This is a genomic window from Sphingomonas sp. AP28 (genome assembly GCF_056680455.1).
This window is the reverse complement of record NZ_CM155283.1, coordinates 1-114,714: the sequence shown is the minus strand read 5'-3', so window position 1 is coordinate 114,714 and position 114,714 is coordinate 1. Positions and strand designations below refer to the sequence as shown.

At 63.3% G+C, this 114,714-nt stretch carries 107 protein-coding genes and 1 pseudogene (1 of these 108 only partly in view); 63 read left to right on the top strand and 45 right to left on the bottom strand.

The window, feature by feature from the left end; all coding sequences use genetic code 11:
- Together AC1MH0_RS00540 and AC1MH0_RS00535 are read right to left on the bottom strand one after the other, a co-directional pair.
- Positions 1-1,013: the 5' portion of a sensor histidine kinase gene (locus AC1MH0_RS00540; RefSeq protein WP_480964213.1), read on the bottom strand. 340 nt of this gene lie to the left of the window's left edge; only the first 1,013 of its 1,353 coding nucleotides appear in the window; its start codon is at positions 1,011-1,013; its stop codon lies off the left edge, out of view.
- Positions 1,000-1,677: a response regulator transcription factor gene (locus tag AC1MH0_RS00535; RefSeq protein ID WP_480964212.1), complete on the bottom strand. Its 678-nt coding sequence runs from the start codon at positions 1,675-1,677 to the stop codon at positions 1,000-1,002. The genes AC1MH0_RS00540 and AC1MH0_RS00535 overlap by 14 nt, the downstream gene beginning before the upstream one ends.
- Positions 1,678-1,835: 158 nt before the next feature.
- On the opposite strand from AC1MH0_RS00535, the gene AC1MH0_RS00530 reads away from it, so the two are divergent.
- From AC1MH0_RS00530 to AC1MH0_RS00505, 6 genes are all read left to right on the top strand, one after another.
- Positions 1,836-3,077, top strand: a complete 1,242-nt coding sequence (locus tag AC1MH0_RS00530) for a TolC family protein (RefSeq protein WP_480964211.1) — start codon at positions 1,836-1,838, stop codon at positions 3,075-3,077.
- A complete protein-coding gene (locus AC1MH0_RS00525; RefSeq protein ID WP_480964210.1) occupies positions 3,074-6,256 on the top strand; it encodes an efflux RND transporter permease subunit in 3,183 nt (1,060 codons plus the stop codon). Before AC1MH0_RS00530 ends, AC1MH0_RS00525 begins: the two co-directional genes overlap by 4 nt.
- Positions 6,257-6,262: 6 nt before the next feature.
- On the top strand, positions 6,263-7,180 hold the full coding sequence (locus tag AC1MH0_RS00520) for an ATP-grasp fold amidoligase family protein (protein ID WP_480964209.1): 918 nt from the start codon (positions 6,263-6,265) through the stop codon (positions 7,178-7,180).
- Positions 7,181-7,517: 337 nt separating this feature from the next.
- Positions 7,518-8,978, top strand: coding sequence for an aminotransferase class I/II-fold pyridoxal phosphate-dependent enzyme (locus tag AC1MH0_RS00515; RefSeq protein WP_480964208.1), 1,461 nt, complete (start codon positions 7,518-7,520; stop codon positions 8,976-8,978).
- 55 nt (positions 8,979-9,033) lie between these two features.
- Complete coding sequence (locus tag AC1MH0_RS00510) at positions 9,034-9,528, top strand: nucleoside deaminase (protein WP_480964207.1); 495 nt, start codon at positions 9,034-9,036, stop codon at positions 9,526-9,528.
- 374 nt (positions 9,529-9,902) lie between these two features.
- Positions 9,903-11,165 (top strand): DUF4062 domain-containing protein, encoded by a 1,263-nt coding sequence (locus AC1MH0_RS00505; protein WP_480964206.1) that lies wholly within the window; start codon positions 9,903-9,905, stop codon positions 11,163-11,165.
- Positions 11,166-11,325: 160 nt separating this feature from the next.
- On the opposite strand, the gene AC1MH0_RS00500 is transcribed toward AC1MH0_RS00505, so the two are convergent.
- The 3 genes from AC1MH0_RS00500 to AC1MH0_RS00490 form a co-directional block, all read right to left on the bottom strand.
- Positions 11,326-13,521: an nSTAND3 domain-containing NTPase gene (locus AC1MH0_RS00500; RefSeq protein ID WP_480964205.1), complete on the bottom strand. Its 2,196-nt coding sequence runs from the start codon at positions 13,519-13,521 to the stop codon at positions 11,326-11,328.
- Positions 13,522-13,908: 387 nt separating this feature from the next.
- Complete coding sequence (locus tag AC1MH0_RS00495) at positions 13,909-16,398, bottom strand: AAA family ATPase (RefSeq protein WP_480964204.1); 2,490 nt, start codon at positions 16,396-16,398, stop codon at positions 13,909-13,911.
- On the bottom strand, positions 16,391-16,636 hold the full coding sequence (locus AC1MH0_RS00490; protein WP_480964203.1) for a hypothetical protein: 246 nt from the start codon (positions 16,634-16,636) through the stop codon (positions 16,391-16,393). Before AC1MH0_RS00490 ends, AC1MH0_RS00495 begins: the two co-directional genes overlap by 8 nt.
- A gap of 307 nt (positions 16,637-16,943) precedes the next feature.
- On the opposite strand from AC1MH0_RS00490, the gene AC1MH0_RS00485 reads away from it, so the two are divergent.
- The 6 genes from AC1MH0_RS00485 to AC1MH0_RS00460 all read left to right on the top strand — a co-directional run bounded on the left by AC1MH0_RS00485 (position 16,944) and on the right by AC1MH0_RS00460 (position 21,486).
- The gene (locus tag AC1MH0_RS00485; RefSeq protein WP_480964202.1) at positions 16,944-18,161 is read left to right on the top strand and encodes a hypothetical protein; all 1,218 of its coding nucleotides are present in this window, start codon (positions 16,944-16,946) and stop codon (positions 18,159-18,161) included.
- 338 nt (positions 18,162-18,499) lie between these two features.
- Positions 18,500-18,895, top strand: a complete 396-nt coding sequence (locus AC1MH0_RS00480) for a hypothetical protein (RefSeq protein ID WP_480964201.1) — start codon at positions 18,500-18,502, stop codon at positions 18,893-18,895.
- A 102-nt stretch (positions 18,896-18,997) separates the two neighbouring features.
- The gene (locus tag AC1MH0_RS00475) at positions 18,998-19,201 is read left to right on the top strand and encodes a DUF5818 domain-containing protein (protein WP_132833749.1); all 204 of its coding nucleotides are present in this window, start codon (positions 18,998-19,000) and stop codon (positions 19,199-19,201) included.
- 106 nt (positions 19,202-19,307) lie between these two features.
- The gene (locus tag AC1MH0_RS00470; RefSeq protein WP_480964200.1) at positions 19,308-19,751 is read left to right on the top strand and encodes a hypothetical protein; all 444 of its coding nucleotides are present in this window, start codon (positions 19,308-19,310) and stop codon (positions 19,749-19,751) included.
- 714 nt (positions 19,752-20,465) lie between these two features.
- A complete protein-coding gene (locus tag AC1MH0_RS00465; RefSeq protein ID WP_480964199.1) occupies positions 20,466-21,200 on the top strand; it encodes a Crp/Fnr family transcriptional regulator in 735 nt (244 codons plus the stop codon).
- Between the two features lie 94 nt (positions 21,201-21,294).
- Entirely contained in the window at positions 21,295-21,486 is a 192-nt protein-coding gene (locus AC1MH0_RS00460; protein ID WP_480964198.1) for a hypothetical protein, read from the top strand.
- Positions 21,487-21,492: 6 nt separating this feature from the next.
- Here the strand turns inward: AC1MH0_RS00460 and AC1MH0_RS00455 are convergent, their stop codons facing one another.
- Positions 21,493-22,212, bottom strand: a complete 720-nt coding sequence (locus AC1MH0_RS00455) for a Crp/Fnr family transcriptional regulator (protein WP_480964197.1) — start codon at positions 22,210-22,212, stop codon at positions 21,493-21,495.
- A 174-nt stretch (positions 22,213-22,386) separates the two neighbouring features.
- Between AC1MH0_RS00455 and AC1MH0_RS00450 the strand changes: the two genes are divergently transcribed.
- The 5 genes from AC1MH0_RS00450 to AC1MH0_RS00430 all read left to right on the top strand — a co-directional run bounded on the left by AC1MH0_RS00450 (position 22,387) and on the right by AC1MH0_RS00430 (position 27,468).
- The gene (locus tag AC1MH0_RS00450; RefSeq protein ID WP_480964196.1) at positions 22,387-22,674 is read left to right on the top strand and encodes a hypothetical protein; all 288 of its coding nucleotides are present in this window, start codon (positions 22,387-22,389) and stop codon (positions 22,672-22,674) included.
- Positions 22,675-22,904: 230 nt separating this feature from the next.
- Positions 22,905-23,633, top strand: coding sequence for an ATP-binding protein (locus AC1MH0_RS00445; protein ID WP_480964195.1), 729 nt, complete (start codon positions 22,905-22,907; stop codon positions 23,631-23,633).
- A gap of 278 nt (positions 23,634-23,911) precedes the next feature.
- Complete coding sequence (locus AC1MH0_RS00440; protein ID WP_480964194.1) at positions 23,912-24,313, top strand: BLUF domain-containing protein; 402 nt, start codon at positions 23,912-23,914, stop codon at positions 24,311-24,313.
- A gap of 181 nt (positions 24,314-24,494) precedes the next feature.
- The gene (locus AC1MH0_RS00435) at positions 24,495-24,692 is read left to right on the top strand and encodes a type II toxin-antitoxin system ParD family antitoxin (RefSeq protein WP_480964193.1); all 198 of its coding nucleotides are present in this window, start codon (positions 24,495-24,497) and stop codon (positions 24,690-24,692) included.
- A 1-nt stretch (position 24,693) separates the two neighbouring features.
- Entirely contained in the window at positions 24,694-27,468 is a 2,775-nt protein-coding gene (locus tag AC1MH0_RS00430; protein ID WP_480964192.1) for a GAF domain-containing protein, read from the top strand.
- A 90-nt stretch (positions 27,469-27,558) separates the two neighbouring features.
- Here AC1MH0_RS00430 and AC1MH0_RS00425 read toward each other — a convergent pair whose 3' ends face one another.
- Positions 27,559-28,782: a GAF domain-containing sensor histidine kinase gene (locus AC1MH0_RS00425; RefSeq protein ID WP_480964191.1), complete on the bottom strand. Its 1,224-nt coding sequence runs from the start codon at positions 28,780-28,782 to the stop codon at positions 27,559-27,561.
- Positions 28,783-29,188: 406 nt separating this feature from the next.
- Positions 29,189-30,079, bottom strand: coding sequence for an AraC family transcriptional regulator (locus AC1MH0_RS00420; protein WP_480964190.1), 891 nt, complete (start codon positions 30,077-30,079; stop codon positions 29,189-29,191).
- A 174-nt stretch (positions 30,080-30,253) separates the two neighbouring features.
- Between AC1MH0_RS00420 and AC1MH0_RS00415 the strand changes: the two genes are divergently transcribed.
- The gene (locus AC1MH0_RS00415) at positions 30,254-31,243 is read left to right on the top strand and encodes a saccharopine dehydrogenase family protein (protein WP_480964189.1); all 990 of its coding nucleotides are present in this window, start codon (positions 30,254-30,256) and stop codon (positions 31,241-31,243) included.
- Positions 31,244-31,302: 59 nt separating this feature from the next.
- Here the strand turns inward: AC1MH0_RS00415 and AC1MH0_RS00410 are convergent, their stop codons facing one another.
- The gene (locus AC1MH0_RS00410) at positions 31,303-32,190 is read right to left on the bottom strand and encodes an AraC family transcriptional regulator (RefSeq protein WP_480964188.1); all 888 of its coding nucleotides are present in this window, start codon (positions 32,188-32,190) and stop codon (positions 31,303-31,305) included.
- A 181-nt stretch (positions 32,191-32,371) separates the two neighbouring features.
- Here AC1MH0_RS00410 and AC1MH0_RS00405 point away from each other — a divergent pair, with 181 nt between their 5' ends.
- The 8 genes from AC1MH0_RS00405 to AC1MH0_RS00370 all read left to right on the top strand — a co-directional run bounded on the left by AC1MH0_RS00405 (position 32,372) and on the right by AC1MH0_RS00370 (position 40,143).
- Positions 32,372-33,118, top strand: a complete 747-nt coding sequence (locus AC1MH0_RS00405; protein WP_480964187.1) for an SDR family NAD(P)-dependent oxidoreductase — start codon at positions 32,372-32,374, stop codon at positions 33,116-33,118.
- A gap of 112 nt (positions 33,119-33,230) precedes the next feature.
- A complete protein-coding gene (locus tag AC1MH0_RS00400; protein WP_480964186.1) occupies positions 33,231-34,670 on the top strand; it encodes an MFS transporter in 1,440 nt (479 codons plus the stop codon).
- A gap of 28 nt (positions 34,671-34,698) precedes the next feature.
- Entirely contained in the window at positions 34,699-35,328 is a 630-nt protein-coding gene (locus tag AC1MH0_RS00395) for a LysE family translocator (protein WP_480964185.1), read from the top strand.
- Between the two features lie 1,484 nt (positions 35,329-36,812).
- Positions 36,813-37,604: a DODA-type extradiol aromatic ring-opening family dioxygenase gene (locus AC1MH0_RS00390; RefSeq protein ID WP_480964184.1), complete on the top strand. Its 792-nt coding sequence runs from the start codon at positions 36,813-36,815 to the stop codon at positions 37,602-37,604.
- Positions 37,601-38,230, top strand: a complete 630-nt coding sequence (locus AC1MH0_RS00385) for an alpha/beta hydrolase family protein (protein WP_480964183.1) — start codon at positions 37,601-37,603, stop codon at positions 38,228-38,230. The genes AC1MH0_RS00390 and AC1MH0_RS00385 overlap by 4 nt, the downstream gene beginning before the upstream one ends.
- Before the next feature lie 4 nt (positions 38,231-38,234).
- Positions 38,235-38,642 (top strand): DoxX family protein, encoded by a 408-nt coding sequence (locus tag AC1MH0_RS00380; protein ID WP_480964182.1) that lies wholly within the window; start codon positions 38,235-38,237, stop codon positions 38,640-38,642.
- Positions 38,639-39,583, top strand: a complete 945-nt coding sequence (locus tag AC1MH0_RS00375) for a LysR family transcriptional regulator (protein ID WP_480964181.1) — start codon at positions 38,639-38,641, stop codon at positions 39,581-39,583. Before AC1MH0_RS00380 ends, AC1MH0_RS00375 begins: the two co-directional genes overlap by 4 nt.
- Positions 39,580-40,143 carry an NADPH-dependent FMN reductase gene (locus AC1MH0_RS00370; protein ID WP_480964180.1) on the top strand — a complete coding sequence of 188 codons (564 nt, stop codon included), beginning with the start codon at positions 39,580-39,582 and terminating at the stop codon, positions 40,141-40,143. The genes AC1MH0_RS00375 and AC1MH0_RS00370 overlap by 4 nt, the downstream gene beginning before the upstream one ends.
- Positions 40,144-40,191: 48 nt before the next feature.
- Here AC1MH0_RS00370 and fghA read toward each other — a convergent pair whose 3' ends face one another.
- Genes fghA through AC1MH0_RS00355 form a run of 3 tightly spaced genes read right to left on the bottom strand, consistent with a single transcriptional unit; the run spans position 40,192 to position 42,730 of the window.
- Positions 40,192-41,037 (bottom strand): S-formylglutathione hydrolase, encoded by an 846-nt coding sequence (gene fghA, locus AC1MH0_RS00365; protein WP_480964179.1) that lies wholly within the window; start codon positions 41,035-41,037, stop codon positions 40,192-40,194.
- Positions 41,037-41,603 (bottom strand): S-(hydroxymethyl)glutathione synthase, encoded by a 567-nt coding sequence (gfa, locus tag AC1MH0_RS00360; RefSeq protein ID WP_480964178.1) that lies wholly within the window; start codon positions 41,601-41,603, stop codon positions 41,037-41,039. Before gfa ends, fghA begins: the two co-directional genes overlap by 1 nt.
- A gap of 17 nt (positions 41,604-41,620) precedes the next feature.
- Positions 41,621-42,730, bottom strand: a complete 1,110-nt coding sequence (locus AC1MH0_RS00355) for an S-(hydroxymethyl)glutathione dehydrogenase/class III alcohol dehydrogenase (protein ID WP_480964177.1) — start codon at positions 42,728-42,730, stop codon at positions 41,621-41,623.
- 96 nt (positions 42,731-42,826) lie between these two features.
- On the opposite strand from AC1MH0_RS00355, the gene AC1MH0_RS00350 reads away from it, so the two are divergent.
- Positions 42,827-43,711, top strand: coding sequence for a LysR family transcriptional regulator (locus tag AC1MH0_RS00350; protein WP_480964176.1), 885 nt, complete (start codon positions 42,827-42,829; stop codon positions 43,709-43,711).
- Positions 43,712-43,744: 33 nt separating this feature from the next.
- Here the strand turns inward: AC1MH0_RS00350 and AC1MH0_RS00345 are convergent, their stop codons facing one another.
- Genes AC1MH0_RS00345 through AC1MH0_RS00325 form a run of 5 tightly spaced genes read right to left on the bottom strand, consistent with a single transcriptional unit; the run spans position 43,745 to position 48,170 of the window.
- Positions 43,745-44,233 (bottom strand): hypothetical protein, encoded by a 489-nt coding sequence (locus AC1MH0_RS00345; RefSeq protein ID WP_480964175.1) that lies wholly within the window; start codon positions 44,231-44,233, stop codon positions 43,745-43,747.
- Positions 44,226-44,609: a cupin domain-containing protein gene (locus AC1MH0_RS00340; RefSeq protein WP_480964174.1), complete on the bottom strand. Its 384-nt coding sequence runs from the start codon at positions 44,607-44,609 to the stop codon at positions 44,226-44,228. The genes AC1MH0_RS00345 and AC1MH0_RS00340 overlap by 8 nt, the downstream gene beginning before the upstream one ends.
- Positions 44,610-44,625: 16 nt before the next feature.
- Positions 44,626-46,257, bottom strand: coding sequence for a tannase/feruloyl esterase family alpha/beta hydrolase (locus tag AC1MH0_RS00335; protein WP_480964173.1), 1,632 nt, complete (start codon positions 46,255-46,257; stop codon positions 44,626-44,628).
- A gap of 31 nt (positions 46,258-46,288) precedes the next feature.
- Positions 46,289-47,758 (bottom strand): glycoside hydrolase family 1 protein, encoded by a 1,470-nt coding sequence (locus tag AC1MH0_RS00330; RefSeq protein ID WP_480964172.1) that lies wholly within the window; start codon positions 47,756-47,758, stop codon positions 46,289-46,291.
- A 58-nt stretch (positions 47,759-47,816) separates the two neighbouring features.
- Positions 47,817-48,170 (bottom strand): putative quinol monooxygenase, encoded by a 354-nt coding sequence (locus tag AC1MH0_RS00325; RefSeq protein ID WP_480964171.1) that lies wholly within the window; start codon positions 48,168-48,170, stop codon positions 47,817-47,819.
- Positions 48,171-48,283: 113 nt separating this feature from the next.
- Between AC1MH0_RS00325 and AC1MH0_RS00320 the strand changes: the two genes are divergently transcribed.
- Both AC1MH0_RS00320 and grxB read left to right on the top strand, forming a co-directional pair.
- A complete protein-coding gene (locus AC1MH0_RS00320; protein WP_480964170.1) occupies positions 48,284-49,192 on the top strand; it encodes a LysR family transcriptional regulator in 909 nt (302 codons plus the stop codon).
- A gap of 131 nt (positions 49,193-49,323) precedes the next feature.
- On the top strand, positions 49,324-49,968 hold the full coding sequence (gene grxB, locus AC1MH0_RS00315; RefSeq protein ID WP_480964169.1) for a glutaredoxin 2: 645 nt from the start codon (positions 49,324-49,326) through the stop codon (positions 49,966-49,968).
- Positions 49,969-50,476: 508 nt separating this feature from the next.
- On the opposite strand, the gene arsH is transcribed toward grxB, so the two are convergent.
- The 5 genes from arsH to AC1MH0_RS00290 form a co-directional block, all read right to left on the bottom strand.
- Positions 50,477-51,229 (bottom strand): arsenical resistance protein ArsH, encoded by a 753-nt coding sequence (gene arsH, locus AC1MH0_RS00310; protein WP_480964168.1) that lies wholly within the window; start codon positions 51,227-51,229, stop codon positions 50,477-50,479.
- Between the two features lie 40 nt (positions 51,230-51,269).
- Complete coding sequence (locus AC1MH0_RS00305; protein ID WP_480964167.1) at positions 51,270-52,556, bottom strand: arsenic transporter; 1,287 nt, start codon at positions 52,554-52,556, stop codon at positions 51,270-51,272.
- Positions 52,556-52,984: an arsenate reductase (glutaredoxin) gene (gene arsC, locus AC1MH0_RS00300; protein WP_480964166.1), complete on the bottom strand. Its 429-nt coding sequence runs from the start codon at positions 52,982-52,984 to the stop codon at positions 52,556-52,558. Before arsC ends, AC1MH0_RS00305 begins: the two co-directional genes overlap by 1 nt.
- A gap of 11 nt (positions 52,985-52,995) precedes the next feature.
- Positions 52,996-53,328, bottom strand: coding sequence for an ArsR/SmtB family transcription factor (locus AC1MH0_RS00295; protein ID WP_480964165.1), 333 nt, complete (start codon positions 53,326-53,328; stop codon positions 52,996-52,998).
- A 314-nt stretch (positions 53,329-53,642) separates the two neighbouring features.
- Positions 53,643-54,749, bottom strand: coding sequence for an AI-2E family transporter (locus tag AC1MH0_RS00290; RefSeq protein ID WP_480964164.1), 1,107 nt, complete (start codon positions 54,747-54,749; stop codon positions 53,643-53,645).
- A gap of 410 nt (positions 54,750-55,159) precedes the next feature.
- Here AC1MH0_RS00290 and AC1MH0_RS00285 point away from each other — a divergent pair, with 410 nt between their 5' ends.
- The 4 genes from AC1MH0_RS00285 (at position 55,160) to AC1MH0_RS00270 (ending at position 58,642) form a co-directional block, all read left to right on the top strand.
- Positions 55,160-55,708 (top strand): GNAT family N-acetyltransferase, encoded by a 549-nt coding sequence (locus tag AC1MH0_RS00285; RefSeq protein WP_480964163.1) that lies wholly within the window; start codon positions 55,160-55,162, stop codon positions 55,706-55,708.
- 83 nt (positions 55,709-55,791) lie between these two features.
- Positions 55,792-56,517, top strand: a complete 726-nt coding sequence (locus AC1MH0_RS00280; protein ID WP_480964162.1) for an alternative oxidase — start codon at positions 55,792-55,794, stop codon at positions 56,515-56,517.
- Between the two features lie 337 nt (positions 56,518-56,854).
- On the top strand, positions 56,855-58,138 hold the full coding sequence (locus AC1MH0_RS00275; protein ID WP_480964161.1) for a glycoside hydrolase family 130 protein: 1,284 nt from the start codon (positions 56,855-56,857) through the stop codon (positions 58,136-58,138).
- A 63-nt stretch (positions 58,139-58,201) separates the two neighbouring features.
- Positions 58,202-58,642 carry a CBS domain-containing protein gene (locus tag AC1MH0_RS00270; protein ID WP_480964160.1) on the top strand — a complete coding sequence of 147 codons (441 nt, stop codon included), beginning with the start codon at positions 58,202-58,204 and terminating at the stop codon, positions 58,640-58,642.
- Positions 58,643-58,682: 40 nt separating this feature from the next.
- On the opposite strand, the gene AC1MH0_RS00265 is transcribed toward AC1MH0_RS00270, so the two are convergent.
- From AC1MH0_RS00265 to AC1MH0_RS00210, 12 genes and pseudogenes are all read right to left on the bottom strand, one after another.
- A complete protein-coding gene (locus tag AC1MH0_RS00265) occupies positions 58,683-60,329 on the bottom strand; it encodes a SulP family inorganic anion transporter (RefSeq protein WP_480964159.1) in 1,647 nt (548 codons plus the stop codon).
- Complete coding sequence (locus tag AC1MH0_RS00260) at positions 60,322-62,952, bottom strand: cation-translocating P-type ATPase (RefSeq protein WP_480964158.1); 2,631 nt, start codon at positions 62,950-62,952, stop codon at positions 60,322-60,324. The genes AC1MH0_RS00265 and AC1MH0_RS00260 overlap by 8 nt, the downstream gene beginning before the upstream one ends.
- Complete coding sequence (locus AC1MH0_RS00255; RefSeq protein ID WP_480964157.1) at positions 62,949-63,902, bottom strand: L,D-transpeptidase; 954 nt, start codon at positions 63,900-63,902, stop codon at positions 62,949-62,951. The genes AC1MH0_RS00260 and AC1MH0_RS00255 overlap by 4 nt, the downstream gene beginning before the upstream one ends.
- Positions 63,899-64,084 carry a hypothetical protein gene (locus AC1MH0_RS00250; RefSeq protein WP_480964156.1) on the bottom strand — a complete coding sequence of 62 codons (186 nt, stop codon included), beginning with the start codon at positions 64,082-64,084 and terminating at the stop codon, positions 63,899-63,901. Before AC1MH0_RS00250 ends, AC1MH0_RS00255 begins: the two co-directional genes overlap by 4 nt.
- 106 nt (positions 64,085-64,190) lie before the next feature.
- Positions 64,191-65,573 carry an NAD-dependent succinate-semialdehyde dehydrogenase gene (locus AC1MH0_RS00245; RefSeq protein WP_480964155.1) on the bottom strand — a complete coding sequence of 461 codons (1,383 nt, stop codon included), beginning with the start codon at positions 65,571-65,573 and terminating at the stop codon, positions 64,191-64,193.
- Between the two features lie 42 nt (positions 65,574-65,615).
- Complete coding sequence (locus tag AC1MH0_RS00240) at positions 65,616-66,653, bottom strand: zinc-dependent alcohol dehydrogenase family protein (protein ID WP_480964154.1); 1,038 nt, start codon at positions 66,651-66,653, stop codon at positions 65,616-65,618.
- A gap of 149 nt (positions 66,654-66,802) precedes the next feature.
- On the bottom strand, positions 66,803-67,894 hold the full coding sequence (locus tag AC1MH0_RS00235) for a sensor histidine kinase (protein ID WP_480965794.1): 1,092 nt from the start codon (positions 67,892-67,894) through the stop codon (positions 66,803-66,805).
- A 6-nt stretch (positions 67,895-67,900) separates the two neighbouring features.
- Positions 67,901-68,077, bottom strand: a pseudogene (locus AC1MH0_RS00230) (nickel transporter); the annotation flags it as partial.
- A gap of 28 nt (positions 68,078-68,105) precedes the next feature.
- Positions 68,106-68,675: a hypothetical protein gene (locus AC1MH0_RS00225; protein ID WP_480964153.1), complete on the bottom strand. Its 570-nt coding sequence runs from the start codon at positions 68,673-68,675 to the stop codon at positions 68,106-68,108.
- Between the two features lie 8 nt (positions 68,676-68,683).
- The gene (locus tag AC1MH0_RS00220) at positions 68,684-69,118 is read right to left on the bottom strand and encodes a BON domain-containing protein (protein ID WP_480964152.1); all 435 of its coding nucleotides are present in this window, start codon (positions 69,116-69,118) and stop codon (positions 68,684-68,686) included.
- Between the two features lie 145 nt (positions 69,119-69,263).
- The gene (locus AC1MH0_RS00215; RefSeq protein ID WP_480965793.1) at positions 69,264-70,019 is read right to left on the bottom strand and encodes a VIT1/CCC1 transporter family protein; all 756 of its coding nucleotides are present in this window, start codon (positions 70,017-70,019) and stop codon (positions 69,264-69,266) included.
- On the bottom strand, positions 70,019-70,669 hold the full coding sequence (locus AC1MH0_RS00210; RefSeq protein ID WP_480964151.1) for a BON domain-containing protein: 651 nt from the start codon (positions 70,667-70,669) through the stop codon (positions 70,019-70,021). Before AC1MH0_RS00210 ends, AC1MH0_RS00215 begins: the two co-directional genes overlap by 1 nt.
- Positions 70,670-70,892: 223 nt before the next feature.
- Here AC1MH0_RS00210 and AC1MH0_RS00205 point away from each other — a divergent pair, with 223 nt between their 5' ends.
- From AC1MH0_RS00205 to AC1MH0_RS00160, 10 genes are all read left to right on the top strand, one after another.
- Complete coding sequence (locus tag AC1MH0_RS00205) at positions 70,893-71,711, top strand: universal stress protein (RefSeq protein ID WP_480964150.1); 819 nt, start codon at positions 70,893-70,895, stop codon at positions 71,709-71,711.
- A gap of 10 nt (positions 71,712-71,721) precedes the next feature.
- A complete protein-coding gene (locus tag AC1MH0_RS00200; protein ID WP_480964149.1) occupies positions 71,722-72,705 on the top strand; it encodes a zinc-dependent alcohol dehydrogenase family protein in 984 nt (327 codons plus the stop codon).
- Positions 72,706-72,887: 182 nt separating this feature from the next.
- Positions 72,888-74,237: an MFS transporter gene (locus AC1MH0_RS00195; protein WP_480964148.1), complete on the top strand. Its 1,350-nt coding sequence runs from the start codon at positions 72,888-72,890 to the stop codon at positions 74,235-74,237.
- A gap of 54 nt (positions 74,238-74,291) precedes the next feature.
- Positions 74,292-75,281, top strand: coding sequence for a 2-hydroxyacid dehydrogenase (locus AC1MH0_RS00190; protein WP_480964147.1), 990 nt, complete (start codon positions 74,292-74,294; stop codon positions 75,279-75,281).
- A 101-nt stretch (positions 75,282-75,382) separates the two neighbouring features.
- The gene (locus AC1MH0_RS00185) at positions 75,383-75,511 is read left to right on the top strand and encodes a hypothetical protein (protein WP_480964146.1); all 129 of its coding nucleotides are present in this window, start codon (positions 75,383-75,385) and stop codon (positions 75,509-75,511) included.
- Positions 75,512-75,705: 194 nt separating this feature from the next.
- Positions 75,706-77,193: a PAS domain-containing sensor histidine kinase gene (locus tag AC1MH0_RS00180; RefSeq protein WP_480964145.1), complete on the top strand. Its 1,488-nt coding sequence runs from the start codon at positions 75,706-75,708 to the stop codon at positions 77,191-77,193.
- Entirely contained in the window at positions 77,186-77,815 is a 630-nt protein-coding gene (locus tag AC1MH0_RS00175; RefSeq protein ID WP_480964144.1) for a response regulator transcription factor, read from the top strand. Before AC1MH0_RS00180 ends, AC1MH0_RS00175 begins: the two co-directional genes overlap by 8 nt.
- An 85-nt stretch (positions 77,816-77,900) precedes the next feature.
- A complete protein-coding gene (locus AC1MH0_RS00170) occupies positions 77,901-78,320 on the top strand; it encodes a response regulator (protein WP_480964143.1) in 420 nt (139 codons plus the stop codon).
- 117 nt (positions 78,321-78,437) lie between these two features.
- The gene (locus AC1MH0_RS00165) at positions 78,438-80,099 is read left to right on the top strand and encodes an oleate hydratase (protein ID WP_480964142.1); all 1,662 of its coding nucleotides are present in this window, start codon (positions 78,438-78,440) and stop codon (positions 80,097-80,099) included.
- A gap of 54 nt (positions 80,100-80,153) precedes the next feature.
- Positions 80,154-80,564 (top strand): low affinity iron permease family protein, encoded by a 411-nt coding sequence (locus AC1MH0_RS00160; protein WP_480964141.1) that lies wholly within the window; start codon positions 80,154-80,156, stop codon positions 80,562-80,564.
- 65 nt (positions 80,565-80,629) lie between these two features.
- Here AC1MH0_RS00160 and AC1MH0_RS00155 read toward each other — a convergent pair whose 3' ends face one another.
- The 6 genes from AC1MH0_RS00155 to AC1MH0_RS00130 all read right to left on the bottom strand — a co-directional run bounded on the left by AC1MH0_RS00155 (position 80,630) and on the right by AC1MH0_RS00130 (position 86,573).
- A complete protein-coding gene (locus tag AC1MH0_RS00155; protein ID WP_480964140.1) occupies positions 80,630-80,992 on the bottom strand; it encodes a hypothetical protein in 363 nt (120 codons plus the stop codon).
- Positions 80,985-81,170 carry a hypothetical protein gene (locus tag AC1MH0_RS00150; protein WP_480964139.1) on the bottom strand — a complete coding sequence of 62 codons (186 nt, stop codon included), beginning with the start codon at positions 81,168-81,170 and terminating at the stop codon, positions 80,985-80,987. Before AC1MH0_RS00150 ends, AC1MH0_RS00155 begins: the two co-directional genes overlap by 8 nt.
- 156 nt (positions 81,171-81,326) lie before the next feature.
- Positions 81,327-82,403, bottom strand: coding sequence for an acetate/propionate family kinase (locus tag AC1MH0_RS00145; protein WP_480964138.1), 1,077 nt, complete (start codon positions 82,401-82,403; stop codon positions 81,327-81,329).
- Positions 82,400-84,805: a phosphoketolase family protein gene (locus AC1MH0_RS00140; RefSeq protein ID WP_480964137.1), complete on the bottom strand. Its 2,406-nt coding sequence runs from the start codon at positions 84,803-84,805 to the stop codon at positions 82,400-82,402. The genes AC1MH0_RS00145 and AC1MH0_RS00140 overlap by 4 nt, the downstream gene beginning before the upstream one ends.
- A complete protein-coding gene (gene adhP / locus AC1MH0_RS00135; RefSeq protein WP_480964136.1) occupies positions 84,802-85,839 on the bottom strand; it encodes an alcohol dehydrogenase AdhP in 1,038 nt (345 codons plus the stop codon). The genes AC1MH0_RS00140 and adhP overlap by 4 nt, the downstream gene beginning before the upstream one ends.
- Positions 85,840-85,886: 47 nt before the next feature.
- Positions 85,887-86,573 carry an NAD(P)H-dependent oxidoreductase gene (locus AC1MH0_RS00130; protein ID WP_480964135.1) on the bottom strand — a complete coding sequence of 229 codons (687 nt, stop codon included), beginning with the start codon at positions 86,571-86,573 and terminating at the stop codon, positions 85,887-85,889.
- A 480-nt stretch (positions 86,574-87,053) separates the two neighbouring features.
- Between AC1MH0_RS00130 and AC1MH0_RS00125 the strand changes: the two genes are divergently transcribed.
- The 14 genes from AC1MH0_RS00125 to AC1MH0_RS00060 all read left to right on the top strand — a co-directional run bounded on the left by AC1MH0_RS00125 (position 87,054) and on the right by AC1MH0_RS00060 (position 104,399).
- Positions 87,054-89,408 (top strand): heavy metal translocating P-type ATPase, encoded by a 2,355-nt coding sequence (locus AC1MH0_RS00125; RefSeq protein ID WP_480964134.1) that lies wholly within the window; start codon positions 87,054-87,056, stop codon positions 89,406-89,408.
- A complete protein-coding gene (gene cueR / locus AC1MH0_RS00120; RefSeq protein ID WP_480964133.1) occupies positions 89,405-89,788 on the top strand; it encodes a Cu(I)-responsive transcriptional regulator in 384 nt (127 codons plus the stop codon). Before AC1MH0_RS00125 ends, cueR begins: the two co-directional genes overlap by 4 nt.
- Before the next feature lie 493 nt (positions 89,789-90,281).
- Positions 90,282-90,860, top strand: a complete 579-nt coding sequence (locus AC1MH0_RS00115) for an ANTAR domain-containing response regulator (protein ID WP_480964132.1) — start codon at positions 90,282-90,284, stop codon at positions 90,858-90,860.
- Entirely contained in the window at positions 90,860-92,074 is a 1,215-nt protein-coding gene (locus AC1MH0_RS00110; protein WP_480964131.1) for a CmpA/NrtA family ABC transporter substrate-binding protein, read from the top strand. The genes AC1MH0_RS00115 and AC1MH0_RS00110 overlap by 1 nt, the downstream gene beginning before the upstream one ends.
- A 351-nt stretch (positions 92,075-92,425) precedes the next feature.
- The gene (locus AC1MH0_RS00105; RefSeq protein ID WP_480964130.1) at positions 92,426-93,808 is read left to right on the top strand and encodes an MFS transporter; all 1,383 of its coding nucleotides are present in this window, start codon (positions 92,426-92,428) and stop codon (positions 93,806-93,808) included.
- Between the two features lie 38 nt (positions 93,809-93,846).
- Positions 93,847-96,348, top strand: a complete 2,502-nt coding sequence (gene nirB, locus AC1MH0_RS00100) for a nitrite reductase large subunit NirB (RefSeq protein ID WP_480964129.1) — start codon at positions 93,847-93,849, stop codon at positions 96,346-96,348.
- Positions 96,345-96,683 carry a nitrite reductase small subunit NirD gene (gene nirD, locus AC1MH0_RS00095; protein WP_192238839.1) on the top strand — a complete coding sequence of 113 codons (339 nt, stop codon included), beginning with the start codon at positions 96,345-96,347 and terminating at the stop codon, positions 96,681-96,683. Before nirB ends, nirD begins: the two co-directional genes overlap by 4 nt.
- Positions 96,684-96,798: 115 nt before the next feature.
- Positions 96,799-99,393, top strand: coding sequence for a molybdopterin-dependent oxidoreductase (locus AC1MH0_RS00090; protein WP_480964128.1), 2,595 nt, complete (start codon positions 96,799-96,801; stop codon positions 99,391-99,393).
- Positions 99,383-100,201: a uroporphyrinogen-III C-methyltransferase gene (gene cobA / locus AC1MH0_RS00085; protein WP_480964127.1), complete on the top strand. Its 819-nt coding sequence runs from the start codon at positions 99,383-99,385 to the stop codon at positions 100,199-100,201. The genes AC1MH0_RS00090 and cobA overlap by 11 nt, the downstream gene beginning before the upstream one ends.
- Before the next feature lie 1,079 nt (positions 100,202-101,280).
- Complete coding sequence (locus AC1MH0_RS00080) at positions 101,281-101,679, top strand: EF-hand domain-containing protein (RefSeq protein WP_480964126.1); 399 nt, start codon at positions 101,281-101,283, stop codon at positions 101,677-101,679.
- 38 nt (positions 101,680-101,717) lie between these two features.
- The gene (locus AC1MH0_RS00075; protein ID WP_480964125.1) at positions 101,718-102,275 is read left to right on the top strand and encodes an RNA polymerase sigma factor; all 558 of its coding nucleotides are present in this window, start codon (positions 101,718-101,720) and stop codon (positions 102,273-102,275) included.
- On the top strand, positions 102,265-102,669 hold the full coding sequence (locus AC1MH0_RS00070; RefSeq protein ID WP_480964124.1) for a hypothetical protein: 405 nt from the start codon (positions 102,265-102,267) through the stop codon (positions 102,667-102,669). Before AC1MH0_RS00075 ends, AC1MH0_RS00070 begins: the two co-directional genes overlap by 11 nt.
- Positions 102,662-103,099, top strand: a complete 438-nt coding sequence (locus tag AC1MH0_RS00065; RefSeq protein ID WP_480964123.1) for a periplasmic heavy metal sensor — start codon at positions 102,662-102,664, stop codon at positions 103,097-103,099. Before AC1MH0_RS00070 ends, AC1MH0_RS00065 begins: the two co-directional genes overlap by 8 nt.
- Before the next feature lie 274 nt (positions 103,100-103,373).
- Positions 103,374-104,399: a cellulase family glycosylhydrolase gene (locus AC1MH0_RS00060; RefSeq protein ID WP_480964122.1), complete on the top strand. Its 1,026-nt coding sequence runs from the start codon at positions 103,374-103,376 to the stop codon at positions 104,397-104,399.
- A 42-nt stretch (positions 104,400-104,441) separates the two neighbouring features.
- On the opposite strand, the gene AC1MH0_RS00055 is transcribed toward AC1MH0_RS00060, so the two are convergent.
- The 4 genes from AC1MH0_RS00055 to AC1MH0_RS00040 all read right to left on the bottom strand — a co-directional run bounded on the left by AC1MH0_RS00055 (position 104,442) and on the right by AC1MH0_RS00040 (position 107,616).
- On the bottom strand, positions 104,442-104,693 hold the full coding sequence (locus tag AC1MH0_RS00055) for a GCG_CRPN prefix-to-repeats domain-containing protein (RefSeq protein ID WP_480964121.1): 252 nt from the start codon (positions 104,691-104,693) through the stop codon (positions 104,442-104,444).
- Between the two features lie 41 nt (positions 104,694-104,734).
- The gene (locus AC1MH0_RS00050) at positions 104,735-105,631 is read right to left on the bottom strand and encodes a formylglycine-generating enzyme family protein (protein WP_480964120.1); all 897 of its coding nucleotides are present in this window, start codon (positions 105,629-105,631) and stop codon (positions 104,735-104,737) included.
- A gap of 93 nt (positions 105,632-105,724) precedes the next feature.
- Complete coding sequence (locus tag AC1MH0_RS00045) at positions 105,725-107,242, bottom strand: sulfatase family protein (RefSeq protein ID WP_480964119.1); 1,518 nt, start codon at positions 107,240-107,242, stop codon at positions 105,725-105,727.
- A gap of 59 nt (positions 107,243-107,301) precedes the next feature.
- Complete coding sequence (locus AC1MH0_RS00040; protein WP_480964118.1) at positions 107,302-107,616, bottom strand: hypothetical protein; 315 nt, start codon at positions 107,614-107,616, stop codon at positions 107,302-107,304.
- 274 nt (positions 107,617-107,890) lie between these two features.
- Between AC1MH0_RS00040 and AC1MH0_RS00035 the strand changes: the two genes are divergently transcribed.
- From AC1MH0_RS00035 to AC1MH0_RS00025, 3 genes are all read left to right on the top strand, one after another.
- Positions 107,891-108,325 (top strand): pyridoxamine 5'-phosphate oxidase family protein, encoded by a 435-nt coding sequence (locus tag AC1MH0_RS00035; protein ID WP_480964117.1) that lies wholly within the window; start codon positions 107,891-107,893, stop codon positions 108,323-108,325.
- Positions 108,326-108,535: 210 nt separating this feature from the next.
- Positions 108,536-109,621 (top strand): sulfite oxidase, encoded by a 1,086-nt coding sequence (locus AC1MH0_RS00030; protein ID WP_480964116.1) that lies wholly within the window; start codon positions 108,536-108,538, stop codon positions 109,619-109,621.
- The gene (locus AC1MH0_RS00025; RefSeq protein ID WP_480964115.1) at positions 109,621-110,061 is read left to right on the top strand and encodes a YidH family protein; all 441 of its coding nucleotides are present in this window, start codon (positions 109,621-109,623) and stop codon (positions 110,059-110,061) included. Before AC1MH0_RS00030 ends, AC1MH0_RS00025 begins: the two co-directional genes overlap by 1 nt.
- A 27-nt stretch (positions 110,062-110,088) precedes the next feature.
- Here the strand turns inward: AC1MH0_RS00025 and AC1MH0_RS00020 are convergent, their stop codons facing one another.
- The gene (locus AC1MH0_RS00020) at positions 110,089-110,967 is read right to left on the bottom strand and encodes a LysR substrate-binding domain-containing protein (RefSeq protein ID WP_480964114.1); all 879 of its coding nucleotides are present in this window, start codon (positions 110,965-110,967) and stop codon (positions 110,089-110,091) included.
- Positions 110,968-111,075: 108 nt separating this feature from the next.
- Between AC1MH0_RS00020 and AC1MH0_RS00015 the strand changes: the two genes are divergently transcribed.
- The 3 genes from AC1MH0_RS00015 (at position 111,076) to AC1MH0_RS00005 (ending at position 114,477) form a co-directional block, all read left to right on the top strand.
- Positions 111,076-112,164 (top strand): YeiH family protein, encoded by a 1,089-nt coding sequence (locus AC1MH0_RS00015; protein WP_480964113.1) that lies wholly within the window; start codon positions 111,076-111,078, stop codon positions 112,162-112,164.
- Between the two features lie 302 nt (positions 112,165-112,466).
- Entirely contained in the window at positions 112,467-113,927 is a 1,461-nt protein-coding gene (locus AC1MH0_RS00010) for an aminotransferase class I/II-fold pyridoxal phosphate-dependent enzyme (protein ID WP_480964112.1), read from the top strand.
- A gap of 55 nt (positions 113,928-113,982) precedes the next feature.
- Entirely contained in the window at positions 113,983-114,477 is a 495-nt protein-coding gene (locus AC1MH0_RS00005; protein WP_480964111.1) for a nucleoside deaminase, read from the top strand.
- Positions 114,478-114,714 lie beyond the last annotated feature (237 nt).

Here is a 114,714-nt window from a genome sequence, read left to right as displayed (position 1 = left end):
GTGGCGATCTCGCAGGTCAGGTCGATCCCGCGATCCTCCGCGGTCGGGCGGTGAAGCTCGCACGCGTCCTCCGCCAGCCGCGCGAGGTCGACCGCGGCGAAACGGCTGCGCCGCGCATGATCCTCGAGCTCGCGGATCCGCAGTAGCGCTGCGACGATCCCGAGCAGAGTGTCGACCTCCGCTAGCGCGGCATCGGCGACCGCCTCGAACTGCGTACGGGTATGCGCCTCGCGCAGCCCACGCTCGACACGCGCGCGCAGGCGGGTAAGCGGTGTGCGCAACTGGTGCGCGATGTCGTCGCCGACGCCGCGGACCTCGGTCACGAGCAGCTGAAGCCGGTCGAGCATCGCGTTGATATGCGCGCAGAGCAGCCCGAAACTATCGGGATCGGGGCCTACCGGCAGGCGCTCTGCCAGATCGCCCGCGACGATCCGGGCAGTGAGTGTGCGGACGGCGTCCACCTGTCGCGCCGCGCGTCGCCCGGCCGCCAGGCCAAACCCGATCGCCAGCAAGATCGCGGGGATCAGCGCGATCGCGAGCGACCGCTCGACCACCCGCAACGCCTCCTCCGCATCGTCGAGATCAACACCGGTAAGCAGCCGCGATCCGTCGGGCATCGCGCACACGACCAGTCGCGCGGTATCGCGGGTCTTGCCCGGCAGTTCGATCGTGTCGACGTCGGCGATCACCGATGCTCGCGTGATCTCGGGGACCGGCAGACGTGCGATGTTGCCTTCGATCAGTCTGCCATCGGCGGCAAACAGCGCGAGGAAGCGATCACGGTGGATATCGCGCGTCAGCTTCGCCCGGACGGCCGACTGCCGCATCGGCGCCGCCAGTGAAGCCAGATCGCGACAATCGCTCGCAAACCCGCGCTCGGTCATCCGTCGGTGACTGCCGTTCGCCAGCACCCAAAACAGCCCCGCGACGACCAGCGACTGGACGATCAGCAAAGCCGCGATCGCCCCGCCCCACCGCCATGTCGCGCGTGCGCGGGGGTTAGAGCGGGACATCGAACACATAGCCTTGCCCGCGGACGTTGCGGATCAGTTGCGGTTCGCCCTCGCCGTCGACCTTGCGGCGAAGGCGGCCCATATGGACGTCAACGACGTTGCTGTTGGGCTCGAAGGTATAGCCCCATACGTCGCGCAACAGCATCGACCGCGTGACGATCCGGTCGGGCCGGCGGACCAGGTAATCAAGTAGCTTCAGCTCGCGTGGCAACAGGTCCAGCGCCCGCCCCGACCGGGTTGCGGTTCCCGCCAGCAGGTCGAGATCGAGCGGGCCGACGATCAGCCGCGTGTCGCGTGTCTCGTTGGGCCGTCGCAGCAACGCCTCGACCCGCGCGATCAGTTCGACCAGCGCGAACGGCTTGGGGAGATAGTCGTCGCCCCCCGCGCGCAATCCCCGCACCCGGTCGTCGAGACTGCCGAGCGCGCTGAGCACCAGCGCTGGCGTCCGCCGGCCCTCGGCCCGCAACCGCGCGATCAGGTCGAGCCCTTCCCCGTCGGGCAGTTGCCGATCGACGATCAGCAGGTCGACGCCGTCCCCCTGCGCCGCGAGGAAACCATCCGCCAGCAAGGCGTGGTGCGTCACCGCATAGCCGTTCGCCGCCAACTCGAGCGTGATCTCGTGCGCCGTGCCGGCATCGTCCTCGATGAGCAGGATATGCGTCATGCGACCAGTTCGCAGGCCGGGAGACGCGCCGTCAATTGAATTGCAGTTCAGACTCTGAACGCGGATTTAATCGACGCACCGCCGACCCCTCAGCTACCGATTTTTCCAAGGGTATGTCCTTGGAGAATCACGTAATGCGGATTGTTGCCTTGGCCCTTATGGCTGGCGCCGTCATGCCGACCGCCGCGTATGCGCAAGCCCCGACTGGCACGGCGATCTCACTCGACCGGCTGGCGCAGGACGTCGTCGCCAACAATCCCGAGCGGCAATTCTATCAACGCCAGATCGAGACGGCGGGCGTCGAGCGATCGGCGGCGGGGCGCTGGGCCGATCCCGAAACCGTCGTCGAATTCGGCCAGCGCCGCGCCGACGATCGCACGACCGGGATGCCGCTCGGCGACGGGCTGACCTATGCCGTCTCGGTGGTCCAGCCAATCGAGTTCGGCGGCCGCATCGCGCTGCGCCGGGCCATTGCTGAGCGGCAGGTCGATCTCGCCAAGATGGGTCTCCAGCAGTTCGACGCCACGCTGGCGGCCCACGCGCGGACGCTCGGCTATGCCTTGTTCGCCGCCGACGAGAAGGCGGGCGTCGCGCGCGAGGTTGCGAACCGGATGCGGGCGCTGGCGCGCGTGATCGTCTCGCGTGATCCAGCCGGCCCCGCCCCGCGCCTCGAAGCCGCGTCTCTGCAAGCGGGCGCGATCAGTGCGGAGCGGACCGCGGCGATGGCCGATGCCGAGGCGAATTCGGCGCTGTACGAACTCAACCAATTGCGCGGCGCGCCGTTCGCCGCGCGGCTGCGAATCGTCCGCCCCGACATGTCGCTCCCCGATCTTCCGTCGGGTACGACGCTGGCCGCCAACGCGACCGCGAACAATTTCGAGCTGAAGGCGCTGCGGGCACAATTCGAGCAGCAGGGCCTGCGCGTCGATCTTGCGCGGAAGGCGCGCATCCCGACCGTCGGCATCGGCCCCTATTACGACCGCGCGCGCTCCGACATCCGCGAGACCAACTACGGCGTGCGTCTGTCGACGACGATCCCGCTGTGGAACCGGCAGGCGGGCGAAGTTGCGGTCGAGCAGGGACGCCAGGCGCAGGCCAACGCGACGCTGGTCAACGCCGAACGCCGCATCGCGCGCGACGTGTTCGACCAGGCCGCGCAATATGAGGCGAAGCGATCCGCGCTCGGCAAATGGGATGGCAATACGCCGCGCAGCTTTGCCGATGCCGCCGAGGAGGCCAATCGCAACTTCCAGCTCGGCGCGATCCCGCTCGCGATCTACATGCAGATGCAGCAATCCTATATCGAGGCGACCAACGCGGTGCTCGATACGCGGCGCGAGGCGCTCGAGGTGTTGCTCCAGTTGCGCGCGCTCAACGGCGGCAACGCGCTCGCCCGATGATCGCCAGCTTGCTCGATTTCGTCACTCGGCGCCGGCTGGCGATCGCGGTGGTGACCGCGCTGATCGCCGCGGTCGGCCTGTGGTCGTTCGCCAACCTCCAGATCGACGCGATCCCCGACATCACCGGGGTGCAGGTGCAGGTCAACACGATGGTCCCCGCGCTCGCACCCGAGGAGATCGAGCGGCTGGCGACTCTGCCGATCGAGCGCGCGATGGCGGGTCAGCCGGGGCTCGAGGAGACGCGGTCGCTGACCAAGACCGGGCTCAGCCAAGTCACGTTGCTGTACAAGGACGGCACCGACCAGATGCGCGCACGCCAGCTCGTCACCGAGCGGCTGAACGCGGTCCGCGACCAGTTGCCGCCGGGCGCCTCGCCACAGCTCGCGCCCATCACCACCGGGCTCGGCGAGATCTATTACTACACGCTCGAATGGAAGCACGCGCCCGCGAGCATGGACACGAAGCGCCAGTTGATGGAGCTGTACGAGGCGCAGGAATACACGGTTCGGCCGATGCTGCGCGCGGTCACCGGCGTCGCCGACGTCAACACCAATGGCGGCCTCGAACAGCAATTCGTCGTCGAACCCGATCCGCGCCGCCTCACGATGCACGGCGTGACCGCGGCCGAACTCGCGCAGGCGGTCGGCAAGAACGTCGAGAATGCGGGCGGCGGTATTATCGCGCGCGGCGCCGAGCGTTTCACCGTCCTCACCAACGGTCGTGTGACGAGCGCGACCGATATCGGCGCGATCCCGGTGAAGTTCGCGGGCGGAATCCTGCCGCTCCAGGTCCGCGATCTCGCCGACGTCGTGATCGGCGCCGCCCCGCGACAAGGCGCCGCGACGCAGAACGGCCGCGAAACCGTCCTCGGCACCGTGATGATGCTGGTCGGGCAGAACAGCCGCGAAGTTGCGTTGCGGGTGCAGGACGCGCTGCCCGATATCCAGTCGGCGCTGCCTAAGGGCATGGTCGTCCACCAGCAATATAGCCGGGCCGACCTGGTCGACCGGACGATCTCGACGGTCGAGCATAATCTGGGCGAAGGCGCGCTGCTGGTCGCGCTCGTGCTGTTGCTGGTGATGGGCAATTGGCGCGCCGCGTTGATCGTGACGATCGTCATCCCGCTCGCCTTCCTCGTCACCGTCTCGGGGATGCACGCGATCGGCGTGTCGGGAAACCTGATGAGTCTCGGCGCGCTCGACTTCGGGCTGATCGTCGACGGCGCGATCGTGGTGGTAGAGAACAGCCTGAGGCTGCTCGCCGAACGTCGCCGCGCCAAGGGCGAGGATCTAACGCCTGACGAACGCCGCGACACGGTGGCGGACGCCGCGCGGATGGTCGCGCGCCCGACGATGTTCGGGATCGCGATCATCGCGCTGGTCTATGTCCCCGTGCTCAGCCTTGGCGGGGTCGAGGGCAAGCTGTTCCAGCCGATGGCACAGGCGGTGATGCTGGCGATCTTCGCCGGCCTTGTCTGGACGTTCACGGTTGTCCCCGCGCTGTCCGCCTGGCTGCTGCGCGCGCCCGCCAGCGAGAAGGATGACAGCCGTCACAAGGGCCTGATCGGGCTCGCCGAGCGCGGCTATTCACCGACGCTAGAGCGCGCGCTCGCCCATCCCAAGCTGCTGGTGATCGGCGCGCTGGTCATGCTTGCCGTCACGTTCGGCGTATTCAAGACGCTGGGGTCGCAGTTCACGCCACAGCTCGACGAGGGCTCGATCACCGCGATGGTCTACCGCCCGGTCGGCATGTCGCTCGACCGCAGCCTCAGACTCGAGCAGGAGACCGAGCGACAGATCCGCCGGCAGTTCCCGCAAGTCACCCACACCTTTTCGCGGATCGGCACCAGCGAGGTCGCGACCGATCCGATGCCGCCCAACGAGAACGACCTCTACATCTTCTACGCGCCCGAAAAGGACTGGCCGACCGGCGACGGCAAGCCGAAGACCAAGGACGAACTCGTCGCGGGGATCGAGAAGGTCGGGCGACAGGTCTACAAGGGCCAGAGCTTCGAATTCGCGCAGCCGATCGAGATGCGCTTCAACGAGATGCTCGAAGGCGTGCGCGCCGACGTGTCGGTGAAGATCTTCGGCGAGGATTACGACGTGCTCGAACGCGCCGCGAAACAGGCCAAGGCGATCCTCGACAAGCAACCCGGCACCGAGCATGTCGAGTTCGAAACCGCCGGTCGTCCCAAGAGCGTCGTCGTCGAACTCGATCACGCGGCGATGTTGCGGCTTGGGCTGGGCACGGCCGAGGTGAACACCGCGATCACCGATGCGATCGCCGGCGCCGAAGTCGGCTTCATCCCCGAGGGCGAGGCACGCCACATGATCGTCGTCCGCATGCCCGAAAGCCTGCGCGCTGATCCCGCCGCGATCCTCGCGCTGCCGTTGCGCGTCGGCGAGTACGGGATGGTGCCGCTGTCGCGCGTCGCCCGACTGCGGGTGACGCCGAAGGTCGAGCCGATCCTCCACGACGGCGGCAAGCGTCGCGCCGCGCTGATGGTCACGCTTAACACCAGCGACCTCGCCGGCTATGTCGCCAAATCGCGCGCCGCGGTCGATGGCCAGGTCAAGCTCCCGCCGGGCTACCGGATCGAGTTCGGCGGGCAGTTCCACCAGCTAGAGGCCGCACAGAAGCGCCTGTCGATCGTCGTCCCCGCCGCGCTCGTACTTATCTTCCTGCTGGTCTACGCCGCGCTTGGCAGCGTGAAAGAGGCGGCGATCGTCTATACCGGCATCCCGTTCGCGGTGACCGGCGGCGTGCTGGCGCTGTGGCTGCGCGGCATGCCGTTCTCGATTACCGCGGCGATCGGCTTCATCGCGCTGTCGGGGATCGCGATGCTCAACGGGCTGGTGCTGGTCGACCACATCAATTCGCTCCGCGACGGCCGTGACGGCGACCCGCACACCGTCGACGACGCCGTCCGCGAAGGCGCCCGCGATCGCCTGCGCCCGGTGTTGTCCACCGCGTTGGTGGCGTCGATCGGCTTCGTTCCGATGGCGATTGCGAGCGGCGCGGGCGCGGAGGTACAACGGCCATTGGCGACCGTTGTGATCGGCGGGATCGTCACCTCGACGCTGCTTACGCTGCTGCTGCTCCCGAGCCTGTATCGTTGGCTGGTCCGGGAGCGTGCGTCCGACATGCAGGCCGATCACGTAGACCCGTCCTCCTGATCATCGATGCAGACGGACGTGATCCCCAGCACTACTGCACCGCTTTCGGTGACTTGGCCGCAGACGTCTTATCTGGCGGACTTCGGCGAAAAAGCGCGCCCGGCGCCCGCGCTCGCCGCGTGGATCCGCGTGCACTTGACCTATTGGTGGCGGCACCGGCGGCGATTGTCGATTGACCGACCGCAACGCTTCACCGAGTTCGTACAGCGACGCAAATTGGTCGACCGCGATCCCCGCATACCGCATATGATCGACAAGGTAGCCGTAAAGCCATTCGTCGCTGCCATGCTTGGCACCGATTGGGTAACCCCCACCCTCTGGTCGGGCGAGATACTGCCTGACCAGATCCCCTTTCCCGGCCCGTTCGTCGTTAAATCGCGTCACGGCTGCAACCAGTACCGCATCGTTCGCGATGCGTCGGACGACTGGAACGTCGTCCGTTCAGCGGCAGCGGCATGGATGCAACGGTCCTACGGCCTCTGGCTTGACGAATGGGGCTATCGTGACGTGCCGCGCGGCATACTGATCGAACCCTTTGTCGGCGAGGGACCGGCGCTGCCGGTCGATTACAAGCTTTACGTGTTCCACGGCCGGGTCGAAGCGATCCAGGTTCACGTCGATCGTGAGACATGCCACCGATGGGTAATCTTCGATCGGGATTGGCGCGGAATGTCGACCGATGCCGATCGCCTCAATACTCAGCCGCCGATCAGTTTGCCGCTCATGATTGAGGGGGCAGAAGCTTTGGGATGCGAGTTCGCATTCGTCCGTGTCGACTTCTACGACACAGGCGTCATACCGCGATTTGGGGAAATGACATTTTATCCCGGCTCAGGCCTGGATCCGTTCGACCCGCCTCGATTGGACGAGTTGCTTGGTGATCATTGGCGTCAGATTTCCGGAACGGACAGAACCATGACTTAACGCTCGAGCGTATCTTTGCTTGTGCCAACCTCTAACCCTCATCGAGCTTCCAATCGAGGTTTTGTTTGCTCGATGACTGGGGGCGTTACATTAATTCGCCCGCGACACCCTCCGGCCCGCTGACAGAGGCAACGATCGTTCCGGCGCGTTGTCGGCCGGAAGGTCGAGGCAATTTTGTCATGCGCACGCCCTGCGTTTTGATCTCGCTGGTACGCGAAGTATTCGGCCAGTGCATGACGCCGCCGCTAACTGCTTGTTTGGTAAAGAAGATTAACGATTCTCGTGGGGCTTTCCGGCGGCCGTGCGTTTGACCCACTCGATCACGAGAGGGTTAGCCATGGATCAGAAGAGTGCGCCGTTGGCCGATGCGCTGGCGGCAATCGAGAAGAGGCCGGTCGTCGGCTTCGGAGCGCCGGGCCACAACCAAGGCTCGGCTATTCCCGGCGGCATGAAAGCGCTGCTCGGCAAGCGGGTCTTCGAAGCTGACGTGCTCACGCCGAAGGGTCTCGACGATCGGACCGAAGGAAAACTCGCGCTTCAACGGGCGCACGAGATCGCGGCGGAGGCCTGGAATGCCGACTTCTGCCGGTTCGTGACCGGCGGATCCACGCAGAGCCTTCACACCGTGATGGCGTCCGTCGCCGGGCCGGGTGACACCATCCTGATCGCTGCAAACGCCCACAAAGCCGAGCGAACCTATGCGCTCGCGACAGGGCTCAATGCCGTTGTCGTCCCCGTACAGATCGACGAGGCTTGGGACATCGAACATGGCGTCGAGCCGCAGGCGCTTGGCGCCGCGCTGGCGGCGCATCCGACTGCCAAGGCATTCATCGTCGTCAGCCCGACCTACTACGGCGTCACGAGTAATATAGCGGCGCTCGCCACCGTCTGTCACGATCACGGCATTCCGCTGATCGTCGACGCCGCCTGGGGTGGTGCGTTCGCATTCTGTGAAGGACTGCCGGACGATCCGCTGACCAAGGGGGCGGATGCCGCCGTCTACAGCGCCCATAAGACGATGGGGGCCCTCGCGCAGGGGTCGGTGATCGTCGCCAAGGGCGACCTGATCGATCGCCAGCGACTGTGGATGGCCTATGAGCTGTTCGAGACCACCAGCCCGTCGGTACCGATCCTTGTTACGCTCGACGCGACGCGGCGCGATCACGCACTGAACGGCGAGCAGCTGTGGACCGACGTCATCGCCTTGGCGAAGAACGTTCGCGGGAAAATTGCCGGTATCGCGGGTTTGCGCGTGTTCGGCGACGACCATCTGCCGCCGAATGCCGATCTGGACATAACGAAGGTGCTGATTGACGTCTCAGCGCTGGGCGTATCGGGGTATGTCATCGACGATTGGCTCTACAAGCATCACCGGATCAGCATGGGACTCTCCGACACCCGCCATATTCTGGCCGTCCTATCCCTGGGCACAACTAGGTCCGATCTCCGCAAGCTCGTCCGTGGCTTGCAGGATCTCGTAAAGCAGCTCGATGCCGATCCCTCCATCCTGCCAACAATCTCTCCTGTGCCCGGGATCGGCACCCTGTCCATCGACATGGCGATGCCCGGGCCTGCGGCACTCTACGGCCCAGCCGAAATGGTGGCCTACGAGGCGGCTGCTGGCCGAGTCGCAGCCGAAATGATCGCGCCCGCGCCACCTGGCGTCCCTCGGCTGGTGCCGGGCCAGCGCATCACTGCTGCGCACGTCGCATGGCTTGTCGCAAACCGTGATGCCGGGGCTTTGGTGATGGATCCGGTCGACCCGACCGAAGCGACCGTGAGGGTGGTGCAGAGCTGAAGCAACCGAAGCGACCCGCCAAATCTTACAGCAGCTGCAATTAGGTGGATACACAATGCAGACCGATACCGACGAACACTGGATGCAAATGGCGATAGACGTCGCGCGCTCCAAAGGGTCCGATCCCTCAACCTCGCCGCTTGGATGCGTCATCGTGCTAGACGGGAAGGTGATTGCCGCCGAACGCAATCAGACCAAGGAATTGCCTGACGCAACCGCTCATGCCGAGATGATGGCAATCCGTCGGGCTTGTGAGCAAACCGGAGAACTGGAACTGCGTGGGGCAACGTTATACTCGAGGCTCCAGCCGTGCGGCATGTGCACGATGGCATCGATCTGGTCGAAAGCCGGCCGCGTTGTCTACGGTGCTGGTCGCAGCGATGTGCATCCGATGTATTTCGAGGCAAAGCACGTCGACACCCTCGCATTCATTGGGGACGCCTATCGGGACGATATCGAGATCGAGGGCGGCTGCCTGCGCGAAGCCTGCGCTGAACTGTATTACGGTCCCGATGCTGACTTAAACGAAGAGGAACAGGCCAACCTGTAAGCACACAGCGAGTCGGCGTCGACTGTTTGCGGCTATCAGCGCTAACGTAAAACAAGGCCTCGTCGAAGCAGCTTCGACGACCCACAAGACGATATTCAGCCATCGTAAGGGGCTCCCCACCTCCAGTCATCCGTTCATGTCCGCTCGACGCCTAGACAAACGGTCGTGAGATGACAAAAATGGGAAGAACGCTGTCGCATCGCGGCCCGCATCAGCGTGACGCCGAAGGAAAAAGGGACCGGATCGATGGGCGTCAGGCTCTCCGCTTGCCGCGTGGCATCCCCAAGCAATCGAGATAGACGCGCGAACCGGCATGTCCGTAAGTATATGCCGTCACGCGTGCGGTCAGTTCACACCGAAGGAACGAGAGCAACATGGCCCATCGACCGACCTTCTTTCTGTCGTCCACCATCTACGACTTTCACGATCTGCGCAGCGCGATCAAATTCAGCCTCGAAGAGCGGGGGTGCCGCGTGCTCGCGTCCGAGTTCAACGACTTTGGAGGCAATCTCGACGAGCACAGCTACGAAGCATGCCTCGCCAATATTGAGCAGGCTGACTATTTCGTGTTGCTGATCGGTGCCCGGGTCGGTGGCTGGTACGACCCGAATGCACGGGTCAGCATCACCCAGCAGGAATATCGCACCGCGTACGCACTCCATCTCCAACGCAAGCTGCGCATGGTCACATTCGTGCGTTCCGAGGTTTGGCAGTTCAAGGAAGACCGCAAGGAGCTCGCGCGATTCTTAGCCGACATGACGCTGGCCGATAGCGAAAAGCAGGCGTTAGCGCAGGCGCCGAGCAAATTCGCCAACGACGCTAATTTTGTCAGCGGCTTCATCTCCGAGGTCGGCCGCAACCTTGAAACGGGCCGCGCCGTAAGCAAAGGAACGCCGAAGCCGACGGGCAACTGGATCCATCAGTTCCGCGATTTCCGTGACATCCACGACGTTCTCGCGCCGCTGGCCTTCACCGGCCTTACTTCCGAGGAAGCCGCCTACCGCAAGGCGCTGCAGCACGAGCTGCTGATTGTGATGAGCACCCTGCTCGCAAAATATGAAGGCAAGGTGCTCGATTTGAGAGGAGGCCTGAAACGCGGCCTAGAGGAACACCCGATCACGGTAGAAATCAGGGACGCGGCCTGGATCACGGTCGATCTCAAATCCTGGAACTCCTTCGCAACCATTTTCTACCAAGTGATGGGGGTGACCTTCGAGCCGGTCGTTATCAACGACGCGCTCACCTCTACGATCTTTCTCGACTATGACCGCGAGAAGGGAGCTTATGTGCAAAGTCCGGCCTATGATGCGCTTTCGCGGCTGTGGGACGAGATGCGCCGATTTCGGGATCTCACCACGATCGAGAATTTCGCCTTCTTGAACGAAACCTCGCCGCGCTCACTCGGGCGTAAGACTGGCAAGATCGACCTTCCCGCCGACAAGGTAGGTATGCTCTACGGAATCGCTCATCGCTCGATCAACATCGTCAGTCTTGCCCAAGCATTGATCCTGCACCTCGAAGGTCAACCCTTTGCGATGCCGGAAGTGATGCCGATCTCACCTATTGCAGGATTTGAAGACGCCTATCAGGCCGAGCGCGTGACGGTCAGCGAGCTGCGCGCAGCCATGGGTATCTGAGGTAAGACCCGAACCCAGACCCATTCTCAGACACTCAACCGCGTATCAGCGCTCCTCGAAACCGGACGTTCGTTATCGCGGCCAAGCGCAACCGCTAATCCAGTAAGCCGTCCGACTTCGTCAAGCTAGGCAGATGCGGCAGCGGGCCACCACGACACCATTAGCGGAGGCTGTTGAAAAGATTATGCAGCGCGTCGTCGTCGAACGCCTCGTCGTCTGGGCTCTCGCTGTCGAATGGGTTCGGGTCAGAGCTGGTGGCAGTACGAGATTGGACCTCGCCAAGCCGCTGGTCGACGAATTCAAGCGCGCGCTGGATTGCACCCTCCGGAACGAGCGCGCGTGGCGCGAGTTGCCTGAGCGCCTCCGCGTGCTCATCGAGCTCAGACTCGGAGTTGTATCCTGACGCCATTTCCTCGGCGTTTTCAAATTCGCGAACGATCGCCATGTGGGAAGCCGCGCGGATTTCTGCCGAATAGACGCGGCCGTCCTCCACGATGTCGGACATTTTCAAAAGGTCGTCGGACCCCATGTGTTGGTCGAACAGCTCGACCGTCACTTCGTCCAGAGCCTCGATCATCTCGTCAGTCAGGGACCCGGGCTCGTGATGGCCGCTGTCGTGCAGCTCAGCGATCATCGTGAGAAGCCGCGGTCCGTCACGCCAGGACGTGAACTCCTTCGGCGGTTGCCGCGCGATGGCGAGCGCTGCCTGGACAAAATCGTCAAGTTCGCTCAGAGCCCACCACTCGAGCAGCAGCGAAATCCGGCCCGAACTGTCCAGGTCTGCAACGCTGCTGTCGGACCGCTCCGTGAAGCTGGGCACGACGGGGAGCGCGGATCGCGCGATGGCTGGGAGCTGGATCCAGTCGAGCCGCTTCCTCGCGAACGCCCAAACCTCGCGCGCGACGAAGCCCTGGCTCGCGGTCGAGATCACAATGGACAGGAGCACCGCGTCCGTCAGGTAGCCCGCGAGGTAGTCGCGAACCGACGGATTGATGAAGTCGACCTCTCGATCCTCGATCACCACGAACCCGCCCTCGACATGCCTCAGGCTCTGCTCGAAATCCTTAGGATCGCGCGGGATGCGGAGGTCCCCGCACATGCGCGCGTGCAGCGGCTCAAAGGAGGAGCGCAGGTCCCCAACGGAAGTCCCAAAGCGATAGCTGAAAAACAGGGCGATGAGGAGGTGCCGGGCAGCCGGCGGGATGTGGTTTCGGAACGCGCGATCCCAAAGCTGCTCCGGGTTCTCGAGGATCTCGAGGAACGTCAGCGGGTATAGGTCCGACGGCATCTCTTCGATCCTGAGCGCATCGGTCATCCACTCAATAACGCGTGGGTTGTAGTTACGGTGATCAACGATCCGCGGCAGCGATCCGCTGTCTAACAGTGCGACCACGTGCCCGGCCGGAATGCCACCCAGCGCTAGGTGGTTGTAGAGAATCCGCGCCCGGATAGAGCGGGTGTAGGCCGAGAGATCCAGCACGTAGGTCGACAACTCGACGCGGCGGTCAGCGAGACGCTCCGACGACTGTCTGGCCTCGTTCAGTATATAGGCGCGCGTCGTCAGGATGAAGCGCGCGTTTGGGCTCCTGCGCACCCGGTTCATGAAGAGGGCGAGCTGCGAGTCTTTCGCGGACAGCGCTCGCTGATCTAGCGCGATCGTGCCAAGAAAGTCGTCGAAAAAGAACACCTGCCTCCTCGAATCGTCGATGCGCGCGAATCCGTCCTCCAGATTGCGGAGCGCGATGAGTTCCCAGCCCTCACTCAGATAGGCGAACGTCAGAATTTCCCCGAGCGTCGTCTTGCCGACGCCCGGCGGGCCCGAGATGATCAAGACGTGCCGGGCATCTAGCACGCGCTGAGCCTCCGCTAGGCTCGGATTTTGGGCGTAGACCTTCACGCGTCCGGCCACCTCGTCGCGCGTGCTAGCGGAGAAAGCAAGAGATCCGGCGTGCACGACCGCGTCGAGGATGGTCTGAAGCACCGTCGTGCTGGACAACCAGAGCTTGAGGTGCGTCCGCTCGACCTCGGGGTGCTCACGGAGCATCGCGTTCAGCTGACTCTGTCCCAGGAGGTCGCCCTCGTTCCACAACGCAGGGCCTATAATCGCGGCGAGATCGGCCTTGTTTCGATGACTGAGGTGGCGGGAGGTGGCCAGCACGTAGCGATCGGGTTCCAGGCGGTCGATCGCTCCGCGCTCCCGTCGCATGGCGGCGGCGAGCTGCGCGAAGGATGATCCCACGTAATGCTTTGCCTGCAGTACGGTCGTCAGACCGTCTACGGAGTGACGGCCGTCCATCCCGCCGTCCGGACCGGGCCCAAAGGCCTCGAACCGAACGTCAAGGGCCTTGCCGACCAAGTCACGGACGAGATCCTCAAAGTCGGCAGGTAGCAGAGAGCTAAAGTCGTATGCCAATCCATCCTCGCGGCGAGTGGATATCCCGCCCTCTTATCGAATTACCAACGATTATCCGGTCAACGGCGTTCGCGTGCAAGTTCCGCGTCGGCGACTAACTGCGGCGACGGGTCCGCGCCGCCCTTCTCGGTGAAGCCCGTGTAGAACGCCATCTCAACCTTCCCCCTCACGTTCGGCCCAGTAACGGGCGGTAGCGAACCTCAATAAAGTGGCGGCGGAAAACGGCTTCACAAGTAAAACTGGCCGGTATCATTCAGTCGAGTTCAACAGCATTATCATTCGCTAAGTTGGGACGAGCTTTTGCGCCCCTGCCGAGAATTTCTGACCCGATCACGCTGGCTGCGTGACGTCCATGGTCACCGCAAATTCGAACTGCGCTTCGCAACTTCCATGAGCGCAGAGGGGCTTCTTGAGGGTATGTGGACGCTGGAACCTCGTGCGGCCGCACTTGCCGCAGGCGAAATGCGTACGGAACGCCTTAAACTCCTCCCACCGGACCTTCTCGTCCCCCATGGATCCATCGCCATAAGGTGTGTCCTGGAAGTGGCTGCCGAAGTTCTCGACCTCGCCCTTGATCAGGCTGTCGAGGAAGCGGTTGTTGACGCCGGCCACCCGCGGCGCCTCCAGCTTCGCACCCTTCAGGAACGCGGCCAAGGCAGAGGCCAGCTCGCTGCGCTCGTAGGCGTAGGCGCGCTCAAGCGTTCTGATCCGGACGCTCACGCCAAAGTCGCGGCAAGTGGCGAGCAGCCACTCCTCCTCTGCCTGACGCATCTCATTGGCCGCCAGGTCGCCGCCGGCCCAGCGCGCCTCGATCACTGCGTCGGTCACGCGGTGCTCGGCAAAGCGGGGGCCATATGACGCATCCAGGCCGATGATGCGGGTGAACTGCCACGCGTTCGGCCCAATCTGATCCTTCAGGTAGTTGAAAAAGCGCTCGTCATGTGTGGTAATGATGACCTGGCAGTCGCTAAGCTCCGAGGTGATGAGCGCGGAGATCGCCCGGCGATGGTCAGCGTCGTAGGAGGTGACGATGTCGTCCAGCGCCATCACCGGCGCGCCCGCGTTGAAACGCCTGATCGCCGCCAGGCGGAGCGCCAGCGCCACGGAATGGATCTGCGAGTCGCTGAGATAGCCCCCGGGCTGCACCCCGGTGCGGTTGTCGGCGAAGTCGACGAGGAGGTGGAGGCGCTGTTGGTTAGCGTCGTCCTCGCCCGGCAATTCCAGCCGGACAGTCTTCGCCTTCTCGCCCTGGATCGCTCGGTAGATCGCGTTCATCGGAGTCTGCAGCGTGTCAAGGAGCGACTGCACCTTCGCGCGGATCTGGGAGGAGATCGTCGTCGCTTGGGTCGCCAACGCCTCCTGCAACGCCACCAGCTCCTTGGTGGTGCTCAGCGCCAGGGAGCGTTCGCCAGCGAGCTCGGTGAGCCTGTCGACCGTCGCCTTGGCCTTGAGATAGGTGTGGTCGCCCTGCCTCTCCTCGATTTGGGCGATCTCGCGATCCAGGTCCCCGACCAGCGTCGCGAGGGCGGATACGACGCCGGACGCATCGGGCGCGTCCTTCGCCGGCCAGTCGGTGATACCGGGTTGGAATGCGACAAGCTCGGCCTTGAGCCCAGCGCGATCATCGCCGAGCAGGCCGATCAGTGTCGGCAACGCCGCGCCGAGCGATGTACGCGCATCGCGCGCCGACCTCTCAGCCCTGTCGAGATCCCGCTTGGCCTGTGCATAGTCCGCCAGCTCGTCGAGGTGACCGGCGACGTGCCTTCGAATCGCCCCCGGACTGCCAGCGGTGGTGTCGTCGATCGGCGTGGCGCACACCGGACACGCATCCGGCGCCTCCGCACCGTCGACGAAGATTTTCTCGGCCGCCTCCCACAGGTTCTTAAAGACCGCGCTCGCCGCCTTGCCGCGCTCCTCCTCCTCCCGCTCCTCTGCCCCCGCGAGCGACGCCACAGCCGCGGCGAAGTCGGCGATCGCACCCGAAGCGACGCTCTCTGCGCCGTCCTCCCCCGGCGCCTCGAAATGAAGCGCGACCGCCGCGGACCGCATCTGCCGGAGGCCGGCGATGCCGACCCTGTTCTCCTCCGACTTCGCTCGCATCTCCAATGTCCCGTAGGATGGATCGGTCGCGTCCATCGCGCGCAGGGACATCGTGGCGTCCAGCGGTGCGAGGACCGCAGTGTTGACGTGCTCTAGGATGGCCGTGTCGTCCCATGCCGTGATCGCCGCCGCCGTCGCCTTTGACAGATCAACGTCGATCCTCTTCAGCGGCTGGACGTCCTCCGCGGCCGCCTTCACCTGCGTCTTCAGGGCGCGGAGGTTCTTCTGCACCTCGACGAGCGGGGCCAGCCGCAGCCAGCCGGCGACCTCCTCGTAGCGCTTCTCCGCGGTGTGGGCCTCGACGAAGGTCCGCAGCACGTATCCACGTATGACAGGCGATACGGCGAAATGCGCGTTGAGGTTCGTGGCGACCGCGGGGATGGGCCCCCTGGTTCCAGTCGCCGGACGCTCGCCAGTAGAGGCATCCCTGCCAGTGATCGTAACCATCTTGACCGAAGGTGCGATTCCCGCCTCGTCGGCCAGGTTGTGCACGAGCGCAACGGGACCGGCCTGGTTGTTGACCGCCCGTTGCCCGAGCTTCTCCAACGTGCCGTCCTTCGACAGCAGGAACTCGAGAGCGTCGACGACGCTCGACTTGCCTTGACCGTTGGGAGCGAAGATCGCGATACTCCGCCGCGCCGCGAGATCGAATGTCTTGGGGTGTAGGTAAGCGCGAAAACCCTGGAGGGTCAGCGACTTGATGAAGGTCGGATCAGCCATCAGCGACCTCCGTCGCGTCCGGCAGAGCCCGCGACTTCGCTAGAGCAACGATGGCGTCCCTCGACAGCGTCACCGCGTTCGCTGCCGGCTGAACCTTGAGCAGGTGCGCGGCGAGGACGTCAAGGAGGCCGCCATCAGCGCCCTCGGCCGCCCTCAGCGTCTTCACCAGCCGCTCGAGGAACATCTCGTTGGTTTCTGGCTCCTCGACAGCATCGAGGACGGCTCCCGTGTCGTCCAAAAATCCCCCTCCCGGCGTGACCACGCCGCGCCCCCGCGTCAGCGACTCGCATCGAGCGATTGCCGCCAGCAAGTATCTGTAGATGCGACCGCGTCCGCGATGAAGCCCCTGTCACTTCGGTCGCACGATCCAATGGCGCGATCTCCCCTCCCACCATCGGGTCGACCATCCGGCCGAGAGAGTCTATGAATCGACGGGCGAGCGTAAGCGCATCATCATGGCGTCGACGGGGTTCAGCGCCTCGGCGTTGCGAAGGGAGTTGGCAGTTGCCCGGGCTCCGCATGTGCCCACGACAGGCTAGTAGCCCATGACCGACGATCGCGACAGGGAGCTCGCGCCGATGCGCGGCCTTGCACACGGCCGTCTGGTCCGGACGACCATCCAACGCTTTGAGGCACTCACGCTATGGGGAAGGCCCGCGTCGGTGCGACAGGCGCTCGTGACCGCGTCCGCGTGGACAATCCCGGATGAGGCCCAGATGATCGGCGGCTTCCACGTCCTAGAATCCAAGGAGTTCGTCTGCCTCGCGTTCGCGCGCGACCGAGAGGGCCGGCACCGATCCTACATGCGCTCGGGGATGCTTCCCTCGCTGCGCGCGGTCGATCTTGCGATTACCCACGATCTAGGGGCGCAGCTGCTGGATGACGTGCACGCGTGCGAGTTCGTTACCATGCCCGGTGGCGTCGACCTGTTCTCGCCGATCCAGGGCGTCAAGCGCCTCACGGCTAACGGCCGCAACACCTTCAATGCCGCGATGGCTCCAGGCATGCCGGGCGGCCCGCCGGGGGACGCCCACGACTTCCTCCGCAACGAAATGCCAATCAAGTTCGGCTCACCGCTATTCTCAAAGCTCAGCAAGCGCTACTGGGAGAAGCCGCACGTCGCCGACCACCCATTGATCTTCGCGATCGCGGACTTCCACGCGCCGGCCTCCATGCGATGGTCGCATACCGCGCTGCCCTTCTACCTATACGGCTTCGGCATCGAGACCGGTGTACAGCCCGATGGCCGCCCATTCGGGGTGGAAGTCCCGCTCGCGACGCATGTCGGCAGCAAGACGATGGCGAGCAACTTCTTCGCCCAGCCCGACACGGAGCACGTGTCCGCCGTGCTGTTCTCGAATGCGGGCACCATCGTGAAGTTCAGCCGCATGGGGATTCGGGCAGGGCTTGGCGATCCGTGGGTCAGCTTGGTCAGGGAGGGGGTGTGGAACGCTCCGCAGGGCGGCTTCGAGGGTATCCCCTTCCGCCTCGACGTGGAGAGCCCGGATTATGCCGAGGGATGGGCGGACGAGCTCTGCCTATTCCACAACCCCGCCGCGCCTCGACCCGTCGACGAGGACATGTTCCCCGGCATCGCCCAAGTTCGCGTCACTGACGGGCAGCGCGTCATCAAGTCGCCTGGCCAACGGGTGCTCTACTCGTCCACACGCTCCTATGACTTTCTGCGACGAACGGAGGGACGTCCGGCTGGTTGGACGAGTCCGCCACCAAGCGACGAGGACCAGGCCTTGCCGATAGTGTAGTAAACATGCCTGACGACGTCGTAGTCAATTCGGTTCGCGCCGCTGTGCCGCGTGATATGGACGAAGGTCCCAATCTGCACGGGAGAGAACGACCAATCACTAAGCAGATGGAGCATGCGCTTGGCCACGCCGTGCTGTTAGCTGCCGCTTAAGAGAACCTGAGCAAACGGCCGCTGCTGACACCTGGACACCTGAAAGCAGCCATTCCGGATTCCACCAGGAAGCGGCCGATTGGCCACCCTGCCCCATCAAATGAACGAACGTCCTCTTACGATGATCGTCACCCGAAAGCGGCCGGGCCGCTTTCCACCATTTTACCGTAAATGTGGACGGTCCGCATGCACCGTGATGGCGCCGTTCACTCTTTGAAGCTGTGCATTCCTGCCGCTTTGGGATCTGCCGCCAGAACGCGGTGCGGTTCTCCATTAGAGAAGCTTCTTCCGCCTGCAGATAGCGGGCATTTTCGGCCGAATGACCTTAGCCAACCGGCCGTAAATGCCCCTGCCGCCCCTGCGACGTTTATGATAAAAGGCGGCATGCTCAAGACAAGAATGAAGCGGGTCGCCGATCGCGGCGATCACGCGGTGCGGCGGCTTGCCGAGATCAAAGCCTCGATCGCGGACCTTTCCAACGAGGATCTGCTCGATTTGGCCGATATTTTCAAAGCCGAGCCCCGCTCACCAATTGGGGATATGGCATTCGTAGAAATGGCGCGGCGGAGTATCAGTCTTTAGAGACCGGTCGGGAGCGAATTAGCAGGATCAGGGGACTTTCAAGGAGCATCGGCTGCCCCAAGGATCTCCCGCAATTTTGCATAATGGAGCGACGGCATAGCGATGGTAGCGATTGGCACCCGGATCAATGAGATAGGCACCTTGGTCCGCGATGGCGGAGCCTTCTATCTTCGCCGCGATGTCGGTGGCCGCTATGAGCTGGAATTGCATCGAACCCCCGTAGATCTGGTAGAGAAGCGCGTCCGGCTCATCGGCACATTGGTTGGCCCGGATCTGGTGAACGCTGACGGCGTTGCGCCAGCTTAGTTGGCTGACATTTGTCCCGTTCAGTCGTCAGTCACTGGCCGCGATTCTGATTCAACCTGACTCATTGGCGTTGCGCACAAACCACGAACGGGCATTTATCCATGCCATGGAACAGCGGATCATTCATGCCTGCGGTCACGAGCAGGCTCATCATCTCACCGGCTTTGAAAGCCAGCAGGAACGTAAGGCCAAGTGGCTGAAGACGACTACCTGTCGCGACTGCTTCGTTGCGGAAAAGCGGGCTGAGGAGGTCGCTGCGGCAGCGTTAAGCAGCGCCGCTGTCTCACACCTTGTTCTTCCGCCGCTGACTGGGACTGATCGGCAGATCAGCTGGGCGTCGACGGTCAGGAACAAGCGGCTCGCAGCGCTAACCAACTCAAACAGCGACGCCGACTGTAACGCATGCCTTCGGGTCACTGACGCCAAATGGTGGATCGATTGCCGCGATCTAGATGACGTTGATCTCATGGCAGCCGCGAACCGAGCGTCAAACATGCAATGCGTGCCGACGCTTATGCCATCGACTACAAATCCCACGATCGCCCTCTGAAGGCATAGGCCGGCTTCGCGATCCACGCCGGTAAGCCAGACGCCTATGTGTGCAAGCAGGGTCTAGACCTCCTAAATTAGGTGTTCAATTTCGCTGTTACCGGCCCTGTTTGAACAGGATTTGTGTTCAAACCACATGCTCACTCAGGGTATACCCAGATTGACGCTGAGCGTGACTTCCCGGCCTTTTTGTTGGTGACGGAAAACCTCCGGATTTTGGTTTCCGCACAATCGCACAAAGCGACAGGGTTTGTCGTATGTGCCACGCATAGATTGGGGCAGCCGCGGTCGCCTGACCTGCCGCCTGAGGACAATCGTGTGTTTGACGCCACCCAAGCTTTCCCGTTCGCCCCTCTCCGAGTGGCAACTTCGGGAAACGACAACCGGGAACAGATTTCGGGAACGCGTTTGCCATCGATGACAATCGGCGTGATTGCGGCCCCAACCTTGCTGTCGGTTGCTGATTGGCAAAGCCGACGCGATAGGCAGCGCCGACCGTCGAAAATCTAGTGCCCGTTTGGAGAGCGGTTCAGATGCTCCACGAGGGTGAAATCGAGGGGGCGTCTTGGATATCAAGGGCGGACCGCTCGTCTATCGCAGCTCAATTACGTGGCATACGACCGGTTTAATCTGTGTTAGCTTGGGCAATCTCGGATCGTATTGGGCTTCCGTGACAGAGAGCTGACCGCTCCCGCCGCAGATAACGGAGCGCAAAATGTCACCTGACGATCAATCGCTATTCCCCATGGTACACAAACTCGACGGTCATGCATTCCTGAGCGAGGTGGAGCGTGCCGCAATATTAGCGATGCCGCATCGGATCGTAGATCTCGATGCCGGCGCATATCTTGTCAGAGAGGGCGATAGGACTAAGAAATGCTGCGTGCTTCTAAGCGGATTTTCTTATCGGAGCAGAACTGCGGGCGATGGCAGTCGTCAAATATTGGCTTTTCATATGCGGGGCGATTTGGTTGATTTTCAAAATAGCATAATCTCAATTGCCGATCATAGCGTCCAAACACTCACACGTTCCGTCGTTGCCTATATTTTACACAAAGATATAATCGATATTGCTGCGCATTTTCCGAATGTGGGTCGCGCGCTCTGGCGACAAACGTTGGTTGAATCATCCATCGCACGAGAATGGATGGTCAATTTGGGGCGGCGAAGTGCCCGCCAACGCATAAGCCACTTTATCTGTGAAATCGCCCTGCTTCAAAAAGCGGCGAAGGTAACGGACGGGTTAGCGCTCGTTTGGCCGCTAACACAAGAACAGGTTGCCGATGCTACAGGGCTGACTGCGGTCCACGTAAACCGAACGATGCAACTCCTGCGCAAGGAAGGGATTATTGCTATCAACCGTCACGTTTTAACGATCGGGAATTGGGAAGCTCTTCGCCGAATAGGCGATTTCCGATCAGCCTATCTGCATCAGCCAGAAGCAGCGTAGTTAACCACGGTCAAAGTTGAAATAATTGATTCATGTTAACAACGCATGGTCAATTTCAATCATCATCGGTCATGAGGAACGAAGGAGGTGACCGATGCGCCGATACGCTGAATGTCTGAACGCGTTAAATGCAGCTCTCAACCTCATGATCGACGAAGGCGATACGTTTCTCGTGGCAGCGATTGCACATCCGCTCCACTTGATCGAAACGCAACTCACGCAAAAGCGCATGGACGTTATCGGAAGCCGTGACCCGGCCCTGCTCCCTGACCAGCGTGCGAACTAAGCCTAGCTATGCCGCCCGCAATCTCCGGTGCAAATATCCGTCATCAAACCCGGCGATCCTGACGATCATATCGGGATCAATAACGTCTAGGCTGCCGCGTCGCAGGGCCATTGCCCCCTGAAGGCGCAACTCCTTTAGCACGCGGTTGATGTGCACGGCGGTCATACCCAGCGCATCTGCCAGCAGGATTTGTGATATAGGCAGCGATAAAGACGTATCTCCGGTAAGACCAATGTAAAGTGCCCGCAGGTAAAGCTCGCACATTAAATGGGCCACCCGCTCGGTGCTAGTCCGGCGCCCCATGCTCGTTATCCACGCGCGCATCGTGCCCTCGTCTATCAACTGCGAGATATACATTGCGCGAGCGATGGCGGGACGGCGCTCCATAAGCACGTCCATGTCCACCCTTTCGATCGTCGCCACGCGCGCCGGCGTGATCGTTTGGATGCTGTGATCCATCTCCGCCAGCAAACCTATATGCAAATCGCACGCGTCGCCGGGCATGAGAAACGCAAGCACCTGACGCGTGCCACTTGGCAGCACCTTATATCGACAGGCCCATCCTTCGAGCATGATAAATACCGGACCAGGTCGATCGCCCTCACGGATCAAATCGTGCCTCGCCGGGTACTGGTGGCCTCTTGCACTTGCTGCGGTAAGGGATCTGACATCTTCACCGTCAAGCTCGGCAAGTCCGCATAATTTGTCGACGAAGCGATTTGCCATTGGCCCTTCTCTCACGTCAGGCCACATTTTGATATTGTCGAATGTTATATACGAATGTTGATATCGATCGAGTTTCATCGGGCGATTTCTGCTACCTTCATAGGCATCGTCGGCTCGAACCAGGCCCTGGCGACTGTGGGCATCTAGCGCTCTCGCCTACCTCGGAGCGCCATGATGACTGATCTCATGAACGACAGCGACCTGCCGCAACCCGTGCCGAGGCTGGACGGCCCCGACGCTCATGGCCAAGCGGCGATCCTCCTTGTTGAGAGCCTAATCCACGGGCTTATAGCGCGGTCGGTAATCCAAGTTGAGGATGCAATTGACGTTATTACGGTTGCAATTGATGCCAAAGTGGAGATTGCCGCAGACCGGGGCGAAGGCAAAGTCACGATCGATAGATCAGTTACCTTGCTGTCGGCGATCCGTCAAAGTCTTGCCAATGACGTTGCGCTGACGTGATCGAGTCGCGTACTCTGTATACGCACAAAACTACAGTAAATACGCAAAATAATTCCTGCATATTCTAAGGAAATAGGCCTCGGAGCGACACCAGTTCGGTCCTCGGATGATTGTGAATGATCTTAACATAGACGAATAATTAGACCGCTGTTCCCCCTAAAAATCCTTCTGCACGCGGCTGACTCTGACGGATCCCGACAGAGGGGCCACAAGGGTAGATTGGGGGGAACATGTGCGCTGAGACGGTTACGCAGCCGGATACTTTACAAAAGTTGCGCCCTGTAGCGGTGGAAACCAGCCTGCTGGAGCTATTTGCGCCGACACGTTCACCTGCGCGGCATGCAGCGCCGTTGGTAAGGAGTGAGCATGCCCGGTTGTGGCGAGCGGATGCGATTCACCGGGCGAAGAATATGTCGCAAATGACCATCTCGTTGGCGAATGTAGCAGACCACCCATCGCGGCGCTGGTTACCTCTGGAAGTGACGACTCAGGCAAGGCGTTTGTCACGTGCCTATGACGCATTGGGCGTCGATGACGATGCCCAGTCACACGTACCCTGTGCCGCGTTGTTGATTGAAATCGCGACCCGGCTTGCCGAAATATTCGGTCGGTCGAGGCAGGTTGCCGTTGTCGTCAAGGCGGAGCCTGTGCTGCTTATCCCGGACGTGCGACGTGCCCTCGTGCTGATGGGCAGCGAGCTGGTCATCAATGCATTGAAATATGGGTATCCGACGGAGGCGGGTGGTACGATCTCGGTCAACCTTGCCGCCCGTAATGGCAAGGTCGAGTTGATCGTAGAGGATGATGGCGTAGGACGGGTCGAAACCTATGCTGCCGGGCATGGTGGGGGATTGCTGGATCAGCTCCGAATGGTTCTTGGCGCAATGGTGACACGAAGCGCGGGCACCAAGGGGCATGGCTTTCGTGTCGTCGTTTTGGCACCTGCCGCCCTATCCTAAAGCAGGGATGTTTGAGCTAAAACGTCTTGATCCCGCTACCGCATCGAGGTCGCGCATCGGATCGGACAATTGATCACATCTATCGCGCTAACGTTGACCGTCCCATATATAATCCATGCAAGCCGAACCTTTTAAACGGGCTTGGAAGTGAAAGTGCAACGCGACATCGTTTTCCGGATTTGAAGGTTCCGATCCTCATCCCCCGTGGTCCTGGTCGTCGTTCGCTTTAGGATGCCCTGGAAATGGAACATGAGTATAATATCGCCGGTTGACGCGGGATGCACCGAATAATCTACATAAGCCGGTCGTTAATCGGCGACGATCGCAACGAACTTGAGGCGATCGTCGCGACCTCGGCCGTCTGCAACACTGCCGCTGGCATCACAGGGGTGCTGTGGTTCGACACAAACAGCTTTGCGCAGGTTCTAGAAGGCGAACGAGCGGCGATTGCCGAAACGATGCGCCGCATTGAGACCGATGCGCGGCATGCGGATATCGAGATCATATGCGACCGGGCGATCAGGCAGCCGATATTTGGGGACTGGTCGATGACGCTTCCCCACGAAACTCCCGAAGGCGTAGAGGCCACCGCGTATCTGATCGGCTTTGCCCGTAGTGAACGAAGCGCGCCGGCAAAGAAGCTGTACGAGATCGCCATGGCCAGCGATGATTATAGATAATTATCGCTCCTGGGTTGTGCGGTAAGTCTTCCACCAACGCGCCAATCCGATCCCATTCGAGGGCGGTAGCGGCAGGAGCGTCCAAGCCCGGATGGTTCTGTGTGGAATGATGCGTTGGCAAAAGGGCGACAGCCCATTGAATAGAGCTACCAAATCTAATTTTACCAGCTAGCTTGGCGACATGATCGCTCGCAAATCCTTGAACGTTACCGTCACTCCTGAGCTGCAAGACTTTATCGGCAGCGCGTTGGACTCCGGCCGCTACGGTAACGCGAGCGAGGTTGTCCGAGCGGCACTGCGGCTCTTGGAAGAGCGCGAAACCGACTATCTCCGTTACCGGGCGGCCCGCGACGGCTCGCCTTCGAATGGCGTGTGCTGAGATGGCCGATCAAGTCGTTTTTCAGTCGTTAAGCGGCGATGCCGCTACGCGTATCGCCAACCATCCCTGGCATCTCCATCCGCTGGGCAATCCATCGTCATGGCCGACAGCGCTGAAGGTTGCACTGGGAACGGCGCTCCGATCGCCTGAGGCCATGTTCATTGGCTGGGGGCCTGACCTCTTCTCGTTCTTCAATGACGCCTATGGCGGCATCCTTGGAGCGAAGATCGATAATGCGATCGGACGTCCCGTGTCCGAACTCTGGTCCGAGCTTTGGGACGATGTCGCCCCCATCGCCGAAAAGGCTCTTGCCGGCGAGCCCAGCCGCTTCGTCGACCTGCCTCTGACAATGATGCGTTACGGAGTGCTGGAAGAAACCTGGTGGACGTTCTCCTATTCCCCGCTGATCGATGAGGTCGGCGTGATCGTCGGCATGCTGTGCGTGACGAACGAGACGACGGCTCAGGTGTTGAACGGGCGCCGACAGGCCTTTCGTGACCGGCTCGATACCGTGCTTAGGCCCTTGAGCGATCCTTCCGAAATCAAGGCGGCCGCTAACGCAATGCTCGGCGAGGAATTACAGGCGGGTGCCGTTGGCTATGGCGACGCCTTGGATGATCGCGGTGAGCGTACGCTGATCGAGCAGGATTGGGTTGCTCCCGGATTTCCCAGTGCCGCGGGGCTTCACGTTCTTGAAGATTATGGCGCTGCCACCAGAGCTGACCTAAAGGCAGGCCGGATCATCCGGATCGATGACACAGCCAACCATCCGGCGACAGGACCGCAGACTAGCAAGGCGTTCGCGCAGATCGGCACGCGGGCTTATATCAACGTACCGTTGGTCAAGGATGGCCGCTTCGTCGCGCTCCAATATATCCTCAGCCCGGTCCCACGCCGGTGGACCGATCACGAAGTCGCGCTGGCGGTCGAAGTGGCAGAACGGACGTGGTCGGCGGTCGAGCGGACGCGGGCCGAGACCGCAATGCGCGAAGACAGGCGCGCACTAACGACCCTGAACGGTGCTGCCGCGGCGATGGCGGGCGAGCTCGATCTCGACCGGCTGGTACAGACCGTGACGGATGCAGGCGTAGCCCTGACCGGCGCGCAGTTCGGCGCGTTCTTCTACAACGTGGAGAACACGCAAGGTGAGAGCTACATGCTTTACACCCTGTCGGGTGTCGATCGATCCGAGTTCGACAAATTCCCGATGCCGCGCAACACAGCCATATTCGCTCCGACCTTCGGTGGTGAGGGTGTGGTCCGATCGGCGGACATCCTGGCCGACAAGCGCTACGGACATAATGCGCCGCACAAAGGCATGCCGGAAGGGCACCTGTCGGTCCGGAGCTACCTTGCCGCCCCTGTCACGTCCCGTTCCGGTGAGGTGATTGGCGGATTGTTCTTCGGCCATCCTGAAACCGATCAGTTCGACGCCCAACATGAAGCGTCCATCGTCGCGATTGCCGCGCAGGCCGCGATTGGGATCGACAACAGTCGGCTCTTTACCGTGGCGACCCGCGATCTGGCGGAACGGCGTGCGGCTGAGGCACGGCTGCAAGAGCTGAACGAAACGCTGGAGCAGCGCATTGCGCAGGCTCTGGTCGAACGGCAGTCGGTCGAGGAGGCCTTGCGGCAGGCCCAGAAGATGGAAGCGATCGGTCAGCTCACGGGTGGCGTGGCCCACGACTTCAACAATCTGCTGACCGTCATCCGCGGCTCGATCGACCTCATCCGCCGTCCTGACGTGCCCGAGCATCGTCGCACCAAATATGTCGACGCCATCGCAGAGACGGCCGAACGAGCAACAAAGCTGACCGCTCAGTTGCTCGCCTTCGCACGCCGCCAGTCCCTCCAACCGGACGTGTTCGATGCGCGCGATGCGGTGCGGTCGATTGGTGGAATGGTGACGACGCTCAACGGGTCCCGGATCAAGTTCGACCAGGAGCTGCCCGACTATCCGTGCTACGTGAATGCCGATCCCAATCAGTTCGACACTGCCATCGTCAACATCGCGATCAACGCCCGCGATGCGATGGATGGTGAGGGCGCACTGACCATTGCAGTTCGAGCCGTCTCGGGCCTGCCAGCGATCCGAGAACAGCCTGCGATCGAAGGTGCCTATATCGCTGTTTCAATCACCGATACAGGCAGCGGCATTGAGGCGGGGCATCTAGCCCAGATTTTCGAGCCCTTCTTCACGACGAAGACGGTCGGCAAGGGCACCGGGCTGGGGCTCAGCCAAGTGTTCGGCTTTTCACGCCAATCGGGCGGCGAAGTCCAGGTCGAGAGCACGGTTGGATCGGGCACGACCTTTACCCTGTATCTGCCGCAATCAGCGGCTCCGGCTATCATTGAAGAGGCCGCGCCAGCGGCACAGTTGGAGCAGGGCCACGGCCTTTGGGTTCTGGTTGTCGAAGATAATGAGGATGTCGGCAAGTTCGCCATGCAGGCGCTCGCCGAGCTCGGCTACAATACCACCTGGACGGCCAGTGGCGGCGAGGCTCTGGCGTTATTGGAGAGACAGCCCGACCGCTTCGACATCGTGTTTTCCGACGTGATCATGCCAGGCATCAACGGGGTCGACCTCGGCCTAAAAATCCGCGAACTCTATCACGATCTGCCGGTCATCCTGACGAGCGGTTACAGCCATGTGCTCGCGAAGAACGGCACCTACGGGTTCGACCTGTTGCACAAGCCCTATTCCATCGAGCAGCTTTCCAAGGCGCTGTTGAAGGCGGCGGTATGGCATCGCCGCAAGGAGCAGATGGGCGAATAGCTTCAGCCGGCGGGCTGGCCCACCTTTGGTGGTTCAGCTTCTCAGTTATGCTGGGATGTTCACCTCGAACGAATGCTGCTCAGGCGGTAGTTACTCAACGCATGTCGCCACTGCCTCAGCATTCAGAGGCATCTTGAAGCTGAAGCGCGTTTCCTCAGGCGTCGAGACTACCGTCAGGTTGCCGTCATGTGCCGCAGCGATCTGCGAGGCGATGTAGAGCCCCAGACCCAGTCCGTCGCGGTCAGCGGCCGCTCGTCCTCTGACAAACGGCTGGAAGAGGCGCTCCATGGCGGCGGACGGTATGGCATGTCCGCCGTTTGCGACTGACAGTATGAAGGTATCGTCGTGTGCAGAACACAAAACCCGTACGGGTTCGGCGGACGCCCCATGCGTAAGCGCATTGCCAATCAAGTTTGACAGCAATTGCGCGAGACGATCGGGATCGCAGTCGATAGCGCGGGCGGCCGAGCATTCCACCGAGATCATATGCTCTGGATGCGTGCTCGCGAGTTCGGCTACGACTTGGTCGATCACAGGTCCGATGAACATGGGCTCGCGCCTTAGAGCCAGTCCTTCGCCAAGCCGTCCCCTCGCCAAATCGAGGACATCGGCGATCAGCGCCGTCATGCGATCGCCGCTGCTACGCATCTGGCGCAGTACCAAAGCCGCGCGTTCTGGCGAGGGGTGTTTTTCCAGCAGGGTGATCCCGGCCTGAATTGCCGCCAACGGATTACGGAGATCATGCCCCATTACCGCAATGAACTGCTCGCGGAGTTCGGCTGCCTCGTGCTGCGCGGCAACGTTGGCTTCACTCTCGTCCAGCCGCCTTGCCTGGTCCAGCGCGAAACCGATTAGTTTGGCGAACATCGCGAACATGCCCTGGATCTCGGGCCTGCCAAGGTCGCGGGGAGACGGATCGATCGCACACAGAGTGCCAAAGAAGGCACCGTCCGGCAGGCATATCGGATAGGATATGTAGCTACGGAACCCGTAGAGCGCAGGCGTGCTATGCGTGCCAAAGACTGGATCGCACGGGACGTCTGAAATGATAACGGGGTCACCTGACTGCCGAATTTCATGGCAGATAGTCGACTCGAGCGTGAGCTCACCGCCGGGTTCGAGGCCGAAATTGATGGTGTCACGCACGCTGCACGCGATCCAGCGCTCCTCGGTCACTCGCGCGACTGCGGCGAAGCCCATGCCGGTAGCCTGACAAACCGTATCAAGGATCGTCGGTATGATGTCGACGCGATTGACGAGGTCAACGTCACCTATCTGACGGGCCTCACTTTCAAATGATCGTCCAATCGTCATAAAACTAAGTTTATTCCATATATGTAACGAGCGGAACGTTTTTCTTGTGATCTGCGTAGGATCCTTGCAGCGCCTTATTGGCCTGCAGGCAGGTCTCCATTTTTCGATGTTGCAAACGCCTTCATGTCTTTTGGCATCCTGATCAACACGCGTTTGAGATGGAGAGCGATCACGACGAGAGCGTGTCAGTTGTCGCAAAAGGAGAGGAATACGCGACGTTCGAAACTCAGAATATTATCGATAGACTTTCCATCTTACGCGAGCGCGTAGGAGTTGATGTGAGATAGGACAACGGATCGGGCCCTCCCCGCCCCCATCGTACATTATCAATATCCCACAAAGGAGCGGATCGTGAGCGACAGCGAAGGCCGACCCATACGCCCTGCTGCACCAAATAGACATACCTTTACCCAGAGGTCTGCAAAGCCCGAACGATTTGGCGGCTATCCTTTGATGGTGGAAGGCCGAAGAAACGCGAATATTCCCGACTGAATTGGGTTGGGCTTTCATAGCCCACGCCGAATGCGACCGACGTCGTATTCCCTTCGCCGGCAATCAGCAGGGATCGGGCATGCAACAACCTGATCCGTTTCTGATACTGGAGCGGACTGAGCGCAGTTACGGCTTTGAAGTGCCGATGGAATGCCGAGATGCTGAGCGCCGCCATGGATGCCAGTGCCTCTACCCTGAGGGGGACTGTGAAGTTGTCGCGTATCCAGCGGATCGTCACGCCGATCCGCGACAAGGCTGTACCCGGTGCGGCGATATCACGCAGCATCCAGCCATGCGGGCCTTGCAGGACGCGGTAGAGCAACTCGCGTTCATAGGCCGGCGCAAGTGCGGGTATGTCGTCAGGCCGGTCCATCAGCCGCAGCATACGGAACCAGACATCAAGGAGTTCATCAGTGACGGGAGCCACCGAAAAGCCGGAGCTGTAGAGTTCGCCCCCGGCAGGTTTAGGCATATCGGCCAGTAGGTTGGCAACGATCGACGGTTCGAGCGTCAGGCTGACTGCAAGATAGGGATCACCAGCGTTGCTTGGATGTACGGATCCGACCGCAGGAAGGTCGACGGACATCACGAAATATGTTGCCGGATCATATTGGAAGGTGCGCGCTCCGACTGTCATCGTCTTTGAGCCTGTCAGTATGACGTTGATCATCGGACTGTAGACGGCCGCCAGCTTATGCTGGGGGATCTCGCCCTGGACCATGGCAACACGCGGTATGCCGGTTGGCGTAGCCCGGTTTTGCGCCCGTGCAGCAAGCCGGCGGAGCTCTTCTAGGTTGGCGTTCATAGGAGGCTGGTACCCGATCAAGCCGCGTTGACCTACCACCAAGCAGGATCAGGCAGGTTTCGAAGAGGATCGGATAGGCACAAGATGGCGGGCGTGCCCATCTGAGGTGCAGGCGGCAGCGGCCGGATAACGTGGCGTTGCGGCGAATGCCTTCACCAAAATGGAGTTACCGACGTGGCAAAACTGATGATCTACGGCGCAGCCGGATACACCGGAAAGATGGCCGCCACGAACGCCCAGAAGGCAGGCGTCGAACTCGTTCTCGCTGGTCGAGAGCAGGACAAGGCAAAATTCGTCGCATTGGCTGGCGAGCTGGGTGTGGAATACCGCCTCTTTGCAGTGGACGATCTGCTAGCGTCAAAGGCTGCGCTTTCGGACATCGACGTCCTGCTGAATTGCGCTGGGCCATTCATGCTCACGGCCGAGCCGCTGATGAAGGCCTGCATTGAGGCAGGCGTTCATTATCTCGATATCGCTGCCGAGCTGGACAGCTACCAATTGGCCGAAACGCTGGATCAGGCGGCAACCGCTGCAGGCGTGATGCTTCTCCCAGGCAGCGGTGGCAGCGTTGCGATGCTCGGGTCGCTTGCTGGCCATGCCGCAAAGCGTGTCAGCAAGCCCCATAGCGTCAGCATCGCCATGCACGTGGCAGGCGGCTTTTCCCGCGGTTCGGCCATCTCAGCCAGTGAAAACGTTAACACCGGTCTGCTGCATCGGGTCGATGGAAAGCTGATCAGCCGCAGCCCACAGGATGTTCGCGATTTTGATTTCGGCAATGGTCCTGCGTCCTCGTTCCCGGTGACCTTGCCAGATCTGATCACGATCTGGCGCGCCACGGACATCCCGAACATCGAGACGTTCGTGTACCTGACCGACGGTGCGTTTCCGGAAGGCGACCTTGCCGCCATGCCCGACGGCCCGACGGTCGATGAGCGCGACGCCAACCGCTACCATGCAGCAGTCGAAGTCACCGGCGAGGACGGAACGGTAGTCCGTTCGATCCTCGAGACGGTCAACGGCTATACGTTCACGACCATCGCCGCGGCCGAAGCGGCTCGCCGCGTGCTGAGTGGCGAGGTGCGCCTAGGCTTCCAAACGCCGGCTGGTCTGTTCGGTGACGGCTTTGCCGAGACGATCGCCGACACGACCATCGTCGACCTTTAAGCGATATCAGCGATCGGTGCTGGGTGAGGGTCATGCCTTCGCCCGGTGCCGATCCATATCTATTCTGCCGCAGCCAACTCGACATTATCAACCGTCGCCGCCACGCGGAAGCGGGCCGCGTCCCGTCCTGGTGGCATACCGAACATGCGCGCATATTCGCGGCTGAACTGCGACGCGCTTTCATAGCCAACGCCGTAAGCGATCTTAGCAACGTCGTGCGTTTCGAACAGCAAGAGCCGTCGTGCCTTCAATAGGCGAAGCCGCTTCTGATACTGGATCGGGGCCATCGACGTCACTGCCTTGAAGTGGCGATAGAACGCAGCGACGCTCATGCCGGTCATACCGGCCAACGGTTCCGAATGGATCGTTTCCGCAAAATTATCGCGGATCCAGTCGATCGCAGGTCGGACCTGCGCGAGCCGGCTATCCGCACATGCGACCTCCCGCAGCTTGTCGCCCTGAGGACCTATCAGCACTCGAAAGAGAATTTCACGCTCGATCATGGCTGCGAGGATAGGTGCCTCGTTCGGACGGTCGATGAGGCGCATCATACGTAGCCAGGCATCGATCAACTCTGGCGTGGCTGTCGAAACGGTAAAGCCGGTTGGGTTCGGCGTCGTCCCAGCACCATGCATCTCCGCCATCAGATTGGCGATGATCGTCGGATCGAGCTTCAGACTGACGGCAAGGTAGGGGTGATCCGTTCCTTCCGACTGAACTTCGCCGGTTGCGGGCACATGCACCGGCACGACGAAGTAGGTCGCCTCATCGAAGCGCAGATTCTGGTCGCCGATCGACAAGCTCTTCGAGCCTTGAAGGACGAGGTGCAGCATTGGCTCATAGACCTGGTCAGCACAGCCTTCCGATCTGACCATCGATACGCGGGGGATGCCCGTGTCCGTCCACCGGCTTCCGGCACGCATTACGATGCCGCGCAGCTCGTCCATAACATTTTCCATGCATCACACATGGCCCGGTGGTGACTGCAAACAAGCTGCTTTGAGAAGATTAGGCAGGAATGAGAGAATAAGCGGCATGGGCTCTGCCCCCTGCCCCGCCATATCGGACAGGCGAACGAGGGGCTTTGTGCCTCTCGCATCAGATCCCTCGATCGAGAAAGATAGTCCCATGAAACTCAGCAACAAAGTCGCTATCGTCACAGGTGCGTCGAGTGGCATCGGTGCAGGCATCGCCAAGGCATTCGGTGCCGAGGGCGCGGTCGTCATTGTGAATTACAATTCGAGCAAGAGCGGTGCCGACGCTGTCGTCGCGTCGATCGAAACGGCTGGCGGTACCGCGTTTGCCGTGCAGGCGGACATGTCGAAGTCGGCTGACGTCACGCGCCTGTTCGACCAGGTCATCGCCGATCACGGCAAGGTCGACGTACTCGTCAACAACGCCGGCGTTGCGGTCTTCGAGATGGTCGTCGACCTGACCGAGGACGCGTTCCACAAGCAGTTCAACGTCAACGTGCTGGGCTACTTCCTCGCAACGCGCGAAGCGGTGAAGCACTTCGGCGACGCGGGCGGCAGCATCGTCAACATCAGTTCGATCCTGAGCACGCATCCCTCTGCCGGTGCCAGCGTGTATTCGGCTACAAAGGCCGCGGTCGACAACATGACCTATGGTCTGGCTCGCGAGCTTGGTCCCCGCAAAATCCGGGTGAATGCAATCATGCCGGGCTATACCAATACGCCTGCCACCGACGGCAACTTCGGCGGGGATATCGGCGTGAGGCTCCTGGCTGAAACACCGCTTGGTCGCGTTGGCGAGCCTGAGGACATCGCGCCAACGGCGGTCTTCCTGGCATCGGATGACTCGCATTGGGTCAGCGGCGAATCCATCCGCGTCACAGGCGGGGCTCGCGGCCTGTAACACCATAGATTGAGGGCATAGCACCTCGATCTGGATGCCGTCGGCCGATTAAGGTCGACGGCATCGTCCGCGCTCATAGTGAGCGCCCGCCTGCAGTCAGGCACCCGGAAAGATGCACATGCCAAGCTCAACTCGCGGAGGCCTCCCTCCCGCGTCGCGTCGGCGCGCGTTCGCACTCTGGATTGTACTCGCGGCGCAGCTCATGCTCGCCATGGACTTTCTGATCGTCGTCGTCGCCCTGCCGCGAATCCAGCTGGATCTAGGCTTTACCCCCGCTGCCCTGACCTGGGTGCCAAATGCGTTCGGTTTGGCATTTGGCGGCCTGTTACTGCTTGGCGGTAGGCTCGGCGATATCATCGGTCAGGTCCGCGCATTCAGGGTGGGGCTCACGATCTTCGTCGTGGCTTCCCTGGTTGGCGGTCTTGCACAACTCCCGTCGATCCTGATCGCAGCCCGTGTCGTGCAAGGTATTGGCGCAGCGCTTGCCGCGCCAAGCGTCCTGGCTCTGGTCATGGTGATGGCGCGCGACGACGCGGAGCGAGCGCGGGGATTGTCGCTGTTCACCGCCGTCTCGTCGATCGGCGCGTCTGCCGGCCTAATCCTCGGCGGTATCCTCACCGACTTTCTCTCATGGCGCTGGGCGCTGTTCATCAACGTGCCGGTCGGCATATTTGTGGTGATCGCGATCGGCCGCCTCGTGGCAGAAACCCATCCGAAGCCCGCCCGTCTCGACGTGTCCGGGGCGCTCACTGCGACAATTGGTTCGGTAGCGCTGGTCTACGGGTTCATTAGCGCTGCGGATCGTGGATGGGTCGCAGCCGGCACGCTGGGCTCCTTCCTTGCGGCGACAGTCCTGCTCGTAGCCTTCTTCCGGATCGAGGAACGCCACGCGGCGCCGCTCCTGGACTTGAGCTTGTTGCGTAATCGCGCTCGGCTCGGCGGGCTGGCGGTGATGGCCTTGATCGTCGGCGTCCACTTCGCGGTGCTCTTCATGATGGTGCAGTATCTTCAGCGCGTGTTAGGCTGGACCCCGCTGGGCGCAGGTCTCGGATACATGCCCCTCACGATTACGGTCTATGCGATCAGCCATTTCGCGCCCCGTCTGATCGTCAGGTTTGGGGCTCGTGCGCTCATGATCGCCGGCAGCGCAATCGTCGCCGTCAGCCTTGTTGGATTTGCGTTGCTGGACAACGGCAGCAGCTATTTCCCGGCTGTCCTCGTGCCGCTGTTGATCCATGCGGTGGGTATCGCACTCATCTTCGCGCCGGGTACTGTTGCGATCATGGAAGGCGTCCCGGAAGAACACGCCGGTACGGCGTCTGGGCTACTGCAGATGGACCAGCAGATCGGTGGGGCGCTGGGGATTGCGGTGATGACGGCGATCTACGCGTTCTCGAGCGTGCCCGGCGCCTTTGCTGTAGGCCTGCCCGAAGCATTCATGGGCGGTGCCATCCTTGCTGTTCTGGCAGCGATCGTCGCTTGGCGAGCGGTGGGTTCATCGGTCGAGGGTCTCGCCACGCCATCGGGGCCAACCCCTGTTATACGGTCGTGACCATCATGCCTTCCGGAGCCAGGTTCGAATGAGCGTTCTTCCATCCCTGCTGGCGTTCGGCCTGGCCGCCACGCTGCTGACGATTACCCCAGGTCTCGATACAGCGATGGTCCTGCGGAGCGCGGTAGCGGGTGGACCGCGTCAAGCGATCGCAACGGCGATCGGTATCGGTCTCGGCTGCCTTGCCTGGGGCGCAGCCGTCGCGCTGGGTCTGGGCATCGTCCTGACGGCATCGACGCTCGCGTATACGGTTCTGAAATGGGCAGGCGCGGCCTACCTGCTTTGGCTCGGGGTAAACCTGCTTTTCCGCCCAAGAGACGGGATAAAGGACGAGATGGCCGCCCGGACAATTCCCGTCAGCCGTAGCGAGGCGATGCGCCGCGGCTTTCTTACGAACTTGCTCAATCCGAAAATCGGCGTGTTCTACGTTACCTTTCTGCCCCAGTTCGTACCGGCGGGGTCGAATGTCGCGCTCTTCTCCTTCGCGCTCGCGTGCATCCACGTCACGCTCGGCACAGCGTGGTTCGCCGTCCTGATCGCGGCAACCGCCCCTCTTAATCGCCAGATGCGTCGCCCGTCAGTCGTTCGCATTTTGGATAGGCTGACGGGTGGAGTGTTCATCGGGTTTGGCGCGAAGCTCGCTTTGTCGTCCCGGTGACGCGACGTCTTCACGGCAGCACGTACGTCAGGCCTCTGACCACGCTCCACGATATGGCGTGCTACCGAGATCGTCCACGTCACGCTCGATTGGTCGATGGATGCGTGGACCGGCGATGCTGCCATCTCAGTCGTTACGCCGGCTGCGGCACGATGCCCCTCCTCGGCGGAATCCCAGATGAGCATATCCACGACAAAGCCATCATCGCGTTCACAGATATGCCGCGAGATGAACCCGGGCTGGTTTTGGAGCCAAGGGTCGATATCCTGGTTCGCAGCAATGAAGTCGTTGATCGTCAGGCCGTCCGACAGCCGAAACGTAGTGATCTCTACCGCTTGGGGCATTGGTGCATCATCCTTTGATCGAAGTCGTCAGCGGCGTGGTTAGATGACATAGCCACCAGCAACTTCGATCGTCTGCGCATTGATCCAGCCGGTGTCGCCCGACAAAAGGTTGGCGACTACGCGACCGACATCGTCAGGCTCACCGACGCGGCGGCGCTGCGCCCGAGGCCGCGGCTACCGCCGGTAATGATTGCGATGGTCATATGTCGTCTCCACTTGGTGCTAAAGACGGTCTACGGTTCCCAGCCTTCGCTGACAGCTAGCGTTCCTGTTCCAAACCTGCCTATTTCTGCTCCAACGACGAACGTTTTGAAAGTTTACGAAACAGCATCCCTCGGGAGAATGCAGGATCGTACCAGAACGCTCAATTGCGTACGTTTACCGTATCGTTCACGTTGGCAGCAGGGTCAGCTAAAAGGCGATCGAATTGAGCTACCAGACGGACCGTCGAAGCCGGACGCGAGCCATTACTGTGTACGTTGCCCTACTGATGATAGGCGCGGCGCTGGGCTTTCTTGTGAGGTTCGGCGTGATTACCGATCATATCCTCTGGTAGCGGGAGCCGACGGTCGCTCAAATGTCCGCGTTCCTCTCCAAACCCGACATTCCGTTTCTCTGTCCTTTCCGCGAAAGGCCGCTGCGTCAGGCGACGTCGGCTAACGCCAGCGGCCGTCCCGAATACCAGCCAGTCTGCTGCCCTTCCCACAATGGCCGTTCGGCAGGCATTTGATCGGAAAACCCGGTCTGAAACACCACTGTGCGACAAACAGGTGATCCCGGACTGCAACCTTTCGATCGTCGCAAAACGTCGTGGGCAACCCTGATTGGCAACTACCGTGTGTTTTCCGACAACGGGCGGGGGTTAGTAGACGCTCAACCCGCCGGGTCGTTTCTATTCAAAATGCGACACTCACGACCAGTCAACCGTGTCCCAGCTTCAGCCGTTCAGTTTTCACTTTGCCCTAGATGAACCATCAGCAAACCGACCGGTTGCTTGTGCAGCGCAACGGCATTTCGGTCGCGCGCCATATATCCACCACGAAGAGGCTATGCAAAAACGCATGGCGGTTAGTCGGAAATCGCGGATCGCTAAAGTATTATGCAGCGTTCATATCAGTAGGGTAGCAACGAGGTGTCCACATGCTTCCCGCCCTTTTCGTATCGCACGGTGCGCCGACCTTCCCGCTGACGGATGCGCCCGCCCGCATCTTTCTCGAGCAACTCGGGGCAGAGCTTCCTGAACGACCGCGCGCGATCCTCGTGATCTCCGCGCATTGGGAGACCGCTGCGCCAAGCGTGACGACCAGCCCGGTCAACGAGACGATCCATGACTTCACTGGCTTTCCCGCCGAGCTGTATGCGATCCGCTACGCAGCGCCCGGCTCCGCCTGGCTTGTCGATCGTGTCGCCGGCCTGATCGAAACGGCTGGCGGCGAGGTCGCCCGCGTCCCCGGCCGCGGCCTGGATCACGGTGCGTGGGTGCCGATGCGGCTCGTTTATCCCGAGGCCGACACCCCCGTCGTTCAGCTTTCGGTGCAGACCGCTCTGGGGCCGGACTATCATTATAGGCTGGGCCAGCTGCTGGCACCCCTCCGCGAGGAAGGCGTGCTGATCGTCGGTTCGGGCAGCTTCACCCATGACCTGTCCAGCTTCCGCCAATATTACGACGCGCTGCACGCCCCTGCCCCGGCCTGGGTCGACCAGTTCGCGGACTGGATGACCGATGCGATCGAAGACGGGCGCACCGACGACCTGCTCGCCTATCGCAACCGCGCACCGCAAGCGGTGCGCAACCATCCGACCGAGGAGCATATCCTGCCGCTGTTCGTGGCGCTGGGAGCAGGAAGTGCAGGACGAGCCGAGCATCTCCACGCGAGTACCACGCATGGTATCTTGCGGATGGATGCCTTTGCATTTGGAGGAGCGGCATGACCCGGCCCCTGATCGTCGCGCTGCACGGTGTAGGATCGTCCGGCCCCGACATGGGCGCAGCCCTCGCCCCATTGGCCGCCGTTGCCGAGGTGATCGCACTCGATGGCTGCGAACCCTTCGACGGCGGTGGCCGCGGACGGCAATGGTTTTCGGTCAGCGGCGTGACCGAGGCCGACCGGCCGCGGCGCGTGGCGGGTGCGTTGCCTCGCATGCTCAAGCGGCTGAACGACCTGGCAAGACAGCACGGCGTCGGGCGAGAGGATCTCGTGCTGCTCGGCTTCAGCCAGGGCGCGATCATGACGCTCGCGATGGTGGCGCAGGGGTTTCACGCCGGGCGTGCCATCGCGATCGCAGGCCGACTAGCAGCGCCTGTCGTCCCAGCGATCGCACACCCCGCGTCACTGCTCGTCATCGCGGATGCAGCGGACCGGGTGATGCCGCAGGGATTGTCGCAGGACGCCGCGGAACGGCTTCGCGCGGCAGGCCACCATGTCGATCAGATCCTGACGTCCGGGATCGGCCACGGCATCGGCGCGCAAACTCTTTCATCGATCGCGAGCTGGCTCGCCGCGACCGCTTCCCCACGAGCCCCCGCACTTATGCCCGCACTTACGATCGAAGGATGACATCATGACCACCAACAGCCTGAATACCACCGCCTCTTCCTGGGCGCCTCGCCTGCACGCCATCTTCCGCATCGTCCTGGCGCTCCTGTTCCTGTCGCATGGACTGGTGAAGCTATTCGGCTTTCCCGCCGGCGCAGCACCGGGCCAGGTGCCGCTGCTGAGCCTGTTCGGGCTCGCCGCAGTCCTTGAACTCGTCGGCGGTCTGGCCCTGCTCGTCGGCCTGTTCACCCGCCCGATCGCCTTCGTGCTGGCAGGCGAGATGGCCGTCGCCTACTTCATGGTGCACGCTCCCCAGGGCTTCTTCCCGGTCTCCAACGGCGGCGAACTCGCGGTGATCTATACCTTCGCCTTCCTCTTCCTCGCCGCCGCGGGTTCTGGCCCCTGGAGCATCGACGCCAAGCGCGGCGCATGATGCTCGACTGGGATGACCTCAAGACGTTCCTGGCGATCACCCGGCACGGCACGCTGTCCGCGGCCGCGCGGGCGCTGAAGGTCAGCCAGACGACGATGGGCCGCCGGCTCGACCATCTCCATGGTCGGGCCGGCGCAACCCTGCTCGATCGTACGCCGACGGGGTTCCGATTGACCCCGACGGGTGCGGCGATCCTCGGCGAGGTCGAGCGCATGGAGGATGCGGCGCTGTCGCTGGAGCGCACGATCAGCGGCGAGGATCAGCGCCTGGAAGGCCTCGTCCGTGTCACCACCGTCGATGCGCTCGCCGCGCACATTCTCACAGCCGGTCTCAAGCCACTCCACGACGCGCATCCGGGTATCGTGATCGAGCTGATCACGGACAATCGTTCGCTCAGCCTTGCCCGCCGCGACGCCGACATCGCCGTCCGCCTGGGCCGGTTCGATGCCCATGAAACGGTGGTGCGAAAGATCGGCGAGATGGCGTTCGCGGTCTATGGTTCCACCGCCTATCTCGACGCACGGGGCATGCCCGATTGGACAGCCGGCGCGCCGGGGCACAGGATCGTGCGGGTCCAGGACGACCTACTCGACACGCCGGACGGACGCTGGTTCGCGGACCGTACGACGCGCGCCGAGCCTGCGCTTCTCGCGAACAGCCGCGAAGTTCAGCTCCAGGGTGTCAAAGCGGGCCTCGGGCTCGGCCACCTGCCCTGTTACCTTGCCGCGCATCAGTCGGATCTGGTCCGCCTCGATACCGGTGAAGCCCTCACGCGCGAGATATGGATGGGCGTCCACCGCGACACCCGCCACGCGCCGCGGATCATGGCGGTCCAGGACGTCCTCGTCGCCGCGATCGCCGCGAACAAGGCGTTGCTGTTGCCGGACTTTGGCACGGCCGCGACTCCACCTACTCTTCAACCACCAGGGAACGTATCATGACCGGCAAGCCAACAATCGGTATCCTCATCGGCAGCCTGCAGGCGAATGGCCTGACCCGCAAACTCGCGAGCGCGATCCAGACGCTCGGCGCCGACCACTTCGACGCGACGGTGATCGAGATCGGTGCCCTCCCGCTCTACAATCCCGAGCTTGAAGAGAAGGGCGTGGCCGAATGGAATGATTTCCGGGCGGCAGTCGCGCCGATGGACGGCATCCTGTTCGTGACGCCGGAATATAACCGGTCCGTCCCCGCCGCGCTGAAGAACGCGATCGACGTTGGCTCGCGTCCTTACGGTGCTAGTGTCTGGTCGGGTAAGCCGGCCGGGGTCGTATCACAGTCGCCCGGCGCGATCGGCGGGTTCGGCGCCAACCATCACCTACGGCAGAGCCTAGTATTCCTCGACATGCCCGCGATGCAGCAGCCGGAGGCTTATCTAGGACACGCCGCCAGCCTGTTCGACGACGCCGGCAACCTGGTCGAAGGCAGCGGCAAGACGTTCCTCGAAGGCTTCGTCACGGCATTTACGGCTTGGGTAGCACTTCACCCCAGCAAAACCTGATCGACCAAGGGGACCCGGCCAGCCTGTCGTTCGGCCGGGTTCACCGGGTTACGCCAGACGCTGCGCGTGCCAGCGTAGATGGTCGGCCATGAAGGTCGAGATGAAGTAATAGCTGTGATCGTACCCAGGCTGCATCCGCAACGTCAGGTCGATCCCGGCCGCATCGCATGCCACCTTCAGTAGTTCGGGGCGGAGCTGCTCGACCAGGAACTGGTCGGCATCGCCTTGGTCGACCAGTATCGCCGGAATGCGCGCACCGTCCTCGATCAGCGCGACCGCGTCATGCGAACGCCATGTCGCGCGATCGTCGCCAAGATAGCCCGAGAGCGCCTTGACGCCCCACGGCACCTGGCTGGGCGCGACGATCGGCGCGAGTGCGGAGACCGCCTTGAACCGATCGGGGTGACGCAGGCCAACGGTCAGCGCGCAATGCCCGCCCATCGAATGGCCCATGATCGATTGACGCGCCATGTCGACCGGAAAATTGGCGGCGACGAGCGCGGGCAATTCCTCGGTGACATAGCTCCACATCCGGTAATTGGTGGCGAACGGCGTTTCGGTCGCGTCGACGTAGAACCCGGCACCGAGACCGAAGTCATAGGCGCCGGCGGCATCGTCAGGCACGCCTTGCCCGCGCGGGCTGGTATCCGGCGCGACGAGGATCAGGCCGAGCTCCGCACAGGCCGCGCGAAACTCGCTCTTCTCGGTAACATTGGCGTGCGTGCACGACAGTCCCGACAGGAACCACACGACCGGCAGCGTCGCCCCCTCGTCATGCGGCGGGACATAGACCGAGAAAGTCATCTCGGTGCCGGTGGCGGCAGAGGCGTGTTTGTACACGCCCTGCACGCCACCCTGCGATCGATTGGTCGAAACCGTCTCGATCATGGCCATTACGCCGCCTGCTTCAGCGTGTAGGCCTGCGTCGCGAGCACATCCATCAGCGTCGGGTTGAGGCAGTCATAGGGCTCGAGCCCAAGCTGCTTGAGCTGCGCGCGCACCGGCGTGGTTTCCGCTGGATCGACGCCACCTTCAATGATCGACGACACGAATGCCGCGAAGCCCGGTGCGGCCGCCCCCTTGGTATCGAACAGCTCGGCATGGACGAAATCGAGACCGTAGAAACCGTGGTACTTGTTCTCGATCCGGCCGTACAGATGCACGCCGCACACGGTGCAGGCGTGTCGCTGGATCGCCGCGCTCTCGTCGACGATCGCCAGCTTGTTGCCGTTCTGGACGATCGCGACCTTCTCGCGCGGAACGACACCGACGACCGCGAACGCCGCGCCCTCGGGCTTCCAGCATTTGGTGCAGCCGCACGCATGGTTGTGGGCAACGTCGCCGTCGACCGTCACCGTGACGGTGCGGTCGGTGCAATGACAGCTAAGCGTACCGCCGGCGAAATCGCCGGTACCAGGGGTCACGCCGCTATCGAGTAAAGGGTGGAGGGATATGGTCATGAGGTAACTCCGTATGATTAGTAGACGACGACCGAACGGATGCTCTCGCCGGAATGCATGAGCTCGAAGCCCTTGTTGATCTCGTCGAGCGTCAGGACGTGCGTGATCATCGAATCGATCTCGATCTTGCCGTTCATGTACCAGTCGACGATCTTCGGAACGTCGGTGCGGCCGCGTGCACCACCAAAGGCGCTACCCTGCCAGACGCGGCCGGTGACCAGCTGGAAAGGCCGGGTCGAGATCTCCTTGCCCGCCTCCGCCACGCCGATCACGGTCGAGACACCCCAGCCGCGATGGCAGGCTTCGAGCGCCTGGCGCATCACGGTCGTGTTGCCGGTGCAGTCGAAGGTGAAGTCCGCGCCGCCATCGGTCAGCGCGACGAGATGCGCGACGATGTCACCGTCGATCTTCGACGGATTGACGAAGTGCGTCATGCCGAACTTGCGGCCCCACTCCTCCTTGTCGTCGTTCAGGTCGACGCCGATGATCATGTCGGCACCCACCATGCGCGCACCCTGCACCACGTTGAGGCCGATGCCGCCGAGCCCGAACACGATCACCGTGTTGCCGACCTGAACCTTGGCGCTATTCACCACGGCGCCGACGCCGGTGGTGACCCCGCACCCGATATAGCAGGTGGTCTTGAACGGCGCGTCCTCGCGGATCTTTGCCACGGCGATCTCGGGCAGCACCGTGAAGTTCGAGAAGGTCGAGCAGCCCATGTAATGGAAGATCTGCTGGCCCTTGTATGAGAAGCGCGTCGTGCCGTCGGGCATGAGTCCCTTGCCCTGCGTCGCACGAATCGCGGTGCACAGGTTGGTCTTGCCGCTGAGGCACGACTTACACTGGCGACATTCGGGCGTGTAGAGCGGGATGACGTGGTCGCCAGGCTTTACGCTGGTAACGCCGGGGCCGACTTCCCGGACGATGCCGGCGCCTTCATGGCCGAGCACGCTCGGGAACAGGCCTTCGCTGTCGAGGCCGCCCAATGTGTAGGCGTCGGTATGGCAAAGGCCGGTCGCCATGATCTCGACGAGGACCTCACCGAACTTCGGCCCTTCCAGATCGAGCTCGACGATTTCCAGGGGCTTCTTTGCTTCGAAGGCGACGGCCGCGCGCGTTTTCATGGTTATCTCCAATTCTCTGAACTAGGTCATGCCATGCTCGACGCCGCGGGATAATCCGGGCATTCGGCCATTCATTGTTGCTATGTGGGGACGGTCATGCAGGGCTGGGATGGAATTGCCGAGGCGGTCGCGGTCGATACCGCCGGGACGTTTGCGGGCGCCGCACGGTCTTTGAAGGTGTCGACGTCGCATATCAGCCGGGCCGTCGCGCGGCTCGAGGCGACGCTCCAGCTCCAAATCTTCAACCGGACCACGCGCCGCGTCGTCGCGACCGAGGAAGGTCGACTTCTGCTCGACCAGCTCCGCCGGGTGATCGACGACCGCGACCAGGCGTTCGCCAGTGTGGCGGTCGACGGCGAACCCCAGGGAGAACTGAAGCTGACCTGCTCGATTGCGCTGGGCGATCGCTTCGTCGTGCCGATCGTCCGGCAATTCGCGACGGACTATCCGAACGTCAGCGTCACGATTGATCTGACCAACCGCATCGTCGATCTGATCGCCGAAGGGTATGACATCGCGATCCGCACCGGCGGGCTCCACGACTCCAGCTACGTTGCGACGCGCATCGCGTCGAGGCGGTTGCAGGTTTGTGCCTCGCCTTCCTATCTGGCTGACTGCCCGGCGCCGGTGGAGATCGCGGACCTCGATCGGCATTCATGCCTGATCGGTACGAGCCCGCACTGGAGTTTCTCGGTTAACGGTGCCGAAGTCGTCCGCCGCGTCAAAGGCCGGTGGCACTGCAACAGCGGCGAATCTACCGCCGAAGCCGCCGTCGCGGGCATGGGGATTTGCCAACTTCCCGATTTCTATGTGCGTCAGCCGATCAAGGATGGCAGCCTCGTCGCGCTCTTGGAAGCGTTCGAGCCCTCCGCACAACCGATCTGGGCGGTCTATCCGCAGAGACGCCATCTGCTCCCGAAGGTTCGCGTGCTGGTCGATCGGCTGAAGTCGGCGCTTCAATCCCGCTTGGGACAGGATTGAAGCACGTCCGATGCCTCGACCGGCTGAGCGACTCTAACGCCCCGGCAATTTGACACCGTGATCACAGACCTCCGCGAACTGGATCATCAACTGGACACACGGCACGTCACCGCTCTGACCCGATCGATGACCGACCCGGCTCGGGTCGCGCTCGCTCTCGATATCGGCACCCCAGTGGATTTCGCCTGGCCCCATCTCGACCCGCTTGCCGTCCTGCGTCTCGATGAACCATCGGCCCGACAGGGGAACGACCCACTGCAACGAAGGGCTCGGATGCCACTCGCCGATCCAGCCCAAGGGCAGGATATTGAACCATACTGCCTTCACGGTGCCGGAAAACTCCCGCATCCAGATCGCAGCGGTATCGCCACTGACGCTTTGCTGCCGAAAACCGTCCAGCACCTGCTGAACGATCATCGAGCGGCCTTCGTCGGTGTTCGTCATATGCCAGAACGGCATGCGCGGCGAATCGGACGAATTGAGGCCGTCATTGGTTGCCGGTGGCAGCATCGTCTCAGTCATGGTGATCATCCTTCACAGATCTAGCTGGCACGGAGAGCGGCTGTCCCTGCGATCCGGCATAGGTGACGACCACGTCGACCGGCTCGCCGCCGGCGACACCGCGGTGGACGCTGCCTACCGACTCCGCAAACGCCTGCCCGGCACGATAGGTCGCGGTGCGGCCGGTTGCCCGCTCCTCGACCGTCAGCTCGCCAGACAGGATATAGGCGATGTTGGGCATGAGGTGGCTATGCCAGGGAAGCTTGGCATTCGCGGGGATCGTCATGCGCACCGTCGTCAGCTCCGGCTGCCCGGCCGGATAGCTTTCGTACCGTACGTCGTTCCAAGACGAGGTCGTCTTGATCAGCACCGTGCTCGCCGCTTGGTCGTCGGTCATCGGAATCGTCCTTGCGTCAATTTAAGTAGCGGCCGGCGGGTCGCTGATCGACGCCGCGTGCATTGGGTACGCACGCGAAGCTCGACCGCTTCGACACATCGCCGCGACGGTATTCCGGCAGGGCCGGATAGGCGCAGACCGGCCGCTCCTTGGCGGGCTGGCTATCGCCGGCGGGCTTACGGGCGATTAGCATGGCTGGCGGCTTCCCGCCTTCGGTCCAGGCCACGAGCGTCATGAGCGCATCATTCTCCTGCGCCGGCGGCACCGCCGAGGTGAAGGGCTGGCCGATATCGGTGACGCCGGGGCCGCCGAAACAATGGCCCATGCCCGGCACGAGGAAGAGCCGTGCGAAATCCTGGTCGGAACCACCGGCACTCGCGCCGACCCGCTCGTAATAATTCACGACCTCGGCGAACGGCACGGCTGGATCGGCAAGCCCTGTGTAAAGCATCAACTTGCCACCATGACGCGCGAAATCGGACAGGTCCGCGTCGTTGGCATTGAGCATGCTGGCCAGCTGGGCGTCGACGCGATCTAGATCGGAGTCGAAGTTGAACCGGCTGGCCTCGAATGCCGGGCCGAGGGTCCAGCGGAACGGGTAGAATTGCTGGTCCGGCCAGGTTTTCGGATCGCCTTGCATTACCGGACCCAGTGGCTGGTCTTCGCTGCCCGGCGTCAGCCCCGCATAGATGCGCTCGCCGGTGCGAGGATTGGTCGGGCCTGCATACAACCGGCGAAGCGTTGCCACCTGGGGTGCGGTGACGCACGTGTCGGCCGACGTCCCCGTCCGGCAGACGGGCAGCGTCGCAGGGTCGAAGCCGCAGCGGCGCGGATCGGTCAAGAACGTGTCGCCAGGCGCACCGCCGTCCTTGCCGGCGCAACGGGCGATCACGGCGCGGCTGATGGTCGACCAGTGCCCCGCCGACAGCTTTGCCAAAGGCGATGCGTTGAGCGCGGCGTAGTTCCACAGGAAATAGCTCGCGGAATGAGTCCGGTTATTGCCCGTGTCGCCGGCAAGGATGCCGTCGTAATCCGACGGATAGCGCTGCGCCGCGCTAAGCGCCTGCTGCCCACCAGTGGAACAGCCTTCAAAATATGACCGGAACGATGCGACCTTGTAGTAGGCCGACACCATCGTCTTTGCGACGCGCGTCATCTCATGCGTCGCGCGATGGCCGAAATCGACCCAGCGTTCGGGATGGCCGATCGTGCCGTTGATGTCCGGTGCCGTCCCCATATCGGTATTGGCGACCGCGAAGCCGCGCTTCAGGCCCTCGATCATGCCCATCTCATAGGCGATCTGCCCTGCCCCGCCGCCGTTGCCGGTCCCGAGCAAGCGCCCGTTCCATTTCTGGAGCGGGAGCCAGATTTCGATACCGATCTGGCTGTCGGAAGTTGGCGTCGCAGTGGCCTTCACTCGGCAGAAGGCGGGCATCGATGCGACCCGCTGCGCCAGATCGGGCGCGATCGCCGACGCGGCGCCTTCGAGCCCCCCCGCTGCCACCGGCACTGCAGAGACGATATGCGCGCCCGTCAGCGTCGTGCGGGCGAGCGCTGAGCAGTCGGTCGCCTGTGCCGCCGCCGGCGCAGCGACCAGGGAGAGAAACCCGGCCGCGGCAAGTCCGGCGGTGCGTGAGGATAGGCTCATGGCGAGAACTCTCTTGTGAATTCGGGGGGCGTTACGCATCGCAATCGCTGTCCGTGACGGCCTTGCCCGCAATGATGTTGGCGTAGATCCTGGCGCTCAACTTGGGCGTGCGCTTCTGGGTGTCAAAGTCGACATGGATCATGCCGAAGCGGCTGCCGTAGCCGAACAGCCACTCGAGATTGTCGTGGCTCGACCACACATGATAGCCGCGCACGTCTGCACCGTCCTTCATCGCCGACTTTATCGCGCCGATGTGATCGACGAGATACCGGCACCGCTTGCGATCGTTGACCGCGCCATCGACCATCTCGTCGTCGCCGGGGAAACCGGCACCGTTCTCTGTGATGATGACCGACGGGTTGCCGTAATCGACGCGAATACGGTCGAGCAGCGCCTTGAACTGGTCCGGCCTGACCGCGCCGTTATACGCGGCGTAGGTGTCCTCCGGCACGAACATCTCCGCGGCATAGCCCGTCCCCGTGCCTGCACCCGTGCCCGCAGGCCTGCGGATGAACAGCGGCGAATAGAAGTTGATGCCGAGATAGTCGAAATGCGCCGCGCCGATCGTCGCCGCATCACCTGGGCGAATGTCGAGATCACCGCCCAGTGCGCGAGCCGCTTCCAGCACGTTGGCGGGGTAGCGCCCCTTGTACATCGCATCAAGGAACCACCGGTTCATCACGCCGTCGGCAAGCTCTGCCGCCTCTCGATCGCCGGCCGTGGCGCCCGGCGCCGTCAGCGTCGGAAACAGCGGCACCGCAAGCCCAAGATGACCGGTATAACCCTTATCATCGAAGGTCTTCTTGGCGGCGGCGGAGGCGAGAAGCAGGTGATTGAAGGTCCGCAGCGCGCCCGGCAGATCGCTGGCCGGCGGAACGATGGCGAAGTCCACCTTGGCGCCGGTGATCCGCTTTTCCGCGAGGATCTTCATCGCGCGCTCGACCAGAGGCTCGTTGACCAGGACGTACAGGTCGACCTGATCGTGGAAATTCGCGAACACCACCTCGGCATAATGCCGAAACCAGTCGACCGATGCGCGATTGTCCCACCCGCCGGCACGCGCCAGCGACAGCGGCATGTCCCAGTGATACAGCGTCAGCATCGGCTGGATGCCCGCCGCCTTCAGGTCGACGATGAACTGCCGGTAATGCGCGACAGCAGCCGGGTTCACCGGGCCTACGCCGTCGGGAATGATCCGTGCCCAGGACACCGAAAAGCGATAGCTCGTCAGGCCCATCCGCTTCATCAGCGCGATGTCCTTCAGATACTGAGTGCGGTCATAGAAGTTGATCGCGACCGCACCCGACATGCCCGGTCCGGCGAGGCTCAAATCGTCAAGATAATGGTCCCAGATCGATGGGCCCTTGGCATCGGCCGTGGTGGCGCCCTCGACCTGATACGCAGCCGAGGCGGCGCCCCAGCGGAACGGCTCGTCCTTGGGTTCTGCAAATGCGGGTTCGGCCATCGCCAGCATCAATCCCAAAGCTAGAAGTCGCCGCATTGGCCAACACCTCGTCTGTGCCGGGCGGGGACGATCATCGTCCCCGCCGACGTTTCGATTACCGCGAAAAACCAGCGAACGGCGTCAGATATTGCGCGCCGAAGCCATCGAGCTTCGCGCGAATTTCCGGGGTCGTCTCGCCATAGACGTACAGAGCGTCGATCGTGACCAGGTCCAGAAAGCGCTTTGCGAACGGCGAGAAGGTCTGCTCGACATGCGGCAGCAGGCCCTTGGTGCGATACTTCTCGACGATGTGGATCGCGGTGCGATCGGCGTTGACGACATATTCGTAGGTCGTGGTGTCGACTTCCTTCGACGTCGCCTCGACGATCTGCTCGACCAGCGCCTTGAACGCGTCATAGTTGGTCGGCTTGATCGTCAGATGATAGATCGAATAGATTTCGTCGTGCATGGTCTGTCCTTCGGATCGTGCCAAGTTGGCGCGGTGTTGCTGCCCCTATGTACGGCGGAACAAACCGCTATAAAGGTGCCAGAAGGCAACTCTAAGTGGAACGGATGTCTACCATGGCCGAGCAGGATCCCTTGCAGGGCGTGTCGGTCTTCGTCGCGGCCGCGCGTACCGGCAGCTTCACCCTCGCGGCCGAGCGGCTCGGGATCACCAAGTCTGCGGTGGGCAAGTCGATCGCCAAGCTCGAAGCGAGGCTCGGCACCAAGCTGTTCCACCGTACGACCCGGCTGAGCCGCCTGACCTCGGATGGCGAGGCCTATCTCGCCGCCTGCGCGTCGGCGATGGACGAGGTCACCAACGCGCAGTCCGCGCTGTCGTCGTCCGAACATATATTGAGCGGGCGCCTCCGGATCGACATGCCCGTCGCCTTCGGGCGCAGCGTGCTGCTGCCGATCCTGACCGACATCGCGCGCGCACACCCCGATCTAAACCTGGCGCTGACGTTCACCGACGCGACCAGCGACCTGCTGCAGGACGACGTCGATCTCGCCATTCGGTTCGGCCCCTTGGCCGACAGCAGCAATCTAATCGCGCGCCATCTGGTCGATCAGACGCGCGTGATCTGCGCCGCGCCCTCCTATCTCAATCGGCACGGGCGACCGAAAACCAGTGCCGACCTGCGGGGTCATCGCTGCGTGGTGGGCTCGCCAAAGGGCCCTCCCCTCGCCTGGATCGTGCACGAGGATGGCCAGGTCCGAAAGGTCACGCCCGCGGTTACGCACCAGATCAGTGATGGTGAGGCGATGGTCGATGCCACCGTCGCGGGGCTAGGCCTGTGCCAGGTGCCGATCTCGATGGTGCGCGAACGCCTTCGCCGCAACGAACTGGAGGCGGTGATGACGGATCTCTCCACCGTCCCGGTAGAGGTCCACGCCGTCTGGCCGCGTCGCGCGCACCTCACGCCGCGGGTCCGGCACGTCGTCAACCGGCTGGTCTCGGAGGCGGCGCAAGGGGCCCTGAGCTGAGTCCCTCTACCGGACGGTAGCGCCACGCTCTACTCAGAATAGCCACGTGGCTACTTCAAAGCGTCTGCGGCCTCCGTAAATCAGGGGCATGAACGCATTTCTGCGTCACCCCCTTTTACAGGTTCAATGCCATGAAGCTCTTCGTCTACGATCACTGCCCCTTCTGCGTGAAGGCGCGCGCCATTTTCGGGCTGAAGAACGTGCCTTTCGAACTCGCCATCCTGTTGAACGACGACGAAGACACGCCGGTCAGCATGATCGGCAAGAAGATGGCACCGATCCTAGAGCATGACGGGCGTTTCATCGCCGAGAGCATGGACATCGTCGCGCATGTCGACGGACTGTCGGGCACCAAGGTCCTGTCCGGCCCCCGCAACTCGGCTGTGGCGCAGTGGCTTACCGACGTGTCCGAGCCGCTGTTCCGGCTGGCGCTGCCGCGGTGGGCTTCCGCCGACCTAGAAGAATTCTCGACGCCCTCGGCGCGCGCCTATTTCATGCGCAACAAGGAGGCCGTGATCGGCAGTTTCAAGGATCACTTGGCCGCCAGCCCCGACTATATCGCCACGCTGAACGATCTCCTGCTGGTCCTGGAGCCGTTGGTCCTCTCGCCCGACGCAGTGAACGGCGTGCTCTTGGAAGATGACATCCACCTGTTTGCGAGCCTTCGCAGCCTGTCGATCGTGCGCGGGATCGTCTATCCGCCCTCCGTCGAGGCTTATCGCATTAAAATGGCCGAACGTACCGGCGTCGATCTCCATGACCGAGTCGCGGTTTGAACCGATCCCCACGACTAGCCGACTAAACGACGTCACAGCGGGAAGACCTAAAGTCCGCCGCTCGTGCAGGTTTGGCGCCAGCCGAAAGCGGAGGTTGGTTCAGGGCAATTTGCCCCCGCCACAAGACGCAAAGCGGACATTGCTGGCAGCGATTACCGTCCGAAAGCGGCCGGGCTGCTTACCTCTCCATTATCGTCACTCAGCGGCCGGATGTGTGGAAAACCCGGTCGCAATCACGACTGCGCGACAAATAGGCGTTTTCGGACAGGCTACCAGGCATTCCGACTATCCTGGCCTGCCGCAAACATACCGTTTTCCGACACCCTCAAAATCATCCGTGATCTCGCTTTACCCCGAGGTTCCTGACGCTGTTCGATGGCCCTGTCGGAAAGGTTGTGTTTTCCGACAGGGCACCGCGAGCACTCGGCGCTCAAAAGTGGCCGGGCTGTTTCCGCCTAATCGCAGACGTTCGGGATAGGTGAGCTCGGGTGCAAGAGCTGTCGTTTATTCACCTTGGCCGTTGCGAAGCCGTCGCGATGCTCGACAGGTCAGTGGCGGCGTCGATCGGTACGCCGGCGTCCTTCCGTTCCGAATACCGGTCGACCAGCTGAGCGGCGTGCGGGCGCAGCAGGATCGTGAAGCGGACCAGCTCCTCCATCACGTCGACGATTCGGTCGTAGTAGCTGGACGGCTTCATCCGGTCGGTGTCGTCGAACTCCTCGAACGCCTTGGCGACGCTAGACTGGTTCGGAATCGTCACCATCCGCATCCAGCGGCCGAGGACTCGCAGGGTGTTCACGCTGTTGAACGACTGCGATCCCGCCGACACCTGCATGACCGCGAGGGTGCGGCCCTGCGTTGGCCGCATCCCGCCCATCGACAGCGGCAGGTGATCGACCTGCAGCTTCATGATCCCGGTGATCTGGCCATGCCGCTCGGGGCTGCACCACACATGCCCCTCCGACCACATCGACAGCTCGCGCAGCTCGTGGACGGCCGGATGGTCGTCGCCGGCCACCTGGTCAGGCAACGGCAGGGTCGAGGGGTCAAAGATACGCGTCTCAGCACCGAAGAACCGCAGCAGGCGCGCAGCCTCTTCGACGCACATCCGGGAATACGATCGTTCTCGCAGTGAGCCATATAGCAGGAGGATGCGCGGGGGCGGGTCTCCCGCACCCAGTCCGATTGCTGGCCGGTCGAGTGCGAAGCGTCGATCGAGGGCGGGCAGGTAGTCGGGATCAGAGAGCGTGCGTACGGGCATCAGGCGGCGTGTCCTGTAGGGTTTGTTCGATGAGGCGGCATCAGGCGGCACCGAGCCGCAGCGCGAGGGCGGCGAGTGTCACCAGCAGCACCGGGACGGTTAGGGTCGCACCGATCCTGAAGTAGTAGCCCCAGCCGATGCGGATGCCCTTCTGCCCAAGGACGTGCAGCCAGAGCAGCGTCGCGAGCGAGCCGATCGGCGTGATCTTCGGGCCGAGGTCGCAGCCGATGACGTTGGCGTAGATCATCGCTTCCTTGACCGCGCCGGTGGCGTGGGTCGCGTCGATCGACAGCGCGCCGACCAGCACTGTCGGCATGTTGTTCATCACCGACGACAGGAATGCGGCGATGATGCCGGTGCCGAACGTCGCGCCCCACACGCCGCCCTGGGCGGCGCGATCGAGGAGACCGGCGAGATGATCGGTCAGGCCGGCGTTTCGCAGGCCGTAGACAACCAGGTACATTCCGAGCGAGAAGATCACGACCTGCCACGGCGCTCCGCGCAGCACCTTGCCGGTCTCGATGACGTGGCCGCGCGCGGCGACGACGAGCAGCAGGACCGCGCCGGCAGCGGCGACGGCGCTAACGGGCACGCCGATGGGTTCGAGCAGGAAGAAGCCGGCCAGGAGGGCGGCGAGGACGACCCAGCCAGCCCGGAACGTCGCCCGATCACGGATCGCGTCGGCTGGTGCGCGCAGCTGCGCCACGTCGTAGCTGGTTGGCACGTCACGACGGAAGAACAACAGCAGCACGATCAGCGTCGCGGCGATCGACGCGAGATCCACCGGCACCATCACGGACGCGTAGTCGGCGAAGCCGATGCGGAAGAAGTCGGCCGACACGATGTTGACCAGGTTGGAGACGATCAGCGGCAGGCTGGCCGTGTCGGCCACGAAACCGGCCGCCATGACGAACGCGAGCGTCGCCCTGTCGCGGTAGCCGAGCGCCTGCAGCATCGCGATGACGATCGGCGTCAGGATCAGCGCCGCGCCGTCATTGGCGAACAGCGCCGACACGGCCGCGCCGAGGAGGACGATCAGGACGAACAGCCGTCGACCGTGCCCGCCGCCCCAGCGGGCGACGTGCAGCGCCGCCCACTCGAAAAACCCGGCTTCGTCCAGCAGCAGGCTGACGATGATGATCGCGACGAACGTCGCAGTCGCGTTCCAGACGATGCCCCACACCACCGGAACGTCGGACAGCGAGACCACCCCGACGAGCAGCGCAACACCGGCACCGCCCAGCGCGCTCCACCCAATGCCGAGGCCTCGGGGCTGCCAGATGACGAGCGCGATCGTGACGGCGAAGATGGCGAGGGCAAGGAGCATCAAGCGATGCGCTGTCCGGATGCGTCCACCACCTGTTCGCCGTCCTCCTTGGCGAACGCACCCCGCTGCGGCTCTGGCAGCAGATCGAGGACGGCTTCGGACGGACGGCAGAGCCTAACGCCGAGGGGCGAAACGACCAGCGGCCGGTTGATGAGGACCGGGTGCGCGATCATGGCGTCGAGCAGTGCGTCGTCGGTCAGCGAGGGGTCACCGAGGCCAAGCTCGGCGTAGGGCGTGCCCTTCTCGCGCAGCAGGTCCCGGGGCGTGATGCCGGCTCGGTCGGCCAGCTCGACCAGCATTGCGCGGGAGGGCGGGGTCTCCAGATACTCTACGACGTGCGGCTCGATGCCAGCGTTGCGGATCATCGCCAGCGTGTTGCGCGACGTGCCGCAGGCGGGGTTGTGGTAGATCATGACGTCGACGGCCATGGCGCATCCTTTCAGCAGCATGGGGAGAGTTCGGCGAGGAGCGGTGCGCACAGCGCGGCCGAGCCGGCGCAGCAGTCCTTGACCAGGAACAGCGTCAGCGCCCGAAGGCCGTCGAGGTCGGCGCGGTATATGATCGACCGGCTGTGCCGCTCGGATTGGACGATGCCGGCTCGGGCGAGGATTCCGAGATGCGCGGACATGGTGTTCTGCGGCACGTCAAGCTGGCGGGCGATCTCGCCCGCCGCCATGCCGTCCGGCTCATGCCGGACCAGCAGGCGGAACACGTCGAGGCGGGTACCCTGGGCGAGCGCACCAAGGGCCGCGATGGCTAAATCACTATCCATGCATCCAGCATAGCGGATATATTTGATTTTGCCAGCCTACGTCTAAGGTGCGCTATTTTGCATCTACGGGTGCCAAAGCGCACCCTCTGCTTTCCTTCCCATCATCGCCATTCGGCGATCAGATATGTGAAAAAGCCCAGTTGCAATCACGACAGTGCAACAAACAGGTGACTCGGACGCCTGCCTTTCGAGCGTCGCAAAACGCCGACGCTAACCTCGATTAGCGACTATCGTGCGTTTTAAGACAGATAACTACGCGTTCGTCAGTAGCGCACTGGCACCCGAAAACCTCAAACGACGCGATGGTAGTTTGCTCATTGATAGGAGGGGCTATTCGCAGACCCGATTAGACTCCACACCGTGATGAAGATCGCTGCGGCAACGGGTCCGATTAGCAGGCCGTTGAAGCCGAACGCCGCCAGCCCACCTAGGGTTGTAACCAGAACCAGAAAGTCCGGGATGTTTGTCTCCCGGCCGATTAAGATCGGCCGCAGCACATTGTCCACCGACCCGATCACGAGAAGGCCAGACGCGGTCATGATCAGACCGTGCCACATGTCGGCTGCCGCGAAGAGATAGATCGCGACTGGAACCCAGACGATGCCGGTGCCAACCGCCGGCAACAGGGACGAGAGCGCCATCACGACTGCCCATAGAAGCGCGTTGGGCACACCGAGCGCGGCCATGATGATGCCGCCAACCGAGCCCTGTGCCGCCCCGACGAGGACGCCACCTTTAACCGTAGCGCGTACCACGGTCACGAAACGATCGGCGAGCAATTGACGATCGTCCGGTTTAAGCGGCACGACGTTGCCGATGCTGGTCGTCAGCGACCGCCCATCGCGGAGCAGGAAGAAGGTCAGGTAGAGCATTGCGGCAAGCGACAGGAGGAAGCTCGCCGCACTTTGGCCGATTGTCAGTGCGTGCGACGCCAAGATTTGCAGCCGCGCCGTGATACCGATCGACAGCTGTTCGCGAAGGGAATCGAGGTCGGTTACACCGGTCCGCCGCATCAACCCTGCTATCCATCCCGGCAGCGTCGCTTGGATACGTTCGAACGTCGCGGCGATGTCGATCTGACCAGACTGGATCTGCGTGTAGATCGTGCCCGCCTGGTCGAGCAGGAACATTGACAGCGCGACACCCGGCACGACGCCCATCGTGACGACCACGAACAGCGTGAGGATCGCTGCGAGATTTCGCCGCCCGGTAAAGCGTGAGAGGATGCGGTTGTTGAGCGGCCAGAACATGATCGCCGCCACCACGCTCCAGAGGATCGCGCCGAGGAACGCCCAAACTGACCATAGGAACACGACGGTCACGGCAACGGCGACGACGCCGAGGGCCAAATGCGCCAGCGTCAGGTTGGGTCGCTGGCGGCGCTCTGCGCGGCGCGTGTCCCGCAGAGCACCCACCGTCATGCGACCACGCCGGCATCGGCGGTAATGCCGATGTGTGCGGCATCGATGCTCCGCCCTAATGCCATCTTGGCAAGGACATCCTCCTGAAGCGCGGGATCGTGGGGCATCATAGTCTTCTTGTAGGAATGGGCGAAACCGTTGAACCGGCTGCCCGAGCCCCCCGATGTAACGCCTGGCGGCTGACCGCCTAGTATCGGGAAATACGTGCGCGACAAAAGGGATCGCGCACCGTGATCGGTGTCGGCGCGCATCTCATGCAGAAGGCACTTACGTGTTTCCCGAGCCTGCGATGGCCGTCCTTGACGGTCTAGAAGCGTCGACAAAGGTGGTCGCAATGCCGATCGCCTACCCGCACTCACCGCAAGGGATCCACCGTGATCGAACTCGTCACCACTCGCCCGGGCAGCCCCATGGCACCCGCGCTACCGCTGCACGACGCGGACTGGAGCGCCGACCTAACCTCGCGTGCCGGCTACCATTTCCACGTGCGTCCTGCAGCGCCGGCGGACGAAGCGGCCCTCGCCGAATTCTTCACCCATGTCGACAAGGAGGATCTGCGGTTCCGCTTTCTCAGCGCGGTCCAGAAGGTCGGGCACGATCAGCTTAAGGCGCTGGTGACGCTCGATCATACCCACACCGAAAACTTCCTGGCGATCGAGAGCGGCACCGGCCTGGTCATCGCGACCGCCATGCTCGCCGCGGACGAGACATTGACCCACGCCGAGGTCGCGGTCGCGATCCGGTCGGACTTCAAGCGCGGCGGGATCAGCTGGACGCTCGTCGAGCATGTCGTTCGGTTCGCCCGGTCCAAGGGCATCAAGACGCTTGAATCGGTCGAGAGCCGCGACAATTATCAGGCGATCAAGCTGGAGCGCGAGATGGGTTGGTCCGCTTCGCCCTGCCCCGGCGACTCCACGCTCATCGTGCTGCGCATGGCACTCGAACCCCAGGCCGCCTGAGCGGACGGCGATCCTTACCACTGGCATGATCGCTGCCGTCCGACACCGCCTACCAGCCCACGCCTGAACGCAGGAACATCACGATGGTCAATTCAATCCTTTCCCCCGATGCGCGCGCGCTGGTCGACGAACGTGCAGCGGAGCCGGTCGTGCATCATATCCCCAAGGGCTTTTCCGACCGGTTCGCGCTCGGCTTCACCAAGCTGCTGCGGTTCAGCGCCGATACTTTCTTCGCCAAACGCTACGGCCATCGTGCCATCGTGCTCGAAACGGTCGCAGCCGTGCCGGGCATGGTCGGGGCGATGTTCACCCATCTGACCTGCCTGCGGCGGATGCGTGACGACGAGGGCTGGATCCGCACCCTGATGGAGGAAGCGGAGAACGAGCGTATGCACCTGATGACGTTCATCGAGATCGCCAAGCCGACATGGTTCGAGCGAATGGTAATCCTGGGCGTTCAGGGCGTGTTCCTCGTCGGCTTCTCCATCCTGTATCTGGTCTCCTCGCGCACCGCGCACCGAGTGGTGGGTTATTTCGAGGAGGAAGCTGTCACCAGCTACACTCTTTACCTTCAGGAGATCGACGAAGGCCGGTCACCCAATGTCCCGGCGCCAGCGATCGCCAAGCACTATTGGCAAATGGCCGACGATGCGACGCTACGCGACGTCGTGCTTGTCGTCCGTGCAGACGAGGCCCATCACCGCGACGTTAATCATGGCTTTGCCAGCACGCTGGGCGGCAAACCGGCTGATCCGAGCAGCATCGCACCTTACCCGCTGCACGCGACCCAGCTTGCCGTCGGCGGTTGATCTACTGCCCGAAGCCGCATTGGTCCACCTCATTGAGATTGAGGATAGCACCGAGCGGACTCGCAGCGAGCGAAGTGCGCACTACCGTTCGTGACAGGGGATCCAAGCCCGTGTCATCCGTCACGCCGCTGATAGCGAGGATGGGGCGGGTGCCATCCTGAAGCTAGCCAAGGAAGTGGGCGCCAGCCTGCCGGTCGTGCCCGCCTATCCTCACTCGCGCACGGCCGAGTTTCTGCTGGGCGGCGTCACCCAGACGGTCCTCTAGATCAGCCACATTCCCCTGCTGCTGGCGCACTAGCGCTTTCGATACGGACCGATCCTTCGAAGGAGCTACCGCTTGTCCAATGCCGCATTTGTCGATCGTCTTGCGATCGTGCTGCGCCCCGATCCCTCGCGGGTCGTAATCCGACCCTACGTCCCAGGTTCCGACGACGATCATGCGCGGGCGCGACGGATCGCGTCGCGCGTCATGGCACTTGATGACGCTACGGTCGCGATCGAACTTTACGATCTGACCCGCGACTTTGCGGGGCACCATGCCGAGGTCGAGCCGGTGTTCGCGCAGCGTTACGCCGAGGTCAAAGGCGTTATCGGTCATGATGATCCGATCGGCGAGGAGCGAATTTTGCTGATTGGCGCCTATTTCTGCCAGGAATATGGCTACGAGGCAGCCGCCCTTTTCAACCCCAGCATCGTGCCGCATTCTAACCAGACGGGGGTTCCCGAAGGGTCGGTGCGTTTCGTCCTGTCATTACGCGCCGTCGGCGAGGGCCATGTCTCCTCGATCGCATTCAGGACGGGTGTGTGCAACGCGTCTGGCGGAATCGTCCTTGAGCCACGGGGCGCCCGCGCGACTGTCCCAAGGATCACGGATGCCGCTTTGGGCAGCTCGCGACCCGCTGGCGTCCGCATGCAGTGCGAGCCTGGGTACGCGCTGTCAGAGATCGTCATCTTCCCCTCGACCCCTGCGCAGCGCAACGGGATCGAGGATCTGCGCCTCGTCCGCTTTGCCGACGATGACGGGACGGTGTCGTGGCTCGGCACCTATACCGCGTATAGCGGACAAGGCATCCGCCAGGAGCTGCTGCGGACCGCCGACTTCTGCACCTTCGCCCTAGATACGATCCACGGGGCGGCCGGCGCGGGCAAGGGAATGGCGCTGTTCCCGCGGCGCATCGCCGGCCGCTACGCCATGCTCGGCCGCGCCGACAACGAAACCATCTCACTGGCCTATTCGGACGACCTGTACGACTGGCCGCTCGGCAAGACGATCATCGAACCGCGATGGCCATGGGAGTTTGTGCAGATTGGCAATTGCGGCTCGCCCATCGAACTCGCCGAAGGCTGGCTGGTACTGACCCACGGGGTCGGGCCGATGCGAAATTATGCGCTGGGCGCCTGCCTGCTCGATCGTGACGATCCGTCCAAGCTGCTCGGGCGAATGACCCGGCCACTGGTTCGTCCCGATACGACGGAACGCAAAGGCTACGTCCCAAACGTCACCTATAGCTGCGGCGCGCTCCTTCATGGCCGCACGCTGGTCTTGCCCTACGCCGTTGCCGACAGCTTCACGACGTTCGCGACCATGCCGGTCGATAGCCTGCTCGCGGCGATGCGATGAGCGCGCCCGGACGACCGATATCGGCTGTGGCACGCCATTAGATCACGGGAAAGGACGCAGGAAATGTTCGTAGAAGGAATGCTCGAAAGCGGGTGCGCGACGCTGGTGACTATCGGTGGCGAACAGCCGTTGATCAAGGCAGCGGGACAGCTCGGCGCCGGGACCGATATCCTTGCCGTCGTCGGATCAACCGGAACGCTGCTCGGGATACTTACCAAGACTGACGTCGTGCGTCAGATGGCCATGTGCGGCGGTACAAGTTGCCGCCGAGCCGTCTCCGCCGTGATGACCACGACCGTGACCAGCTGCATCGCATCCGATCCCCTGCAGCATGTGGCCGACTGTATTAAGCGCCATCACCTGAAAAACATCCCGGTGATCGATGGCGAGGGGCGGCCGATCGGAATGCTGACGGCCCGTTCGGTGCTGCGCGTTCTGCTGGGCGACGCCAAGTATGAGGAAGCGCTGCTCGTCAACTACGTCAAAGGCATCGGTTACCGATGACGTCCGCTCAAGAAGCGTTCTCCAGCCGTAACAGTGGCGGCTAGGCCATCCGCGCCTGGGCAATCGCATCTGCATACGTCTCTGTTCGTGCAAGCAGGCCATGACGGTCGTCGATGCGCGCGCGTGTGAGCATGGCGATCACATCGGGTCGCGGGGTGCAGACGATCACGCGCGTGCCTGCTGTTCCTGCGCGACTGACCAGCTCGCCGATCGCCGCTGTACCGCTCGCGTCGAGCACCGGGACATTCTCCAGGCGGATGATCAGCACGCGCGGGATCCTTCCCAATTTGCGATAGGCGTCCATCAACCCTGCGGCCACGCCGAAGAAGAATGGTCCGTCGATCCGGAACACCTCGACATCTGCGGGCAACGCCGCGCGCTGATCGGCCTCGTCCGTGCCGGTCGTATCGCCGCTGTCGATGCTGACCGTGTCGCTCATCCGCGCCACAAACAGGAGCGAGGCCAGCGTCACTCCGACCCCGATCGCGACCGTCAGATCGACGAGCACCGTCAACGTGAAGGTTAGGAGCAGGATGGCCCGGTCGCTGTTCGGCATGCGCATCAGCTGAAGAAAACGATCATGCTCGCTCATGCCCCAGGCCACGACGAACAGGATCGCGGCCAGTGCCGCCATCGGCACGAAGCCCATCAGGTCGGCACCGAAAATCAGGAATACGAGGATGAAAACGGCGTGTAGCATGCCGGCAACCGGCGTCTGCGCGCCGGCCTTTATGGCGGTTGCGGTCCGCGCGATTGCGCCCGTTGCCGGAAGGCCACCGAACAGAGCGGATGCGATGTTGGCAAAGCCCTGCCCGACCAGCTCCTGGTTCGATCGGTGTCGCGATCCGATCATTCCATCAGCCACCACGGCGGACAACAATGCCTCGACGCCTGCCAGGAAGGCGATCGTGAAGGCAGACGGCAGCACGGCTTGCACCTTGGCCAACGTCCATAGCGGCAGCGCCGGCATTGCAATGCCGCTGGCCATGCCAGGAAAGCGCGAGCCGATCGTCTTGACGGACAGGCCGGTCGCCAACACGAATATGGATGCGAGCACGACGGCGACGAGGAATCCCGGTATTCTGGCCGATATCCGTCGCAGGATCAGGATCGTCGCAAGTGCCCCTACCCCGACCGCAACCGTCGCGGTGTCGACTGTCCGCAGCGCGCTGAAATACGCTCGCCATTTCGGTAGGAAATCGGCGGGAACTTCGGCCAGGCGCAGCCCGAGGAAATCGCGCACCTGACTGGACGCGATGATGACCGCGATCCCGGCGGTGAAGCCGGTGATGACGGTGTAGGGAATGAAGCGGATCAGATCGCCAAGGCGGGTGTATCCCGCAACGATCAGGATAATACCGGCAAGTAAGGTCGCCAGGATCAATCCGTCATAGCCGTGCTGGGCGATGACGTTGAAGACGACCACCACGAACGCGCCGGTCGGCCCGCCGATCTGCACGCGAGAACCGCCTAGCGCCGATACCAGGAACCCGGCAACGCTCGCGGTGATCAGACCTTTGTCGGGGGATGCGCCACTCGCGATCCCCAGCGCCATCGCCAAAGGGAGTGCCACGACGGCCACGGTCGCGCCGGCGACGGCATCCGCCCGCAGCTTGGCGAAGCCATAACCTTCCCGCATCGTCGTCACGAGCTTGGGAAGGAAAGTGCCCGGCGCGCGGTCAGCCATGTCGGGTGTGGCGCTGCCAGCGTGCCACGATCTGCTTGGTCGCTTCGGTCACGACGACCGTCGACACCGTTGCACCGAAGCAGAACCAGAGCGTCCGGTTCACCACCGGCGAGGTGCCGAGGATGCCACCCAACGGGGGCCAGAACATGGCAACGAGCTGCAGTGCGACTGCGATGCCGATACCCATCAGCAGCCACGGGTTGGAAAACAGCGGCTCGCGGAAGATCGAACGCCGCTCACTGCGCATGCACAGCACATAGACGTTCTGGAACAGTACGGTCATCAGCAGGACCGCGTTCTGAATTTCGGCGAGGGGATGCCCGTCCCGCCGCAGGACATAGACCAAGAAGAGTGCAAAGCCGGTCATCACCACGGCGGGCGGGATCATCAGCGCGATCGCGCTGCGATCGAGCAGCGGTTCGCCCGGCGCGCGCGGGGGTTGGCGCAACTCGTCGCCCTCCCCGCGGCCGAACCCCAGCATCACATCCTGCGCGCCGTTGGTAACGAGGTTGAGCCATAGAAGCTGGACCGCGGTCAGCGGCATCGGCAGGCCGAAGGCGACGGCGCCGAGGAACATACCGATCTCGGCCATACCCGTCGCCAGCAGGATGATAACGATCCGTCGGACATTGGCATAGGTCACGCGACCTTCTTCGACGCCGGCCACGATCGAGGCGAAATTGTCATCTGCCAGCACTAGATCGGCCGCACCGCGCGCGACATCGGTGCCAGCGATGCCCATCGCGACGCCGATATGCGCCGCCTGAAGCGCGGGGGCGTCGTTGACGCCGTCCCCGGTGACCGCAACCAGCTCGCCGCTAGCGGCCAAGATCTGGACGATCTCGAGCTTCTGGACGGGCTCGATACGCGCGAACACGCGGCCCGCCAGCACGAGCGTCGAGAGCTCTTCCGGCTTCTGCGTCAGCGCGCTCATCTGCGTGCCTGTCACCACCTGATCCTCGCGGACCTCGAGTCCGAGCCCGCGCGCGATCGTCAGCGCCGTGCCGGGATGATCTCCCGTCACCATGCGGACGCCGATACCGGCCTCGGCGCAGCGCGCGATCGCCTCGGGCACCTCCGGGCGGACCGGGTCGATCAACCCGATCCAGCCGAGGAAGACGAGACCGGTCGGGGACGCGGGGTCGACCGTCGCCGATCCATCCGACATGGCAACGGCGATAATGCGGTATCCGTCGCCTGCCATCGCGCTGGCCTTGGCGATCTTGTTGGTGTCGACCGGGCGGCACATCGGCCGGACGACTTCGGGCGCGCCCTTGGCGAACACGCGGATGCCCTGCCCTTCGTCGACCGCCACGGTCGAAAATTTGCGGGCTGGCTCGTAGGGCAGCCCTGCAATTCGGACGATCGCTCGGATCGCCGCCAGATCGGCGCCATTGTCCCGCGCGAACCCCAGGAGGGCAACATCGACGGTATCGCCGACCGGGATTCCATCGGCACCGAGCGATGCTTCGTTGCAGAGCGCGGCCGCACGGCTGATGGCAACAAGCGCGTCTGCATTCTCCGCCCACTCCGCGCGATCGAACGCCCGGCCGTCAGCCAGCAGGATGCGTTCGACCGAGAGCACGTTGCGGGTGAGCGTGCCCGTCTTGTCGCTGGCGATGATGGTGCAGGCGCCAAGTCCCTCGACCGCCGGGAGTGACCGGACGATGACCTTGCGCGCCGCCATGCGGCGTGTCCCCGCTGCAAGTGCGACGGTGACTGCGATCGACAGCCCTTCCGGGATCGCCGATACCGCAAGCGCGACTGCGAGCAGCAGGATCTGGTCGCCTGGGCGGCCTTGGACGAGCAGAACGATCGCGAACGGCACGATCAGCGCGATGCTTGCGATGCTGATCTGCCGCGCCAGCCGGTTGAGCCGCACGACGAGCGGCGGGGGTGTAGCCTCGGTGTCGCGCAGCGACGCGTCGATCGCGCCGAGGGCAGTGTCGGCACCGGTCGCCACGACGACGCCAGCCCCCCGGCCCTCGTCGATCATCGTGCCCGCGAGCAACATCGTCGTGCGGTCACCGGGTGGCGTCCGCTCGACGAGCGTCGCAGCCTCGTCCTTCAGGACCGCAACGGACTCGCCGGTGAAGGTCGATTGATCGACCCGCAGCGCCGCGCTCGATGACAAACGGATATCAGCGGGCACCGCCATACCGCTTTCCAACTCGACGACATCGCCGACGACAATGTCGCGCGTATCGATCACCGACACGGATCCCCCGCGGCGGACTGGCGCGGTATGGCCGATCATGTCGCGCAGGGCGGCGAGGCTGCCCGCAGCCTTGCCCTCCTGAAATGTACCGATGAGTGCGTTGACGATCAGCACGACGCCGATGAAGCCAGCGTCGGTCGTGTGTCCCAGGCCCAGCGACACGGCCGCTGCGGCGACGAGCAACCAGATCAGCGGGCTGTTGAACTGCCGCACGAACAGCAGGATGACCGAAGGCGTCGGCGGGGGCGCCAATTCGTTCAGGCCGTCCCGAACAAGGCGCGCGGTCGCCTCGTCAGGCTGAAGACCCTGATCGGACGTGCCGAGCCGCGCCGCGATGTCGGTACTCGACATCGTATGCCACGCGATGACCGGGGCGGTTTCCTCTCGTCTGTGGTCGACGATCATGGGCGGTCGGCCTCGATCACCGTCACCGCCTTGCCAGTGCCAGCGCTCGCCAGCGTTTCGCGCGTGACGAGCAATGTCGCCCCCGGCGTCAGCACCGTCGCCAACGCGGCACGGAAGCCATCGGGAAGCCGGCCCTTCGCCCGATCCGCGTCACTCAGCTCCCCGGTTCGAGTTTGCCCGGGCAGTGGCAATCGCAGCCAATGCTCTCCCCCGTTATCGATCGCCTGGAGGGTGAACGCCGCGGTCTCTTCGACCGGCGCCTCGAGGTCGATTGCGCTCGATCCGATTTCAACGCCGTTGCGCAAGACGACGACCCGACGGTCGCGACCGCTGATGACGATCGATACCGGACCGGTGGGAGCGCGCGCAGGGTTCCAGGTAAAGGTGCGGTCACCACCGGTCGCGCGCTCGTCGCGCTTCAGAACGCCAGGTGTCGCGACCACCACCGGAACCAGCGCGTCCTGCGTGATGACCACGGTGATGCCCATCTTGGTAATGCCGAACAGCAGCTTGGCAAAGGCTAGCGGCATCCGGATACAGCCATGCGAGGCGGGATAGCCCGGCAGGTTGCCGGCATGCATCGCGATCCCGCCCCAGGTCAGCCGCTGCATGAACGGCATGGCGGCATCCTTGTAGAGGTTGGACACATGGTCCGCGTCCTTCTGGAGGACGGTGAACACCCCCGTCGGCGTCGCAAAGCCCTTCGTACCCGTGGAGACGGTGGAAACCCCGATCGCGACACCGTTGCGATAGGCATAGGCTTTCTGGGTCTTGAGGCTGACGATGATCGTGACCGGGCCTTCGGGCGCGATCCCGGGTGCCCACAGATATTCGCCGGGCTTCAGCGCCTCGATCCTGCCGTCTGCGGCGGGGACCGGTAGCGTCTGCGCCGCGACGGCGATCGGCATCGACAGGGCGAAGGCGATCGCCATCGTCAGTTTGCCCGTCACGTCAGGTCGACCGCCGCAGTCAGCCTGGACACGATGCCAGCGCCCTTAACGATGCGCCGCTGGCGTCGATCCTTGCCCAGATCGGAGGCCAAGGAGTCTGACCGCGTGGCGCCATCGGCAAGGTGTAGAATGGGACGGCGCAGAACCGGGGCGGGGCCGTCCGAAGTGCGGTCGATGGTCATAGCTTCTCGGGTCCGATCTTGCGGCTGTTGCCGCGCAACCCACCTCGCGGGAGGCAGGGGTGAGAACCCTCTACCGGCCGAACCGATCGCGCATCACCATCGGGAATTACGCGGGTGCTGTCAGGGACGCCGTACGGACCAGCTTTTTGTTGACGAACTGCTGGATGCCCATGTCGCCTAGCTCGCGGCCATAACCCGAGTTCTTGATGCCGCCAAACGGCAGCTCGGCGTCGGACCAGTCGATGTTGTTGATGAACATCATGCCCGTATCGACCTGGCTCGCGACGCGCGCGCCCTTCGCAACGTCGCGCGTCCAGACAGATCCACCAAGGCCGAAGTCGGAATCGTTCGCGAGCGCGACTGCGGCCGCCTCGTCCTTCACCCGGTAGAACGACGCGACCGGACCAAAGAACTCATCGCGGAATGCAGGATTGCCCGGCGCGATATCGGTGAGGATGGTCGGCTGCATGAATGCGCCTGGGCGATCGATACGCTTGCCGCCCGTCACCACCGTGGCGCCGTTTGTAACCGCGGCGTTCACCTGCTCGACGAGCTGGAAGAGCGCCGCCTCGCTCGACAGCGGCCCAAGCGTCGTTGCGGCATCCATCGGATCGCCGGCTTCCAGCGTTTCGAGCGCCGCCTTGAACCTTTCGAGGAAAGCATCGGCGAGCGAATCCACGACGATGAACCGCTTGGCCGCGCAGCACGTCTGGCCGGTGTTGTACATCCGGCCCCAGACTGCCCACGGGATGGTGTGATCGAGATCGGCGTCATCGAGCACGATGAAGGCGTCGCTGCCACCCAGCTCCATCGAGGAGATCTTCAGGTTGCGCCCGGCGCGCGCTGCGATGCTCTGTCCTGCAGCGACGCTACCGGTCAGCGCGACACCCTTGATACGCGGATCGTCGATCACGCGATTGGATTGCTCATGGGTGATGAGCAGATTGGTATAGAGTCCGACCGGGGCACCTGCGTCGAGCAGCAGCTTCTCGAAGGCGATCGCGCACCCCGGCACGATCCCGGCGTGCTTTACGGCTAGCGTGTTGCCGGCCATCAGGTGTGGGCCAGCGATCCGGGCTAGCTGGTAATACGGAAAATTCCACGGTTCCACGCAGAAGATGACGCCGATCGGGCTGCTCTCCATGTGTGCCTCGCCGACGGTTGGATCGAGCTTCGTCGGTGCCAGGAAACGCTCGGCGTTCCTGGCGTAATAGCGCAGGATGCGCGCGCTGAACGCGACTTCGCCACGCGCTTCGCCGATCCGCTTGCCCATTTCGAGCGTCATGGTCCGCGCGAGGTCTTCGGCCCGTTCATCGAGGAGGTCAGCTGCGCGAGTGATGATTACGGCGCGCTCGGCATAGCTCGTGTGCCGCCAAGTCTCGAAGCAGGCTTGCGCAGCGGCCAGCTTCACTTCGAAATCGACGTCTGAAAGGTCGGTGAAGTTCTCGATCAGCGTACCGTTGAACGGATTGAGGCTCTGGTAGGTCATGACGTGTCCTTTCGGGATCCGGATCGTACGTATAGGTGTCGGTCAGGCTTCAATGATGACCTTGAGCGCCCGTGTTTCCGCGGCATTCCCGAAGGTCTCGTAGGCCTCCAGCATCTGGTCGAACTTGAAGCGGTGGGTGATCAGAAGGGTCGGATCGATCTTCTTCGACCCCACGATCTTCAGCAGCATCGGCGTGCTCGAAGTATCCACCAGCCGCGTTGTGATCGTAATGTTCCGATCCCACAGCGCCTCGAGATGGAGGGCGACCGGTTTGCCGTGGACGCCGACATTGGCGATGACCCCGCCGGGCGCGATGATCCGCTCGCACATCTCGAAGGTCGCAGGCACGCCGACCGCCTCGATAGCAGTATCGACGCCGCGATTGCCAGTCATCGCCATCACCTGCTCGACCGCCGTGCCGGTCCTGCTGTTGATGGTCGCGGTCGCGCCGAAGCGCCGGGCGATTTCAAGGCGGTTGTCGTCGAGATCGATCATGATAATCTCGGCCGGCGAATAGAATTGCGCGGTAAGGAGCGCGGCGAGACCGATCGGTCCCGATCCGATGATCGCAATTGTCGCACCGGGCTGCACTTTGCCGTTCAGGACGCCGCACTCGAAACCGGTCGGCAGGATGTCACTGAGCATGACAAGGGCTTCCTCGTCGGCACCATCGGGAATGGGGTAGAGGCTCGTGTCGGCATGCGGGGTGCGCACGAACTCCGCCTGCGTCCCATCGATCGTGTTGCCGAGAATCCAGCCACCGGTCGTGCAGTGGGAGAACATGCCCTTGCGGCAATAGTCGCACTTACCGCAGGCGCTGACGCACGAGATCAGAACTCGGTCTCCCGGTTTGAACGCGGCCACGGCAGTACCGACGGCATCGATGACGCCCACGCCTTCATGACCGAGGATACGACCCGGCGTACAGGTCGCGACGTCCCCCTTCAGGATATGCAGGTCCGTGCCGCAGATCGTCGTTCGGGTAATCCGGACGATGGCATCGGTCGGATCGCGAAGCTCCGGTTTGGCATGCTCCTCATACGCTTTAAGGCCTGGGCCCTTATAGACGAGAGCTTTCATGGACGAATCGCTTGCATCCGAGGTCACTCGCTGGCGTGGTTGTGCTGTCGAGCGGATCAGGGCTCGCGAGGAGCGCGGGATCTGGGACGCCTGCTTTAGGGATACCAAGGCCGGTCGGGGCAGCCTCGGGAACTACGCAAATTCTCGCATCAGGCCAGTCGCGCGGGATCGATGCGCAGCGCGATGACGACGCCTTCACTCGACCAGTCATACTCGATCGAGCCGCCAAGTTGGCCGGCCATGCTGCGCTTGATCAGGGTACTTCCAAATCCTCCGGTTCCATTGGGGGCGGTCACCTGCGGCCCGCCGCGCTCGGTCCACAGCAGAACGAAACCCTCGTCTTCGATACGCTGCGACAGATCGAGACTACCGTTTGCGGTAGAGAGCGCGCCGTATTTCAATGAATTGGTCGCAAGCTCGTGGATCACCAGCGCGAGCGTGGTCGCCGCGCGTTCGCCGACGCGCATCCGCGGCACGGCAACCCGCACCCGCCCACTGAAGGCGCCGTCGTCGTCATAGGGAGCGAGCAGAACGGATAGCAGATCGCCCAGCAAGGCGCCGGCTACGTCGCCACCCGGCACCGGTTGTGTCAGATCGTGGGCACGCCCCAGGGCGACCAGGCGTCGGGTCAGCGCCTTGGCCATCTCGGGCGCAGACGTGGAAGACCGGGCAGTGATCTCCGTAAGGCCGGACGCGATCGCTAGCAGATTCTTGACCCGGTGGCTCATCTCGCCGGCGAGCAGTTCCTGACTCTCTTCGGCCTGCTTACGACCGCTGACGTCAAGGAAGATGCCGAACATCACCCGGTCGACGATGCCGAGATCGTCGCCCTTGCCGCGTGCAGAGATCCAGCGGATCTCGTCCCCTATCATGATCCGGAAATCGATTTCGTAAGCACCGAGCACAGCACGGGTCGCGGCGAACGCGGCGCGTACGCGATCTCTGTCTCGGGGATGAATATGAGCCGAGAGATCCTCGAACGTGACGGCCCCGCCGGGCGTGACGCCCCAAAGTTCGAACGACCGATCGTCCATCTCGAACTGATCGTTGTCGACGTTCCAAGACCATAAGGCGACGCCTGCCGCCTCGCTGGCGAGCCTTAGCCGTTTGGCGCCCCAGAAGGAGGCGGCGCGATCTGCGAGATTCTCGGCGATACTCCTCCTGGTTGATGCAGGTTGTGTATCATATGGCGGCGTAAAGCACCCGTCGTCATGGCTTAGGCGCGCTATGATCGCGGTCACAGGGCACTGCCTCAGGCGTAGCGCGTTCAGGACCACCAACAGCGACGACAATGCCATGGCGGCACCAGCGAGTATCGGTGAGAGCAAAATACCGGTCTACGGATAGAGCGCACCCGCCGCGATCGATATGCCGAACGTGTTGACGAGGAACGAGAACAACAGATTCTGCCCGATGTTGTGCATCGCTTCGGGAATTACGCAGACGTCGATTTCAGCCGCGCAAACCATCGCGAAATTCGGCGAGACGTGTGCGATATCCATCGGCATCGCCATATTCGAGGAATTGGTAGTAGCGGTGTAGCGGGTCGTTCACACGCAAAGCGTGTTTAATCGGACACCAATATTGCTCGGTGCGACTGCTGACCTCACGTACGAACGCGATCAGCCCATTGGCGTAGGAGCAGAACATGCAATTCAGCGCCTCGACACGGTTCAGATAGGCAAGATGCCGGCGATCGAAGAGAATGAAGTCTTGTCGCCGAACGCGCTCGATACGGTAGGCACGAAAGCAGATGGCCTGGTAGAGACTGACCCACAGGTCGACGATCACCAGCGGCACGATCAACGAATAGATCACCGGGGCAGTCAGCCAGGAGACGAACTCGGACTCGGCAACAAAGCGCTTCGTGGAAACCCGGAGCTGGCGCTGTGTTTCAAGGACGCCCCGTTCGAAGCCGACGATCCGGCCAGCGATTTCGACGCCTAGCGCGCGCCGTCGGCTCTCGATTTCGCGATCCAGGTCGGCTTGAAGCCGAACAATCTCCATGGCCAGATCGTGCATGCGCTGGGTCATGTTACAACAAGGCTGAGCTCGACCTCTAAGGCACGCCCGGTGTTCCAGGCGTCCTGGCATTCAGTGCCTCGGTCGCAGAATGGCGGTATGATCCCGCTGAGTGGAACCGTCCCAGCTCCCGCACCGGCCCTCATGGTCCAGGGGGCGAAACGCGAGCGATTCAGCTTCGGGTAGGTTTCGCTGGCGAGATCGTCGTCACAAAGCCCGAGCGGGAACGGCAACCGGACCACGAGTTGGTCGATTACGACGTGCACGCCACGCACCCGGACAATCGCCCGCTCCACGGCATGCCTCTGAAGGGAGCTCTCGACGCAGCCAGCGACAGTGACGATCCCGCGGTCGGCGATCACGTCGATGTAGGCAACGTTGATGCTGGGCTCCCAGATAATCTCGGTAAGGACGGATCGCCGTAGCGCACGGTCCTTGAGCATTACATTCTCCTGATTTCGGAATCACGGGCCGCGCAAGCACGCGCTTCTTCGTAGCTGCGGTGGAAATACGAGATAGGCTCGGAAACTACGGTGATGCAGAACGCCCAAGGCCCGACGCGTATGTCCGGGCACATCGGCCGCATTATCAGGCCGTTGTCCCGATAACGCGACCGATGCCCGCAGTCGCGGCCATCGCGAACGCGCCCCAGAAGGTAACCCTTACCACGCCTCGCCAAACGCTGGCGTTGCCGGTTTGCGCACCTAGAGCCCCTAGGATAGCGAGGAACGCCAGCGATGAGACCGACACCGCTGGAATAAGAAGCTCGATCGGCGCCATGAGCACGGTGAGCAGCGGCATGAACGCGCCGACCGTGAAGCTGGCAGCAGACGCGAACGCCGCTTGGACGGGCCGGGCGCGAGCCCCGACGGAAATGTCCAGTTCGTCGCGCGCATGCGCCCCGAGCGCGTCCCGCGCCATCAATTGCGTCGCTACCGATAGTGCGGTTTCGTCATCCACACCCCGCGACGTATAAATCCCAGCGAGCTCGGCGAGTTCGCCAATCGGATCGTTTTCCAGTTCACGCCGTTCGAGCGCGATATCGGCCTTCTCGGTATCCGCCTGCGCGCTGACCGAGACATACTCGCCTGCAGCCATCGACATCGCACCCGCCACCAGGCCAGCGGTTCCCGCGACGACAATAGCCGATACCCCTGCGCCGCTCACTTGCGACGAAGCCGCCGCCACGCCGATGATCAAGCTCGCGGTAGACACGATCCCATCATTGGCACCCAGCACCGCCGCGCGCAGCCAACCAATGCGGTCTACGACATGCTGCTCGCAGTGGGAGGGCCGCGGTCCGGCTCTCGCTAGGCGACTATCCGATAGCGACGGTGTCGCGATCACACGACCTCGAGGAGGTTCTCGACCTTCACTGCGCCAGGCGCTGCCCATGCGGTTTTCTCTGCAACTCTTCGATCGTGGAGCGTATCGACCGACCCCGTCAGGCGGACGATGCCGCCCTCGACCGAGACTTTGATCGTGTCGCCATCGAAGAACCACGAACGGTGGAGCGCCCTGCGGATGTCGTTACCGACGTCTACGACATTGACTCGCGGCGTCACAGTCACGTGATTGATTACGCCGATCACGCCGGCGAGCGTTCGTACCGCGGTTTCCGCGGCCTCCTTTTCGAAATGCCAGCGTACCTCGCCGCGCAGGCTCACCCAGCCGTCCTCAACCTGCGCCTTTACCGCGTCTTTCGGGATGGTCGTGTCCCAGGAGAAGCGCGCGAGGATGGCGCCGGCGATCGCATCGTCACCACGTTTGAAGCGGTCTTCCAGCTGGACATCGAGTTCCTCCGCGATTGCTTTGGTGCCCTCGACGCGGGCTGCGGCACGTTCGGCAGCGTATTTCGCGGCATAGCTTCCGACATGGCCGGTCAGCGTGACAACACCGCCGCTTGCCGTGACGCCGATCTGGGCAGCCGGGACGCTGGGATCCCAGTTCAATTCGGCAAGAACCGCCTTTTGCAGCTTGATATCGTCCAGCATGAAATTCTCCATGGAAAGCCGACCCGAAGCATGCCGACCAGTGATGGTCAGGGATACGCCGTACCGCCGGGGCCGACAGCATCGGGAAGTACGCAGGTCGATCGGCTAAAGATCGCGGCCCGACGCTGAGGGATGCGTAGTTTCCGATCCTGCCCCGCCTGCCTGAAATCCCGCAAGGCGACGGATGAAGTGATCGCGAATGCAGCGACACGGGAGATCAGGCGTGACCTACTCGACCTTGATGGTGCATCTCGATGGCGCGCGACCGAACGCAGCCGTGCTGGACGCCACGGCAACGCTTGCAAAGCAGTACGAGGCGCAAGTGATCGGGATCGCTGCATGTGAACCCGTCCAGCTCGGCGCCTCCGACGGATATATGGACGGCGCGTTCGCGGCGATCGAGCGCGACATCGTCACCGACGAATTGGCGCGTGCCGAGGTCGAATTCCACGAGCATGGAGCGTTACGATCCTATGCCCTAGAATGGCGATCGATCCCGACGCTGGAGAACGTCGCGCATACCATTGCGACGCAAGTACGCTGCGCCGACCTGCTCATCACCGGCATAGGACCGGTGCCGGGTGAACTTGCGACGCATGCCGACACCGGCGACCTCATCTTGCGCGCTGGTCGGCCGGTATTGGTTGTTCCGGACGCCAACGTGACTGCAGATTTCCGGAATATCGTCGTAGCCTGGACCGACACGCGCGAATGCCGTCGCGCGATCATGGACGGGTTGCCCATGCTCCAGAGCGCCGACCGCGTGACGCTGATCGAAGCCAGCAGCGATCCCCTCGGCGCGCAAGAGGGCATCGAGGACATTACGCGATGGCTCGACCGGCATGGCGTCGGCGCTGACCGCATTGTGTCGCGGATGAGAGGTTCGGGCGTGCAGACGCTGTCGACGATTGCGGCCGAAGTCGAGGCGGATCTGGTCGTAGCCGGCGCCTACGGTCATAGCCGTATTCGGGAATGGGCGTTCGGTGGCGTCACGCGCGACCTGTTGCTGCACGAGCGGCGCTGTACCTTGTTGTCGCACTGAGCCCGCCATCATGTATGCGATGATCCTGAAGGCGATCGGTCACCCGCTCGAATGGAGCAAGCTGCCGGATCGCCAGCCAGGACCGGGACAAATCAGGCTCAAGGTGTTGGCCTGTGGCGTCTGCCGCACCGATCTCCATGTGGTCGATGGCGAGCTCGCAGCACCACAGGTGCCGATCATACCCGGTCACGAGATCGTCGGGCGCATCGACGCGCTGGGCGCTGGCGTCGATGGACTCCGGATCGGCGGACGCGTCGGTGTACCCTGGCTGGGCTACACCTGTGGCGTCTGTCCCTATTGCCGGATGCAGGCTGAGAATCTTTGCGATCGCCCGCTTTTCACTGGCTATACGCGCGATGGCGGCTTTGCGACCGCGGTGGTGGCAGACGCTCGGTACGCCTTCCCGCTCGGCGAAGACGGCGACGATGCGGCTCTTGCCCCCTTACTGTGCGCTGGTTTGATCGGCTGGCGATCGCTCGGTAAAACTGGAGAGGCGAAGCGCCTAGGCCTTTATGGCTTCGGTGCCTCCGCCCACATCGTCGCGCAGGTCGCGGCTTGGCAGGGCCGATCGATTTACGCGTTCACGAAACCGGGTGACACGAAGACACAGGCGTTTGCGCGATCCCTCGGCGCCGTCTGGGCTGGCGGGTCCGACGAGATGCCGCCGGAGCTACTCGACGCCGCCATCCTGTTCGCCACCGTCGGCGATCTGGTGCCCCTCGCGCTGAAGGCTGTCCGCAAGGGCGGCAAGGTCGTGTGCGCTGGCATTCACATGAGCGATATCCCGAGCTTCCCGTACAGCCAGCTCTGGGAGGAGCGCGAGCTTCTCTCCGTCGCCAACCTGACGCGTCAGGACGGCCTAGATTTCCTGAAGCTAGCCCCGGAGATCGGGATCGTGACCACGATCCACCGCTACCCGCTCGAGCGCGCGAACGAGGCACTCGATGATCTACGTGCGGGCCGCTTCGACGGTGCAGCCGTTCTCATTCCCTGATTATGAAAGGCCCGTCGGGCGACCAAGCGGTGCGCTCGAAGGCGTAGTTTCCGAGTGTAGCGGCCGGAAAGGTTCACGCGCTACCCAGCGACGCCAACGACGCTCCCGACCGCACCGTCTTTTTCACGGCTGTTCTGCGTGGCTGACACCCACTCTTGGGTCATTTCACCAAGGATCCATACATGCCAAGCCACGACCCTATAGGAGCCCGTATCGGCACGCCGAAGCAAGAAACGGTTACCGATGGACCGCCTGTCCAGCTCAGGCCGCTGTTCCTGCTGGCCTGGGCGCTGTGCGCTGTCTTCTATTTCTTCCAGTACGCCGTCCGTTCGGCGCCGGGCGTCATGCAGCACGAACTCTCCGCCGCATGGGGCGGCAATCACATCGGCGGGATGATCTCGGCCTATTACGTCGCCTATGCGCTGATGGCGCTGATCGCCGGCGTCCTTCTCGATCGATACGGGCCGCAACGCACGATACCTTACGGCATCGCCGTCGTCGGTCTGGGGTGCCTCGTGTTCGCCCAGGGCAGCGAAGCGGCCGGCATGGCTGGTTTCGTCCTCCAGGCTATGGGTGCGATTTTCGCCTTTATCGGGGCATCCTACGTGGCGGCCCGGTATCTGCCGTCACGGATGCTCGCGTTGTTTATCGGTCTGACGCAGTGCCTCGGAATGGCCGGTGCCGCGTTCGGGTCGAAACCGGTCCACATGCTGATCGATCCGGCTGGAAGCCTTCATCTGTCGTGGCAGTATGTCTGGATCGGCTTCGCCGTCGTCGGCTTCGTGCTGGCTGTCGCCACCTGGATCGTCATGCCGCGCGACAGCGGTGACAGTGCGTCCCATCATGGCCCGCTTTCTGCCGCCAGCCTTGTCCAACCCTTCAAGACGGTCCTCGCCAACCCGCAAAGCTGGCTTGCCGGGGTGATCGGAGGGTTGCTCTTCTTACCTACCACGATCGGCGCGCTGGTCTGGGCGACGTCGTTCCTCAACGGCGGAAAGGATCTGTCGATGGCCGCTGCCGCCACGGAAGCCTCGATGGTGCCGATCGGCTGGGTGATCGGATGTCCGTTGCTCGGCTTCGTAGCCGACCGGCTTGGCCGTCGCAAACCCGTGCTGATCGCCGGTGCAGTGGTGATGCTGGCGGCCGGCCTGACCGCGATCTACGTGCCGCACGGCCTGCTTCCGCCCTACAGCGTTGCGCTTGTGCTCGGCATCGCATCGGGGGCTGCGATGATCCCCTTCTCGATGATGAAGGAGACCAACCCATCTGCAGTCAAGGGCACCGCTGCCGGTGTAATGAACTTCCTTGTCTTCCTGACCAGTGGCATCGTCTCCCCCTTCATCTCCCGGCTGATGGTCCCGCAGGGCAAGCCGCTCACGTTGCCGGAGTTTCAGAACGGGTTCCTGCCGCTGGTCGCGGGCGTCGTCGTGGCGATCGGCCTCAGCCTGTTCTTGAAGGAGACGGGCCATGCGCGCGTTGCAGATCGCCCATCACGCGCCACTCCGCCTTCCCCGATACTCGCCGCGACTTGAACCGCCTTCCGGCGTCCAAGCCTCGGTATTCGCACTCACCCGAAAGCATGCTCAATGATCGTCACCGTCTTCAGCACCAAATCCTATGATCGCACCTTCATGGAAGAGGCCGCAGGCTCCCTTCATACCCTGAAGTTCGTGGAGGACCGGCTGACGGCCGCGAGCGCGGCCCTGGCGAAGGGTTCGACGTCGGTGTGCGCGTTCGTCAACGATCAGGTCGATGCTGCCGTTCTCCAGGTCTTCAAGAATATCGGGGTTGAAATCGTCGCGCTCCGATCGGCGGGGTTCAACAATGTCGACATGGCCGCCGCCAAGCGTCTCGGCATCGCCGTCGCCCGTGTGCCGGCCTACTCGCCGGAGGCAGTCTCCGAGCACGCGGTTGCGCTCATCCTATCGCTCGATCGCAATATCCACCGGGCCTATGCCCGGGTGCGCGAGGGCAACTTCGCGCTCGAGGGACTTCTAGGCTTCAATCTGCACGGCCGGACGGTCGGCATTGTCGGGACCGGGCGGGTAGGCGCAGGCGTCGCCCGGATAATGCTCGGGTTCGGGTGCAGAGTGATCGCCTATGACGTCGTACCGAATGTCGCCTGCGCCGCGCTCGGCGTTACCTACACGACGCTCGAAACCTTGCTGGCTGAGGCGGACATCATCTCGCTCCACTGCCCGCTGACCGATGCGACACGTCATCTGATCGATGCGACCGCAATCGATCGCATGAAGCACGGCGTGATGCTCATAAACACGAGCCGGGGCGGCATGATCGACACCGCAGCGGTGATCCAAGGTTTAAAGAGCGGCAAGATCGGTCATCTTGGTCTCGACGTCTATGAGGAAGAGGAAGAGCTGTTCTTCGAGGATCTGTCGAGCGAAGTCATCCAGGACGATGCCTTCGAGCGGCTGCTAATGTTCTCGAACGTGCTCGTCACCGGCCACCAGGGCTTTTTCACACACGAAGCGCTGTCCGCGATCGCCGAGACGACGATGGCCAATCTATCGTCGTTTGAGGCGGTCGGGCATGCCACCAATCAGCTTGCCGGATAGTCCTAACGGGTTTGTGACGGGCGGCCGGCGATGTGTAAAACCACAATATCGTCATGCCGAGCAATCGCCCACATTCCCTTTAACAACTAGGGATGACGATCATGCACACGGCAATCCAGACCTTCTTCAAGCCGATCATCACGAATCCGCGCGTTTCAGCCGGAGGCGGTGTTCTTTCGCTGCTGATCGCTGGCGAGATTGCAATGACGCTTCTCAGGCCATTGACCTGATCTTGCGTCATACTGGCTTGCCAAGCGTTGATCCGTCATGGGTTGCCGACTGTTCGGGAATTTACCCGGCCGGAGGCAAGCTGTTAGATGATCAATTTTCTTACCCCCAGACAATCTGCACCACCTTCGTGAACGAGGGACTATTCCGTGGCGATCGGTCGGACGCTGATGCCGTCGCGCGCAGGAATGCGGTCGTGGCCGAAGAGCTTAGTCTGCTGATCGATGGGGCGACGGGCTACGCGATCTATATGCTGGATGCCAAGGGTCGCGTGACCATCTGGAACCGCGGCGCCGAACGGATGAAAGGTTGGACCGAGGCGGAAGTCATCGGTGCCGATGTCGCCATCTTCTACACACCCGACGACGTGGCGGCCGGCAAACCGGCCGATGATCTCGCTCGTGCGGCCACTCTCGGCCGCCTCGAGGAGGATAGCTGGCGTCTTCGCAAAGACGGTTCGGAGTTTCTTGCTGGCGTAACGATCACCGCCCTGCGCGATGACGCCGGCGAACTGCGCGGCTTCGGCAAGGTCATCCGTGACGTCACCGACCAGAAGGCGTCAGAAGCTGCACTTGTCCGGCGCGAGCATCACTTGCGCTCAATTCTTGCGACTGTACCCGACGCGATGATTGTGATGAACGAATGCGGTATCGTATCGTCGTTCAGCACCACCGCCGAGCAATTGTTCGGATACGCGAAGGCAGATGTCATCGGCCAGAATGTTAGCATGCTCATGCCGCCCGCCGACCGGAGCGAGCATGATGGCCACTTACGGACCTATCTGGAGACCGGCGTTCCCCACAATATCGGCAATGTCCGCGTCGCGACCGCGCAGCGCGCCAACGGCGAAACCTTCCCGATCGAGCTGGCGGTCGGCGAGGCATCGATCGGTGGCGAGAGGATCTTCACCGGCTTCGTGCGCGATTTGACCAACCGGCATCAAACGGCGCGTCGGATGAAGGAGCTGCAATCCGAGCTGGTCCATGTTTCCCGCGTCAGTGCGATGGGAACGATGGCCGCCACGCTCGCGCATGAGATCAACCAGCCCCTGACCGCGATCGCTGCCTATCTCGAGACTACACGCGCTATGATCGGAGAGACCGAGGACGGCCTGCTCGGCGAGATCGCCGAGGCTCTGGAGCTTGCAGCTGCCCAATCGCTTCGCGCCGGCACGATCGTGCGACGGCTGCGCGCGTTCGTCGATGGTGGCGACACCGGCTTCAAGGCCGAACGGCTCGACACGATTGTCGAGGAAGCCACCAGCCTTGGCCTGCTCGGCGCGCATGAGGCGGGGGTCAGCGTAACGATGACCATCGCCGCGGGGCTCGAGACGGTGCTGGTCGACCGCGTCCAGATCCAGCAGGTGCTGGTCAATCTCATCCGCAACGCGATCCAGTCGATGGCGTCTTCGCCTTGCAAGGAGCTGACGATCGCGACCGCGCCCGATCGCGATGGCTGGGTGCGCGTCACCGTCGCCGATACCGGCACAGGCCTGTCCCCAGACATTCGCGATCGCCTGTTCGAAGCGTTCGCAACTACAAAGGAGGACGGCATGGGCCTTGGCCTTTCGATCTGCCGCACGATCGTCGAGGCACATGGCGGCCGGATCTGGGCAGAGGCCGGCGCCACATCGGGGACGGCCTTCCATTTCTGCGTGCCCTTGGCAGGAGCCGAAGATGTCTGAATCCACACGCACCGTCCACATCGTCGACGATGACGAGGCGATCCGGCAATCGGTAGGCTTTATGCTCCGCAAGGCCGGCCATAGCGTCGAAACCTATGCGTCAGGCGTGCAGTTCCTGAAAACCGCCACGCGCGAGACGCACGGTTGCGTGCTGCTCGACGTCCGGATGCCCGAAATCGACGGGCTGGAGGTGCAGGCGCGGCTTGCCGAACAGGGTATCATGCTCCCGATCATCATGCTGACCGGCCACGGCGACGTGACGCTCGCGGTGCGCGCGGTAAAAGCCGGGGCGATCGAGTTCCTGGAGAAGCCGTTCGAGCGGACCGCGTTGCTGGCGGCGATCGACGAAGCGTTAAGCCAAGCCGGTCGAAACGATCGCAGCCAGCTCGCTGCAGCGGAAGCTTCGGTCCGCCTCGCGGCGCTAACGGCGCGCGAGCGTGACGTACTCGACGGCATGGTCTTGGGACGGCCCAACAAGCTGATTGCCTTCGACCTCAGTATCGCGACGCGGACCGTCGAGGTTCACCGTGCCAACCTGATGGAGAAGCTGGCCGCGCGTAGTCTGTCCGATGTCCTGCGGATCGCGTTCGCGGCAGGGCTTGGCGAAGCACATCCCGGCTAACTGCCGGCCCCCTCCCCCTCGCCTTCTACGTACAGACGTGGGGCCTTCCGCCATGCGATCCTTGGAGAAACCCAAGGATATCCGCATGCAAAACGCTACCAAGCCATCGTCACGGCAGATGATCGGCGTTTCCCTCGTCGATGGCGATTCCTCCATTCGGCACGCGCGACAGCTAATGCTGCGCTCGGAAGACTATGACGTCCGGTCCTATGCGACCTGCGCGGCACTGCTCGCCGATCCGAGGTCGCGCGATTATCCGTGCATCATCCTCGACCTCGAGATGGAGGACATCGACGGCCCCGCCCTCCTGCGCGAAATGCGGGCCAGTGGCTGGCGTGGCAAGGCGATTCTCCTAGATGGACTCGACCCCGGCAGTCCGATGTTGATCGAGGCCACGCGTCACGGCGACACGGTGCTTGCACGGAATGTCGGCGATCGCGCGCTACTGACCGCCATTGAGGCGTCGATCGATCACGGTTGGGCTGGCTGGAATGCGGAGGGCTGAGCGTAGGTAGTTCCCGACGCTGGGCCGAACCCCGCCGCGGGCGGTACTGACAAGGCTCACTCAGCCCGACCGAACGCCCCATTCCGGGTCCAGCGGCAGCGGCACGGAGATTTCGCCATGATCGTCAGTCAAGAAGGCGCCGAGCTGTTGCTGTTCAAGCGCCCCGCTCCCCAGGCTGGTGCCAAGGCATGGCTGGTCGGGGGTGGCATCGCCTCGCTGTCCGCAGCGGCGTTCATGATCCGGGACGGCGACATGCTGGGGTCGGACATCACGATCCTCGAGGAGTCGGGCGTCATCGGCGGGAGTCTCGACGGATCGGGCACCCCGGAGAGCGGCTATGTCCTGCGGGGCGGCCGGATGATCGAGAGCAAGTATCTCTGCACCTTCGACCTCTTCGCGTCGATCCCGACACTCGACGGCACCGGCACCGTCACGCAGGAGATCCTTGACTGGAATAAGACGATGCAGACGTCGTCGAAGTCGCGGCTGTTCGTCGACGGCGAACGACGGACGGCGCCGGCGTTCGGTCTCACCGAAGGCCATATCCTGACGATCGAGCGCCTCGGCCTCGAGCCCGAGGCGATGCTGGGCCGCTCGTCGATCGCCGATCAGTTCGACCCCGCTTTCTTCGAGACCAATTTCTGGTACATGTGGTGCACGACGTTCGCGTTCCAGCCGTGGCACAGCGCCGTCGAGTTCAAGCGCTATCTCGTCCGTTTCGCGCACATGGTCGGCGGGTTCAATCGCCTGACGGGCATCATGCGAACTGTCTATAATCAGTATGATTCAATGGTGCGACCGTTGCGCAAATGGCTCGACGACCGCGGCGTCCGCTTCGAAACCGGCACGCGCGTCGTCGACCTTGAGTTCACGCATCGTGGAGGCGGCGACGCCGTCGAGACGATCGTCATCGAGAAGGCTGGTATCAAGGACTGCATCGAGGTTCGGGACGGCGACTATGTGCTGGTCACGCTGGGATCGATGACCGAGGCGTCGAGCCAGGGCGGCATGGACACGGCGCCCGCGTTGAAGGGGAAAGCGGATGGCGGAGCCTGGCAGCTATGGCAGAACATCGCCGCTGACCGTGGCGACTTCGGGCGGCCATCGGTGTTCGCCGATCATATCGATCGCTCGAAATGGGTGTCGTTCACGACGACGCTGAGCGACCCGACTTTCCTCGACCTGGTCCGCGATGCGACCGGCAACGTGCCGGGTGAAGGCGGGCTCGTCACTTTCCCCCAGTCGAGCTGGCTGGCATCCATCGTCATCCCGCATCAGCCGCACTTCATCGGCCAGCCCGAGGACGTGACCGTCTTCTGGGGGTACGGCCTCTTGGTCGATGCGCTCGGTGACTTCGTGAAGAAGCCCATGTCCGCCTGCACCGGCCGTGAGATCATGGTCGAGATCATGGGCCATCTCGGCATCGTCGAGCAGGCCGACCGCATTCTTGCTTCCGCGAATTGCATCCCGTGCATGATGCCCTTCATCACCAGCCAGTTCCTGCCGCGGGTACATGGCGACCGCCCGCAGGCCGTGCCCGCCCAGGCGATCAATTTCGGCTTCATCGGCCAGTTTGTCGAGCTGCCGGACGATGTCGTCTTCACCGTCGAATATTCGATCCGCTCGGCGCAGGCAGCGGTTGCCGGGTTGCTCGGCCTCGAGCGGACTCCGCCCCCCGTGTACAAGGGGGCCTACGATCCGCGCGTGCTGTTCAAGGCCTTTCTTGCCCTCCACGATGTCGGCCAGCACGCTCCGGAACGGGTGCTCGATGCGGTCTGACCGGTCGACGGGGCCTGGCGCGGGATCGTCGTTGCCTGCCTTGGCGCACTGAGCATGCTTGATCGCATGTTCACCGCCGCGGCGACCCGCATAGCCGGTTTCGCCGGCCAGCCCGGTGCCTTCGTGGCGGCGGTCGGCATCATCGTCCTTTGGTCGGTCACCGGACCGCTGTTCGGCTATTCGGATACGTGGCAGCTGGTCGTGAACACGGCGACCACGATCGTCACCTTCCTGATGGTCTTCCTGATCCAGAACTCGCAGAACCGGGATGCGGCCGCCATGCAGGCCAAGCTCGATGAACTGATCCGGGCGGTCGATGCCGCGCGATCGCAATTCATCGGTATTGAGCATCTCACCGATCGCGAGATCGAAAAGGTACGCTCCGATCTGGAGCGCGAATGCAGCGACACCGACGGCAAGCTGTCGCCGGTCGTCAGTCTCGCCAATCTCAGAAACCGCCTATGACGCTGGCCCAACGCACCGCCTCGACGCTCGCATCGTCCGGCAGCGTCAGGGCGGTGCGGTCAGGCTCAGGCGAGAACGCGCGCGAAGCGCGTTGCCCGATCGGCGAGATTGTCCATCAGGTCGGCCGCATGCATCGTTAGCCGGTCCTGCGCCTCGTCGAGGGGCGGTCGGACGAACAAAGCCATGTCATGGACCAGGGCGCGCTGGTCGTGCGATCCGCCCGCCAGCATCGCGATGACGACATTCTCCAGAGCGATCACCCGACTGCGCAGGCAGACCATTTCCTGATCGGACAGATGATGGACGACGTCCACATGAGGTGCTTTGACCGTCACCGGGTGTGAGAGTGCCCCGCCCTCATTGTCCCAGCGGGCGAGAGCGCTGGTGCGCAACACCGCGGCGGTCGGCTGTGCGGTCCGCTCAAGCATCGTCCAGAACCGGGTCTGTGCGACGCGAGCGAGTCAGCGACGTCAGCCGCTCCTCATAGCCTTCGGCGATTCCACGGTGCGATGCGCGTACGCAACTGTCCGTCGATGCCGTGGCCAGTGCGTTGGAGCGCGCGATCCGGGTGATGCAATAGGCGGCTTCGTCCGGGTTCGTGTACATCGACGATCTCCTGATCGGTGCGCCATGCGATCGCGATGATCGTTCCTCGAATGGCTGTCCAACCTGGTAGCCCCTGGCTGTCCGACCTTCGACGATCGGAATATACATAGAGGCGCGATCTGGGCATCGCGGGACGCTAAGCGGTGCTGGCCCACCTCAGCCCTCCCCAAGGATCGCCTGCATATGCCGGGCAATGACGGCTTCTTCGCGTGAAGGGCGCGTGAGAGCAATGCAGACCGCTTTGGGCGTCAACCCGTCCGACGTGGCCAGCGTTACGCCCGCCCAGGCGAGATCCACACAGATCATCTCTCGGACGCGGCCATCATGCTCGCCGATCCCGCCTGTGAACACGATCATGTCGGCGCCCCCCAGCGCAGTCATCATCGCCACGATCTGCTTGGCGACCGACCGGCAGAACATGGCGACGGCCAGATCTGCGTCGGCATCGGGCGAGGCATCATGCAGGACGCGCATATCGCCCGACCGGCCGGAGATGCCGAGCATCCCGGCGTCCTTGTCGATCAGCTGCTCCATCTCGGCCGGACCATAGCCGCCCGCGCGCATCAGGTGGATCAACACGCCAGGATCGATGTCGCCGGTCCGCGTACCCATGATGACGCCGCCCGATGGCGTCAGGCCCATGCTCGTATCGATCGACCGACCTTCACGCACCGCAGTGACGCTGGCGCCGTTGCCGAGATGCGCGATTACCAGCCTCGCCGGCAGGTTCGGCCCGAGCTGATGCACGACGGACTCGCATGACAGGCCGTGGAAGCCATATCGGTGCAGCCCCGCTGCGCGCTGCGACCGCGGGATCGGGAGCGTCCGCGCGATGTCGGGCATGCCGGCGTGGAACACGGTATCGAAACAGGCGATCTGCGCGCGTCCCGGGTAGCGCGCGGTCGCGGTCGCCAACAGTGCCAGCGCCGCGGGCACGTGGAGCGGTGCGAACGGCTCAGCTTGTTCCAGCTTAGCGATCACCTCAGCATCGATCTGGCAATGCCGCAGCAGCTGCGGTCCGCCATGCACGATGCGATGCCCGACCGCGATCGGCAAAGGCGCACCGGCCTTCGCCAGCGCCGCGTCGATCGCCGCGAACGCGGCGTCGCCATCGGCCGGATCTACCTGTCCCGTCACGATCGCCGGCAGGTCGGGCGCGGCGAGATCGAACGCCGCGAACTTCAGCGACGACGATCCGCTGTTAAGCACCAGCGCAATCCTGCGTTGGATCATGCCGGCCAGCGCCAGTCACGCACCTCCGGCATGTCGTCGCCGTTCTCGGCGATGTAGAGCTTGTGACGCTCCATCGTCGTCCAGTAGCGCGCCGTTTCCGCCGGCACGCGGTCACGCAAGCGCGGGATGTGCTCGATCGCGTCGAGCGCCAGGCGATACCGATCGAGATCGTTCAATACGACCATGTCGAACGGCGTCGTCGTCGTCCCCCGCTCCTGATAGCCGCGCACGTGGATGTTGGCATGGTTCGCGCGGGCATAGGTCAGCTTGTGGATCAGCGCGGGATAGCCGTGGAACGCGAAAATCACCGGCTTGTCGTGCGTAAACATCGCGTCGAACTCGCGCTCATCGAGGCCGTGTGGATGCCGCGTGCGGGGTTGCAGGACCATCAGGTCGACGACGTTCACCACGCGGATGCGCATGTCGGGGACATACTCGCGCAGCAGCGTCACCGCGGCCAGCGCCTCCAGCGTCGGCACGTCGCCGGCGCAGGCCATGACGACCTCTGGATCCGCGTCGTCTCCTGCCCAGTCCCAGATGCCGGCGCCGGCCGTACAGTGCCGGACCGCCGCGTCCATGCCGAGCCATTGCGCCTCGGGCTGCTTGCCCGCGACGATAACATTCACATAGCCACGACTGCGCAGGCAATGGTCGGCGACCGACAACAGCGTGTTCGCATCGGGCGGCAGGTAGAGCCGAGCCACGTCCGCAGTCTTATTGGCGACATGGTCGAGGAAGCCGGGATCCTGGTGCGACAGTCCGTTATGATCCTGCCGCCAGACATGCGAGGTCAGCAGGTAATTGAGCGAAGCGATCGGGCGGCGCCACGGGATGCCTTTGGTCACCTTAAGCCACTTGGCATGCTGGTTGACCATCGAATCGACGATATGGACGAACGCCTCGTAGCACGAGAATAGCCCGTGCCGGCCGGTCAGCAGATAGCCCTCGAGCCAGCCTTGGCAGAGATGCTCGCTGAGCACCTCCATCACGCGGCCGTCGGTTGACAGGTTCTCGTCGACGGGTTCGATATCGGCCATCCAGACCTTGCCCGAGACGTCGTACACGTCGGCGAGCCGGTTGGAGGCCGTCTCGTCGGGACCGAACAGGCGGAAGTTTACCGTGCCCATGTTGAGCTTCATCACGTCGCGCAGATAGGTACCCAACACGCGCGTCGCGGGCGCATCGACCTGACCGGGCGCGGCGACCGGCACGGCGTAAGTACGGAAGTCCGGCAGCGACAGCGGCGCGAGCAGCTCGCCGCCATTGGCATGCGGGTTCGATCCCATCCGCCGATGTCCGGTCGGGGCGAGCGACGCGTATTCGTCGAGAAATTTGCCGTTCGCATCGAACAGCTCTTCCGGACGGTAGCTGCGCATCCATGCATCGAGCTGCCGCAGATGCTCGGGATTTTTGAAATTGGCGATCGGCACCTGGTGCGCGCGCCACGTTCCCTCCACGGGCTTGCCGTCGACGACCTTCGGCCCCGTCCAGCCCTTGGGCGTGCGGAACACGATCATCGGCCAGCGCGGGCGCTCCGGGTTCGCGCCTTCGACGCGCGCCGCGGCCTGGATCGCCTTGATCTGCGCGAGCGCGTCATCGAGCGCGACCGCCAGTTGCTGGTGAACCACTTGCGGATCGCTGCCCTCCACGAAGATCGGCTCGTGCCCGTAGCCGCGCAGCAGGGCTTCAAGCTCGTCATGGTCGATCCGCGCGAGAATCGTCGGGTTCGCGATCTTGAAGCCGTTGAGGTGCAGGATCGGCAGCACCGCACCGTCACGTGCGGGGTTCAGGAACTTGTTGGAATGCCAGCTTGCCGCCAGCGCGCCAGTTTCCGCTTCGCCGTCACCGATCACGCACGCGACGAGCAGATCGGGATTGTCGAACGCCGCGCCATATGCATGCGCCAGCGAATAGCCCAGCTCGCCGCCTTCATGGATCGATCCGGGCGTCTCCGGCGCGACATGGCTCGGGATACCGCCCGGCCAGGAGAATTGCCGGAACAGCCGGTGCATGCCGCTGCGGCTGCGCTCGATCGCCGGATAGCGCTCGGTGTAAGAGCCTTCGAGATAGGTATGTGCCACCAGCCCGGGGCCGCCATGCCCCGGACCGATGATGTTTATCATGTCCAGATCATGCTCGACGATCAGCCGGTTGAGGTGGACGTACAGGAAGTTCAGTCCCGGTGTGGTGCCCCAATGGCCGAGCAGCCGCGGCTTTACGTCGGCGATGGTGAGCGGCCGGTCGAGCATCGCATTGTCGCGCAGGTAGATCTGGCCGACCGACAGATAATTGGCGGCCCGCCAATAGGCGTCCATCCGCCGCAGCATGTCCGGCGTCAGCGGATGCGTATGGGCGTGCCGCTCGGCGCGACGGCTGTGCGGCAAAATACCGATCGCGTTCATGAGTGGCTTCCAAAGTCGAGGACGACGCGCGAGGGCACCTGGCCATGTTCTAGACGGTCGAAGACGGCGTTGATCGCCGATAGCGGTTGCAGCTCGATATCCGCCTTCACCTTGCCGGTCGCGGCGAACGCCAGCGCCTCGGCCATGTCCTTTCGGGTACCGACGAATGAGCCGCGGACAGTGATGCAGTTCGCCACCACATCGAACAGTGGCAGTGGAAACTCGCCGGGTGGCAGGCCGACGAGCACGCAGGTGCCGTGCCGGCGCGTCATCGCCACGCCCTGGTTGAAGGCGGCGAGCGACGGCGCGGTGATGAGCACGCCGTGCGCGCCCCCGCCGGTTGCGGCCTTCAGCTCGCCGATCGGGTCGGTGCTACGCGCATTGACCAGCACTTCCGCACCAAGCGCTTTGGCGTGCGCCAGCTTGCCGTCATCGACGTCGATTGCGCAGACACGCAGCCCCATTGCGATGGCATATTGGACGGCAAGATGGCCCAGCCCGCCGACGCCGGAGATTGCGACCCATTCGCCGGGCTTTGCGCCGGTTTCCTTCAGGCCCTTATAGGTCGTGATGCCGGCGCAGATGATCGGCGCAGCCTCGACCGCGGACAATTCATCGGGGATCCGCGCGACATAGTTCGGGTCGGCGAGGATGTATTCGGCAAACCCGCCGTTGCGGGTGTAGCCGCTGAACTGGATGTCGGGGCACACAGTCTCCCAGGCCGACAGGCAATATTCGCAGTGCCCGCACGCCGAGTACATCCACGGCACGCCGACCCGGTCGCCGAGCTTCACGACCTCGACGCCGGCACCGACCTCGACGACGATGCCGATGCCTTCATGACCCGGGATGAAGGGCGGGGTCGACTTAACCGGCCAGTCGCCGCGCGCGGCGTGGAGATCGGTGTGACACACACCGCACGCCTCGGTCTTGACCAAGATCTGGCCGGGACCGGCGGTTGGAATTGGAAACTCGCGAAGAATCAGCGGCTGGCCGAAGGCTTCAACGACGGCAGCCTGCATCATGTGCGGCATAGAAAAGTCCTTCGATAAGATGGGTAAGATGGCGGACGCAGGCACCGTCATCGTGAAAATCGCCGCGCGAGTTGGGGATCGCGCATCAGCGCTTCGTCGCCGAATGCGATCTGCGCGCAGGTCCGATGTGCCTGCTGCGCCACCTCCCAAAGATAGGTGGCGGCGGATTGCTGACCCGTCTTGTCGGTAATCAGCGCGAACCGTTTGTGCTCGCGCGAGTGCATGCCGAAGGCGTGGACGATATAGTCGTCGAAGACCGCCCCCAGACCCATCTCCTGCCCTTCCTGGGCAAGCCAGGGTTCCGACATCGCCGAGGTGGTGAAACTGAGTAGCCGCTTGTTGCCGAGCAGGTCGCCACGTGCCTGATGACGAACGTCGTTAGGCGATACGCCGGCGCCGAACACCCGTTCGACATAACCTTTCATCATGGCAGGCGGTGACCCGAACCAGATCGGATAGATCAGGACGAATACGTCGCACCCCAACAGGATCTCGTGCTCGGCCATCACATCGTGTGATCGGACCGGATCGGCGAGCGTCGGTCGCTCGTCCGCCTTCAGGATGGGATCGAAGTGCATGGCATAGAGGTCGCGCACGACGACGGTCTGCCCCGCCGCGCGTACTTCGTCGCAGTAGCGGGCAGCGATCGCATGGTTGAAGCTGTCAGGGTCGGGATGGCAGACAATCACCGCGTGGCGCCCATCGCGGGCGATGACCTCTTCCTGTATGCTCATCGTAAGACCCGATCTTCTACGTAGCGACGCCGCACGGGGTGTCCGGGCAGAGCATTCTGCCGAACGGCTGGGCGCATGCTGCAAGGAGACGTTGAGCTAGGCGTTTGCCGTCGTTCGGATCAGCCTCGGAAACTACGCAGTTGTACCTAAAATTGCGGGACTGCCCCGCAGCCGCCAGACGCAAGATAGCGAAGAGCCAATAGACGACACGTCCAAGCTGGCGTCACTACCCCCGCATAATGCTTGTAGCGATCCGGAGCCGCCCTGTCGGGAACGAGGTGTTTTTCGGACGGTATCGCGAATAGCCGGCACCGGGCCTTGACCCTGACATGGTGTTAGACCCTACATACCCTCGGGTCGAAGGAGTTTCACGTCATGAACGCCCCTCATTCCCATTCCCATGCCGGGGGTTGCGGCTGCTCGGCAAAGCCAGCGGCGGAGGCCGCTGTTGCGCCCGCGTCTTGCTGCTCGGGCACGCCAGTGACGGCAAAACAAACCGCCGGATCAGGTACTTGCTGCGCTGGCGGCAAGGTCGCTGACGGCGCGGCGACAGTCACGGACCCGGTGTGCGGGATGACGATCGATTCAGCGAAAACGGCGCATCACGCCGAGCACGCCGACCAATCCTATCATTTTTGCAGCGCCGGATGCCGGACCAAGTTCGCCGCCAATCCTGACGCATATCTTGGCGACACGCCAGAACCGGAACCCAAGGCAACACCAGGGGCGATCTGGACGTGCCCGATGCACCCGCAAATCCGTCAGGAGGGACCGGGGAAGTGCCCGATTTGCGGTATGGCGCTCGAACCGGAGGAGCCGTCGCTCGACGATGGGCCTAATCCTGAGCTGGTGGATTTCACGCGCCGGCTATGGGTAGCGGGCGTGCTCGCCGTGCCGCTGCTGGCGATCTCGATGGTCGCCGAAATGCTCGGCGTCCATGTCGTCAGTCCTGCCGCATCGCCTTGGGTACAGCTCGCGCTCACCGCGCCGATAGTGTTGTGGGCGGGCTTGCCATTTTTCCAGCGGGGATGGACCTCGCTTCGCACCCGCCATCTCAATATGTTCACGCTGATCTCGATCGGGGTCGGTGCTGCCTTCCTCTACAGCTTAGTCGCGACGGTTGCGCCGGGCATCTTCCCCCCGACGTTCCGAATGCACGGGGGCGTAGTCCCGGTTCACTACGAAGCCGCTGGCGTCGTGGTGGCGCTGGTGCTGCTCGGACAAGTTCTCGAACTGCGCGCAAGGGCGGCAACGGGACGCGCGATACGTGCCCTCATGGATCTTGCCCCCAAGACTGCGCGTCGGGTCCGGTCGGACGGCTCAGAAGAGGAAGTCAGCCTTGCTGATGTGGCAACCGGCGATCGACTGCGGGTTCGCCCCGGGGATGCGATCCCCGTTGACGGCGTGGTGATCGAGGGCCGTTCCTCGGTCGATGAATCCATGCTCACCGGCGAACCCGCACCAGTCCTCAAGGATGTCGAGGCGGCCGTCACCGGAGGCACGGTCAACGGCACAGGAAGCTTGGTCGTGGAAGCCCGCGCTGTCGGTTCGGATACGATGCTCGCCCGCATCGTCCGCATGGTCGCCGATGCGCAGCGCAGCCGTGCTCCAATCCAGGCAGTCGCCGATCGGGTATCGGGTTGGTTCGTGCCCCTGGTCGTACTCGTTTCTATCGCGACCTTCGTGGTGTGGTCGTTGGTCGGGCCAGAGCCGCGGATGGGTCACGCGTTGCTCAACGCCATTGCGGTGCTGGTCATCGCCTGTCCCTGTGCGCTCGGTCTCGCTACTCCCATGTCGATCATGGTCGGGACGGGCCGCGGGGCTCAGGCTGGCGTTCTGGTTAAGAATGCCGAAGCGCTACAGGGCCTCGAAAAGGTCGATACGCTGGTCATCGACAAGACGGGCACGCTTACGGAAGGCAAACCGTCGCTGATCGCGGTCGAAACGGTCGGTGCCGTCGAGGAAAACGACCTGCTTGCCCTCGCTGCTGCGGTTGAAGGGCAATCCGAACACCCACTCGCCCACGCGATCGTCGTCGCCGCGAAAGAACGTGAATTGCAGCTCGGGACGGTCGCCGATTTCGTCTCGCAAACTGGTCTGGGTGTCAGCGCCACGGTGGACGGTCGGTCGGTCGTGATCGGGAACGCCGCGCAAATGAACCGGGTCGGCGCTGATCCTAAGCCGCTCGATGAAGCCGCCAATCGTCATCGCGGCGACGGTGCAGGCGTCATTCTAGTGGCGATCGATGGCGCGCTTGCCGGCCTGCTCGCGGTCGCCGATCCGGTTCGCGCCAATGCCAATGAGGCAATCGCCGCGCTTCGCCAACAAGGGCTCCGCGTCATCATGCTGACTGGTGACAACCAAACGACCGCCGATGCGGTCGCTCGCGCGGTTGGCGGGCTCGACGACGTGCGCGCCGGTCTGCTCCCTGAAGATAAGGCGCGTATCATCGGCGAGTTGAAAGCGTCCGGCGCCAAGGTCGCGATGGCCGGTGATGGCATCAACGACGCTCCAGCGCTGGCAGCTGCGGACGTAGGCCTGGCGATGGGCACGGGAACGGACGTGGCGATCGAAAGCGCCGGGATGACGCTCACGCGCGGCGATCTTTTGGCGATCGTGCGAGCGCGCAAGCTCGCGCAGGCGACGATGCGGAATATCCGGCAGAATCTGTTCTTCTCCTTCCTGTTCAACGGTATCGGCGTGCCGGTCGCGGCCGGAGTGCTCTACCCCGTGGCGGGCATTCTGCTCTCGCCAATGCTGGCCGGCGCAGCGATGGCGCTCTCGTCCTTTACCGTGGTCCTCAACGCGCTGCGGCTGAACACGGTGAAGCTATGAATATCGGAACGGCATCGGGTGCCAGCGGCATCTCGCAGCGGATGATCCGCCATTATGAGAAGATTGGCCTGGTGCCCGCGCCAGTTCGACGCGGCACCTACCGGGACTATACCGATAGCGACGTTCAACGCCTTCGCTTCATCGCCAATGCACGCGACTTGGGTTTTCCGATCGAGGAAATCCGCACGCTGCTCGGGCTGTGGTCCGATCGGGCGCGATCGAGCGCGGAAGTGAAGGCGCTGGCTGAGTCTCGCGCTGCCGAGCTGGGTCGTAAAGCCCGCGCTCTGGAAAGTATGCAACGATCGCTGATCCATCTTGCCCAAGCGTGCCACGGCGATGATCGGCCGGATTGTCCGATCATCGATCGCTTGGCAGAATAGGTGGCGGAAAACGCTGTCGCTTTCTCGGATGCTCGACAAACAGGTGTTTTGCGTCACCCGGGCCAGCCTGCTGTCGCTCACGTGCATCAAAGATCGGATACGGTACTGCCCCGGCCTGCCGCTAGTTCGTGCTTTCGGTGAGGCCCGACGTGAATGCTCCGCTGACCCATACCCGGACATTCACGGTCCGTTCGCAGCTCCCAACTTCAGACACTCATTCACCTCTGGGCGAGGCACTATCTTAGTACGATTTAGAAAGGAAAGCGGACGGTCGGCATCCACTAAGGCAACAGCGATAGCTGACATTAGGCCCTCGCTGCCTTTTCCATAAAGATTGGCTTGTCAGAAGGCGGCTACGCCGCTGCCATCGCGGGGCATCGCGCTTAAGCCACCCAAAAGTCCGTTACCCCGCTCCGTCAGGGCATGCTCGACGACATGGCGATGCGTTCGATGTGCCCTCGCCATGAGGATCGGTGCAGCATAAGACTGCGTGATGCGGATCGCGATCATCGACACGAGCACGACACGTGCTGCGATCATTTCGGAAGGCCTGCGTGAGGCCGGACTCGACGATATTGTCGTTATCTACGGCATGCTCGGGATGGTCGCGGCGTTGGAGAAGGCAGCGCCCGAAGTGGTGTTGATCAACCTCGAAAATCCGAGCCGCGACGTGCTCGAGGAGTTCTTCGCCGTATCGCGCGCCCTCGCCCGACCGATCGCGATGTTCGTCGATCAAAGCGACGCAGAGTCCACGAACGCGGCGGTTGATGCAGGCGTCTCGGCCTATATCGTCGACGGGCTCGCCAAGCAGCGGATCAAGCCGGTCATCGACCTCGCGATCCGCCGGTTCCAGGCGTTCGCAAGGTTGCATGCCGAGCTGCACGAGGCACGGAGCGCGCTGGCCGATCGCACCACCGTCGATCGTGCCAAGGCGATCCTGATGAAATGCCGCGGTATCGACGAGCCGACAGCTTACGGCCTGCTTCGCGCGCAGGCGATGCGATCCAACCGCAGGATCGCCGAGATCGCCGACGCGATCATCACCAGCGATGCGCTCATGGGAGATTTGTGATGGTGCTCGACCGTGTTCGCATCGGTTTCCTCCCGCTCGTCGATGCGGCGCTGCCGATCCTCGCGCGCGAACGCGGGTTCGCCGAGGCCGAGGGACTGGAGATCAAACTCGTCCGCGACATGACCTGGGCGACGGTGCGCGATCGGCTGCTGTACGGACATACAGATGCCGCGCACATGGTCGCGCCGCTGGCGATCGCGACGGCATTGGGGCGTGGGCGCCCAGCAGTAGCGATGGCAGTGCCGTTCGTGCTGGGGCTCAACGGCAATGCGATCACGCTATCGCTGCCGCTCGCGGCGCAGGTAATGGAGGGCGATACGCTCGGCGATCCGGTCGTGCTGGGTGCGCGACTGAAGGCGGTCGCAACCGAGCGTGCCGCGACGGGGCGGCGGCTGCGGTTCGGCGTGGTGCATCGCTATTCGAGCCATAACTACATGCTGCGCTACTGGCTCGCCGCGGTCGGCATCCGCCCAGATACCGACGTCGAGATCGTCACGACCAGCCCGACCTTCGCCGCCGATGCGCTGGCGGCGGGCGAAGTCGACGGCATCTGCGTCGGCGAGCCCTGGAACGGCGTCGCGGTGGATCGGGGGGTCGGGCGGATCGCGCTGGTAACGGCGCAGGTCTGGCAGCGTGGCGTCGAGAAGGTGCTGGCGATGCGTGCGGAGACGCTGGTCGAGCGCGGCGACGTCGTCCACCGGCTGATCCGTGCACTGCACGCCGCGGCTGCGCAGTTCGTCGATCCGGATACGCTTGAGGCGAATGCAGCCATTCTCGCTCGCGCGGAATATCTAGATGCCCCGGTCGATGCGGTGTCGCGGGCGATCGGCGACCGGGTGCGGCTGGTGAAGGACGCGGTGCCCATCCACGTGCCGGACTTCATGTTCCAGTACCGCGAGGCGGCGAACTTCCCGTGGCGCAGTCAGGCGGCGTGGCTGTATTCGCAGATGGTGCGCTGGGACGGCACGCCATTCTCGGCAGAAGAGGCGGAGATCGCGCAGGGGGTGTTCCGGCCGGACGTGTACCGCGCGGCGCTGGCGGGCTCGGGCGCGCCGTTGCCGAATGCGAGTTCGAAGCTCGAAGGGGCTATCGGCGCGGACAGCATTGGGGCGGGGTCGACGCAAGGACGGCTGATCCTGGGGCGCGATGCGTTCTTCGATCGGCGGGCGTTCGATCCGGACGATATCGAGGGGTATCTGGCCGGGTTGCCATAAAAGCGAGCGCTGCACTCTCCTCCTAGTTCTCCCGCGAAGGCGGGAGCCCAGTCTAGGTCCCCGCCTTCGCGGGGTAACAAAGTAGGGGAAGGCGATGGTGGTTCGGGAGCCCAACCCAAATCTGCTGCACCCGCGAAATGACGCTTGCGCGATACGGCCACTTCGGTCATCTTTGCATGGTCCGGTCAGGGAGTCGGACACGAAATTATCGCGAGACCGGTTCCAACGACGGGACCTGATCGCGTAGGGCGATCCACCGATCGTCCATAGGCAACGAAGCCGCTCCGATGCGTCCGCAAGGTCGCTGTCGGGGCGGCTTTTTCTTTGTCCATCGCAGATGGGGAACCGACCATGTTGTTCGCATCACCGGGTATCGACACCGCCGCGCCGAAAGCCACCAGGATCGACCTGTTCAGTGCTTCCACGCCGCAGATGCGCGCGTTCCACGTTACGTGGCTCGCGTTCTTCGTGTGCTTCTTCGCGTGGTTCGCCGCCGCGCCGTTGATGCCGCTGATCAAGGCCGAGTTCGGCTTGAGCAAGGATCAGATCGCCAACATCAACATCGCCGCGGTCGCGGTGACGATCCTGGTGCGGCTGGTCGTCGGGCCGCTCTGCGACCGGTTCGGCCCGCGCCGCACCTATACGTGGCTGCTGCTGATCGGTGCGATCCCGGTGTTCGGGCTGGCGTTCGCGCAGACGTACGAGACGTTCCTGTTCTTCCGCCTCGCGATCGGCGCGATCGGCGCGTCGTTCGTCATCACGCAATATCATACGAGCGTGATGTTCGCGCCCAACGTCGTCGGCACCGCCAACGCGACCGTCGGTGGCTGGGGCAATGCCGGCGGCGGCGCGGCGCAGAGCCTGATGCCGCTGGTCGTCGCGGCGCTCGTCGGCCTCGGCGTCGAGCACGCGTTCGGCTGGCGCGCGGCGATGTTCGTGCCGGGCGTCGCGATGCTCGCGATGGCGTTCGTCTACGCGCGCTACACGCAGGACACGCCGCAGGGCGACATCGTCGACCTCCGCGCAGCGGGGATCGAACTCGACGGCGGCAAGGCGACGGGGATGGCGATCTTTCGCCGCGCCGCCGCCAATTACCGTACCTGGATGCTCGCCGCGACGTACGGCGCGTGCTTCGGGGTCGAGATCTTCATTCATAATATTGCCGCAAGTTATTACGTCGATCGGTTCGGGCTTTCGCTGACCAATGCGGGGCTGGCAGCAGGGATCTTCGGCGGGCTTGCGCTCTTTGCCCGTGCGCTCGGGGGAATCGCCAGCGATCGGATCGCGCTCGTGAAGGGCCTCGACGGCCGCGCGCTGCTGTTGTTCGCGCTGATGCTCGGCGAAGGCGTCGGGCTGGTGCTGTTCGGTCATGCCGGCAGCGTCACGCTCGCGATCCTCGCCATGACGATGTTCGGGCTGTTCACGCACATGGCGTGCGGCGCGACCTATGCGCTGGTGCCGTTCATCGACCGCAAGGCGCTGGGCGGTGTTGCCGGGCTGATCGGCGCGGGCGGCAACATCGGCGCGGTCGCGGCGGGGTTCCTCAACAAGGCGTCGGCGACCCCGCAGCAATGCCTCATCGTGCTCGGCTACGTCGTCGCGGGCACCGCGGTCTGCGCGCTAGCCGTCCGCTTCTCCGCCACGCACAAATCGGACGAGCGCGCGCTGCTCGACGCCGCGCTCGACGCACGCCGCACCAGCGACCGCTCGGTCAACGGCGCGCTCCCCGCATGACCCTCCCTTCCCCGGCTCCAACCCGACTGGACGATCTGATGGAACACCAAACCCCCTCCCCCGACACCCCCTTTTCCAAGCGGCGCGAGCATCTCGTCGTGATCGGCAACGGCATGGCCGGCTGTCGCGCGGTCGAGGAACTGATCGCGCGCGATCCGACCCGGTACCGCGTGACGATCTTCGGTGCCGAGCCGCACGTGAACTACAACCGCATCATGCTGTCGCCGGTGCTGGCGGGTGAGAAGACGTTCGAGCAGATCGTCATCAACGACCACGCCTGGTACGCGACCAACACCATAGAGCTGGTGACGAGCGACCCGGTGCAGGCGATCGACCGCGCCGCCAAGACCGTGACCGCACGGTCGGGGCTGACGGTATCGTACGACCGGCTGCTGATCGCGACCGGCTCCGATCCGTTCATCATCCCCGTCCCCGGCAAGGACCTCCCCGGCGTGATCTCGTTCCGCGACATGGCGGACGTCGACCACATGCTGGAAGCTGCGGGCAAGGGTGGCGCCGCGGTCGTCATCGGCGGCGGGCTGCTCGGGCTGGAGGCCGCACACGGGCTCACGTTGCGCGGGATGAAGGTCACGGTGATCCACCTGATGCCGACGCTGATGGAGCGCCAGCTCGACGAAGCGGCAGGGTGGTTGCTGAAGTCGGCGCTGGAATCGCGCGGCCAGGTTATTCTCACCGAAGCGAACACGGCGGAGATCATCGGCGATACTCACGTCGAGGGCGTGCTGCTCAAGGACGGCACGCTGATCCCCGCCAGCCTCGTCGTCATGGCGGTCGGCATCCGCCCCTCCGTCGCCCTCGCGCGTGACGCAGGGCTGGAGATCGGCCGCGGAATCAAGGTCGACGACCACATGGTCACCAGCGACCCGTCGATCCTCGCGGTCGGCGAATGCGTCGAGCATGACGGCAACGTCTACGGCCTCGTCGCGCCGCTGTGGGACATGTGCCGCGCATTGGCCGACGGGCTGACCGACAGTCACAGCGGCTATCGCGGATCGGTGACCTCGACCAAGTTGAAGGTCGCCGGGCTCGATGTATTCTCGGCAGGCGATTTCTCGGGCGGCGCCGGCGCGGAGGACATCGTCCTGCGCGATGCGTCGCGCGGCATCTACAAGCGCGTCGTGGTCAAGGACGACCGGATCGTCGGCGCAGTGCTGTACGGCGACACGACCGATGGCGGCTGGTATTTCGATCTGCTCAAGCGGGCGGAAGACATCGCCCCGATCCGCGACATGCTGATCTTCGGCCAGTCGTTCGCCTCGGGAGGAGGCACGGCGGACCCTAAGGCGGCCGTTGCGGCGCTTTCCGACGATGCGGAGATCTGCGGCTGCAACGGCGTAACGAAGGGCAAGGTCGTAGCGTGCATCGGCGCCGGCAACGCGACGCTCGACGCGGTCCGTGCGACCTGCAAGGCGTCGGCATCGTGCGGATCGTGTACCGGGCTGGTCGAGACGCTGCTCGCGGTCACGCTGGGCGACGAGTATTCGGGCGAACGTTCGGTGAAGACGATGTGCAAATGCACCAGCTTCGGCCACGATGACGTCCGCCGCGAGATCGTCGCACAGGGTATGCGATCGATCCCCGAAGTGATGCAGAAGATGAGCTGGTCGACGCCCGACGGATGTTCGTCGTGCCGGCCTGCGCTCAATTACTACCTGCTCTGCGCGTTGCCCGGCGACTACAAGGACGACCAGCAGAGCCGCTACGTCAACGAGCGCGTGCACGCGAACATCCAGAAGGACGGCACCTATTCGGTCGTGCCGCGGATGTGGGGCGGGCTCACCAACCCGCGCGAGCTGCGCGCGATCGCCGATGTCGTCGAGAAATACGACGCGCCGATGGTCAAGGTGACGGGCGGCCAGCGGCTCGACATCTTCGGGATCAAGAAGGAGGACCTGCCCGCGGTCTGGGCCGATCTCAATGCCGCCGGGATGGTCAGCGGACATGCGTACGGCAAATCGCTGCGCACCGTGAAGACCTGCGTCGGGTCGGACTGGTGCCGGTTCGGAACGCAGGATTCGACCGGGCTCGGCGTCAAGGTCGAGCGGATGACCTGGGGCAGTTGGATGCCGCATAAGTTCAAGATCGCGGTCAGCGGCTGCCCGCGCAACTGCGCCGAGGCGACGATCAAGGATTTCGGCGTGGTCTGCGTCGACAGCGGCTACGAGCTGTCGGTCGGCGGCAATGGCGGGATCAAGGTCCGCGCGACCGACTTCCTGTGCAAGGTCGCGACCGAAGAAGAGGCGATGCATTACTGCGCCGCGTTCATCCAGTTGTACCGCGAGGAAGCGCGCTATCTGGAACGCACCGCGCCGTGGATCGAGCGGATCGGCGTGGAATACATTCGCGAACGGATCGCCGACGATCCGGAGGGCCGCGATGCGCTGGCGGCACGGTTCCTGTTCTCGCAGCAGTTTACGCAGGACGATCCGTGGGCGGCCCGTGCGGCGGGCGAGCACCGCGAACAGCATGCGCCGATGGCGCGCTTCACACCTCTGGACGCATCGAGGGAAATGGCGTGATCGGCGAATGGCTCGATATCGGCTGGGTCGACGAGATCCCGGTCCGCGGCAGCCGGACGGTGCAGGTCGCCGGCGGCGACGACATCGCGGTGTTCCGAACCGGCGACGGCAAGGTCTTCGCGCTCGCCGATCGGTGCCCGCACAAGGGCGGCCGGCTGTCGCAGGGCATCGTGCACGGCGGCGCGGTGGCGTGCCCGCTGCACAACTGGCGGATCGCGCTGGATACGGGCGAGGCGCTGGGTGAGGACAAGGGGTGTACGCCGGTTATTCCGGTGAAGGTGAGCGGTGGCCGTGTGTTGTTGTGCCGCACATCGACCATGAAAGCCGCCGCATGATCGCGCCACTGCTCCTTCTCCCCGCTGGGGAGAGGGCCGGGGTGAGGGGTTGGGGCGCGTGCAGCTCGTCCCAACTACCCCTCACCCAACCCTCTCCCCAAGGGGGAGAGGGCTAATGGCGGCCGTTCGCACGACGTGCGCGTATTGCGGTGTCGGCTGCGGTATCCTCGCGACCCCGACCGGCGAACGCAGCGTCACGATCAAGGGCGACCCCGACCACCCCGCCAATACCGGCAAGCTCTGTTCGAAGGGCACGCATCTCGGCGAGACGATCGGGCTCGAAGGCCGCCTCCTCACCCCGACGATCGGCCAGCGCCGGGCATCCTGGGACAAGGCGCTCGACCTCGTCGCGAAGCGCTTCCGCGACACGGTCGCGCAGCACGGTCCCAACAGCGTCGCCTTCTACGTCTCCGGCCAGCTCCTCACCGAGGACTATTACGTCGCCAACAAGCTGATGAAGGGCTTCATCGGCTCGGCCAACATCGACACCAATTCGCGGCTGTGCATGGCGAGCGCGGTCGCGGGCCACATGCGCGCGTTCGGCGAAGACATCGTCCCCGCGAGCTACGACGATCTCGACGCCGCCGACCTGATCGTGCTGGTCGGATCGAACACCGCCTGGTGCCATCCGATCGTGTATCAACGCATCCGCGCGCGCTGCGACGCGGGCGCGAAACTGGTGGTGATCGACCCGCGCCGGACCGAGACCGCGGACGAGGCCGACCTGCATCTCGCGATCCGTCCGGGCACTGACGTCGCGCTGATGAACGGCTTGCTCGCGTGGTGCCGTGACGCGGGCGTGGTCGACTACGACTATCTCGCCGCACATGTAGCGACGCCCGATGCGTTCTGGGACCAGATCGGCGAGGGCAGCGACCTGTGGTCGGTGGCGCGCATCTGCGACGTTTCGCCGCAGGACCTCCGGCGCTTCTTCGAACTGTTCGCCGCGACGCCGAAGACCGTCACTATGTTCAGCCAGGGCGTGAACCAGTCGCTGTCGGGCACCGATCAGGTCAACGCGATCACCAACCTCCATCTCGCCACCGGCCGCATCGGCAAGCCGGGTGCGGCGCCCTTCTCGATCACCGGCCAGCCCAACGCGATGGGCGGGCGCGAGGTCGGTGGGCTCGCGTCTTCACTCGCCGCGCACATGGATTTCGCGCCCGAGAACGTCGCCCGTGTCGGGCGGTTCTGGGCCGCACCGAACATGGCGACCAAGCCTGGGCTGAAGGCGGTCGACCTGTTTCGGGAACTCGGCAACGGCCGGATCAAGGCGCTGTGGGTGATGGCGACCAACCCCGCGGTGTCGATGCCCGATGCCGGCCGCGTGCGCGAGGCGCTGGCCGCCTGCCCGTTCGTCGTCGTCTCCGACGTGATCGAAACGACCGACACTTCGGTCCACGCGCATGTCCGCCTGCCTGCCGCCGCGTGGGGCGAGAAGGACGGCACCGTCACCAATTCGGACCGCACGATCAGCCGCCAGCGCGCGTTCATGGCCGCGCCCGGCGACGCAAAACCGGACTGGTGGATCATCTCCGAAGTCGGGCGGCGAATGGGCTGGAAGACGGCGTTTTCCTATGACCGCCCGGCCGAGATCTGGCGCGAACATTGCCGGTTGTCGGCGTATGAGAACGGCGGCAAGCGGCTGTTCGCGCTTCCTGGTCACGCCGCGAAAGGCAATGCGGAATACGATGCGATGACGCCGTTCCGCTGGGGTGGCGCGCCCTTCGCAGACGGCCGGTTTTCGACACCCGATGGCCGTGCGCGCCTCGTAGCATTGGCGCAAAAGCCGGTTGCCGCGCCGCTCGCGCAATGGCCAATGACGCTCAACACCGGGCGCTACCGCGACCAGTGGCACACGATGACGCGCACCGGCCTGTCGCCCAAGCTCGCGCGCCACCGCGAGGAACCGCTGGTCGAGATTCACCCCGACGACGCGGTGCGGCTGGGAATCGTCGATGGCGGCTTGGCGCGCGTGACGACGCCGCAGGACGACAGTGTCTTCCGCGCAACCGTCGTCGCGACGCAGCGGATCGGCGAACTGTTCGTGCCAATCCACTGGACCGACCGCACCGCGACCGGTGGCCGTGCCGGGCTGCTCCCTCGCCCGCTCGCCGACCCCGTCTCGGGTCAGCCGGGTTTCAAATCCACGCCGGTGCGGATCGAGCCCGTCGCGACCGAATGGCGCGGCTTCGTCGTGGTCCGCGGCGAACTGGCGACGCGCCCCGATTGCCTGTGGGCGACGCGCGTCGCGGTACCGGGGGGAACGGCGTGGGACATGGCGGGCAACGGCGACGCCACCGCACTCGACGCGTTGCTGCCGAAGGGCCACCGGATCGAGGCGGTCGATGCGGCTCGGGGCTCACGCCGGATCGCGATATTGGAGGGCGGCAGGCTCGCCGCCGTCCTGTTCGTTACCCGGGACGGCATGCTCCCGCCCCGCGACTGGCTCGTCGCGCAACTGAGCGAGGCCATCGCCGCGCCCACCCTGCTCGCGGGCCGCGCGCCGGGCGTTCAGGTCGACCGCGGGTCGATCGTCTGCGCGTGCTTCGACGTCGGGTTGAAGACCATCCTCGCCGCGATCGCCGACCAGCATCTCGCCGACGTCTCCGCGATCGGGGCGGCGCTGAAAGCCGGCACCAATTGCGGATCGTGCCGCCCTGCCCTCGCCAAACTCCTCGTCACGCAAGGATCAGCCCATGTCGCATGATTTCCCCGCCGGTTCGGTCTGGCTGGTCGGCGCTGGCCCCGGCGATCCCGACCTTCTAACGCGGAAAGCAGAACGACTGCTCGCCGACGCCGACATCATCTTCTTCGACGCGCTGGTCGGCCCCGGAATCCTGGCGCTCATACCCTCCGGCACCGAGCAGGTCGGCGTCGGCAAGCGGTCGGGCCGCCATTCGAAGGACCAGGCATCGATCAACGCCCTGCTCGCCACCGCCGCGAAAGCCGGCAAGAGAGTCGTCCGCCTGAAGGGCGGCGATCCCTCGATCTTCGGCCGCTCGACTGAGGAAATGGAGCATCTCGCGGCCAACGGCATAGCGGTGAAGATATGCCCCGGCATCACCGCCGCTAGCGCCGCCGCAGCATCGGGCGGCGCCTCGCTGACGCTCCGTAGCCTCGCCCGCAAACTCACCTTCGTCACCGCGCACGCCCGCGCCGGCGAAGTGCTCGACCTCGACTGGACCGCCCTCGCCGCACCCGATGCCACGCTCGCCATCTACATGGGCCGCGCCGCTGCCGGCGAGATCGCGCGCAACCTGATCGCAGCCGGTCGGGCGCCCGACACAGCGGTGCTGGTCGCGGTCAACGTCTCTCTCCCAAGTGAACGCATCATCCGGGGCCGATTGTCCGCGCTCGCCTTCCTGGTCGAGACGATAAGCGACAGCGATCCATCACTGCTGCTGATCGGCGAAGCCGTCGCCGCGGCACGCGACGAACGTAAAGGGTATTCCGGCTTGCTATCGACGGTGACAGCTCGTGCGGATCAAATCTTGCCCGAGGGCAGTTTGCACTGAGAACTGACGATCTCTCTTGGCGACTGGCACTTCCGGAATTGGGAATCTACCACGAGCCGGCGTAGTACTGCGCTTCTTGCTCGGCAGGCGGTTGGGGTACGTGCTCCCGGCGGGTTGGGTAGCAAATGACCCATACCCGGACATTCGCGCGCCCTTCCCCGCTTCCCAACTTCAGACACTCATTCACGTCCGTGTTAATCACTATCTATTTGCGATTTTCCAGCATGAACGTTGTGATGGGAGAGGAATTCAGAGCGTCCGTTATCAGAAGGTAGATTGCGTTAGCGCACGTTGCCTGAAGCTGCGGCCTTTCCCGAAAAGTATAGAATTTCGATAGTGTCTGGGTTGGAGCAGGAAGATGGGCTGGTCTAACTTTGGGAGCCGCCGCTGAGAATTCCGATGGCCCATGACGACTGTCGAACGGCTGCGGACATAATTCGTGATTACTGGATCGGGACTCGCGAATTCTCTGCAAGTCGTTGGTACGCGGTGAAGTTCGATGAGGTGGTTAACCTGTTCAGCGTTGAATTCGTTAGAAAAAATTGTCATCCGTGCGCAATGCGCGAAAGCCTTCATCTGTCCGCGATAGCTCATATGCAAGGCATACAGGCGGCAAAAACAGGTAGGACGCCATGGGATTGCCCGTGGCCCATTCATAATTACGAGGCCTGCCAAGCGTGGTTCGCAGGCTACAGTGTAGCTGGTACGGCGACACACGCCTCGCGAACCCACAATGCGAACAAGCTGTGTGATGTCCGCGACAGTTGCCCAATTGAACGCGATTAAGAGCAGGCAACGCGTGTTGTTCGGGTACCGGCATTTTATGGATAATCGCGCCTCAGTGGGGGAGCTGCCTGATCCACACGGATTACGCCGAAGGCTGCGCCGCTTTTTCATTCGCGCAACCGACGGAAACGGATCAGCCTGACGTTAAACCGGACGACACAGGTTCAATCGGCATAGGCAACTTCATGATCATGATGGATCGGCGGATCGTAGCGTTAGCGTTGATGGTCGCAGGCGCTCTTCCCACAGCGGCGTGTGCCAAGCAGCCTGGCGGAAATCAGAAGCAATCAACCGTGGCTAGCGATGCTCAGGCTACCAATCCCGCCAGCTCGGGCACTGCGCGGTCATCGAACCAGCGCGATAACGCCAGTGGCTGGAGCCTTCAGCAGTTCCAGCAGCGTCGCGAACGCAAAGTGATGGCAGCGGATACCAGCCACGACGGCCGCGTGAGCCGAGCAGAATTCGTGGCAGCAATGGCGACCGGCAAGGGTGATCCCGCAAAGCGGTTCACGCATCTCGACCGCAACCGCGACGGCTTTGTGGACAGCCCAGAGATTAATACGGCCGCCAGCAAGCGTTTTCGACGGCTAGACGTAAATGGCGACGGTCGGCTGACCCGTGAGGAGCGCAAGGCTGGACCTGGGTCAGCTCCCGGTCGTGGCGCCGGTCCAGCTGACGACGCCGGCGAATGACATCGGGTAAGGAACCATGCCGGTAAGGTGCGCCCAATTTGGACAACCCCGATCCCGATGTAGCGCTGCTGTCGCGCCTCTCACGCGGCGATCCGACAGCGGCGCGCTTGCTCGTCACGGGCAAGCTCCCGCGCATCGTCGGCTTGGCGAACCGCATGCTGCGCGATACCGCGGAAGCGGAGGACGTCGCCCAGGAGGCATTCGTCCGTGTCTGGCGGCAAGCTGGCAGCTGGCAGCCAGAGCGTGCGCGGTTCGATACCTGGCTGCACACGGTCGTCCTCAATCTGTGCCGCGATCGACTGCGTCGTCGGCGCGAGATCACGAGCGATGCGGTCATCGACCTTGCCGACCCTGCGCCCGATGCCGAGGCTACGCTTGTCACGGCAGAACGCGACGGGGCGGTCGCAGCTGCGATCACCGCGCTCCCAGAACGTCAACGAGAGGCCATATTGCTCGTTCATTATCAGGATCTGACGGGCGCGGCCGCAGCCGAGGCGCTGGGGGTCAGCGTCGAGGCGCTGGAATCCCTGCTGGCGCGCGGTCGACGGACCTTGCGCGCACAACTCTCGCGGAAAGGAGCGAACGATGACATCTGAGTCTTTCAGCCTCACGCGTTTCCAGGCGCTGGCGGATGCTTACGGCGGTGTGATCGCACGGTGGCCGGGTGACGAGAAGGATGACGCGCTGCTCTTGTCCAGAACGCCGCAGGGGAGAGCTATCCTTGCCGACGCACTGAACCTCGACGAGGCACTCGACGGCTGGCGGGTACCGGTCCCGAGTAAAATACTCGCGGCCCGCGTCCTTGCGGGTGCGCCCAAAACCTCGATCGCGCGATCAGTCAAAATCTGGTGGACTGCGATCGGGATGACCGTGGCTCTGTCAGGCGCCACGGCCGGCATCGCGGCTACGACGATCCTTACACCCGCAAGTCAGGCAGACAGCATGACGGTCTTCGGCGACCTTCCGACCGGGAGTGACAGCAATGGGTAGGATGCGCGTTCTTGTTGTAGCCTCGCTGCTGCTCAACCTGTTCCTTGCAGGGGCACTCATCGGCGGAACGGTCTGGCTGAAGGGTGGTCACCGCATGATCGCCGCGGGCGCGCTGCGCGTGATCGGCTCGGAACTGCCAAGCGAAGAGCGCCGTGCGTTCCGTACCAACCTGCGTCAGGCACGTGCGTCAGTACGACCGCTCATCGTCGACAGCAACGCCGCAAAGGCGGAGGCAGCAAGACTGCTAGGCGAGCCAGTACCGAATGCGGTCGCGATCAAGGCGTCGCTTGCGCAGGCTCGCGCCAACGACGCCCGGGTTCGTGCGATCGTCGAAGATCGCGCCGTGGATTTTGCCGCCACGCTCCCGCAGGCGGACCGCCAGAGCATTGCGAATGCGTTGACCAGCAGAATACGCAAGCGGGATCGCTGACGCCCATGGCGACGCCGGCGTCGCGACGGATTTACGGTGACGCGCCGTTCAACGGGCAACGAACCGAACAGAAGGTCACGCTCCATTGAGAACAATCCTGATAACGCGTCTGATGACGACTGCCGCCCTTCTCTGCGTCGCAGCCTGCGGTAGCGGGGGTGGTGCTACTTCGGCGCCTATTGCCGTTGTCCCGGGCGCAACGCCGACCCCGACGCCAGCACCTTCACCCACGCCAACGCCCGCTCCCACGCCGGTGGCAGCGCAGGCGGTCGGCGTGTCCGGGCTTCACCTCACCCTCAACGGCCAAGCCTGGATGCCGCGAAGCGTCGTGATCCGTGGCTTTGTAGCCACGCCGGCATATCTGCAGGCCAATCTGCCTGGAACGTACACGGGGACCGTGAACTACGGGGCGGCCGAACTGGCCGCAGCGACGGCGTTCGGCGCCGACACGCTTCGCTTCCAGGTCAGTCAGCCGTCGCTCGATCCGCAATCGCCACTCTACGACGCCGCCTATACCGCCAGCGTCACCGCCGCGATCAAGCAGGCACGCGCTGCCGGGTTCGTTGTCATGATCTCGATGCAAGACGAGACCAATAGCGGCGAGACAGGGTTCAACCCTTTTGCCACCGCCGAGACGGTGCGCGACTGGGACGCGCTCAACGCGACCTTCGGTACAGATCGTGGCGTGCTCTACGAGCTCTATAACGAGCCGCGACCGTCCAAGAGCGCCGCGAACTGGGTGCTATGGGCCAATGGCGGCACCAACGCTGCCGGCGCGAGCGATCCCGTCGCGGTCGGCATGCAGCCGCTGCTCGACCATCTGCGTGCAGCCGGCAGCCAGAATGTCATGGTCCTCGACGGGCTGGGGATCGGTCGCACGCTCGACGGGGTGCCGACGATCAACGATCCGCTCGGCCGTGTCGTCTACGCGGTCCACCCCTATCAACGCGGTAGCGACGACGAGAGCAAATGGGATGTGGATTTTGGTATTCCGAGCGCCAAAATGCCGGTTTGGGCCGATGAATGGTCCGCCGGGTTCGGCGCCGATATCGGCCTTGGCAACCTGACTAGCTATCAGGTTGCGGTCGACCTGCTGAACTACCTGCGCGAGCATGCGATTCCGCTGGGCGGCGGTGCGTTCGACGTGCCGGGGGTGATGACACAGAGGGTGCCGGGATGGGCGCCGACGACCTATGATGGATCGACGCCGGCCAATCCGATGGGTAATTCGGGGCAGCTGGTCCACACGCTGTTCACGACGAATTACGGTCGTCCGCTCACCGCAGCGGACGGGAGGTGACGTAGAGCCGGGGCACCGCTGGTGCCCCGGCCAATGATTCACTCAGCGGTAACGCCAACCGCCATGCCAGCGGGAACGGTGCCCCCAATACCGCCCGCCATGCCAATAGCCGCGGCCGGGGTAGAACACCCCGATTACAGGACCACGCCGCCCGTACCCAGGCCCGCGATTGGGAATACAGCGCCCATAGCCGCCGCGGTGGAAGCCCCGCCCGCATCCCTGGGCAGCGTCGGCGGTAGATACAACACCGAGCGTTGTTGTGGCGGCCAGAGCCGCCAGAATAAGCATCTTCATGATGACCTCTCATTTGCTTACGCATCCGGATCTGAGCCGGACTATCGTTCAACGTTACCGGCAGCGGTTTCCGTCGCAGCTCGTTTCGCCCGCGCGACCAAGTTACCGCTTGGCATGTCTCGAGCACAGCGAAAGCCGATATGCCCGGTACTGCTCTCAGGGGTGCTGCTGCTACGGGCGGCGACGCGGTAGCGATTGCAATAGGAGGGGTGGCACAGATGCGAGCCGCCCCGCAGCACCCGACGCTCGCCACTGGCGGGACCGTGTGGATTGTCCCGCGATGCAAAGACATGATGCGCTGGATCGAACCAGTCGGCGCACCAGTCCCAGACGTTGCCGGCCATGCCGTACACGCTGTAGCCGTTGGCCGGGAACTCAAGCACCGGCCCCGTGCCGGGCGGTGGGGAACCGGCTCGTCGATTTGGGAACGGTCCATCCCAGATCCGACAGCGCGGATCGCCGTCGGGCATGAATGCATTGCCCCAGGGATAGAGCTGTTGGTCGAGCCCCCCGCGTGCCGCGCACTCCCATTCCGCCTCGGTCGGCAGGCGCTTGCCGGCCCAGCCGGCATAGGCCAGTGCATCGTGCCACGATACATGGACGACCGGCTGATCGCCTTGGTCGCCGATGTCGCTCTTGGGGCCAGATGGGTGACGCCAGTCAGCACCCTCGACTGCCGCCCACCAGGGCGCCTGCTCTACGACCGGATCGCTAGATTGCAATTCACCTACGAACACGAAGGACCAGCCCAGATGTTCGGCATCGGTGACATGGCCGGTCGCCTCCACGAAGCGCGCAAAGGATGCGTTGGTCACGGCGGTCGCGTCGATCAGGAAGGACCGAAGGCGCACGGCACGAACCGGCCCCTCCCCATCCTCGGGGAACCCAAGCGGATCGTCCGAACCCATCCGGAACACGCCGCCCGGGATCTCGACCATCGGGTCAGCCGAGGTGGAACACACCCCGACATGCAGCGGACGCAAGCGCGGTGGCTGGCTTGGGTGATCGGGAGAACAACAGCCCATCAGCACTCAGGTCGGGAAGTCGGTGATGCGTGTGACCGCATCTGCCAGCGGAAAGGGATCGCCGGCCGATATCAACCATGCCCCGATCTGCTTGTCGAAACCCGTCATCATCGCCTGGTGCGCCGGGTCACGGACCAGATTCTTCATCTGGAACGGGTCGGCGACGTTGTCGTAAAGGCACCAACGACCGCTCTCGGCAACAGCGTAGGTATGGGTGTCGGTCCGCAAACCACGATAGGTCGGCTGGTTGATGAACTGGTGGCCCGATCGCGTCTCCCGTCCCTCGCGTACGGTGCTGTCTGACGCCGTCCCTCCCGCATCGCCGTCCTCACCGTTTGCCTCCAAACCATCGGCTGCAGGCGGCAGCTGGTTCATCAGGAACACGGCTTGCGACGCCTCGACACTGCCACCGCGCATCACGGCTGACATGTCACGCCCGGCGCAGTGACGCGGGACTGGTAGGCCAGCCAACGCGCATAAGGTGGGGTAGATGTCGATGGCAGCGAACAGCATGTCGGACGTGCGGCCTTTGGGCGTCACCCCAGGGTAGCGGATGAAGAACGGGACCCGACAGGACTCCTCGAAGGGCACCTGCTTTGCCATACGGCCCTGCGAGCCCATCATATCGCCGTGGTCGGAGGTGTAGACGACGATCGTGTCTTCCGCCTGACCACTGGCCTCCAACGCGGCGAGCAGCCGCCCGAACTCCGCATCGACGCCGCTGATCGCACCATAATAGCCCTGCATTGCCGCACGCAGCGGCTCGGCGCCAGTCAGTGGTCGCGCTTCACCGGCCGCGGACTTTCCTTGCAGGGGGAACGAGACGTTGGGTCGCAGCTTGAGCTGGTCGGGAGGGTAACGTTCAGCATCCTGCGCGGGTGGGTTGTAAGGCGGGTGCGGCGGATTCCACGACACCATCAACATCCACGGCTTGGTCGCGCCGTGCTGTCGCTCGATGAGGGTGATCGCCTGATCGGTCATCGTCGTACAGTTCCAGCCGTCAGGCTGGGTCCGGGCGCCTGTATCGGGATCGTAAGTCCACGAGCGGTAGTGCGCGTTGGTCCGCGCCCAGACATGCCAGTCTTCAAACCCCTGGCGATCGGGACCGGCAGGTATGAACGCGTTCCCGCGACCCTGCAGATGCCACTTGCCGACATAACCGGTGTGGTAGCCGGCACCGCGAAACACGCGGCCGAGCGAGATCTCGTTCGACGGCAGCGCGACGTTGTTGCGGGTCAGACCCGTCTGATACGGCCAGCGGCCACTCATCAGGATACCACGATACGGTGTGCAAAGCGGATAGTTAGAGACGCACCGATCCATCGAGAAATTCGCATGACGGAACGCGTCGAGGTTCGGGGCCGCGGCCTGGTTGAAAGGCTCGCCTGGCAATGACGCGGCGCGGTGCTGATCGCTGAAAACATAGAGGAGATTGGGCCGTCGTCGCGCGCTCGCAGCACGCACGCCGGTTGAAGAGATCGCTGCGACTGCAGCCGTCGCCTGAACGAAATCACGACGGTTCATCAGGGCCTCTCCACAGCATAACGGAAGGCCGGGGCGGCAGGGGCCGCCCCGGCTGTGGCTCAGTAACCGCGGCGGTTGTGCTTGCTGTTGTAGATATGCGCGCTGGCCCGGTTCTGACGGTTCTCAAGGCGAGCACGCTGGTTGCCGTTCAGGTGGCCGTCGTTGTTCGCGCGCATACGCGCTTCGGTGGCATTGATACGACCCTGCTGGCGCTCGTCGCGAACGGCCTCACCGGCAGTCAGGCGCCCGCTGGCAACGCCCTGATTGATGCGCGCCTGTTGACGGCCCTGACGCTGGTTGACGCTCTGCGCATCTGCGGCCCCGGCGAGCACCAACGCTGCCGTGAGGGCAGCGGTAAAACGTAGCTTCGACATCTCATTCTCCTTGTTACTGCTCTTTCAACGCGGGCATCGAACGATTCCGTCGCGGGAAATATTTGAAAGTTAAGGCTCGCAGTTTTTCCGATTGCGACCCGCGATCGAGATGGCCGGACGAAGGTGAAGAAACGTGAAGGCTGCTACCTCGTAAGAGTGCGGCTTTCTGGCGATGTGTACCGATGGTTGCATCAGCGCGCGCAGCCGACACGTCACTACGTTCGTTGCATCCGTTCGGGCATACTTCATGGCCCTGCATTGAGGGAGCAACACGATGTCGGATCTCAGCCTACACGACCTGTCAAAGAAAATGGCGAAGCTGGATTTCACGATGATGGCCACTCGTTCACTCAACGGCACCCTGACAGCCCGCCCGATGAGCAACAACGGCGATGTCGAATATCAAGGTGATAGCTACTTCTTCGCATACCAAAACTCGCGGAAGATCACCGATCTGCGCGCTGATCCGCATGTCACGCTCAGCTATACCGGTGCAGTCGGTATGCTCGGCGGTCCCCCGCTGTTTGTAACTTTCGAAGGCGCAGCTGCGCTGATCGATGACAAAGCCGCGTTTGCCGATCACTGGACCAAGGATCTCGATCGATACTTTCCCGAGGGGATTGACACACCCGGCATCGTGATGATCCGTGTTGACGCAAAGGCGATCCGCTATTGGGATGGTAGCAACGAGGGCGAGATCACAGTCTGAGTAAGGCACTAGAGCCCGTACCGGACAGGACTTCCGCGGCGCGGAAGTCCTGAGTTTCGAGCGTCTAAAACAGCCTTTCTTTGACGTCGTCATAGCCACCGCACCCCCGCTACCCAGGTGGCCTATCAGTAACGATCGTCTTTGCCGCGCAAGCCGCGCCCCTCAAAACGATCGGTTACGATGTGGATTGCGAGCTGGTATGCCAAGCGCATGACCGCACCTGCCCGCGCCGCACGGAGTCTGATCCTTCGCTCCCAGGACCCGCTCAATGCGGAGACTGCCCCTCACCAGCTGATCGCGTCGTTCCTGACGCCGCAGGCGCATTTCTACATTCGCAGTCATGGTCCGACCCCGGAGCTGGCCGATGATCACTGCGTATTGCTGAACGGCCTTGTTGACCGACCGCGCTCATTCGCGATGGCCGAACTTCAGGCTGCATTCCCGGCCCGAACAGTCACGGCGACGATGCAGTGCGCCGGCAATCGCAGAGCCCACCTGCAGAGCGTCAGAAAAACGTCGGGCGATCCCTGGGACGTAGGCGCGATCGGCAACGCGGAATGGACCGGCGTGGCACTCCGCGACATTCTCGCCGCAGCCCGGGTTCAGGTGGGTGCTTCGTTCATCGGCACCACTGGCGCGGATGACGTTAACGTCGATGGTGAGACGGCCCCGTTCGGCGCCTCGATCCCTCTTGCCAAGGCCCGCGAATCCGACGTGTTGATCGCCTGGGCCATGAACGGTGAACCGCTTGCGCCCGAGCATGGCGCACCGCTGCGCCTAATCGTGCCGGGCTATGCGGGGGTTCGAAGCGTCAAATGGCTAACCCGGATCGAGGTAAGGGATCGCCCCTCTGATGCCCCAATCCAAGCCAAGGATTACAAACTGTTCCCCTCGTCGGTGACGAAGGAGGAAGCAGATTGGGATCAGGGTCTGACCATCAACGAAATGCCGCTCAATGCTGCAATCTGCTCGCCAGAGGACGGTGCGCGTATCGCTTCGGGTGCCTGCTCGATCGAGGGCTATGCCGTCGCGTTCGGGCGAGCCGTTTCCCGCGTCGAGATTTCCATCAATGGCGGAGATGACTGGCGGCAGGCCGAGTTGACCATCAAACCGGACGCGCCCTGGAGTTGGACGCAGTGGCGTGTCATGGTCGATCTGTCACCCGGCCTTCACGTCCTGGTCGTGCGCGCCGTCGACGGGGCAGGGCAGATGCAGCCCGAACGCCCCGAGGCGATCTGGAACTTCGCGGGCTACCTTTCGACGTCCTGGCACCGCATCGCCATAACTGCTGACTGATGCCCCGCTTGGAGAACTCGGATCAAGCACACGCGAAGCTGGCGGAGAGCGCCGGCACGTTGAAGGACAGTGCCGTCCAGCAAGTCGACAGCGCCGATCGCCGCACCGAGCTTGCAGCCGACCGGACGATCCTCGCCGGTGAGCGAACCTACGCGGCCTGGGTGCGAACCGGGCTGGCGGCGCTCGCGTCCGGCATCGGCGCGCGGGCACTGCTCAAGGATGTCGTGTTTCCATGGCTGGGCACGGCTACCGGGACAGTCCTGATCCTGTTCAGCGCTTTCTGCTTCGCGGCCGCAGTATGGCGGGAAATGGGAGCAGGCGCCCCACCGCCGCGACCGGACGTCAAGCGCTTGCCGGTAGCGTTACTCATGGGCGTGAACGGATTTCTGATGCTAGTGTCGTTGGCCGCCCTCGTAGGCATCTGGACGGCCCGCTCGTAGCGCAACACGCCAGCTACCAGCCATGCCCTATACGGGCTGTGAAGCGATCAGTTCCAGCAGCGCATCCGCGGCTTTCGTGCGATATCGCTCTTTGTGACGTAGCCCGTAGAACGCTCGTGGCCCGAACGCGATCGGTGCCGCGTGAAGCGTACCTGCCTTGATCGCAGGGGCCACGACCAGCGACGAGAGAACGGCAACACCGGCACCGGCTTCGACAGCAGTCCGCACGCTCTCGTTGGACGGAAGCACCAACGCCACGTCGAGCATGGAAGGGTCGACGCCAAGTGTCCGTAGATGGCGATCAAGAGTCGAACGGGTGCCTGATCCCTGCTCGCGCTCTACCCAGCGTGCATGACGCAACCAACCCGCATCGACGGTGACCTTTGTGAACGGCACGGAACCGACCAGCACCAGTTGGTCCTCGCCGATCGGCCAGTGCGCCAGTGCTGGGTCGTCGACCTCTCCCTCCACAATGCCGAGGTCGGCCTTACCCTCGTGAACGCGGGTCGCTGCCTGCCCGGTATTGCCGATTGCCAGCTCGATCGACAATGCTGGGTAACGATCACGGAATGAGGCCAGGATCGGCGGCAGCAAATAGGCGGCGATCGTCTGGCTGGCGACGACACGAAGCGTACCGCGCTTAAGCCCGCCCAACTCCTCCAGCATCGTCTCTGCCGCAGTGGCACGCGCAAGAACGCCGCGTGCCTCCGTAAGGAACATCTGCCCGGCTTCGGTCAACGCTATGCCGCGTCCGACACGGTGGAAAAGCTTGACAGCGTGACGTGCCTCCAAAGCTGCAATGGCGGCCGAAGCGGCCGATTGCGTGACGTGGAGGGCACGGGCAGCCTCGGTCATATGTTCACGCTCGGCGACACCGACGAAGATGCGAAGTTGTTCGAGTGTCATGCAACAGACGCTACCCTAATCAATCGCGAAGTGCGATTGGAATAAGCAGAACGATGCGTTGGATCGAACGATTGATACGCCATATTTGAGGTGCCGGAAGGATACCCCTTGGCTACTCTCGCATCTCACGCAACTACACCGGCATGTCGCGCTGACCGCACCCATCACGGCGTGTTGCCGGGCGTCACGCTCTGCACGATTGTGACCGCCGCGGCCTATGCCCTGGAAGCAGGGGAGCGGGCGATTGTCGGCAAGGCATGGCTGGAGGAGCTAGTGCTCGCCATCCTGATCGGCACGGCTGTGCGCAGCCTGTGGATCCCCGACGCGAAATGGCATGCCGGCATCACCTTCAGTGCCAAATATCTGCTGGAGATCGCGGTCGTGCTACTCGGCGCATCGGTCAGCGCGGCCAGTATTCTGGCGGCCGGTCCTGCTCTTCTGATCGGCATTGCTGGAGTGGTGGCGAGCGCCATCCTGCTCAGTTTTGGTATCGGCCGGCTGCTCGGCCTCCCGACGCGCATGGCGCTGCTGATCGCGTGCGGCAATTCGATCTGCGGCAACTCAGCCATTGCCGCGGTCGCGCCCGTGATCGGTGCCGACAGCGACGATGTCGCCGCCTCGATCGCGTTCACTGCCGTGCTCGGCGTGGTGGTGGTACTTGGCCTCCCAATACTTGGGATCATGATGTGCATGAACGGCCTCGCCTATGGCGCGCTTGCCGGGCTTACCGTCTATGCAGTGCCGCAGGTCATCGCAGCGGCGTCCCCGCTAGGCGCGATTGCCGTGCAAACAGGCACGCTGGTGAAGCTCATGCGCGTGCTGATGCTTGGGCCGGTCTGCCTTGTCCTGTCGCTGGTAGCACCACGACTTGCCCCTAAGTCAATACCAGAGGGCGAGCTTGCCGCCGGTCAGGCGACGATACAGCCGGGCATCGCCCACCTCGTGCCATGGTTTATCATCGGCTTCCTCGCCTTAGTCGCCTGCCGCTCGTTGGGCTTGGTTCCAACCGTCGCCATCGCGCCAATTAGTCATATCGCGACGTTGCTAACGGTGGTGTCCATGGCAGCACTTGGCCTCGGGGTGGATGTGCGCGTCGTGGCTAAAGCAGGTGGGCGTGTAACGGCTGCGGTGGTTCTGTCGCTGCTCAGCTTGGGAGCGATCAGCTTGGCTTTGCTTGCCGTGCTTCATCTCGCGTAATCTCCGACTATCCGCAAGTCGCCTGAGCGTACGTATTCTGACTCTGTTGCCTTCCCAGGCGAACACGACTCTGGCCGAACGAACGCCACATCGGGCAGACGCAGGCATTCATTTGACGTTGGCGAATATGCGCAACGCAGCTGCTGAGCAATATAGGCACCCTTTGACACTTGCTCAGGACAGGTCGTCGAACAGTTGCGTCCTCAACGGATAACTGCCGGTTTGGTAAAGAAGATCAATCATCCTCACGGGGCTTTCCAGCGTCCGTGCGTTTGACGAACTCGATCACGAGAGGGTTAGCCATGGATCAGAAGAGTGCGCCGTTGGCCGATGCGCTGGCGGCAATCGAGAAGAGGCCGGTCATCGGCTTCGGAGCACCGGGCCACAACCAAGGCTCGGCTATTCCCGGCGGCATGAAAGCACTGCTGGGCAAGCGGGTCTTCGAAGCTGACGTGCTCACGCCGAAGGGTCTCGACGATCGTACCGAAGGAAAACTCGCGCTTCAACGGGCGCACGAGATCGCGGCGGAGGCCTGGAATGCCGACTTCTGCCGGTTCGTGACCGGCGGATCCACGCAGAGCCTTCACACCGTGATGGCGTCCGTCGCCGGGCCGGGTGACACCATCCTGATCGCCGCAAACGCCCACAAAGCCGAGCGCACCTACGCGCTGGCGACAGGGCTCGATGCCGTCGTCGTCTCCGTACAGACCGACGAGGCATGGGACATCGAGCACGGCGTCGAGCCGCAGGCGCTTAGCGCCGTCCTGGCGGCGCACCCGACCGCCAAGGCGTTCATCGTCGTCAGCCCGACCTATTACGGCGTGACGAGCGATATAGCGGCGCTCGCCACCGTCTGTCACGATCACGGCATTCCCCTGATCGTCGATGCCGCCTGGGGTGGTGCATTCGCATTCTGTGAAGGACTGCCGGACGATCCGCTGACCAAGGGGGCGGATGTCGCCGTCTACAGCGCCCACAAGACGATGGGAGCCCTCGCGCAGGGGTCGGTAATCGTTGCCAAGGGCGACCTAATCGATCGCCAGCGCCTGTGGATGGCCTATGAGCTTTTCGAGACCACCAGCCCGTCGGTGCCGATCCTTGCCACGCTCGACGCGACGCGGCGCGATCACGCGCTAAACGGTGAGCAGATGTGGGCCGGCGTCATCGCCTTGGCACAAAAGGTCCGCAAGACGATTGCCGGTATCGCGCCGTTACGCGTGTTCGGTCTCGACGATTTGCCGGCAGGCACCGATCTGGACGTTACGAAGGTGCTGATAAACGTCTCGGCGCTTGGCGTATCGGGGTATGCCATCGACGACTGGCTCTACAAGCATCACCGGGTCAGCATGGGACTGTCCGACGCCCGGCATATCCTGGCCGTCCTATCGCTGGGCACAACCAGGTCCGATCTCCGCAAGCTCGTCCGGGGCTTGCAGGATCTCGTAAAGCAGCTCAGTTCCGATCCCTCCATCCTGCCGGCAATCTCGCCTGTGCCCGGGATCGGCACCCTGTCCGTCGACATGACGATGCCCGGGCCTACGGCACTCTACGGCCCAGCCGAGATGGTGGCCTACGAGGCGGCTGCGGGACGAGTCGCGGCCGAAATGATCGCGCCCGCGCCACCTGGCGTCCCTCGGCTGGTGCCGGGCCAGCGCATCACTGCTGCGCACGTCGCATGGCTTGTCGCGAACCGTGATGCCGGGGCTTTCGTGATGGATCCGGTCGACCCGACCGAAGCGACCGTGAGGGTGGTGCAGAGCTGAAGCAACCGAAGCGACCCGCCAAATCTTACAGCAGCTGCAATTAGGTGGATACGTAATGCAGGCTCATACCGACGAACACTGGATGCAAATGGCGATAGACGTCGCGCGCTCCAAAGGATCCGGTCCCTCAACCTCGCCGCTTGGATGCGTCATCGTGCTAGACGGGAAGGTGATTGCGGCCGAACGCAATCAGACCAAGGAGTTGCCTGACGCAACCGCTCATGCCGAGATGATGGCGATCCGTCGGGCTTGTGAGCAGACCGAAGAACTGGAGCTACGGGGGGCGACACTATACTCGACGCTGCAGCCGTGCGGCATGTGCACGATGGCGTCGATCTGGTCGAAGGTTGGCCGCGTCGTCTACGGTGCGGGTCGCAGCGATGTCCATCCCATGTATTTCGAGGCCGAGCACGTTGATACGCTCGGTTTTATCGGCGACGCCTATCGGGACGATATCAAGATTGAGGGCGGCTCCCGTCGCGAAGCCTGCGCGGAACTCTATTACGGTCCTGAGTATGAACTGAGCGAGGAAGAACAGGCCAACCTATGAGCATGCAGCAGGCCATCAACGACGAACTGTCGACGGCTACCAAGCAAAGGTGAGAAAGCCGCCCTCCCCCGCGCATTTGCGACGATCCAGTTTCGGACATCCGCGTGATGTTTAAGACTCTCTAACTTCAGCCGATGATTTTCGTTCGCAGCTGCGGTCACGTCGGATGCAGTCCCCCTGCCCGACGGCCGGTGAGATATCTCAAATAGTCATGAATTTCCGGTATAGCTGGGTTCG

Bases quoted from the DNA above. Each gene is read 5' to 3' on its own strand.
- adhP (WP_480964136.1), bottom strand. From the start codon at position 85,839: ATGCCGCACATGATGCAGGCTGCCGTCGTTGAAGCCTTCGGCCAGCCG.
- AC1MH0_RS00250 (WP_480964156.1), bottom strand. From the start codon at position 64,084: ATGACCATCGACCGCACTTCGGACGGCCCCGCCCCGGTTCTGCGCCGT.
- AC1MH0_RS00025 (WP_480964115.1), top strand. From the start codon at position 109,621: ATGCCCCGCTTGGAGAACTCGGATCAAGCACACGCGAAGCTGGCGGAG.
- AC1MH0_RS00020 (WP_480964114.1), bottom strand. From the start codon at position 110,967: ATGACACTCGAACAACTTCGCATCTTCGTCGGTGTCGCCGAGCGTGAA.
- AC1MH0_RS00170 (WP_480964143.1), top strand. From the start codon at position 77,901: ATGCAAAACGCTACCAAGCCATCGTCACGGCAGATGATCGGCGTTTCC.
- AC1MH0_RS00165 (WP_480964142.1), top strand. From the start codon at position 78,438: ATGATCGTCAGTCAAGAAGGCGCCGAGCTGTTGCTGTTCAAGCGCCCC.
- AC1MH0_RS00525 (WP_480964210.1), top strand. From the start codon at position 3,074: ATGATCGCCAGCTTGCTCGATTTCGTCACTCGGCGCCGGCTGGCGATC.
- AC1MH0_RS00065 (WP_480964123.1), top strand. From the start codon at position 102,662: ATGGGTAGGATGCGCGTTCTTGTTGTAGCCTCGCTGCTGCTCAACCTG.
- AC1MH0_RS00480 (WP_480964201.1), top strand. From the start codon at position 18,500: ATGCACCGTGATGGCGCCGTTCACTCTTTGAAGCTGTGCATTCCTGCC.
- AC1MH0_RS00530 (WP_480964211.1), top strand. From the start codon at position 1,836: ATGGCTGGCGCCGTCATGCCGACCGCCGCGTATGCGCAAGCCCCGACT.
- AC1MH0_RS00265 (WP_480964159.1), bottom strand. From the start codon at position 60,329: ATGGCTGACCGCGCGCCGGGCACTTTCCTTCCCAAGCTCGTGACGACG.
- AC1MH0_RS00345 (WP_480964175.1), bottom strand. From the start codon at position 44,233: ATGACTGAGACGATGCTGCCACCGGCAACCAATGACGGCCTCAATTCG.
- AC1MH0_RS00460 (WP_480964198.1), top strand. From the start codon at position 21,295: ATGCGCCGATACGCTGAATGTCTGAACGCGTTAAATGCAGCTCTCAAC.
- AC1MH0_RS00355 (WP_480964177.1), bottom strand. From the start codon at position 42,730: ATGAAAACGCGCGCGGCCGTCGCCTTCGAAGCAAAGAAGCCCCTGGAA.
- AC1MH0_RS00385 (WP_480964183.1), top strand. From the start codon at position 37,601: ATGACCCGGCCCCTGATCGTCGCGCTGCACGGTGTAGGATCGTCCGGC.
- AC1MH0_RS00285 (WP_480964163.1), top strand. From the start codon at position 55,160: ATGGCACCCGCGCTACCGCTGCACGACGCGGACTGGAGCGCCGACCTA.
- arsH (WP_480964168.1), bottom strand. From the start codon at position 51,229: ATGCCCGTACGCACGCTCTCTGATCCCGACTACCTGCCCGCCCTCGAT.
- AC1MH0_RS00395 (WP_480964185.1), top strand. From the start codon at position 34,699: ATGAGCGTTCTTCCATCCCTGCTGGCGTTCGGCCTGGCCGCCACGCTG.
- AC1MH0_RS00240 (WP_480964154.1), bottom strand. From the start codon at position 66,653: ATGAAAGCTCTCGTCTATAAGGGCCCAGGCCTTAAAGCGTATGAGGAG.
- AC1MH0_RS00450 (WP_480964196.1), top strand. From the start codon at position 22,387: ATGACTGATCTCATGAACGACAGCGACCTGCCGCAACCCGTGCCGAGG.
- grxB (WP_480964169.1), top strand. From the start codon at position 49,324: ATGAAGCTCTTCGTCTACGATCACTGCCCCTTCTGCGTGAAGGCGCGC.
- AC1MH0_RS00220 (WP_480964152.1), bottom strand. From the start codon at position 69,118: ATGCTCAAGGACCGTGCGCTACGGCGATCCGTCCTTACCGAGATTATC.
- AC1MH0_RS00150 (WP_480964139.1), bottom strand. From the start codon at position 81,170: ATGTACACGAACCCGGACGAAGCCGCCTATTGCATCACCCGGATCGCG.
- AC1MH0_RS00200 (WP_480964149.1), top strand. From the start codon at position 71,722: ATGTATGCGATGATCCTGAAGGCGATCGGTCACCCGCTCGAATGGAGC.
- AC1MH0_RS00295 (WP_480964165.1), bottom strand. From the start codon at position 53,328: ATGGATAGTGATTTAGCCATCGCGGCCCTTGGTGCGCTCGCCCAGGGT.
- AC1MH0_RS00155 (WP_480964140.1), bottom strand. From the start codon at position 80,992: ATGCTTGAGCGGACCGCACAGCCGACCGCCGCGGTGTTGCGCACCAGC.
- AC1MH0_RS00430 (WP_480964192.1), top strand. From the start codon at position 24,694: ATGGCCGATCAAGTCGTTTTTCAGTCGTTAAGCGGCGATGCCGCTACG.
- AC1MH0_RS00005 (WP_480964111.1), top strand. From the start codon at position 113,983: ATGCAGGCTCATACCGACGAACACTGGATGCAAATGGCGATAGACGTC.
- AC1MH0_RS00105 (WP_480964130.1), top strand. From the start codon at position 92,426: ATGTTGTTCGCATCACCGGGTATCGACACCGCCGCGCCGAAAGCCACC.
- AC1MH0_RS00280 (WP_480964162.1), top strand. From the start codon at position 55,792: ATGGTCAATTCAATCCTTTCCCCCGATGCGCGCGCGCTGGTCGACGAA.
- AC1MH0_RS00210 (WP_480964151.1), bottom strand. From the start codon at position 70,669: ATGCTGGACGATATCAAGCTGCAAAAGGCGGTTCTTGCCGAATTGAAC.
- AC1MH0_RS00495 (WP_480964204.1), bottom strand. From the start codon at position 16,398: ATGGCTGATCCGACCTTCATCAAGTCGCTGACCCTCCAGGGTTTTCGC.
- AC1MH0_RS00515 (WP_480964208.1), top strand. From the start codon at position 7,518: ATGGATCAGAAGAGTGCGCCGTTGGCCGATGCGCTGGCGGCAATCGAG.
- cueR (WP_480964133.1), top strand. From the start codon at position 89,405: ATGAATATCGGAACGGCATCGGGTGCCAGCGGCATCTCGCAGCGGATG.
- arsC (WP_480964166.1), bottom strand. From the start codon at position 52,984: ATGGCCGTCGACGTCATGATCTACCACAACCCCGCCTGCGGCACGTCG.
- AC1MH0_RS00010 (WP_480964112.1), top strand. From the start codon at position 112,467: ATGGATCAGAAGAGTGCGCCGTTGGCCGATGCGCTGGCGGCAATCGAG.
- AC1MH0_RS00130 (WP_480964135.1), bottom strand. From the start codon at position 86,573: ATGAGCATACAGGAAGAGGTCATCGCCCGCGATGGGCGCCACGCGGTG.
- AC1MH0_RS00050 (WP_480964120.1), bottom strand. From the start codon at position 105,631: ATGGTCGAGATCCCGGGCGGCGTGTTCCGGATGGGTTCGGACGATCCG.
- AC1MH0_RS00190 (WP_480964147.1), top strand. From the start codon at position 74,292: ATGATCGTCACCGTCTTCAGCACCAAATCCTATGATCGCACCTTCATG.
- AC1MH0_RS00185 (WP_480964146.1), top strand. From the start codon at position 75,383: ATGCACACGGCAATCCAGACCTTCTTCAAGCCGATCATCACGAATCCG.
- AC1MH0_RS00505 (WP_480964206.1), top strand. From the start codon at position 9,903: ATGGCCCATCGACCGACCTTCTTTCTGTCGTCCACCATCTACGACTTT.
- AC1MH0_RS00070 (WP_480964124.1), top strand. From the start codon at position 102,265: ATGACATCTGAGTCTTTCAGCCTCACGCGTTTCCAGGCGCTGGCGGAT.
- AC1MH0_RS00335 (WP_480964173.1), bottom strand. From the start codon at position 46,257: ATGAGCCTATCCTCACGCACCGCCGGACTTGCCGCGGCCGGGTTTCTC.
- AC1MH0_RS00470 (WP_480964200.1), top strand. From the start codon at position 19,308: ATGGAACAGCGGATCATTCATGCCTGCGGTCACGAGCAGGCTCATCAT.
- AC1MH0_RS00455 (WP_480964197.1), bottom strand. From the start codon at position 22,212: ATGGCAAATCGCTTCGTCGACAAATTATGCGGACTTGCCGAGCTTGAC.
- AC1MH0_RS00110 (WP_480964131.1), top strand. From the start codon at position 90,860: ATGGTGCTCGACCGTGTTCGCATCGGTTTCCTCCCGCTCGTCGATGCG.
- AC1MH0_RS00330 (WP_480964172.1), bottom strand. From the start codon at position 47,758: ATGCGGCGACTTCTAGCTTTGGGATTGATGCTGGCGATGGCCGAACCC.
- AC1MH0_RS00115 (WP_480964132.1), top strand. From the start codon at position 90,282: ATGCGGATCGCGATCATCGACACGAGCACGACACGTGCTGCGATCATT.
- AC1MH0_RS00305 (WP_480964167.1), bottom strand. From the start codon at position 52,556: ATGCTCCTTGCCCTCGCCATCTTCGCCGTCACGATCGCGCTCGTCATC.
- AC1MH0_RS00195 (WP_480964148.1), top strand. From the start codon at position 72,888: ATGCCAAGCCACGACCCTATAGGAGCCCGTATCGGCACGCCGAAGCAA.
- AC1MH0_RS00270 (WP_480964160.1), top strand. From the start codon at position 58,202: ATGTTCGTAGAAGGAATGCTCGAAAGCGGGTGCGCGACGCTGGTGACT.
- AC1MH0_RS00225 (WP_480964153.1), bottom strand. From the start codon at position 68,675: ATGCACGATCTGGCCATGGAGATTGTTCGGCTTCAAGCCGACCTGGAT.
- AC1MH0_RS00475 (WP_132833749.1), top strand. From the start codon at position 18,998: ATGGTAGCGATTGGCACCCGGATCAATGAGATAGGCACCTTGGTCCGC.
- AC1MH0_RS00405 (WP_480964187.1), top strand. From the start codon at position 32,372: ATGAAACTCAGCAACAAAGTCGCTATCGTCACAGGTGCGTCGAGTGGC.
- AC1MH0_RS00040 (WP_480964118.1), bottom strand. From the start codon at position 107,616: ATGTCGAAGCTACGTTTTACCGCTGCCCTCACGGCAGCGTTGGTGCTC.
- AC1MH0_RS00350 (WP_480964176.1), top strand. From the start codon at position 42,827: ATGCAGGGCTGGGATGGAATTGCCGAGGCGGTCGCGGTCGATACCGCC.
- AC1MH0_RS00160 (WP_480964141.1), top strand. From the start codon at position 80,154: ATGCTTGATCGCATGTTCACCGCCGCGGCGACCCGCATAGCCGGTTTC.
- fghA (WP_480964179.1), bottom strand. From the start codon at position 41,037: ATGGCCATGATCGAGACGGTTTCGACCAATCGATCGCAGGGTGGCGTG.
- AC1MH0_RS00410 (WP_480964188.1), bottom strand. From the start codon at position 32,190: ATGGACGAGCTGCGCGGCATCGTAATGCGTGCCGGAAGCCGGTGGACG.
- AC1MH0_RS00425 (WP_480964191.1), bottom strand. From the start codon at position 28,782: ATGACGATTGGACGATCATTTGAAAGTGAGGCCCGTCAGATAGGTGAC.
- AC1MH0_RS00510 (WP_480964207.1), top strand. From the start codon at position 9,034: ATGCAGACCGATACCGACGAACACTGGATGCAAATGGCGATAGACGTC.
- AC1MH0_RS00370 (WP_480964180.1), top strand. From the start codon at position 39,580: ATGACCGGCAAGCCAACAATCGGTATCCTCATCGGCAGCCTGCAGGCG.
- AC1MH0_RS00260 (WP_480964158.1), bottom strand. From the start codon at position 62,952: ATGATCGTCGACCACAGACGAGAGGAAACCGCCCCGGTCATCGCGTGG.
- AC1MH0_RS00245 (WP_480964155.1), bottom strand. From the start codon at position 65,573: ATGACCTACCAGAGCCTCAATCCGTTCAACGGTACGCTGATCGAGAAC.
- AC1MH0_RS00035 (WP_480964117.1), top strand. From the start codon at position 107,891: ATGTCGGATCTCAGCCTACACGACCTGTCAAAGAAAATGGCGAAGCTG.
- AC1MH0_RS00290 (WP_480964164.1), bottom strand. From the start codon at position 54,749: ATGACGGTGGGTGCTCTGCGGGACACGCGCCGCGCAGAGCGCCGCCAG.
- AC1MH0_RS00340 (WP_480964174.1), bottom strand. From the start codon at position 44,609: ATGACCGACGACCAAGCGGCGAGCACGGTGCTGATCAAGACGACCTCG.
- AC1MH0_RS00465 (WP_480964199.1), top strand. From the start codon at position 20,466: ATGTCACCTGACGATCAATCGCTATTCCCCATGGTACACAAACTCGAC.
- gfa (WP_480964178.1), bottom strand. From the start codon at position 41,603: ATGACCATATCCCTCCACCCTTTACTCGATAGCGGCGTGACCCCTGGT.
- AC1MH0_RS00045 (WP_480964119.1), bottom strand. From the start codon at position 107,242: ATGAACCGTCGTGATTTCGTTCAGGCGACGGCTGCAGTCGCAGCGATC.
- AC1MH0_RS00325 (WP_480964171.1), bottom strand. From the start codon at position 48,170: ATGCACGACGAAATCTATTCGATCTATCATCTGACGATCAAGCCGACC.
- AC1MH0_RS00030 (WP_480964116.1), top strand. From the start codon at position 108,536: ATGACCGCACCTGCCCGCGCCGCACGGAGTCTGATCCTTCGCTCCCAG.
- AC1MH0_RS00320 (WP_480964170.1), top strand. From the start codon at position 48,284: ATGGCCGAGCAGGATCCCTTGCAGGGCGTGTCGGTCTTCGTCGCGGCC.
- AC1MH0_RS00090 (WP_480964128.1), top strand. From the start codon at position 96,799: ATGGCGGCCGTTCGCACGACGTGCGCGTATTGCGGTGTCGGCTGCGGT.
- AC1MH0_RS00145 (WP_480964138.1), bottom strand. From the start codon at position 82,403: ATGATCCAACGCAGGATTGCGCTGGTGCTTAACAGCGGATCGTCGTCG.
- nirB (WP_480964129.1), top strand. From the start codon at position 93,847: ATGGAACACCAAACCCCCTCCCCCGACACCCCCTTTTCCAAGCGGCGC.
- AC1MH0_RS00435 (WP_480964193.1), top strand. From the start codon at position 24,495: ATGATCGCTCGCAAATCCTTGAACGTTACCGTCACTCCTGAGCTGCAA.
- AC1MH0_RS00375 (WP_480964181.1), top strand. From the start codon at position 38,639: ATGATGCTCGACTGGGATGACCTCAAGACGTTCCTGGCGATCACCCGG.
- AC1MH0_RS00520 (WP_480964209.1), top strand. From the start codon at position 6,263: ATGCAGACGGACGTGATCCCCAGCACTACTGCACCGCTTTCGGTGACT.
- AC1MH0_RS00445 (WP_480964195.1), top strand. From the start codon at position 22,905: ATGTGCGCTGAGACGGTTACGCAGCCGGATACTTTACAAAAGTTGCGC.
- AC1MH0_RS00485 (WP_480964202.1), top strand. From the start codon at position 16,944: ATGACCGACGATCGCGACAGGGAGCTCGCGCCGATGCGCGGCCTTGCA.
- AC1MH0_RS00380 (WP_480964182.1), top strand. From the start codon at position 38,235: ATGACCACCAACAGCCTGAATACCACCGCCTCTTCCTGGGCGCCTCGC.
- AC1MH0_RS00440 (WP_480964194.1), top strand. From the start codon at position 23,912: ATGCACCGAATAATCTACATAAGCCGGTCGTTAATCGGCGACGATCGC.
- cobA (WP_480964127.1), top strand. From the start codon at position 99,383: ATGTCGCATGATTTCCCCGCCGGTTCGGTCTGGCTGGTCGGCGCTGGC.
- AC1MH0_RS00140 (WP_480964137.1), bottom strand. From the start codon at position 84,805: ATGAACGCGATCGGTATTTTGCCGCACAGCCGTCGCGCCGAGCGGCAC.
- AC1MH0_RS00390 (WP_480964184.1), top strand. From the start codon at position 36,813: ATGCTTCCCGCCCTTTTCGTATCGCACGGTGCGCCGACCTTCCCGCTG.
- AC1MH0_RS00175 (WP_480964144.1), top strand. From the start codon at position 77,186: ATGTCTGAATCCACACGCACCGTCCACATCGTCGACGATGACGAGGCG.
- AC1MH0_RS00055 (WP_480964121.1), bottom strand. From the start codon at position 104,693: ATGAAGATGCTTATTCTGGCGGCTCTGGCCGCCACAACAACGCTCGGT.
- AC1MH0_RS00400 (WP_480964186.1), top strand. From the start codon at position 33,231: ATGCACATGCCAAGCTCAACTCGCGGAGGCCTCCCTCCCGCGTCGCGT.
- AC1MH0_RS00420 (WP_480964190.1), bottom strand. From the start codon at position 30,079: ATGAACGCCAACCTAGAAGAGCTCCGCCGGCTTGCTGCACGGGCGCAA.
- AC1MH0_RS00535 (WP_480964212.1), bottom strand. From the start codon at position 1,677: ATGACGCATATCCTGCTCATCGAGGACGATGCCGGCACGGCGCACGAG.